The 115,343-nt window shown below is 60.8% G+C and carries 102 protein-coding genes (2 of these 102 only partly in view); 54 read left to right on the top strand and 48 right to left on the bottom strand.

The window, feature by feature from the left end; genetic code table 11:
* Together ACA047_RS12930 and ACA047_RS12925 are read left to right on the top strand one after the other, a co-directional pair.
* Positions 1 to 85, top strand: the final stretch of a protein-coding gene (locus tag ACA047_RS12930; protein ID WP_497359561.1) for a hypothetical protein. 143 nt of this gene lie to the left of the window's left edge; only the last 85 of its 228 coding nucleotides appear in the window; the start codon falls outside the window, past its left edge; it ends in the stop codon at positions 83 to 85.
* A 94-nt stretch (positions 86 to 179) separates the two neighbouring features.
* Positions 180 to 1,073, top strand: coding sequence for a LysR substrate-binding domain-containing protein (locus ACA047_RS12925; protein ID WP_497359560.1), 894 nt, complete (start codon positions 180 to 182; stop codon positions 1,071 to 1,073).
* Here ACA047_RS12925 and ACA047_RS12920 read toward each other — a convergent pair.
* From ACA047_RS12920 to ACA047_RS12905, 4 genes are all read right to left on the bottom strand, one after another.
* Positions 1,039 to 1,653, bottom strand: a complete 615-nt coding sequence (locus ACA047_RS12920; RefSeq protein ID WP_497359559.1) for a GNAT family N-acetyltransferase — start codon at positions 1,651 to 1,653, stop codon at positions 1,039 to 1,041. The genes ACA047_RS12925 and ACA047_RS12920 overlap by 35 nt on opposite strands.
* 194 nt (positions 1,654 to 1,847) lie before the next feature.
* Positions 1,848 to 2,609: a DNA polymerase III subunit epsilon gene (dnaQ, locus tag ACA047_RS12915; RefSeq protein ID WP_497359558.1), complete on the bottom strand. Its 762-nt coding sequence runs from the start codon at positions 2,607 to 2,609 to the stop codon at positions 1,848 to 1,850.
* A gap of 164 nt (positions 2,610 to 2,773) precedes the next feature.
* Positions 2,774 to 3,226, bottom strand: coding sequence for a ribonuclease HI (rnhA, locus tag ACA047_RS12910; RefSeq protein WP_497359557.1), 453 nt, complete (start codon positions 3,224 to 3,226; stop codon positions 2,774 to 2,776).
* Between the two features lie 87 nt (positions 3,227 to 3,313).
* Positions 3,314 to 4,072: a class I SAM-dependent methyltransferase gene (locus ACA047_RS12905; protein WP_497359556.1), complete on the bottom strand. Its 759-nt coding sequence runs from the start codon at positions 4,070 to 4,072 to the stop codon at positions 3,314 to 3,316.
* A gap of 65 nt (positions 4,073 to 4,137) precedes the next feature.
* Here ACA047_RS12905 and gloB point away from each other — a divergent pair, with 65 nt between their 5' ends.
* From gloB to fabI, 8 genes are all read left to right on the top strand, one after another.
* Positions 4,138 to 4,905 (top strand): hydroxyacylglutathione hydrolase, encoded by a 768-nt coding sequence (gene gloB, locus ACA047_RS12900; RefSeq protein ID WP_497359555.1) that lies wholly within the window; start codon positions 4,138 to 4,140, stop codon positions 4,903 to 4,905.
* A gap of 99 nt (positions 4,906 to 5,004) precedes the next feature.
* Positions 5,005 to 6,438 carry a transglycosylase SLT domain-containing protein gene (locus ACA047_RS12895; protein WP_497359554.1) on the top strand — a complete coding sequence of 478 codons (1,434 nt, stop codon included), beginning with the start codon at positions 5,005 to 5,007 and terminating at the stop codon, positions 6,436 to 6,438.
* 214 nt (positions 6,439 to 6,652) lie between these two features.
* Positions 6,653 to 8,485 carry an extracellular solute-binding protein gene (locus tag ACA047_RS12890; protein ID WP_497359553.1) on the top strand — a complete coding sequence of 611 codons (1,833 nt, stop codon included), beginning with the start codon at positions 6,653 to 6,655 and terminating at the stop codon, positions 8,483 to 8,485.
* Positions 8,482 to 10,338 (top strand): extracellular solute-binding protein, encoded by a 1,857-nt coding sequence (locus ACA047_RS12885; RefSeq protein WP_497359552.1) that lies wholly within the window; start codon positions 8,482 to 8,484, stop codon positions 10,336 to 10,338. The genes ACA047_RS12890 and ACA047_RS12885 overlap by 4 nt, the downstream gene beginning before the upstream one ends.
* Positions 10,339 to 10,342: 4 nt before the next feature.
* Complete coding sequence (locus tag ACA047_RS12880; RefSeq protein ID WP_497359551.1) at positions 10,343 to 11,416, top strand: microcin C ABC transporter permease YejB; 1,074 nt, start codon at positions 10,343 to 10,345, stop codon at positions 11,414 to 11,416.
* Between the two features lies 1 nt (position 11,417).
* Complete coding sequence (locus ACA047_RS12875; RefSeq protein ID WP_497359550.1) at positions 11,418 to 12,437, top strand: ABC transporter permease; 1,020 nt, start codon at positions 11,418 to 11,420, stop codon at positions 12,435 to 12,437.
* A gap of 1 nt (position 12,438) precedes the next feature.
* On the top strand, positions 12,439 to 14,049 hold the full coding sequence (locus ACA047_RS12870; protein ID WP_497359549.1) for an ABC transporter ATP-binding protein: 1,611 nt from the start codon (positions 12,439 to 12,441) through the stop codon (positions 14,047 to 14,049).
* Positions 14,050 to 14,068: 19 nt separating this feature from the next.
* On the top strand, positions 14,069 to 14,863 hold the full coding sequence (gene fabI, locus ACA047_RS12865; RefSeq protein ID WP_305389996.1) for an enoyl-ACP reductase FabI: 795 nt from the start codon (positions 14,069 to 14,071) through the stop codon (positions 14,861 to 14,863).
* 144 nt (positions 14,864 to 15,007) lie between these two features.
* On the opposite strand, the gene ACA047_RS12860 is transcribed toward fabI, so the two are convergent.
* A complete protein-coding gene (locus ACA047_RS12860) occupies positions 15,008 to 15,970 on the bottom strand; it encodes a GGDEF domain-containing protein (RefSeq protein ID WP_497359548.1) in 963 nt (320 codons plus the stop codon).
* 148 nt (positions 15,971 to 16,118) lie between these two features.
* On the opposite strand from ACA047_RS12860, the gene ACA047_RS12855 reads away from it, so the two are divergent.
* Positions 16,119 to 16,943 carry a helix-turn-helix transcriptional regulator gene (locus ACA047_RS12855; protein WP_497359547.1) on the top strand — a complete coding sequence of 275 codons (825 nt, stop codon included), beginning with the start codon at positions 16,119 to 16,121 and terminating at the stop codon, positions 16,941 to 16,943.
* Positions 16,944 to 16,976: 33 nt separating this feature from the next.
* On the opposite strand, the gene ACA047_RS12850 is transcribed toward ACA047_RS12855, so the two are convergent.
* Positions 16,977 to 17,564, bottom strand: a complete 588-nt coding sequence (locus ACA047_RS12850; protein WP_497359546.1) for a LysE family translocator — start codon at positions 17,562 to 17,564, stop codon at positions 16,977 to 16,979.
* Between the two features lie 199 nt (positions 17,565 to 17,763).
* On the opposite strand from ACA047_RS12850, the gene ACA047_RS12845 reads away from it, so the two are divergent.
* On the top strand, positions 17,764 to 19,218 hold the full coding sequence (locus tag ACA047_RS12845; protein ID WP_497359545.1) for a TrkH family potassium uptake protein: 1,455 nt from the start codon (positions 17,764 to 17,766) through the stop codon (positions 19,216 to 19,218).
* A 160-nt stretch (positions 19,219 to 19,378) separates the two neighbouring features.
* Here ACA047_RS12845 and ACA047_RS12840 read toward each other — a convergent pair whose 3' ends face one another.
* Positions 19,379 to 19,804, bottom strand: a complete 426-nt coding sequence (locus ACA047_RS12840; protein ID WP_497359544.1) for a hypothetical protein — start codon at positions 19,802 to 19,804, stop codon at positions 19,379 to 19,381.
* A gap of 145 nt (positions 19,805 to 19,949) precedes the next feature.
* On the opposite strand from ACA047_RS12840, the gene ACA047_RS12835 reads away from it, so the two are divergent.
* Positions 19,950 to 21,032 carry a bifunctional transcriptional activator/DNA repair enzyme AdaA gene (locus tag ACA047_RS12835; protein ID WP_497360333.1) on the top strand — a complete coding sequence of 361 codons (1,083 nt, stop codon included), beginning with the start codon at positions 19,950 to 19,952 and terminating at the stop codon, positions 21,030 to 21,032.
* 23 nt (positions 21,033 to 21,055) lie between these two features.
* Positions 21,056 to 21,673: a DNA-3-methyladenine glycosylase family protein gene (locus ACA047_RS12830; protein WP_497359543.1), complete on the top strand. Its 618-nt coding sequence runs from the start codon at positions 21,056 to 21,058 to the stop codon at positions 21,671 to 21,673.
* Between the two features lie 54 nt (positions 21,674 to 21,727).
* Here the strand turns inward: ACA047_RS12830 and ACA047_RS12825 are convergent, their stop codons facing one another.
* Complete coding sequence (locus ACA047_RS12825) at positions 21,728 to 22,333, bottom strand: MiaE family protein (protein ID WP_497359542.1); 606 nt, start codon at positions 22,331 to 22,333, stop codon at positions 21,728 to 21,730.
* 159 nt (positions 22,334 to 22,492) lie between these two features.
* Here ACA047_RS12825 and uspL point away from each other — a divergent pair, with 159 nt between their 5' ends.
* The gene (gene uspL, locus ACA047_RS12820) at positions 22,493 to 23,356 is read left to right on the top strand and encodes a universal stress protein UspL (protein WP_497359541.1); all 864 of its coding nucleotides are present in this window, start codon (positions 22,493 to 22,495) and stop codon (positions 23,354 to 23,356) included.
* Between the two features lie 75 nt (positions 23,357 to 23,431).
* Here the strand turns inward: uspL and ACA047_RS12815 are convergent, their stop codons facing one another.
* Entirely contained in the window at positions 23,432 to 23,902 is a 471-nt protein-coding gene (locus ACA047_RS12815) for a DUF1289 domain-containing protein (RefSeq protein WP_497359540.1), read from the bottom strand.
* Positions 23,903 to 24,309: 407 nt separating this feature from the next.
* Between ACA047_RS12815 and acnB the strand changes: the two genes are divergently transcribed.
* On the top strand, positions 24,310 to 26,910 hold the full coding sequence (gene acnB / locus ACA047_RS12810) for a bifunctional aconitate hydratase 2/2-methylisocitrate dehydratase (protein WP_497360331.1): 2,601 nt from the start codon (positions 24,310 to 24,312) through the stop codon (positions 26,908 to 26,910).
* Positions 26,911 to 27,022: 112 nt separating this feature from the next.
* Here the strand turns inward: acnB and ACA047_RS12805 are convergent, their stop codons facing one another.
* Positions 27,023 to 28,303 carry a serine/threonine transporter gene (locus ACA047_RS12805; protein ID WP_497359539.1) on the bottom strand — a complete coding sequence of 427 codons (1,281 nt, stop codon included), beginning with the start codon at positions 28,301 to 28,303 and terminating at the stop codon, positions 27,023 to 27,025.
* A 313-nt stretch (positions 28,304 to 28,616) separates the two neighbouring features.
* Here ACA047_RS12805 and ACA047_RS12800 point away from each other — a divergent pair, with 313 nt between their 5' ends.
* Complete coding sequence (locus tag ACA047_RS12800; protein ID WP_497359538.1) at positions 28,617 to 29,570, top strand: 2-hydroxyacid dehydrogenase; 954 nt, start codon at positions 28,617 to 28,619, stop codon at positions 29,568 to 29,570.
* Here ACA047_RS12800 and tssA read toward each other — a convergent pair.
* Genes tssA through ACA047_RS12775 form a run of 5 tightly spaced genes read right to left on the bottom strand, consistent with a single transcriptional unit; the run spans position 29,567 to position 37,100 of the window.
* On the bottom strand, positions 29,567 to 30,655 hold the full coding sequence (gene tssA, locus ACA047_RS12795) for a type VI secretion system protein TssA (RefSeq protein ID WP_497359537.1): 1,089 nt from the start codon (positions 30,653 to 30,655) through the stop codon (positions 29,567 to 29,569). The two genes, ACA047_RS12800 and tssA, sit on opposite strands and share 4 nt — an antisense overlap.
* Entirely contained in the window at positions 30,652 to 34,476 is a 3,825-nt protein-coding gene (locus ACA047_RS12790; protein WP_497359536.1) for a type VI secretion system protein, read from the bottom strand. The genes tssA and ACA047_RS12790 overlap by 4 nt, the downstream gene beginning before the upstream one ends.
* Positions 34,473 to 35,234, bottom strand: a complete 762-nt coding sequence (locus ACA047_RS12785) for a DotU family type IV/VI secretion system protein (protein WP_497359535.1) — start codon at positions 35,232 to 35,234, stop codon at positions 34,473 to 34,475. The genes ACA047_RS12790 and ACA047_RS12785 overlap by 4 nt, the downstream gene beginning before the upstream one ends.
* Positions 35,235 to 35,252: 18 nt before the next feature.
* Positions 35,253 to 36,584, bottom strand: coding sequence for a type VI secretion system baseplate subunit TssK (tssK, locus tag ACA047_RS12780; RefSeq protein ID WP_497359534.1), 1,332 nt, complete (start codon positions 36,582 to 36,584; stop codon positions 35,253 to 35,255).
* A gap of 51 nt (positions 36,585 to 36,635) precedes the next feature.
* Positions 36,636 to 37,100 carry a type VI secretion protein gene (locus ACA047_RS12775; protein ID WP_497359533.1) on the bottom strand — a complete coding sequence of 155 codons (465 nt, stop codon included), beginning with the start codon at positions 37,098 to 37,100 and terminating at the stop codon, positions 36,636 to 36,638.
* Between the two features lie 224 nt (positions 37,101 to 37,324).
* Here ACA047_RS12775 and tssB point away from each other — a divergent pair, with 224 nt between their 5' ends.
* From tssB to ACA047_RS12725, 10 genes are all read left to right on the top strand, one after another.
* The gene (gene tssB, locus ACA047_RS12770) at positions 37,325 to 37,885 is read left to right on the top strand and encodes a type VI secretion system contractile sheath small subunit (protein ID WP_497359532.1); all 561 of its coding nucleotides are present in this window, start codon (positions 37,325 to 37,327) and stop codon (positions 37,883 to 37,885) included.
* Positions 37,886 to 37,915: 30 nt separating this feature from the next.
* A complete protein-coding gene (gene tssC, locus ACA047_RS12765; protein WP_497359531.1) occupies positions 37,916 to 39,397 on the top strand; it encodes a type VI secretion system contractile sheath large subunit in 1,482 nt (493 codons plus the stop codon).
* 92 nt (positions 39,398 to 39,489) lie between these two features.
* Positions 39,490 to 39,987: an Hcp family type VI secretion system effector gene (locus ACA047_RS12760; protein ID WP_214912142.1), complete on the top strand. Its 498-nt coding sequence runs from the start codon at positions 39,490 to 39,492 to the stop codon at positions 39,985 to 39,987.
* Positions 39,988 to 39,999: 12 nt separating this feature from the next.
* Positions 40,000 to 40,443, top strand: a complete 444-nt coding sequence (gene tssE / locus ACA047_RS12755; protein ID WP_497359530.1) for a type VI secretion system baseplate subunit TssE — start codon at positions 40,000 to 40,002, stop codon at positions 40,441 to 40,443.
* Positions 40,427 to 42,217: a type VI secretion system baseplate subunit TssF gene (tssF, locus tag ACA047_RS12750; protein ID WP_497359529.1), complete on the top strand. Its 1,791-nt coding sequence runs from the start codon at positions 40,427 to 40,429 to the stop codon at positions 42,215 to 42,217. The genes tssE and tssF overlap by 17 nt, the downstream gene beginning before the upstream one ends.
* Entirely contained in the window at positions 42,181 to 43,206 is a 1,026-nt protein-coding gene (tssG, locus tag ACA047_RS12745; RefSeq protein ID WP_497359528.1) for a type VI secretion system baseplate subunit TssG, read from the top strand. The genes tssF and tssG overlap by 37 nt, the downstream gene beginning before the upstream one ends.
* Before the next feature lies 1 nt (position 43,207).
* Positions 43,208 to 45,751: a type VI secretion system ATPase TssH gene (gene tssH / locus ACA047_RS12740; RefSeq protein ID WP_497359527.1), complete on the top strand. Its 2,544-nt coding sequence runs from the start codon at positions 43,208 to 43,210 to the stop codon at positions 45,749 to 45,751.
* A 54-nt stretch (positions 45,752 to 45,805) separates the two neighbouring features.
* On the top strand, positions 45,806 to 46,513 hold the full coding sequence (locus tag ACA047_RS12735) for a YopT-type cysteine protease domain-containing protein (protein ID WP_497359526.1): 708 nt from the start codon (positions 45,806 to 45,808) through the stop codon (positions 46,511 to 46,513).
* 36 nt (positions 46,514 to 46,549) lie between these two features.
* On the top strand, positions 46,550 to 48,559 hold the full coding sequence (locus tag ACA047_RS12730; protein WP_497359525.1) for a type VI secretion system Vgr family protein: 2,010 nt from the start codon (positions 46,550 to 46,552) through the stop codon (positions 48,557 to 48,559).
* 13 nt (positions 48,560 to 48,572) lie between these two features.
* Complete coding sequence (locus tag ACA047_RS12725) at positions 48,573 to 49,115, top strand: toxin-antitoxin system YwqK family antitoxin (RefSeq protein ID WP_497359524.1); 543 nt, start codon at positions 48,573 to 48,575, stop codon at positions 49,113 to 49,115.
* Between the two features lie 38 nt (positions 49,116 to 49,153).
* On the opposite strand, the gene ACA047_RS12720 is transcribed toward ACA047_RS12725, so the two are convergent.
* Positions 49,154 to 49,549, bottom strand: coding sequence for a DUF4280 domain-containing protein (locus ACA047_RS12720; protein ID WP_497359523.1), 396 nt, complete (start codon positions 49,547 to 49,549; stop codon positions 49,154 to 49,156).
* Between the two features lie 197 nt (positions 49,550 to 49,746).
* Between ACA047_RS12720 and ACA047_RS12715 the strand changes: the two genes are divergently transcribed.
* The 3 genes from ACA047_RS12715 (at position 49,747) to ACA047_RS12705 (ending at position 52,848) form a co-directional block, all read left to right on the top strand.
* Positions 49,747 to 50,814: a phosphotransferase family protein gene (locus tag ACA047_RS12715; RefSeq protein WP_497359522.1), complete on the top strand. Its 1,068-nt coding sequence runs from the start codon at positions 49,747 to 49,749 to the stop codon at positions 50,812 to 50,814.
* Between the two features lie 24 nt (positions 50,815 to 50,838).
* Positions 50,839 to 51,606: an SDR family oxidoreductase gene (locus tag ACA047_RS12710; RefSeq protein WP_181290439.1), complete on the top strand. Its 768-nt coding sequence runs from the start codon at positions 50,839 to 50,841 to the stop codon at positions 51,604 to 51,606.
* 126 nt (positions 51,607 to 51,732) lie between these two features.
* Positions 51,733 to 52,848, top strand: coding sequence for a Gfo/Idh/MocA family protein (locus tag ACA047_RS12705; protein WP_497359521.1), 1,116 nt, complete (start codon positions 51,733 to 51,735; stop codon positions 52,846 to 52,848).
* 165 nt (positions 52,849 to 53,013) lie between these two features.
* On the opposite strand, the gene ACA047_RS12700 is transcribed toward ACA047_RS12705, so the two are convergent.
* Both ACA047_RS12700 and ACA047_RS12695 read right to left on the bottom strand, forming a co-directional pair.
* Positions 53,014 to 54,456: an FAD/NAD(P)-binding protein gene (locus ACA047_RS12700; RefSeq protein ID WP_497359520.1), complete on the bottom strand. Its 1,443-nt coding sequence runs from the start codon at positions 54,454 to 54,456 to the stop codon at positions 53,014 to 53,016.
* A 15-nt stretch (positions 54,457 to 54,471) separates the two neighbouring features.
* The gene (locus ACA047_RS12695; RefSeq protein WP_497359519.1) at positions 54,472 to 55,035 is read right to left on the bottom strand and encodes a helix-turn-helix domain-containing protein; all 564 of its coding nucleotides are present in this window, start codon (positions 55,033 to 55,035) and stop codon (positions 54,472 to 54,474) included.
* A 15-nt stretch (positions 55,036 to 55,050) separates the two neighbouring features.
* On the opposite strand from ACA047_RS12695, the gene ACA047_RS12690 reads away from it, so the two are divergent.
* Positions 55,051 to 56,052, top strand: coding sequence for a DMT family transporter (locus ACA047_RS12690; protein WP_497359518.1), 1,002 nt, complete (start codon positions 55,051 to 55,053; stop codon positions 56,050 to 56,052).
* Positions 56,053 to 56,081: 29 nt separating this feature from the next.
* On the opposite strand, the gene ACA047_RS12685 is transcribed toward ACA047_RS12690, so the two are convergent.
* From ACA047_RS12685 to ACA047_RS12665, 5 genes are all read right to left on the bottom strand, one after another.
* Positions 56,082 to 57,920, bottom strand: coding sequence for a pyocin-S2/colicin E7-DNase domain-containing protein (locus ACA047_RS12685; protein ID WP_497359517.1), 1,839 nt, complete (start codon positions 57,918 to 57,920; stop codon positions 56,082 to 56,084).
* A gap of 85 nt (positions 57,921 to 58,005) precedes the next feature.
* Positions 58,006 to 58,281, bottom strand: coding sequence for a bacteriocin immunity protein (locus ACA047_RS12680; protein ID WP_497359516.1), 276 nt, complete (start codon positions 58,279 to 58,281; stop codon positions 58,006 to 58,008).
* 2 nt (positions 58,282 to 58,283) lie between these two features.
* The gene (locus tag ACA047_RS12675; RefSeq protein ID WP_497359515.1) at positions 58,284 to 58,718 is read right to left on the bottom strand and encodes a pyocin-S2/colicin E7-DNase domain-containing protein; all 435 of its coding nucleotides are present in this window, start codon (positions 58,716 to 58,718) and stop codon (positions 58,284 to 58,286) included.
* Between the two features lie 176 nt (positions 58,719 to 58,894).
* Positions 58,895 to 59,170, bottom strand: a complete 276-nt coding sequence (locus ACA047_RS12670; RefSeq protein ID WP_497360329.1) for a bacteriocin immunity protein — start codon at positions 59,168 to 59,170, stop codon at positions 58,895 to 58,897.
* Positions 59,170 to 61,734: a pyocin-S2/colicin E7-DNase domain-containing protein gene (locus ACA047_RS12665; RefSeq protein ID WP_497359514.1), complete on the bottom strand. Its 2,565-nt coding sequence runs from the start codon at positions 61,732 to 61,734 to the stop codon at positions 59,170 to 59,172. The genes ACA047_RS12670 and ACA047_RS12665 overlap by 1 nt, the downstream gene beginning before the upstream one ends.
* 244 nt (positions 61,735 to 61,978) lie before the next feature.
* Between ACA047_RS12665 and ACA047_RS12660 the strand changes: the two genes are divergently transcribed.
* Genes ACA047_RS12660 through ACA047_RS12635 form a run of 6 tightly spaced genes read left to right on the top strand, consistent with a single transcriptional unit; the run spans position 61,979 to position 68,039 of the window.
* Entirely contained in the window at positions 61,979 to 64,903 is a 2,925-nt protein-coding gene (locus tag ACA047_RS12660; protein ID WP_497359513.1) for a monovalent cation/H+ antiporter subunit A, read from the top strand.
* Positions 64,903 to 65,247 carry a Na+/H+ antiporter subunit C gene (locus tag ACA047_RS12655; RefSeq protein ID WP_497359512.1) on the top strand — a complete coding sequence of 115 codons (345 nt, stop codon included), beginning with the start codon at positions 64,903 to 64,905 and terminating at the stop codon, positions 65,245 to 65,247. Before ACA047_RS12660 ends, ACA047_RS12655 begins: the two co-directional genes overlap by 1 nt.
* Complete coding sequence (locus ACA047_RS12650; RefSeq protein WP_497359511.1) at positions 65,244 to 66,929, top strand: monovalent cation/H+ antiporter subunit D; 1,686 nt, start codon at positions 65,244 to 65,246, stop codon at positions 66,927 to 66,929. The genes ACA047_RS12655 and ACA047_RS12650 overlap by 4 nt, the downstream gene beginning before the upstream one ends.
* Positions 66,926 to 67,414 carry a Na+/H+ antiporter subunit E gene (locus ACA047_RS12645; RefSeq protein ID WP_497359510.1) on the top strand — a complete coding sequence of 163 codons (489 nt, stop codon included), beginning with the start codon at positions 66,926 to 66,928 and terminating at the stop codon, positions 67,412 to 67,414. Before ACA047_RS12650 ends, ACA047_RS12645 begins: the two co-directional genes overlap by 4 nt.
* Positions 67,411 to 67,689, top strand: a complete 279-nt coding sequence (locus tag ACA047_RS12640) for a K+/H+ antiporter subunit F (RefSeq protein WP_497359509.1) — start codon at positions 67,411 to 67,413, stop codon at positions 67,687 to 67,689. Before ACA047_RS12645 ends, ACA047_RS12640 begins: the two co-directional genes overlap by 4 nt.
* A complete protein-coding gene (locus ACA047_RS12635) occupies positions 67,686 to 68,039 on the top strand; it encodes a Na+/H+ antiporter subunit G (protein ID WP_497359508.1) in 354 nt (117 codons plus the stop codon). The genes ACA047_RS12640 and ACA047_RS12635 overlap by 4 nt, the downstream gene beginning before the upstream one ends.
* An 88-nt stretch (positions 68,040 to 68,127) precedes the next feature.
* Here the strand turns inward: ACA047_RS12635 and ACA047_RS12630 are convergent, their stop codons facing one another.
* The 3 genes from ACA047_RS12630 to ACA047_RS12620 all read right to left on the bottom strand — a co-directional run bounded on the left by ACA047_RS12630 (position 68,128) and on the right by ACA047_RS12620 (position 70,336).
* Complete coding sequence (locus ACA047_RS12630; protein WP_497359507.1) at positions 68,128 to 68,565, bottom strand: DUF3995 domain-containing protein; 438 nt, start codon at positions 68,563 to 68,565, stop codon at positions 68,128 to 68,130.
* Between the two features lie 121 nt (positions 68,566 to 68,686).
* A complete protein-coding gene (locus ACA047_RS12625) occupies positions 68,687 to 69,697 on the bottom strand; it encodes an ABC transporter substrate-binding protein (RefSeq protein WP_497359506.1) in 1,011 nt (336 codons plus the stop codon).
* 189 nt (positions 69,698 to 69,886) lie between these two features.
* A complete protein-coding gene (locus tag ACA047_RS12620; protein ID WP_497359505.1) occupies positions 69,887 to 70,336 on the bottom strand; it encodes a hypothetical protein in 450 nt (149 codons plus the stop codon).
* A gap of 427 nt (positions 70,337 to 70,763) precedes the next feature.
* On the opposite strand from ACA047_RS12620, the gene ACA047_RS12615 reads away from it, so the two are divergent.
* The 3 genes from ACA047_RS12615 (at position 70,764) to ACA047_RS12605 (ending at position 71,688) form a co-directional block, all read left to right on the top strand.
* A complete protein-coding gene (locus ACA047_RS12615; protein WP_497359504.1) occupies positions 70,764 to 71,000 on the top strand; it encodes a hypothetical protein in 237 nt (78 codons plus the stop codon).
* A gap of 133 nt (positions 71,001 to 71,133) precedes the next feature.
* Positions 71,134 to 71,364 carry a hypothetical protein gene (locus ACA047_RS12610; RefSeq protein ID WP_497359503.1) on the top strand — a complete coding sequence of 77 codons (231 nt, stop codon included), beginning with the start codon at positions 71,134 to 71,136 and terminating at the stop codon, positions 71,362 to 71,364.
* 87 nt (positions 71,365 to 71,451) lie between these two features.
* Positions 71,452 to 71,688, top strand: coding sequence for a DUF2789 family protein (locus tag ACA047_RS12605; RefSeq protein ID WP_497359502.1), 237 nt, complete (start codon positions 71,452 to 71,454; stop codon positions 71,686 to 71,688).
* A 101-nt stretch (positions 71,689 to 71,789) separates the two neighbouring features.
* Here the strand turns inward: ACA047_RS12605 and ACA047_RS12600 are convergent, their stop codons facing one another.
* The 6 genes from ACA047_RS12600 to ACA047_RS12575 form a co-directional block, all read right to left on the bottom strand.
* Positions 71,790 to 73,013 carry a methyl-accepting chemotaxis protein gene (locus ACA047_RS12600; protein ID WP_497360327.1) on the bottom strand — a complete coding sequence of 408 codons (1,224 nt, stop codon included), beginning with the start codon at positions 73,011 to 73,013 and terminating at the stop codon, positions 71,790 to 71,792.
* A 561-nt stretch (positions 73,014 to 73,574) separates the two neighbouring features.
* Entirely contained in the window at positions 73,575 to 73,979 is a 405-nt protein-coding gene (locus ACA047_RS12595; RefSeq protein ID WP_497359501.1) for a TraR/DksA family transcriptional regulator, read from the bottom strand.
* Positions 73,980 to 74,307: 328 nt separating this feature from the next.
* On the bottom strand, positions 74,308 to 75,330 hold the full coding sequence (locus ACA047_RS12590) for an ABC transporter permease (protein ID WP_497359500.1): 1,023 nt from the start codon (positions 75,328 to 75,330) through the stop codon (positions 74,308 to 74,310).
* A gap of 35 nt (positions 75,331 to 75,365) precedes the next feature.
* Positions 75,366 to 76,919 carry a sugar ABC transporter ATP-binding protein gene (locus ACA047_RS12585; protein WP_497359499.1) on the bottom strand — a complete coding sequence of 518 codons (1,554 nt, stop codon included), beginning with the start codon at positions 76,917 to 76,919 and terminating at the stop codon, positions 75,366 to 75,368.
* Positions 76,920 to 76,999: 80 nt separating this feature from the next.
* Entirely contained in the window at positions 77,000 to 77,926 is a 927-nt protein-coding gene (locus tag ACA047_RS12580) for a sugar ABC transporter substrate-binding protein (RefSeq protein WP_497359498.1), read from the bottom strand.
* Between the two features lie 53 nt (positions 77,927 to 77,979).
* Positions 77,980 to 78,123, bottom strand: a complete 144-nt coding sequence (locus ACA047_RS12575) for a hypothetical protein (protein ID WP_497359497.1) — start codon at positions 78,121 to 78,123, stop codon at positions 77,980 to 77,982.
* Between the two features lie 772 nt (positions 78,124 to 78,895).
* Here ACA047_RS12575 and ACA047_RS12570 point away from each other — a divergent pair.
* Both ACA047_RS12570 and ACA047_RS12565 read left to right on the top strand, forming a co-directional pair.
* Positions 78,896 to 80,218 (top strand): acyl-CoA dehydrogenase family protein, encoded by a 1,323-nt coding sequence (locus ACA047_RS12570; protein ID WP_497359496.1) that lies wholly within the window; start codon positions 78,896 to 78,898, stop codon positions 80,216 to 80,218.
* A gap of 91 nt (positions 80,219 to 80,309) precedes the next feature.
* Positions 80,310 to 81,677 carry an MFS transporter gene (locus ACA047_RS12565; RefSeq protein WP_497359495.1) on the top strand — a complete coding sequence of 456 codons (1,368 nt, stop codon included), beginning with the start codon at positions 80,310 to 80,312 and terminating at the stop codon, positions 81,675 to 81,677.
* Between the two features lie 138 nt (positions 81,678 to 81,815).
* Here the strand turns inward: ACA047_RS12565 and iolG are convergent, their stop codons facing one another.
* The 7 genes from iolG to ACA047_RS12530 all read right to left on the bottom strand — a co-directional run bounded on the left by iolG (position 81,816) and on the right by ACA047_RS12530 (position 90,991).
* The gene (gene iolG, locus ACA047_RS12560) at positions 81,816 to 82,829 is read right to left on the bottom strand and encodes a bifunctional inositol 2-dehydrogenase/D-chiro-inositol 1-dehydrogenase (protein ID WP_497359494.1); all 1,014 of its coding nucleotides are present in this window, start codon (positions 82,827 to 82,829) and stop codon (positions 81,816 to 81,818) included.
* Positions 82,830 to 82,858: 29 nt separating this feature from the next.
* Positions 82,859 to 84,790 carry a 3D-(3,5/4)-trihydroxycyclohexane-1,2-dione acylhydrolase (decyclizing) gene (iolD, locus tag ACA047_RS12555; protein WP_497359493.1) on the bottom strand — a complete coding sequence of 644 codons (1,932 nt, stop codon included), beginning with the start codon at positions 84,788 to 84,790 and terminating at the stop codon, positions 82,859 to 82,861.
* 77 nt (positions 84,791 to 84,867) lie between these two features.
* Entirely contained in the window at positions 84,868 to 85,689 is an 822-nt protein-coding gene (locus tag ACA047_RS12550) for a TIM barrel protein (RefSeq protein ID WP_497359492.1), read from the bottom strand.
* Positions 85,690 to 85,722: 33 nt separating this feature from the next.
* Positions 85,723 to 87,225: a CoA-acylating methylmalonate-semialdehyde dehydrogenase gene (locus ACA047_RS12545; protein WP_497359491.1), complete on the bottom strand. Its 1,503-nt coding sequence runs from the start codon at positions 87,223 to 87,225 to the stop codon at positions 85,723 to 85,725.
* A gap of 30 nt (positions 87,226 to 87,255) precedes the next feature.
* On the bottom strand, positions 87,256 to 88,065 hold the full coding sequence (iolB, locus tag ACA047_RS12540) for a 5-deoxy-glucuronate isomerase (protein ID WP_497359490.1): 810 nt from the start codon (positions 88,063 to 88,065) through the stop codon (positions 87,256 to 87,258).
* Positions 88,062 to 88,955, bottom strand: coding sequence for a myo-inosose-2 dehydratase (gene iolE / locus ACA047_RS12535; protein WP_497359489.1), 894 nt, complete (start codon positions 88,953 to 88,955; stop codon positions 88,062 to 88,064). The genes iolB and iolE overlap by 4 nt, the downstream gene beginning before the upstream one ends.
* A 98-nt stretch (positions 88,956 to 89,053) precedes the next feature.
* Positions 89,054 to 90,991: a bifunctional 5-dehydro-2-deoxygluconokinase/5-dehydro-2-deoxyphosphogluconate aldolase gene (locus ACA047_RS12530; RefSeq protein ID WP_497359488.1), complete on the bottom strand. Its 1,938-nt coding sequence runs from the start codon at positions 90,989 to 90,991 to the stop codon at positions 89,054 to 89,056.
* 314 nt (positions 90,992 to 91,305) lie between these two features.
* Between ACA047_RS12530 and ACA047_RS12525 the strand changes: the two genes are divergently transcribed.
* Positions 91,306 to 92,226 carry a MurR/RpiR family transcriptional regulator gene (locus ACA047_RS12525; RefSeq protein WP_497359487.1) on the top strand — a complete coding sequence of 307 codons (921 nt, stop codon included), beginning with the start codon at positions 91,306 to 91,308 and terminating at the stop codon, positions 92,224 to 92,226.
* Positions 92,227 to 92,301: 75 nt separating this feature from the next.
* Here the strand turns inward: ACA047_RS12525 and hcnC are convergent, their stop codons facing one another.
* Genes hcnC through hcnA form a run of 3 tightly spaced genes read right to left on the bottom strand, consistent with a single transcriptional unit; the run spans position 92,302 to position 95,298 of the window.
* A complete protein-coding gene (gene hcnC / locus ACA047_RS12520) occupies positions 92,302 to 93,576 on the bottom strand; it encodes a cyanide-forming glycine dehydrogenase subunit HcnC (RefSeq protein WP_497359486.1) in 1,275 nt (424 codons plus the stop codon).
* The gene (gene hcnB / locus ACA047_RS12515) at positions 93,569 to 94,978 is read right to left on the bottom strand and encodes a cyanide-forming glycine dehydrogenase subunit HcnB (protein WP_497359485.1); all 1,410 of its coding nucleotides are present in this window, start codon (positions 94,976 to 94,978) and stop codon (positions 93,569 to 93,571) included. The genes hcnC and hcnB overlap by 8 nt, the downstream gene beginning before the upstream one ends.
* On the bottom strand, positions 94,975 to 95,298 hold the full coding sequence (hcnA, locus tag ACA047_RS12510) for a cyanide-forming glycine dehydrogenase subunit HcnA (protein ID WP_497360325.1): 324 nt from the start codon (positions 95,296 to 95,298) through the stop codon (positions 94,975 to 94,977). Before hcnA ends, hcnB begins: the two co-directional genes overlap by 4 nt.
* A gap of 282 nt (positions 95,299 to 95,580) precedes the next feature.
* Between hcnA and ACA047_RS12505 the strand changes: the two genes are divergently transcribed.
* Positions 95,581 to 96,264: a response regulator transcription factor gene (locus ACA047_RS12505; protein WP_497359484.1), complete on the top strand. Its 684-nt coding sequence runs from the start codon at positions 95,581 to 95,583 to the stop codon at positions 96,262 to 96,264.
* The gene (locus tag ACA047_RS12500) at positions 96,242 to 97,627 is read left to right on the top strand and encodes a sensor histidine kinase (protein ID WP_497359483.1); all 1,386 of its coding nucleotides are present in this window, start codon (positions 96,242 to 96,244) and stop codon (positions 97,625 to 97,627) included. Before ACA047_RS12505 ends, ACA047_RS12500 begins: the two co-directional genes overlap by 23 nt.
* A 12-nt stretch (positions 97,628 to 97,639) precedes the next feature.
* On the opposite strand, the gene ACA047_RS12495 is transcribed toward ACA047_RS12500, so the two are convergent.
* From ACA047_RS12495 to ACA047_RS12480, 4 genes are all read right to left on the bottom strand, one after another.
* Positions 97,640 to 97,888, bottom strand: coding sequence for a DUF1652 domain-containing protein (locus tag ACA047_RS12495; protein WP_497359482.1), 249 nt, complete (start codon positions 97,886 to 97,888; stop codon positions 97,640 to 97,642).
* 237 nt (positions 97,889 to 98,125) lie between these two features.
* Entirely contained in the window at positions 98,126 to 99,610 is a 1,485-nt protein-coding gene (locus tag ACA047_RS12490) for a helix-turn-helix transcriptional regulator (RefSeq protein WP_497359481.1), read from the bottom strand.
* Between the two features lie 117 nt (positions 99,611 to 99,727).
* Entirely contained in the window at positions 99,728 to 101,011 is a 1,284-nt protein-coding gene (locus ACA047_RS12485; protein WP_497359480.1) for a Zn-dependent hydrolase, read from the bottom strand.
* 123 nt (positions 101,012 to 101,134) lie between these two features.
* On the bottom strand, positions 101,135 to 102,613 hold the full coding sequence (locus ACA047_RS12480) for an NCS1 family nucleobase:cation symporter-1 (RefSeq protein ID WP_497359479.1): 1,479 nt from the start codon (positions 102,611 to 102,613) through the stop codon (positions 101,135 to 101,137).
* Between the two features lie 623 nt (positions 102,614 to 103,236).
* Between ACA047_RS12480 and hydA the strand changes: the two genes are divergently transcribed.
* The 3 genes from hydA to preA all read left to right on the top strand — a co-directional run bounded on the left by hydA (position 103,237) and on the right by preA (position 107,497).
* Entirely contained in the window at positions 103,237 to 104,676 is a 1,440-nt protein-coding gene (gene hydA / locus ACA047_RS12475) for a dihydropyrimidinase (RefSeq protein WP_497359478.1), read from the top strand.
* 178 nt (positions 104,677 to 104,854) lie between these two features.
* Entirely contained in the window at positions 104,855 to 106,222 is a 1,368-nt protein-coding gene (locus tag ACA047_RS12470) for an NAD(P)-dependent oxidoreductase (RefSeq protein ID WP_497359477.1), read from the top strand.
* Positions 106,223 to 107,497: an NAD-dependent dihydropyrimidine dehydrogenase subunit PreA gene (gene preA, locus ACA047_RS12465; protein ID WP_497359476.1), complete on the top strand. Its 1,275-nt coding sequence runs from the start codon at positions 106,223 to 106,225 to the stop codon at positions 107,495 to 107,497.
* Between the two features lie 141 nt (positions 107,498 to 107,638).
* On the opposite strand, the gene ACA047_RS12460 is transcribed toward preA, so the two are convergent.
* Positions 107,639 to 108,259 (bottom strand): TetR/AcrR family transcriptional regulator, encoded by a 621-nt coding sequence (locus ACA047_RS12460; protein ID WP_497359475.1) that lies wholly within the window; start codon positions 108,257 to 108,259, stop codon positions 107,639 to 107,641.
* 291 nt (positions 108,260 to 108,550) lie between these two features.
* Positions 108,551 to 108,910: a DUF6124 family protein gene (locus tag ACA047_RS12455; protein ID WP_497359474.1), complete on the bottom strand. Its 360-nt coding sequence runs from the start codon at positions 108,908 to 108,910 to the stop codon at positions 108,551 to 108,553.
* A gap of 837 nt (positions 108,911 to 109,747) precedes the next feature.
* On the opposite strand from ACA047_RS12455, the gene ACA047_RS12450 reads away from it, so the two are divergent.
* The 6 genes from ACA047_RS12450 to ACA047_RS12425 form a co-directional block, all read left to right on the top strand.
* A complete protein-coding gene (locus ACA047_RS12450; RefSeq protein WP_497360323.1) occupies positions 109,748 to 110,941 on the top strand; it encodes an OprD family porin in 1,194 nt (397 codons plus the stop codon).
* 189 nt (positions 110,942 to 111,130) lie between these two features.
* On the top strand, positions 111,131 to 111,952 hold the full coding sequence (locus tag ACA047_RS12445; RefSeq protein WP_497359473.1) for an NAD-dependent epimerase/dehydratase family protein: 822 nt from the start codon (positions 111,131 to 111,133) through the stop codon (positions 111,950 to 111,952).
* A 43-nt stretch (positions 111,953 to 111,995) separates the two neighbouring features.
* The gene (locus ACA047_RS12440) at positions 111,996 to 112,901 is read left to right on the top strand and encodes an SMP-30/gluconolactonase/LRE family protein (protein WP_497359472.1); all 906 of its coding nucleotides are present in this window, start codon (positions 111,996 to 111,998) and stop codon (positions 112,899 to 112,901) included.
* 57 nt (positions 112,902 to 112,958) lie between these two features.
* Positions 112,959 to 113,927, top strand: a complete 969-nt coding sequence (locus ACA047_RS12435; RefSeq protein ID WP_497359471.1) for a TRAP transporter substrate-binding protein — start codon at positions 112,959 to 112,961, stop codon at positions 113,925 to 113,927.
* Between the two features lie 76 nt (positions 113,928 to 114,003).
* Complete coding sequence (locus ACA047_RS12430) at positions 114,004 to 114,531, top strand: TRAP transporter small permease (protein WP_497359470.1); 528 nt, start codon at positions 114,004 to 114,006, stop codon at positions 114,529 to 114,531.
* A protein-coding gene (locus ACA047_RS12425; protein WP_497359469.1) for a TRAP transporter large permease crosses the window boundary here: on the top strand, positions 114,531 to 115,343 show its 5' portion. The gene runs 468 nt beyond the window's last position; 813 of the gene's 1,281 nt are visible here — the first part of the coding sequence; the start codon lies at positions 114,531 to 114,533; the stop codon falls past the right edge of the window. Before ACA047_RS12430 ends, ACA047_RS12425 begins: the two co-directional genes overlap by 1 nt.

The raw sequence follows: 115,343 nt of genomic DNA, 5'->3' as shown, positions 1-115,343 counted from the left end.
TCGTGTCAAAAAACGCGAAGAAAAAGACGAGTTTGAGTTGGTGCAGTCCGGAGTCGTTCTAAAGCGCGAACGTAAACACAAATAGCTTCATAACCTGCGGTTATGAGCAGAAGTCGTGCCCGGACTTGGGTTAGGATTCAGCCACTCAATGGCTCACCCGCCGAACATGGACTTCTTGCATGCGTTTACGCCACATCGAAGTGATCCAGGCGCTGCTGCAAACCGGCCACCTCGGCACGGCAGCCGAATGGCTGCAGTTGTCGGTGGCTGAGGTCGAGGCAATCCTGCGTGATGCCGAGGCTCAACTGGGTTTTATGCTGTTCGCCAGTGTTCGCGGGCGATTGCAGGCCACTCGAGAAGCCCTGGAGTTGCGCGACGGCATCACGCGCGTATACGACACCCTCGAACCCGTGCAGCGGCTGGCCAGCAGCCTGAAACACTATCAGGCGCCCCCCCTGCGCATCATCTGCACCCCGCCGCTGGCCCAGCAGTTACTGCCCCAGAGCATCGCCGCCCTGCGTCGACGCCATCCGGATGCACCGTGCACGCTGCTCAGCCAACCGACCCGCGACATCGTCCACAGTCTTCTGCTGCGCGAAAGCGACCTGGGGTTGAGCTTGAACGACCCTGAACACCCCGATATCCATTGCCAGATGATTGCCCAGGGCAAACTGCAATTGCTGGCGCCCCACGGCTGGCTGCAACCGCGGCAAAAGTACATTTCGATTCAGGATCTGGCGGGGCAGTCGTTGGTGGGCCTGGACGGCCACGACCCGCTGAGCCCGGCGTTCGACCATAAACTGGGGGCGCTACGCCCGGCGCCGGTGATCCAGATCCGCGTCCAGACCCATCAAATGATGCGCGCCATGGTCGAGGCCGGCGAAGGCCTTGCCATTGTCGACCCCTTCACCGCTTCAGGCGCCAAGGGTGGCGGGCTGGACGTATGCCCGGTATCACCCGCCATTCCAATCTGCCTCTACGCCCTGAGCCTGAACGGCACGCCCCCCTCGCCCGCCATCCAGTCGCTGCTCGAACTGCTTACGGAACAAGCCGAGGCGTTGCTGAACCACTGATCGACATGCCCAGCGGATCGTCGAACAACCGGTACCAGAACAGCGCCACTTCGGCGGTATCGCGGTCAATACCGCGATAGCGCAAGTGATCGATACCGCCGAGCACGTAACCGCAACGCTCATAGAGCCGGCAAGCTCCCAGATTGTTGTTCTGGGTTTCCAGCATGATCCCCGGCAGTTTTTTCTTGCGGCTCCAGAATTGAGCAACGTCAAGCAGCGCCTTGGCCACCCCGTGGCGACGGGCCGGGGCGTGCACCGCCAGTTCGTCGATGTGGGCAAAACCGTTCCAGTTGGTACTGACCACCAGATGCCCTACCGGCTGGTCATCAAGATAGGCCATGAAGATCTCGCTGTCCGGGGCATCGCGGAAACTGCTGAACTCCTCTGGATCGATGCCATAGCACTTTCGATAGGGAACAATGGGCGTCACCGGCCATTGGCTTACGGGCCGGCCGATCTGTGCGGTACCGTAGTCGCTGACTTCGAAGCTGAAGTCACTGCCCCAGATGTAGGCAGCGAAGCCGTCATCGACGACGCGCACCGACAGACCGGGGTGCTTGGGGTTCATGACCGGTTGCATACTGGGGAAGGTCCTCATTCCTTGAGACAACCAACGGCGCGATGCCATCCATTGCCCTTGCCTCTCAAATCTTCACACATCAAACGGGATCCATAGCCTGCCGTTACCTCAGGTTAGAAGGTACTGGCGATTGTGGCGAGAAATGAACAATGGATGACTTTGTGGGAGCGGCCTCGCTCCCACAAGGGACTTCATCAGTTCGCTGCGGCCTGCGACTCAGCCAATTGCGCCCACAGTGCCGGAGCACCCGCAGACTTGGCGATAGCTTCCAGACGCGCGGCATGTTCGGCCAGGTCGCTTTCGCTGGCGCGGATGATCCGGGACGGCCGACGGTCAGCGGGCAAACGACGAATTTCCGTAGCCTGGTTGCCCGAGCCTTCGCCGGTGCCGTTGCCATCCGAGGCATTGCCGGCCAGGGACAAGCTGGTCTGGCCGCCAGTCATGGTCAGGTAGACGTCGGCGAGAATCTCGGAGTCGAGCAAGGCGCCGTGCAGTTCACGGCCGGAGTTGTCGACGCCGTAGCGTTTGCACAAGGCATCGAGGCTGTTGCGCTGCCCCGGGTGCCGTTCCCGGGCCATCATCAGGGTATCGAGGATGGTGCAGTGCTGAGTGATGTCAGCCCGCTCATGCTGGCCCATCAGGGCGAATTCGTTGTTGATGAAACCAACGTCGAACGCCGCGTTGTGGATGATCAGCTGCGCGCCCTGGATGAATTCGAAGAACTCATCGGCCACTTCGGCGAAGCGCGGCTTGCCTACCAGGAACTCGTTGGTAATACCGTGAACGCCGATGGCGCCCTCATCACTTTCACGGTCCGGTTGCAGGTAAACGTGAAAATGGCGGCCGGTCAGGCGCCGGCCGATCAGCTCGACACAGCCGATTTCGATAATCCGGTGACCATCGGTCACCGGCATGCCGGTGGTTTCGGTATCCAGTACAACAGATCTGTTGGCCATCAGTGTTCAGCTCTCAACGGGCATGCTTGCAAAAGCGCGGATGTTAACACGCTCCTGTGGCGAGAGGATTTACCTGGGAGCCAGGCTTGTGGAGGCAAAGTGGATTGTGCGGGAGCAAACTCTGTGGGAGCACAGCTTGCTCGCCACAAGAGCGCCTCGGCAAATCAAGCCTGCTTGAAGCCCCGCACCTCATCCACGCCACGGTTGGCCAACTGGTCGGCCCGTTCGTTACCGTGGTGGCCGATGTGGCCGCGCACCCATTTCCAGGTAACGTTGTGGCGGTTGACCTGCTCATCCAGCAACTTCCAGAGATCGGCGTTTTTCACGGGTTCCTTCGCAGCCGTCTTCCAGCCGCGTTTCTTCCAGTTGGCCATCCACTCGTTGATGCCTTTCATCACGTACTGCGAGTCAGTCACCAGCAGCACATCGCAGGACCGCTTGAGTTCTTCCAGGCCGCGGATGGCGCCCATCAGCTCCATGCGATTGTTGGTGGTATTGGTTTCGCCGCCCCAGAGTTCCTTCTCCACGCCTTTGCACACCAGCAACGCGCCCCAGCCGCCCGGGCCGGGATTGCCCTTGCAGGCGCCGTCAGTGAAGAGTTCTACGCTATCGCTCATGCCAATCTATCCAAAAAAATGCAAAGGCCTGCCGATCAGGGCCGACAACGCCCGAAGCCGAAACACCGGCCAGGCCATCAGAAAAGGTTACGGTTCGATGTGGCGACGATTGACCTTGGCCATCGGCAAGGGAATCAGCTTGCCCATCGGCTCACGTCGCGCCTGACGCACAGGGCGCAGCCCGACCGCGATCTTGCGCGCTACCAATAAATAGAAGCCGCCGCCCGACAGCTGCCAGTCACCAGCCTTGCGCTCCCAGCCGGCCAGACGGGCCTGCCACTTGGGCGACGCAAGCGGCGGACGATAGCACCCGAAGCGGCGTTTCTCCAGCGCGAAGCCCAGCAGGTTGAGCCAGTCGCCAACCCTCGACGCCGAGATGCAGCGAGCCTGGCGCAAGGCGTCATGGGCGAACACCCGACGCAACCCCCAACTGCTCCAAGGGTTGATGCCGATGATCAACAGATGCCCGCCGGGGCGCACGCTGCTGGCGGCTTCTCGCAGCAAACCGTGGGGGGACAGGCAGAAATCCAGGCCGTGCTGCATCACCACCACGTCGGCGGCATGTTCGCTCAGCGGCCAGGCCTGCTCCTCGCAGACAATCTCCACCCCGGGCAATGGCGCGCCCAGGCGTACGTTGCGCTGGACCTGCGGTGCCGACGGCGGCGTTTGCGCCGACGGCCCGTAGTGCACCAGATAACCACCGAAGAACCGGCCCAGCTCGTCTTCGAGCATGCGCCGCTCCTCCTCCAGCAAAAATTGCCCGACAGGGCCGGACAGCCATTCACGGGCGGCGCTGATTAACGCCAGCCAGTCAGGATCAGCCTGAGCGAACGCTTCATCGGTCATTGCATTCTCCAACGCGTCAGGAAGTTCTAAGATGCGCCTTTGTTTTCCGCTTGGCGAATTCCGCGATGATACAGATCAGTGCCCTGCCCGCGTTCACCGATAACTACATCTGGTTGTTACAGGATCACTCAACCCAGCGCTGCGCCGTGGTCGACCCGGGTGACGCCGCGCCGGTACAGGCCTGGCTCGACGCCCATCCGGGCTGGGTCTTGAGCGACATCCTGATCACTCACCATCACCATGACCATGTCGGCGGCGTCCAGGCGCTGAAAAACGCGACCCACGCCACTGTGTATGGCCCGGCCAGCGAAAACATCCCGGCACGGGATCAAGCGCTTGAGGACAACGACCAGATCAGCGTGCTCGGCTTGGACTTCGATGTCTACGCCGTGCCCGGCCACACATTGGGGCATATCGCCTACTACCACCATGGCCTGCTGTTCTGCGGCGACACCCTGTTTGCCGCCGGTTGCGGCCGGCTCTTCGAAGGCACACCTGAGCAAATGCACCACTCCCTCAGCCGCCTCGCCGCCCTGCCGGAAGATACGCTGGTCTACTGCACCCACGAATACACCCTCAGCAACCTGAAATTCGCCGCTGCGGTGGAACCGGGCAATCCGGACATTGCCGCCCGTCTGGAAAAAGTCAGCCAGCAACGCAATAACAGCGTCATGTCCCTGCCCTCGACCCTGGCCCTGGAAAAGCTCACCAATCCGTTCCTACGCACCGCTGAAACATCCGTTAAACAAAAAGCAGACGAACGGAACGGCCAGTGTAACGAGACGCCGAGTGAGGTTTTTGCGGCCTTGAGGGCTTGGAAAGATAAGTTCTAAGGCGCCTATCGATTAATACAAAAATTCTGAATGGTTGACCTGTTGGGGTGCGCTTCCTAGAATCGGCCGACATTTTTGCCCGGAACTTACTTCCAGCCAATGTCGTCATCTATACGTAGGTCCGTCCAGTCAGACACATTGACCCGCTTGGCTCAAGCCATTGCGGTGGCTGTGTCCGCCACCCTGGCGGGCTGCCAGAGCACGAGCCAGGTGCCGCAAACCGACGCGACACACACGCCGAATATCGCCGCTCGCGCCAAACAGAAGCCTAACTGGCTCGCTGAAAAACCCAGCCCTCAAGTACCCCAGGACGTCTGGGAACGCATGCGCCAAGGCTTCCAGCTGCAGGAAACCGCCGGCGTGAACCCGCGCATCGAGCAACAGCGCCTGTGGTTCGCCAGCAACCCGTCCTTCCTGGAAAACGCCGGTGAGCGCGGCAGCCTGTACATCCATTACATCGTCGAACGCCTTGAAGAACGCAACATGCCGCTGGAGCTGGCGCTGCTGCCGGTGATCGAAAGCGCCTACAACCCCATGGCCTATTCCCGGGCCAACGCAGTGGGGCTGTGGCAATTCATCCCGTCCACGGGGCGTTACTTCAACCTGCGCCAGACCCGCTTCTATGACGGGCGTCGCGACATCACCGCATCCACCACGGCCGCCATGGATTACCTGACGCGCCTGCACGACATGTTCAACGGCGACTGGTTGCTGGCGCTGGCAGCGTACAACGCCGGTGAAGGCACGGTCAGCCGTGCCATCGAGCGCAACGAGAAGCTCGGTCTGCCCACCGACTACTGGAACCTGCCGCTGCCCAGCGAAACCCAGGCCTATGTGCCCAAGTTGCTGGCATTGTCCCAGGTCGTGCTCTCCCCCGATGCCTATGGCGTGAACCTCAGCCCGATCGCCAACGAACCCTATTTCCAGGTCGTCGAAATCAACCAGCGCATGGACCTGTCCAAGGTCGCGGCGGTGGCCAACATCGACGAAGACGAGTTGTTCCAGCTCAACCCGGCCTTCAAGCAACGCACCACCATCGACGGCCCGCAGCACCTGCTGGTCCCCACGTCCAAGGCCCAACTGCTGACCGCCAGCCTGTCGACCATGCGCCCGGATGAACTGATCAGCCAGCGCTCGCTCAAACCGGTTTTTGAAACCGCCGATGACGACGAAGTGCAAGGCGCCAGGCGCACCTACCGCGTCAAGCGCGGTGAAAACCTGGCCCAGATCGCCAAGGCCAACAACGTACAGACCAAAGACCTGCAGCGCTGGAACAAGCTCAGTGGCAACAAACTGAAGGTTGGCCAGACCCTGGTGATGCAGGACACCGGCAAGCGCTTCAACAGCGTGGTAGCGGCCAACAGCAAGAGCAGTAAAACCAAGCAGACTCAATACAAGGTCAAGCAGGGCGACTCGCTGTACGTAGTGGCCAAACGCTTCAACGTGGAAATGCAGCACCTCAAGCGCTGGAATCCACGGATGGGCAATGCACTCAAGCCTGGGCAGATGCTGACGGTCTACTCCCCGCACTGATCACAAGAGGCTCCTGTGGCGAGGGGATTTATCCCCGCTGGGCTGCGAAGCAGCCCCTGGGTCTATTTGATACACCGAGTTGTCAGGTTTTAGGGCCGCTTCGCGCCCCAGCGGGGATAAATCCCCTCGCCACAAGCCCCCGCCTTTTTCCTGCCGATACAAGCTGTTACTGTACAGGCCATAAAGCCCAAGCCGCCTGGATCGGATCTCAGACTTGATACGTCCCCTCCTCCTGCTCCTGATCAGCCTGGCCTTGAGCTTCCCCGCCAGCGCAGCCATCAGCGAAAGCCATGGCTATGCGCAGTTCGGCACGCTCAAGTACCCGGCCAGATTCACCCACTTCGACTGGGTCAACCCGCAAGCGCCCAAGGGCGGTACCTTGCGAGTCATGGCATTCGGCACCTTCGATACGCTAAACCCCTACACATTCAAGGGCAGCAGCCCGGTTTCCACGCCAAACTTCCTGCAATACGGCATCAACGAGCTGAACGAACCGCTGATGGTCGGCACCGGCCAGTACGCACCATCCGGCGATGAGCCGACGTCGAGCTACGGCCTGATCGCCCAGACGGTGGAGTACAGCGAAGACCGCAGCTGGGTGGTGTTCAACCTGCGGCCCGAAGCCCGGTTTCATGACGGTGTGCCCATCACTGCCTATGACGTGGCGTTCTCCTACAGAACCCTGCTCAAGGATGGCCATCCGCAATACCGCACCAGCCTTCAGGAAGTATTGCGGGTCGACATCCTCAACCCGCTGAAAATCCGCTTTGTCTTCAAGCGCGCGGGCAACCCGCTGCTGATCCTGCGCCTGGGTGAATTACCGGTGCTGCCCCAACATTACTGGAAAGATCGCGACTTCAAGGCCACCACATTCGAGCCCCCCCTGGGCAGCGGCCCTTACCGCATTACCAAAGTACAACCAGGTCGCCAACTGGTGTTCGAAAGGGTCAAGGATTACTGGGGCAAGGACCTGCCGGTCAATCGTGGCAAATACAACTACGACCGGATGGAAGTGGAGTTCTACCGCGACAGTGATGTGGCCTTCGAAGCCTTCAAGGCCGGTGAATTCGACATCTACATCGAACACCAGGCCAAGAACTGGGCCAACGGCTATGACTTCCCAGCAGTCAGCCGCGGCGATGTGATCAAGGCGCAGATTCCCCACCAGATCCCGACCCAGACCCAGGGCCTGTTCATGAACACCCGGCGCAGCACACTTGCCGAGGTCAAGGTTCGCGAAGCCTTGGGGCTGATGTTCGATTTTGAGTGGACCAACCGCACGCTGTTCAGCGGCGCCTACAAGCGCACCCTCAGTTACTACCCCAACAGCGAATTCTCCGCCAGCGGCCTGCCAGTGGGCCACGAATGGCTGCTGCTCAAGCCGTACCGCGAACAATTGCCGCCCCGACTGTTCACAGAGCCTTTCGGCCTGTCGCGGACCGACGGTCGCGGCATTCCCCGGGAAACCTTGCGCAAGGCTTTGGGATTATTGAAAGAAGCCGGATGGACCCTCAACGGCCAACGCCTGCTGAACGCCGACAGCCAGCCTCTGAGCTTCGAGATCCTGTTGGTGAACCCGAACCTGGAGCGCATCCTGCAGCCCTACGTTGAAAACCTCGCCAGCATCGGCATCCAGGCCCGGCTGCGCACAGTGGACCGCGCCCAGTACAAACAGCGCATGGACCAGTTCGACTTCGACATGATCCTGCTGACCTTGAACCAGACCCTAAGCCCGGGCCTTGAGCAGTGGCAGTACTTTCACTCCAGCCAGGTCGGGGTCAAGGGCAGTAAAAACTACGCCGGGATCGCCAACCCCGTGGTCGATCACCTGCTCGAAACACTGCTGGGCGCCCAAACCCGGGACGAACAAGTCGCCGCCGGCAAAGCCCTGGACCGCGTGCTGCTGTGGCAGCATTACTGCATTCCCAATTGGTATCTCAATTATCATCGCCTGGCGTACCGTAACCGGTTCGCCTTCGTCACCACGCCGCCTTACACCCTGGGCCTGAGCGCGTGGTGGCTGAAATCTTCGGAGAAAGATCAATGAAGCCTTTGCGCGCCCTGCTCCTGCAGGCCAGCGGCCTGTTATTCGCAGGACTGGCCTGTGCCGCCCCGCAGCACGCCTTGACCTTGTACAACGAGCTGCCCAAATACCCGGCCGACTTCAAGCATTTCGACTACGTGAACCCCGACGCCCCCAAGGGCGGGATTTTCCGCCAGGGCGGATTTGGCGGCTTCGACAGCCTTAACCCGTTCATCAGCAAGGGCGTGCCGGCCGATGACATCGGCCTGATCTACGACACCTTAGCCAAACAAGGCCTGGACGAACCTTTCACCGAATATGGCCTGATCGCCGAAAAAATCGAGAAGGCCCCGGACAATGGCTGGGTGCGCTTCTACCTGCGCCCCGAAGCCCGCTTCAACGACGGTCATCCAGTGCGCGCCGAAGACGTGGTCTTCAGCTTCCAGACCCTGACCAAGGACGGCGCCCCGATGTTCCGCGGCTATTACAACGACGTCGCCGAAGTCATCGCCGAAGACCCGCTCAAGGTGCTGTTCAAGTTCAAGCATACAAATAACCGCGAATTACCGCTGATCCTCGGCCAATTACCGGTATTGCCCAAGCATTGGTGGGCCGATCGCGACTTCAACAAGGGCAACCTGGAAATCCCCCTGGGCAGCGGCCCCTATAAGGTGACCGAAGTGAAGGCCGGGCGTTCGATCCGCTATGAGCGGGTGAAGGACTATTGGGGCAAGGACCTGCCGGTCAATCGCGGCTTTTACAATTTCGACGTACTGACCACCGACTACTACCGCGACAACACCGTAGCGATCGAGGCGCTGAAAGCCGGGCAGTTCGATTTCTGGCTGGAAATGAGCGCCAAGAACTGGGCCAACGCCTACAACGTCCCGGCCGTGACCGAAGGCCGGCTGATCAAGGAACAGATCCCCAACGGCAACCCCACCGGCATGCAGGGCTTTGTCTACAACCTGCGCCGCCCGATCTTCCAGGACGTGCGGGTGCGCAAGGCCTTGAGCCTGCTGCTGGACTTCGAGTGGACCAACAAGCAACTGTTCAACAGCGCCTACGCCCGCACCCGCAGCTACTTCGAAAACTCGGAAATGGCCGCCACCGGCCTGCCCGGCGAAGACGAGCTGAAAATTCTCGAGCCCTTGCGCGGCAAGATCCCCGAACAGGTATTCACCGAAGCGTTCCAGCCTTCGGTGAGCGACGGCAGCGGCATGATCCGCGACCAGCAGCGCAAGGCCTACCAATTGCTGCAAGAAGCCGGCTGGCGCATCGTCGACGACAAAATGGTCGATGCCCAGGGCAAACCGGTGGTGCTGGAATTCTTGCTGGCCCAGACCGAATTCGAGCGGGTGCTGCTGCCGCTCAAGCGCAACCTGAGCGACCTGGGCATCGACCTGATCATCCGCCGGGTCGACGTCGCCCAGTTCGTCAACCGCGTGCGCTCCCGAGATTTCGACCTAATGGTGGGCAGCTTCCCGCAATCCAACTCGCCGGGTAACGAACAGCGTGAGTTCTGGATGTCAGCCGCCGCCGACAAGCCCGGCAGCCGCAACACCATGGGCCTGAAGGACCCGGCCGTCGACCAACTGGTGGAGCAACTGATCAACGCCGATTCGCGCAAGAGCCTGGTGGCCCACGCCCGGGCGCTGGATCGGGTGCTGCAATGGGGCTACTACGTGATCCCCAACTGGCACATCAAGACCTGGCGCGTGGCCTACTGGAACCACATCGGCCATCCTAAAGTAACGCCGACCTATGACATCGGCACCACCACCTGGTGGGTCAAGCCAGACACCAAGCCTGCCGTCGAGGTCGAAAAACAAGCCATGGAACAACACATCAACACCGCCCCTGCGAGCGTGGAGTAACCCGATGCTGGCTTATATCTTTAGGCGGCTGTTGCTGATCATCCCGACCCTGTTCGGCATCCTGTTGATCAACTTCCTCATCATCCAGGCCGCGCCCGGCGGGCCGGTGGAGCAGATGATCGCCAAGCTCGAAGGCTTCGAAGGCGCCACCAGCCGCATTGCCGGCGGCGGCGCCGAGGTGTCGGTGGCCGGTTCCTCCTACCGCGGCGCCCAGGGCCTGGACCCGGGACTGGTCAAGGAAATCGAGCGCATGTACGGCTTCGACAAATCGGCCCCCGAACGCCTGTGGATCATGATCAAGAACTACGCCCACCTGGACTTCGGCGACAGCTTCTTTCGCGACGCCAAAGTCATCGACCTGATCAAAGAAAAAATGCCGGTGTCCATCTCCCTCGGGTTGTGGAGCACGCTGATCATGTACCTGGTGTCGATCCCATTGGGGATCGCCAAGGCCACGCGGCACGGTAGCCATTTCGACGTGTGGACCAGTTCGGCAATCATCGTCGGTTATGCGATCCCGTCGTTTCTTTTCGCCATTCTGCTGATCGTGGTCTTTGCCGGCGGCAGCTATTTCGACTGGTTCCCGTTACGGGGACTGACGTCCAACAACTTCGACCAACTGACCCTGGGCGGCAAGATCCTCGACTATTTCTGGCACCTGGCCTTGCCCGTGACCGCACTGGTGATCGGTAACTTCGCCACCATGACCCTGCTGACCAAGAACAGCTTCCTCGACGAAATCAACAAGCAATACGTGGTCACCGCCAAGGCCAAGGGCCTGACTCGCCGTCGGGTACTCTATGGCCACGTGTTCCGCAACGCCATGCTGCTGGTGATCGCCGGTTTCCCTTCGGCGTTCATCGGGATTTTCTTCACCGGCTCCTTGCTGGTGGAAGTGATTTTCTCCCTCGACGGCCTCGGGTTGATGAGCTTCGAAGCGGCCATCAACCGTGACTACCCGGTGGTCTTCGGCACCCTGTTTATCTTCACCCTGCTGGGGCTGGTGGTGAAACTGATCGGCGACCTGACCTACACCCTTGTCGATCCGCGTATCGACTTCGAAAGCCGGGAGCATTGAGATGAACCTGTCCCCTCTCAATCGCCGCCGCTTCGAACTGTTCAAGGCCAACAAGCGTGGCTGGTGGTCGCTGTGGCTGTTTCTGATCCTGTTCGGGCTGAGCCTCGGCGCCGAGTTGATCGCCAACGACAAGCCGCTGGTGGTGCATTACGACGATGGCTGGTACTTCCCGGCCCTCAAGCGCTACCCGGAAACCACTTTCGGCGGCGAATTCCCGCTGGAAGCTAACTACAAGAGCCCGTACATCCGTGAACTGCTGGCCGCCAAGGACGCGTGGGTGCTGTGGGCACCGATTCCATTCGGTTACCAGAGCATCAACTACGACCTGAAGGTCCCGGCCCCGGCACCACCGTCCTCGATGAACTGGCTGGGCACCGACGATCAGGGCCGTGATGTGTTGGCGCGGGTGATCTACGGCTTCCGGATATCGGTGCTGTTCGCCCTGACGCTGACGGTGCTCAGTTCGATCATCGGTGTGGTCGCCGGCGCCCTGCAGGGCTTTTATGGCGGCTGGGTGGACCTGGCCGGCCAGCGTTTCCTGGAGATCTGGTCCGGGCTGCCAGTGCTTTACCTGCTGATTATTCTGGCCAGCTTCGTCCAGCCGAACTTCTGGTGGCTGCTGGGCATCATGCTGCTGTTCTCCTGGATGAGCCTGGTGGACGTGGTCCGCGCCGAGTTCCTGCGCGGGCGCAACCTGGAATACGTGCGCGCCGCGCGGGCGTTGGGCATGCAGAACGGCGCGATCATGTTCCGCCACATCCTGCCCAACGCCATGGTTTCGACCATGACATTCATGCCGTTCATCCTCACCGGTGCCATCGGCACCCTCACCGCCCTGGATTTCCTGGGTTTTGGCTTGCCTGCGGGCTCGCCGTCCCTGGGCGAACTGGTGGCCCAGGGCAAATCCAACCTCCAGGCACCCTGGTTGGGTATCAGCGCGTTTGCCGTGCTGGCGCTGATGCTGAGCCTGTTGGTGTTCATCGGCGAGTCCGCTCGCGATGCCTTCGATCCGAGGAAGTGAAATGAACCAGGACAATCTGATCGAAGTACGCGACCTGGCGGTGGAGTTCATTGTCGGCGAACGCCGCCAGCGGGTGGTCGAGGGCGTCAGCTTTGATATCAAGCGCGGCGAAACCCTGGCCCTGGTAGGTGAAAGCGGCTCAGGAAAATCGGTAACGGCCCATTCGATCCTGCGTTTGCTGCCCTACCCGCTGGCCCATCATCCAACCGGGACCATCCAGTACGCTGGGCAGGATTTGCTGGGGCTGAAAGAAAAAACCATCCGCCATATCCGTGGCAACCGGATTGCGATGATCTTTCAGGAGCCGATGACGTCCCTCAACCCGCTGCACTCCATTGAGAAGCAGATCAATGAAGTGCTCGGCATTCACAAGGGCCTGAGCGGCAAAGTCGCGACTCGCCGGACCCTTGAACTGCTGGAGCTGGTCGGCATCCCCGAACCGCACAAGCGCCTCAAGGCCCTGCCCCATGAGTTGTCCGGCGGCCAGCGCCAACGGGTGATGATCGCCATGGCCCTGGCCAACGAGCCGGAACTGCTGATCGCCGACGAGCCGACCACGGCACTGGACGTCACCGTCCAGCTGAAAATCCTTGAATTGCTCAAGGAATTACAGTCGCGATTGGGCATGGCATTGCTGCTGATCAGCCACGATTTGAACTTGGTACGAAGAATTGCTCATCGCGTATGTGTCATGCAGCGCGGTTGCATCGTCGAACAGGCATCGTGCGAAGAGTTGTTCCGCGCGCCGCAGCATCCGTACACTCGGGAACTGCTGGCCGCCGAGCCCAGTGGCAACCCGGCGACCAATGTTGTCGGCCCGCCACTGTTGCAGGTCGAGGACCTGAAAGTCTGGTTCCCGATCAAGAAAGGCCTGCTCAAACGCACGGTGGACTACATCAAGGCCGTGGACGGTATCCACTTCAGCCTGCCCCAGGGACAGACCCTGGGCATCGTCGGCGAAAGCGGCTCCGGCAAGTCCACCCTGGGGCTGGCGATCTTGCGGTTGATCGGCAGCCAGGGCGGGATCCGGTTCGAAGGCAAGCAGCTCGACCGCCTGACGCAACAGCAGGTCCGGCCGCTACGCCGGGAGATGCAAGTGGTGTTTCAGGACCCGTTCGGCAGCCTGAGCCCGCGGATGTGTGTGAGCCAAATCGTCGGCGAAGGCTTGCGGATCCACAAGATCGGCACCGAAGCCGAGCAGGAACAAGCGATAATTGCGGCATTGAAGGAGGTAGGCCTGGATCCGGAAACCCGGAACCGCTACCCCCATGAATTTTCCGGAGGGCAACGGCAGCGTATCGCCATTGCCCGGGCCCTGGTGCTCAAGCCGGCGTTGATTCTGCTGGATGAACCGACGTCGGCCCTGGACCGTACCGTGCAACGCCAAGTGGTGGAGCTGTTGCGGTCTTTGCAAACCAAGTACAACCTGACGTACCTGTTTATCAGCCATGATCTGGCTGTCGTCAAAGCGCTGAGCCACCAGTTGATGGTGGTCAAGCATGGCCAAGTGGTCGAACAAGGTGATGCCCGCAGCATATTCGCCGCGCCGCAACACCCCTATACACAGCAGTTGCTGGAGGCCGCTTTCCTGGCCCCAACAACTGCCGAATAACCTGAAAGAGGAGCAACACATGGGTTTTCTCGCCGGTAAGCGCGTTCTGATCGTCGGTGTCGCCAGCAAGCTGTCCATCGCATCCGGCATCGCCGCCGCCATGCATCGCGAGGGCGCTGAGCTTGCCTTCACTTATCAGAACGACAAACTCAAGGGTCGTGTCGAAGAGTTCGCACAAGGCTGGGGTTCGAACCCTGAGCTGTGCTTCCCGTGCGACGTGGCCAGCGATGAAGAAATCGCCAAGGTCTTCGAAGAGCTGAGCAAGAAGTGGGACGGCCTGGACTGCATCGTGCATTCCGTTGGCTTCGCCCCGGGTGACCAACTGGACGGCGACTTCACCGAAGCCACCACCCGTGAAGGTTTCCGCATTGCCCACGACATCAGTGCCTACAGCTTCGTGGCCCTGGCCAAGGCCGGTCGCGAAATGATGAAAGGCCGCAACGGCAGCCTGCTGACCCTGTCGTACCTGGGTGCCGAGCGCACCATGCCGAACTACAACGTCATGGGCATGGCCAAGGCTTCCCTGGAAGCCGGTGTGCGTTACCTGGCCGGTTCCCTGGGCCCGGATGGCACCCGCGTCAACGCTGTATCGGCCGGCCCGATCCGCACCCTCGCCGCTTCCGGCATCAAGAACTTCCGCAAAATGCTGGCCGCCAACGAAGCGCAAACCCCGCTGCGTCGTAACGTCACCATCGACGAAGTCGGCAACGCCGGCGCGTTCTTGTGCTCGGACCTGGCTTCCGGCATCAGCGGTGAAATCATGTACGTGGACGGCGGCTTCAACACCACCGCCATGGGCAACATCGAAGAGTAATCTTTCATCCCCGCGCCCATGGGTAAAAACGCCGCTTGTCCTGGAAAGGGCAAGCGGCGTTTTTTATTGCCGATTGTTCGATTACACCGCAATACCCTGTGGGAGTGAGCTTGCTCGCGATTGCGGTGGGTCAATGTGCCGCCGTTAGCCGCGTGGCGCCTGCTTCTGGGCGTACATGGCTGCATCCGCGTCGGCCAGCAGGCTGTCGATCGACTGATGGTGCTGCGGGTCGTATTCAATCTGGCCCACGCTGAAGCGGATGTCATAGCCACGCCGCAGCATCGCATTACGCTCATCAAGGATTTCCTTGAGTCGCGCCATGATCGCCGTGGTCTCGACATGGGAAGAGCCGGTGAGCAGCGCCACGAACTCATCACCGCCCAACCGGCCGATCACATCACTTTCGCGAAAGGCGATGCGCAGCACATCGGCGAAGGTCTTCAGCGCATTATCGCCCTCGGCATGCCCGAAGCGGTCGTTGATGGATTTGAAATCGTTGAGATCGAAGAACAGCAGTGTCGCCGGACGCAACAGGCGGTCGCAAACGTTTACTGCATGCTGAGCCAGCGCCTTGAAGCCGCGCCGATTGGACAACAGTGTCAGTTCGTCCATGCTCGCCATCTGCACGGCGATCAATTCCTGCTCGGCCATGTGGGCAAGATCGCGCAGCAGCTCGCGTTCCTCGTCATTGAGCTTGCGCGGTCGAGTATCGAGCAGGCACAACGTGCCAAGCTTGCTACCGTCGCCCAGGTCCAGGGGATACCCTGCGTAGAAACGAATGCAGGGTTCATCCGTGACCAACGGATTGTCGCGAAACCTCTCGTCCTGTTCCGCGTCGCAGATCTCCATGATCTGGTCCTGCAAAATGGCGTGCCCGCAGAAGGAAATCTCCCGCGAGGTTTCGCTGGCGTCCAGGCCAGCACTGGATTTGAACCACTGTCGGTTGGCGTCCACCAGGGAGACCAGCGCGATGGGCACATCGAACAGACGCCGGGCAAGACGGGTCAAGCGGTCAAAACGCTCCTCGGGGGCGGTGTCGAGCAGTTTGAGCGCGTGCAGATTTTTAAGGCGCATGGCTTCGTTGTCCGATTTATCTGGCGCTTGCATCGGAAACTCCATTGGCGGGACTTCCTGAAGTCTAGCCTAGGCCCACTCCCCTTCAACCGCTCAGGGAACTAAACGGCCAAATCGAACGGGCATTTGCCGGCAAGGGCTAATACACTGCGACTCAGGTTCAAGAAGAGGACGCTGACCGATGAAGCTCGCTCCCCATGACGACGCCCCACGCTTCTGGCGCGACGCGGCGTTGCCCTTCATCGAAGCCCGGGCCATCGTCGACGGGCGCAAGACCTGCTATTCGCGCCATTCCCACGACCACTTTTCCATCGGGGCGATCACCGCCGGGCGTAGCACCTACCTCCACGAACAGTCGAGTGTCCAGGTAGAAAGCGGCACCGTGGTGCTGATGAACCCCGGCGACGTTCATGCGTGCAACCCGATCGACGATCAGCCATGGTCGTATCTGATGCTGTACGTCGATACTCAGTGGTTAAGAGACTTGCAACGCCGTATCGGCTTTGACGAAACCTTGGATTTCCAGGGTTTTGCCACCACCCACAGCCGCGACGTCGAACTGTTTTGCACGCTGCAAGCGTTGTATAAGCACCTGGTGAATGAGCGGATCGACACTCACTGCAAGCACACCGCCGTCGAAGCGTTTTTCACCGATTTGCAACAGCGGCTCAACCCGGTCGGTCGCCCAGACCGGGGCAGCCATCCGGGGCTGATGCGGGCGGCCCAGTTCATCCATGACCATTGCACCGAAGCGTTGAAACTCGAAGATATCTGCGCCGCCGCGCAACTCTCGCCGTCCTACCTGACCCGAGCGTTCAAGCGCCATTACGGAATGACGCCCCATGCTTTCCTGGTCAACCGTCGGATCCAGTTCGCCCGCCGTCAATTGCGCGAAGGCAAGCTGATCGCCAATGTAGCGCTGGACAGCGGATTTGCCGACCAGGCGCATTTTCAGCGAGCCTTCAAGCAACACCTGGCGGCGACGCCCGGCCAGTATCGCGGCTGATACTGACACTCTGGCCACAACAACGGATTTGATTCAAGGCAATAGCAAATACACGGCGCTTGCCACCAGCAACAGAGCCATCGCCCGGTTGAACAGGCGCATGGTCGCCGGATTGCCCAGCCAGGTGCGCAAGAAACTGCCGGCATAAGCCCAGCAACCCACCGAGACGTAACAGATCACCAAGTAGATGGCTGCAAACTGCCACACCAACCGCGCCTCTCCGTCGGCCACGAACGCCCCCATCCCCGCCACGCAGGCCAGCCAGGCTTTGGGGTTGAGCCATTGCATCAGTGCACCGTAGACCATCGTGGGTGCCCGCCCCTCTTCTTCGCCGCCCAAATGCCCGTCGTCCATCGCCAGTTTCCAGGCCATGAACAACAGAAACGCCACGCCCCCCAGTTGCACCACCCGAGTGAGCCCCGGCCAGCGTTGCAGCACTTCGTGCAACCCCAGCCCCATCAGCACCAGCAGCAATACAAAACCCAGGGTCGCGCCGGCCACATGACGCAAGGTCGCGCGAAATCCGTACCGGGCCCCGGAACTGAGCGCCACAATGTTGACCGGCCCCGGCGTGATGGAGGCGACCAAAGCAAACGCCGCCATGGAAAAAATCAGACTCATCGCATACCTTCTTCGTGCCTGTGAAGTGGCGATCAGGGTAAATGGCTCGCGGCTGGGGGTATTGAACAAAACTGCCCAATGATGTCCGCGAATCACCACCGAGCCGGAGCGGTGCTGCTTAGGAGTTTTTACGTAAATTTTACGTTGCATCCGGCCAACGAAATTAATACTGTGCGGCTCATTTATTCAGGCGTGTTTTATGTCCCTTGCGGTAGTGCGCTTTATCGGATTCATCCTCGGTATTTTCCTGGTCACCCTGGCCGTCAGCATGGCGATCCCACTTTTCACGCTAATGCTGTATGAGCGAAGCGATGACCTGTCGGCGTTTTTATGGTCAAGTCTGATCACCTTCGTCTGTGGCATCGCGTTGGTGGCGCGCGGTCGGCCAGAACACACACAGATGCGCCCGCGAGACATGTATCTGCTGACCACCGCCAGTTGGGTCATCGTTTGCACATTTGCCGCCCTGCCGATGGTGTTTATCCAGCACATCACCTACACCGATGCGTTTTTTGAAACGATGTCCGGCATCACCACCACCGGCTCGACCATTCTGACCGGGCTGGACAGCGCGTCCCCAGGTCTTTTGATCTGGCGCTCGATGCTGCACTGGCTCGGCGGGATCGGCTTTATCGGCATGGCGGTGGCGATCCTGCCGCTGTTGCGGGTCGGCGGCATGCGGCTGTTCCAGACCGAGTCATCCGACTGGTCGGAGAAAGTCACACCGCGCTCCCACGTCGCGGCGAACTACATTCTGTGGATCTACGTAGGGCTGACCGCCCTCGCCACGCTGGCCCTGTGGCTGGCCGGCATGACACCCTTCGAAGCAATCAACCATGCGATGTCCCTGATATCTACTGGCGGCTTTTCCACCTCGGATGCGTCCCTGGGGCACTGGTCTCAACCGGCCATCCACTGGGTATCAGTAATCATCATGATGGCTGGCGCACTGCCCTTCACTTTGTATGTAGCCACATTGCGCGGCAAAAAGCGGGCGTTGTTAAAGGATCAACAAGTCAGGGGTTTCATCGGCTTCCTGGTCATCACCTGGCTTGTGGTGGGCACCTGGTTGAGCCTTAACAGCGATTACACCTGGTGGGACTCGGTGCGTATCGTGGCTGTCAACGTAACCTCGGTGGTCACCACCACTGGCGTGGCGCTGGGTGATTACACACTGTGGGGCAGCTTTGCCCTGCTGCTGTTCTTCTACCTGACGTTTGTCGGCGGCTGCTCGGGGTCGACGGCCGGCGGACTGAAAATCTTCCGTTTCCAAGTGGCGGGTGCCTTGCTGATGGGCAGCTTGAAACAACTGATCCATCCCCGGGCAGTCATCCAGAAAAAATATAACCATCGCCCCATTGACGAAGAGATCGTCCGCTCACTGCTGACGTTTTCGTTTTTCTTCACCGTCACTATCGGCGGTATCGCCCTGGGACTGGCGCTGATCGGCCTGGATTGGACGACGGCCTTGACCGGCGCGGCCACGGCCGTGTGCAACGTGGGGCCAGGACTGGGCACAATTATCGGGCCGGCCGGTAATTTCTCGACCTTGCCGGATTCGGCCAAATGGCTGCTGACCATTGGCATGTTGCTGGGGCGGCTGGAGATTCTGACTGTCCTGGTGCTGTTTACACCGGTGTTCTGGAGGTACTGAGCACTTCGTTTTTGTGCCGAGAGCTCCCCGTAGGCGCCAAGCTTTCCCACGACACAGCCGCCGCAGTGGCGCAAAAAACGTGCTCGCCTCACCGCCGGCCAACCTTGCTTCCACAAAAAAGCCGCGACGCCTGATCAGGCGTCGCGGCTTGTTCAGACCATCAACGGTCGTTCTGGGTCGAAGGGCGGGTCGTGTTGGTCTGCTCCTTGGTCTTGTGGGTACCAGGCTTGGCGGGGGAGACTGCGGACGACTTGGTCACGCCGCGGGTGCCGCGGCTATTGGCAGTGCCCGAACCTTGGCCCTTACTGGCACGATCGGTGCGCGTGGTACCGGTTTGCTTGCCGCTCACACCATGATCGCGCTTGCGCGTGGCAGTGCCGGTGTGATCGCTGCTCGGGCCAGCGCCCTGACCGCTGGAATCGCCGGGCTTGCCGTTGACCTTGCCACCTCCGTTACCACCACCATTGTCACCGTCTGCGGCATAGCTTGCGCCTATGGGCGACAGGTCGGCGGGCAACAGGGCAGAAGCGCCGAGCACCAACGCGCAGACAGCAACGGCGATAAAGGATTTTTTATGCTTGGACATGATGTCTCCAAAAGACAAATCAACGGTGAACCGTTAAGACTCAAGAGTTCAATTTTTGTTCGATCCCGTCTGGCCAACGATTGAAAAAAATTCATTGTCGATTTTTCGGTGGAGCCGTCCCAGGCGCGGTTCTATGCTCAGCCCCATGAACCTACAAGACTCGCTACTCCCGCCCCATGCCGAGATGGTCCGCGCCATGCTCGAACGAGACACCGCCTACGAGGGGGTGTTCTTCACCGCGGTCAAGACCACCGGCATTTTCTGTCGCCCCAGTTGCACGGCGCGCAAACCTAAACCGCAGAACGTGGAATTCTTTGCCCACGCGGACGAAGCCCTGTCGGCCGGCTATCGGGCCTGTCTGCGCTGCAAGCCGCTGGACGCCGCGGCCATCGCACCGGACTGGATCCAGGCCCTGCTCAAAGCCGTGGAAGCCGAACCCGACCTACGCTGGACCGACGCCCTGCTGCTGGAACAAGGCATCGAACCGCTGAAACTGCGGCGCTGGTTCAAGCAGCATTTCGGCATGACCTTTCACGCGTACCTGCGCACCCGACGCCTGGGCATCGCCCTGGGAGGGATCAAAGAAGGCACCTCCATCGACAATGCGGCTTTCGATTCAGGCTACGAGTCCCTGAGCGGGTTTCGTGACGCCTTCGTGAAGTCCTTCCACATCACGCCAGGCCGCGCCGCCCTCAGCGAACCCTTGCTGTTCACCCGCCTGACCACGCCGTTGGGGCCGATGCTGGCTATGGCCGAACGGCGCGGCCTGGTACTCCTGGAGTTCCTCGACCGCCCGGCCCTGACCCGGGAAATCGAGGAGTTACAGCAGCGCTACGGCTACACCGTCGCGCCAGGGCACAACCCTCACTTGCAGCAGATCGAAACCGAACTGGCCGACTACTTCGCCGCAAAACTCAACACGTTCAGCGTCCCGCTACACATGCCCGGCAGTGCCTTTGCCGTTCAGGTGTGGGCCGAGTTGCAAAAAATCCCTTACGGCGAAACCCGCAGCTACGGTGGCATCGCCACTGCACTTGGCAGCCCCGGCGCCAGCCGCGCCGTAGGGCTGGCCAATGGGCAGAATCGCCTGGCTATCGTCATTCCTTGCCATCGGGTGATCGGAGCAGACGGTTCATTGACCGGCTATGGTGGCGGACAGCCGCGCAAGGCGTTTCTATTGCGGCTGGAAAAAGCCGCGGTGCAGGTGTCACTGCCCCTGGCATTTTGATCAGCCCGGAGAACGAACACCCGATGCCTGTGCCCTATCACGAAGCGAGCACCTTTCTGGCAAGCCTCGACGAAGACTGGCGACGTCATGTCGAGGCGATCGGCCCCTGCCTGCTGCAACCCAAGCCAGCCCGCGATCCCTATCAAGCCCTGGTGCGGGCCATTGCCTATCAGCAACTGCACGCCAGAGCGGGTGATGCGATTCTCGGCCGGCTGCTGGCCCTGTTCCCGGCGCAAAGCTTCCCCAGGCCTGAGCAGATTCTGGCGACCGACTTTGCGCAGATGCGCGGTTGCGGATTTTCCGCCAGCAAGATCGCGACCATTCACGGCATCGCTCAAGCGGCTCTGGACGCAGTGGTGCCGGATTACGCCACGGCGCTGGCCATGGAGGATGAAGCGTTGATCGAGCGCTTGATCACCCTGCGCGGCGTCGGGCGCTGGACCGTGGAAATGCTGCTGATCTACAGCCTGGAGCGGCCAGACATTCTGCCGGCCGATGACTTTGGGGTACGCGAAGGGTATCGGCGACTGAAGGGGTTGGAACAACAACCGAGTCGCAAGCAGATGGTTGATATTGGGCTGGCGTGGAGCCCTCATCGAACGGTGGCGGCGTGGTATTTGTGGCGGGTGCCCAGCCGCTAGACCGTGTAATCGTTCATCGCGAGCCTGCTCGCGAAGGCGTCAGTACAAGCCGCCCTATACCGCGGGCACACCACTGTGAAAACGAAACTCCACATCCGGTGATTCGATCAGCTCCCGCTCGGCGTCACGCACCTTGTCGATCACCTGGGCGATGTCCTTGGCGTCGCCGTACTGGTAGGCCAGTTTCAGGTAACCCTGGAAATGCCGCGCCTCGCTTTTGAGCAAGCCGAAATAGAACTTGCCCAGTTCTTCGTCCAGATGCGGCACCAACGCCTCGAAACGCTCGCAGCTGCGGGCTTCGATGAAAGCGCCAACCACCAGGGTGTCCACCAGCTTTACCGGCTCATGGCTGCGTACCACTTTGCGCAGCCCCGAGGCGTAACGCCCGGCGGAGAGCTGGCGTAACCCGATCTTGCGTTTTTTCATCAGGCGCATGACCTGCTCGTGATGCACCAGCTCTTCCCGGGCCAGGCGGGACATCAGGTTGATCAGATCGACGTGGGAATGGTACTTGGCGATCAGGCTCAGGGCAGTGCTGGCGGCCTTGAATTCGCAGTTCTTGTGGTCGATCAGCAACGTTTCCTGATCGGCCAGCGCAGCCTGGACCCAGCCATCAGGGGTGCGGCAGCCAAGGAATTCATGAATTTCGGGAAGGATCATGGGGCTCACGGAAAAAGGTAGTCGAGCGAAGGGCGCCGATTATACCGGCCTGCCCCCAGACCACCAGACACCACTGTTGATATGCATCAAGTCGACGGCTCACCCACAGCAACTATAGTTGAGCAACGCCATGCCTTTTCATTGCTGGAGACACCGCTCATGCAAGCCATTCGCAGCATTCTGGTGGTCATCGAACCCGAACATTCGGAAAGCCTGGCGCTCAAACGCGCCAAACTGATCGCCGGTGTGACCCAGGCCCATCTGCACCTGCTGGTATGCGACAAAAAGCATGACCATGCCGGCATGCTCAGCGTGCTGAAGGCCGCACTGCTGGCGGACGGCTACAGCGTGACCACCGAACAGGCCTGGAACGAAAGCCTCTACGAAACCATCATTGAGGTGCAGCAGGCTGAAGGTTGCGGCCTGGTGATCAAGCAGCATTTCCCCGACAGTCTGCTCAAAAAAGCCCTGCTGACCCCGGCAGACTGGAAACTGCTGCGCCATTGCCCGACCCCGGTGCTGCTGGTGAAAACCGCTGGCTCCTGGAAAGACAAGGTGATTCTGGCCGCCGTCGACGTCGGCAATACTGACGGTTCACACCGCCACCTGCACACCACCATCATCGATCACGGCTATGACATTGCCAGCCTGGCCAAGGCGCACCTGCATGTGATCAGCGCCCACCCCACGCCGATGCTCTCGTCTGCCGACCCGACGTTCCAGCTCAAGGAAACCATCGAGGCCCGTTACCGCGAACAATGCCAGGCGTTTCAAGCAGAATTCGACATCGATGACCAACGCCTGCACATCGAAGAGGGCCCCGCAGATGTGCTGATCCCGTTCATGGCGCGCAAACTGCAGGCGGCGGTGACCGTGATCGGTACCGTGGCGCGTTCCGGGTTATCTGGAGCGTTGATCGGAAATACCGCCGAAGCGGTGCTCGATACGCTGGAAAGCGATGTGCTGGTGCTCAAGCCGCAGGAGGTTGAGGACCATCTGGTGGAGTTGGCGGTCAAGGGTTGAAGATCAAAAGATCGCAGCCTTCTACAACGATCGCGCCATCCCTGTAGGAGCTGCCGAAGGCTGCGATCTTTTTACTCAGCCGCCCATCGCATCCTTCAGGAACCCCGGCGCGATGTAGCGCTGATAATGGGCTTCGGACAGGAGGAAAAATTCCCGATCAATGGCGTCGCGCAGGTCCGGCAACTCCCAGTCGCGAAACTCCGGCAGCAGCACCATGCCGTAGGCTTCCAGATTGTTGATCACCCGCGCGCCCCGGGCGATCAGTTGATAGGCCCAGCAATATTCAGATTGGTGCGCTACGAAGCGGATTTTGCGCGACTCCAGCTGTTGACGCAGCAAACCAGGGTCGAAAACCTCCAGTTTGGCCACCATCACCTGCGCCAGCAGTTGCTCCAGGCGCATCCACACCGCCCGTTTTTCGTCCTCGTTGTAGCCGTTCCAGTGAATCACTTCATGGTGGAACCGCTTGCACCCACGGCACACCAGGTCACCGTAGACAGTGGAGCAAAGGCCGACGCAGGGGGTCTTGATGATCTGGTTGGGCATAGGGAAAAGCACACGCAAAAGCAGAACAGGCCGGCATGTTAGCCCTTTGTCTAAGATTGATCACCCCTCAAACTTGAGAGCCCAACTTACCTTTAATTTTTTTTTGCCGTAGAATCAGCCAGCCTTTTAAGGCGCCAATGTCCGTTAGAAGCTGTTTTCAAAGCGTCACGAGCACAGTCGTTCCTTCAGAGCGGTGTTGGCGAAGGGTCTTTCCAGCGGGGAAAGCCCAACGCCAACCCTCATCAGCTCCCCGTTCTGCAGGCGTAAAACTTTGAAAGCAGCTTCTGTGAGGAACCCCGAAAACTCTGGCGTGGTGGCTCAAAAAGCCCCCAACGCGCATGAGTACCGTGGGTTTCTGGATGAGCGTCCCGGACACCCATTTGGGACCACTGATGAGGGTAATAACTGTGCTTGAAGCCTACCGCAAACATATCGAAGAGCGTGCAGCACTGGGTATCGTTCCCCAGCCGCTTAACGCCGAACAAACCGCAGGCCTGATCGAGCTGCTGAAGAATCCTCCGGCTGGCGAAGAAGCTTTCCTCGTTGACCTGATCACCAATCGCATTCCGCCTGGAGTCGACGAAGCTGCCTACGTCAAGGCCGGCTTCCTCTCCGCCCTGGCCAAGGGCGAAGCCCAATCCCCTCTGCTGGACAAGAAGCGCGCCGTTGAACTGCTCGGCACCATGCAGGGCGGCTACAACATCGTGACCCTGGTGGATCTGCTGGACGACGCCGAATTGGCGCCTGTAGCGGCCAAAGAGCTCAAGCACACCCTCCTGATGTTCGATGCCTTCCACGACGTGGCTGAAAAAGCCAAGAACGGCAACGTTCACGCCAAGGCTGTGCTGCAATCGTGGGCCGATGGCGAGTGGTTCAAGAACCGCCCAGTGCTGGCCGACAAGATCAGCCTGCGGGTGTTCAAGGTCACCGGCGAAACCAACACCGACGACCTGTCCCCTGCCCCTGATGCCTGGTCCCGCCCGGACATCCCGCTGCACGCCCTGGCCATGCTGAAAATGGCTCGCGACGGCATCGTGCCTGATGAACAAGGCAAGACCGGCCCGATGAAGCAGATCGAAGAGATGCGTGGCCAAGGCTTCCCGATCGCCTACGTCGGTGACGTGGTCGGTACCGGTTCGTCGCGTAAATCGGCCACCAACTCGGTGCTGTGGTTCTTCGGCGACGACGTTCCTTACGTCCCGAACAAGCGCGCCGGTGGTTTCTGCTTCGGCAGCAAGATCGCACCGATTTTCTACAACACCATGGAAGACGCCGGCGCCCTGCCGATCGAATTCGATGTGTCCAACATGCACATGGGCGACGTGATCGACCTGTACCCGCATGCTGGCAAAGTCTGCAAGCACGGTACTGATGAAGTCCTGACCACCTTCGAAATGAAGACCCCGGTCCTGTTGGACGAAGTACGTGCCGGCGGCCGTATCCCGCTGATCATCGGCCGTGGCCTGACCGAGAAGGCTCGCGCCGAACTGGGTCTGCCAGCGTTCGACCTGTTCAAAAAACCCGATGCCCCGATTGAAAGCACCAAGGGTTTCACCCTGGCGCAGAAAATGGTCGGCAAGGCATGCGGCGTAGCCGGTGTGCGTCCAGGCACCTACTGCGAACCGAAGATGACCACCGTCGGCTCCCAGGACACCACTGGCCCGATGACCCGTGACGAACTGAAAGACCTGGCGTGCCTGGGCTTCTCGGCCGATCTGGTGATGCAATCGTTCTGCCACACCGCGGCTTATCCAAAGCCGATCGACGTGACCACCCACCACACCCTGCCTGATTTCATCATGACCCGTGGCGGCGTATCCCTGCGTCCAGGCGACGGCATCATCCACAGCTGGCTGAACCGCATGCTGCTGCCGGACACCGTCGGCACCGGTGGTGACTCCCACACCCGTTTCCCGATGGGCATTTCGTTCCCGGCCGGCTCCGGCCTGGTCGCCTTCGCCGCTGCCACCGGCGTTATGCCGCTGGACATGCCGGAATCGATCCTGGTGCGCTTCAAAGGCAAGATGCAACCGGGCGTCACCCTGCGTGACCTGGTTCATGCCATTCCTTACTTCGCGATTCAGGCTGGCCTGCTGACCGTCGAGAAGAAAGGCAAGAAGAACGCCTTCTCCGGCCGAATTCTGGAAATCGAAGGCCTGGACAACCTGAGCATCGAACAGGCTTTCGAGCTGTCCGACGCCTCTGCCGAACGTTCGGCCGCCGGTTGCACCATCAAGCTGTCGAAAGAGTCGATTACCGAATACCTGCAATCGAACATCACCCTGCTGCGCTGGATGATCGGTGAAGGCTACGGCGATGTGCGTACCCTGGAACGTCGCGCTCAAGCGATGGAAGCCTGGATCGCCAACCCTGAGTTGATGGTCGCCGATGCTGACGCCGAATACGCTGAAGTCATCGAAATCGACCTGGCCGACATCAAGGAGCCGGTGCTCTGCGCGCCGAACGACCCGGACGACGCCCGTCTGTTGTCCAGTGTTGCTGGCGAGAAGATCGACGAAGTGTTCATCGGTTCGTGCATGACCAACATCGGTCACTTCCGCGCTGCCGGTAAGCTGCTGGATCAGGTCAAGGGTCAGCTGCCAACCCGTCTGTGGCTGTCGCCGCCGACCAAAATGGACGCTCACCAGCTGACCGAAGAAGGCTACTACGGCATCTACGGCAAGGCCGGCGCACGCATGGAAATGCCTGGCTGCTCGCTGTGCATGGGTAACCAGGCACGTGTAGAACCGAACGCCACCGTGGTGTCGACTTCGACCCGTAACTTCCCGAACCGTCTAGGCGACGGCGCGAACGTCTACCTGGCTTCGGCCGAGCTGGCGTCCGTGGCTTCGATCCTGGGTCGCCTGCCGACCGTCGAGGAATACATGGAATACGCCGGCAAAATCGACAGCATGGCAGCGGACGTGTACCGCTACCTGAGCTTCGACCAGATCGCCGAGTTCCGTGAAGCGGCTGCAAACGCCAACATCCCGGTCGTTCAAGCCTAAGGCTTTAACGCTCGACTAAAAACGCCGCCCCTCTTGCGAGGGGCGGCGTTTTTTTATGCCTGACATTTCGATGCAAACCGAACTACCGCTATCGCGCTCCCACAGGATCCGATCAGGCCATGAGGGAATAGACCAGCGCGGTAATCGCCACCAACCCCACCAATACCACAAACACATTCGACGCCTGGCCGCGGTAGCGGGCCATGGCCGGGACTTTGCGGATGGCGTACATCGGCATCAGGAACAGGATCGCCGCGATGACCGGGCCGCCCAGGGTTTCGATCATGCCCAGGATGCTCGGGTTGAGCGTGGCGACGATCCAGCACACCACCAACATGAACGCCGCAGTCACGCGGTCCAGGGTCTTGGGCGCCGGACGGCGGCCGCTCTTGGCGATCAGGCCCTTGAGGCCTTCGCTCGCGCCGATGTAATGCCCCAGGAAGGACTTGGAGATTGCCACGAACGCAATCAACGGCGCCGCAAAGGCGATGGTCGGGTTGCTGAAGTGGTTGGCCAGGTACGACAGGATCGACAGATTCTGCGCCTTGGCTTCGGCCAGTTGCGCCGGGGACAAGGTCAACACGCAACTGAACACAAAGAACAGCACCATCACCACCATCAACACATGGGCGCGCGACAGGATCTGCGAGCTACGCTCCTCGGCGTTGGTGCCGTAGCGACGCTTCTGATCCACCGCAAACGCCGAGATGATCGGCGAGTGGTTGAACGAGAACACCATCACTGGAATCGCCAGCCACAGGGTATGCAACAGCGCCGAAGGCTCAGGCGGCGTGGACGCCGTGGTCAGGATGCCACCGCTCCAGTGCGGGACCAGAAACACCGCCAGGAACAGCAGCGCAACGATAAACGGATAGACCATCAGGCTCATGGCCTTGACGATTGCCTGCTCGCCGCAACGCACCACCGCCAGCAGGCCCAGGATCAGCACCAGGGACAACACGGCCCGAGGCGGCGGCTGAATATGCAGTTGATGCTCCAGGAAGCTGCCCACCGTATTGGTCAGCGCCACGCTGTAGATCAGCAGGATCGGGAAAATCGCAAAAAAGTACAGCAAGGTGATCAGCGCGCCGGCCTTGATGCCGAAATGCTCCTCCACCACCTCGGTGATGTCCGCGCCGTCGCGACCGGACAACACGAAGCGGGTCAGCCCCCGGTGTGCGTAGAACGTCATGGGGAACGCCAGCAACGCCAGGACCAGCAGCGGCCAGAAACCGCCCAGGCCAGCATTGATCGGTAAAAACAGAGTGCCTGCACCGATGGCGGTGCCAAACAGGCCCAGCATCCAGGTGGTGTCCTGACGACTCCATTGGCTGAGGGTGGCTGGGACTATCGTTTCAAAGCGCTCTTCGACGCTATTGGCCTGATCATTCATCCGGTCGGATCTCCGCATTCCGGTCACGTGCACCCGGCCGGGACGAGTCGGAAAAACCCGACAGGCAGCGCCCTGGCCGAAACAGGGTCGCGATTGTCCGGGATTAATGAGCAGAAGCAAAGGCTTAGATGAGGAGTGGTTATGCGGATCAGATCATTCCCAGAGAAACGATGTCCTGTCGGCGCTGGCCAAGCCTGCGATCTTCCTGCGCCAGCTCCTAAATTCAACTTCAGCCCTTGAAGATTGCCAAAGCGCTCGCAAGCCAGCACTCTTGAGCTGTCCACGCGATTCAAGACGCCCACAGGAGCACAGCATGAGCGTAACCGTTCTGGTACTGGTTGAAACCGTCAACGAATACCTGCCGATTCTTGAGCGTCAGGGCTACCACCTGGAGCTGGCGCCAACGCCTGCCGAGCGCAAGGCGGCGATTTTCGAACAGGGCGAACGGTTCAGTGCGGTCTTGACCCGCGGCCCCCTGGGTTTGACGGCCGAAGAAATCGCCGCCCTGCCCAACCTGCAAATCATCTGCGTGATCGGCGCCGGTTACGAGCAGGTGGACCTGCAGGCCGCATGCAACCGCGGCATCGTGGTGACCAACGGCGCCGGGGTCAATGCCTCGTCGGTGGCCGACCATGCCATGGCGCTGTTGCTGGCACTGGTGCGCGACATTCCTCGGGCCGATGCCAGTGTGCGCCAGGGTCAATGGACAAAAGTCATGCGCCCTTCCCTGGCCGGCAAGCGTTTGGGCGTGTTGGGCCTTGGCGCGGTGGGGATGGCAATTGCCAAACGCGCCGCCCTCGGCTTCGACATGAGCGTCAGCTACCATAATCGCCGGGTGCGCAGCGACGTGCCCTACACCTTCTGTGCCACGCCGACGGAACTGGCCCGAGCCTCGGACTTCCTGATCGTCGCCACGCCCGGTGGCCTGGATACCCGGCAGTTGATCAACAAACAGACCCTCGATGCCCTGGGGCCCGACGGTTTTCTGGTGAACATTGCCCGGGGCAGCGTCGTCGCCACCGCCGACTTGATCAACGCGCTGGAACAACGGCGAATCGCCGGGGCGGCCCTGGATGTGTTCGAGCACGAGCCTGACGTGCCAGACACGTTGAAAACTCTGCCCAACGTAGTCCTGACGCCCCATGTGGCGGGTTTGTCGCCGGAAGCGACCCGCGACACGGTGGAGATGGTGGGCCAGAACCTGACCGCGTTCTTTTCCGGTAAACCGGTGCTGACGCCAGTGCCGTTACCCGAAGCGCAGCCTTAAAGAACCCCCAGCAGGGTCCACAGGCGCCGGGATTCGGCGTCGGCACTGATCAGCTCACCCAGCAGCTCGCTCAACGGCTTGTTGCCCCACTCCACCCCCCGCCGTATCAGATAGGGCACCGGACTGTGGGGCTCGGTACGTGCCAGGTACCCGGCAATGACCAGTAACTGCCGATAGGCTTCTTCGCGACTGACCGGCTCCTGAAAGGCCTGGGCCGGTGCGGCGCCCGCCTGTGCCTGGTCCGCCTGCGGGGCAACGGCGGGTGAAGTGTGCGCCGGCACGGCAGTGGGTTGCTGTGGGTGCATCGCGATGAACTCCTCTACCAGTGCCAGCAAGGCCTGCATCACGTCCTGCAGGGATTTGTAGCCCGGGGCCAGATTGCCAAGGTAAGCGTCGCTCCAGGCTTCGAGCCGTTGCAAGTGCTGCAGGCTCGACATCAGGCTGGCCTGGCGATGCAACCAGAACGACAAGGGTGTGGTGCGAATCAGTTCGGTGAGTTTCTTTTGCTCGTTGCGCGCGGCTTCCGCCGATGCCTTGGCGTTTTTGCTGTCATTGACCAACACTTGCTGACGCTGCAGACGTTGCCAGTCGTCCAGGCAAAAACTGTCAAAGGGCTTGTCGCGACTCTCGAACAACGGCACCCGTGTCAGCAACACTTCGCTGTAGCGGCGAGCCAGCCACTCCAGCGGGATCACCCGCCACGACTGGTCACCCTCATCGGCCTGGGGGTGCAACTGCTCGGGGTAGCGTTCACACAGATCCACCACCAGCGCCAGACTGCGCGGCAACCCTTCCAGCCCCGACAAGTGCAACCAGGCCTCCCCCAGCCAGGCGCTGATCATCAAATCCTTAGTGCGCTCAAGCAACAGCGTGCTAGCGAGTTTTTCCAGCTCCGCCCATTGGGCGCGCTTGATCGAGGACTGCCACACGCCCGTGGGCAGGCTGGTGTCGTCCTCCCGGCGCAACTCGCGCAACTGGTCGTATTCCGGCTCGTAGCGCAGGTCCGGGCCGCAGGGCAATTCGGCGCTGATCGGCTCGAGCAACAGGGAGACCCGTTCGGGCAAAAGGGATATCGGCAAGCTCACAGGCCCTCCTCACGGGTCGCGATGGCGGGGCTCGATGAGGTCGCCATGAAAGGTGAACGTGGCGCCCGGGTCGGCAGCGGCGCAATTGATAGCGGCAGCTTCGAGCCCTGGCTCATCAACGACAGGCGCAAAAACATCAAGGTTTGCTGCGCCGTGCTGGGCTGGGTCTGGGCCGTTACCGGCAGTTGCAGGGTCAGCGGAAAGTCGGTGTAGTCGACGTTCGGCTGGCGCTGGGCCGACCCCAGCGAGCGCATCAGACGCAGCAACGACCAAGGCCCTTGGTATTCCCAACCGGCTTCCAGCTCGCGCACCACCAGGTTGGGCTGCAACGGATCGTTGGCCGGGCGCTGATAACCGTTGCGCGCCCAGCGCAAGGTCAGGCGCACGGGCTGCCCGACCATCCAGCGCAGGTTCTGCTGGGCATCGCCGGGGTAGCTGATTTGCTGGTTGCCGGCATTCAGGCCCCAGGCGATCACCTGGTCGGCGCCGCGCTCTTCATCGCGGTCGGTGCGCCAGCGCACGTCCATTTCCACACCGAGAATGCCGCTCTTGTCCCGCACGAACAGCGGCCCCAGCCAGGTACCGGCCTGTTTCAAACGGTTGAGAAAATCTTCGGCGGCCAACCGATCCGGTGTCTGGCTCAACGTCAGCCCGGCCTGGGCCAGGGGCAAGCGTGTGTCGATCAACTCCAGCAGATGCTGCACCCGCGCCGGGTCGGCATCGCTGGCCCGGACATCCTGGGAAAACGGAAAGCGCCCGGCCAGGTATTGATTGAAATAGTTGGCCAAGTCATTCCAGGCAGTCGCCGCCTGGTTCTGTTGCAGGTACAGGCAACGTTGCAGGGCACTCTGCTGCAGGGTGACAGTCCGCAGGGCCAGGCCACCGCGCCCACCGGACAGGCTGGAGGTTTGCAGGATCTGTGCGCAGGACGTGGTGTCCATCTCGATGAAGTCCCGGCTCACCAATTGCTCCAGTTGAGCGGCCGGACTGGCTGGGTTCTGGTTCTTGTACTTGAGCAACTCATCGTTGAGCGCCATGAATCGCGCCACCTGATCGTGCTCCAGGGCCGACAGGTTGTCCTGTTGGACGATCAGCCATTCCAGTGCCGGCATACGCTGCTCGGCGATCTGCAGCATGGCGCCGAATTGCTGGTTCAGGCTCAGCTTCAGATCTTGTGGGTCGGTTGCGCCAAACAACTGCAAACCGAAGTTCTTCGAGCCATTCCAGCGCTGGACATCGGCCCGTTGGCTGAACAATGGCTGGGCATCGATTTCGTTCAGGCCACTCTTGATTTCCGCCAACGCACGGCGATTGAGCAGGCGCTGGAAACGCGTCGCCAGGTCGGCACGGTGCAGGTCCATGAAGGCTTTTTGCAGCGCAACGGCCTGGGACGTTTGCACGTTGAAGCCCATGCCGGGTAGCTGCTCGTCGCTTTCATTCAGGCTCAGCCACATGGCCCGCGCCGCGGCACCTTCAGCAGCCTGCATCAGCGCGTCACGGTAATCCGGCGGAATGCGCGGCAGTTCTTCATTGGCATAGCTCTTGTAGCTGGCGAAGTAGTTCAGGGCGGTGCTGAAATCGTCGCTACCGTCGCCCTGGCCCATCGAATCGGCGTTGCCGTCCGACGGATCCTTCTGCATGGCCAGCGCCACGAAATCCCGTTTGAACAAGGCTTGCACCGCGCCGTCCAGCGCCGTGACATGGTCTTGCAGCACCAGCAAGCCACTGCCCTGCTGGACCAGCAGATTGTCCCGCGAACCGGTCTGGACGATCCACTGGTCCCGAAAGCTCTGTTGCAGCTTCGCCGCCTGACTTTCCAGATCTTGCTCGATATCCGGCCCAAGCAGCGTGCTGTGGCTGACCTTGTCCATCATTTGGGTATAACCGGGCACCAGGTCTTGCCCCTTGCCTCGCCCCCAGGCCGAATTGGTCAGGCTGACCAGCGTCTGCAAATCGTCGATCAGCGCCATCAGGTCTTCGAGGTCGCTCAAGGAATTGCCGCTGCCCGCCTCCAGCCGTTGCAGGTGCAGCTTGAGATAACCGGCCTGGCGCACGAAGTTGTCCGCCAAAAAATAATGATCGAGCCAACGCTGCATCAGGCCCGTGAAGTTATCGGAAACCACCGGGCGCGCGGCGTTCAGGTCCAGCCCTTTCAAATCGGTATTTTGGGAATCGAACAGCACCCGGTTGTAGAACCCTGCCCGGCTCAAGGTGCCGGTATTGAGGCTCAGCGACAAGGCGGCGTTACTCAGCTGCACCAGCTCATCCAGCGGTGCCTTGGGGTTGTTCACCGCCTGGCTGAACATCTGGTTGTGCTGTTCGAGGCGCACCGCAAGCTCCACCAGTTCCTTGGCCTTCACGTAGCTCTGCCATTGCGCCGGGTCTTCGCTTTGCACATTGCCCCGCCGCTCGGTGTTGCGGATGGCCTTGAGCTGTTCCAGGTCCGACGCCAGCAGGTCACGCAAGGGCAATACCCAGTGGTGCCGGGCGGTCAGGCGTAACCCGCTTTGCAATTGGGTGTCCACGGAAGAGAACCATGACGTGGGAAAAACCACCGAGACGAAGCGCCAGCGCGGGGCTTTCTCCAGCATGTTCCAGTAGTTCTGCACGTTGTGCCGGGTCGGCTCCAACTGCGGCTCGTCGGGGTCGACCACAAGGTGGTTCTTATGGGCGCTGAGGATCAACCGCGACAGCTCCTCGGCCTGCTCCACCGAATCGTGCCAGACCCACAGCATGCTCCCCAGCCAGATCAGGCCAACCACCAACGCCACCCCTCCGGCCATCCGATGCCAGCGCTGGCGCAAGCGCAACAGACGCGGTACCGCCTGGGCCAGGCCTCGCTCGGCCACCAGCCGCCGTGACCACAGTTGCCGGGCAAAAACCGTTTGCCGCAGTGCGTTGTCGGTGGCTGAAAACCCGTCCCCGGAGACCGCCGGCGCCTGGCTGGCAGTGAAATACACGCCGCGAAAATGCGGTGCCTCACCCTGGGCGTTGCCCTGGAAAACCGGTTCCAGGAGGATCTGCAAGGCCCGCCGCAACCCTTCGAAACGCTCGGGCAAACCGTACAGATCGGTGCTCAATTGCCCCGACAACGCACCGATCTCGATGATCGATTGCGACAGTGCGGCGTTGACCTGATCCAGCGCCTGGTCACTCCACTGCGACTGCCACGCCGCATCGGGCAGGTAAGGCGACGACCAGCCCAACGTCGATTCCCGGGCCTCGGCGGGCAATGCGCTGACCAGTTCCTGGAACCCGGGCAGTTCCTCCATCCCGGTGATCACCACGTACACCGGCAGGCTGAGACCGAACCGTTGCAGAAGGTCGATAAAACACCGCCGAACCTTGAGGCTCAACTCGGTGGTGTGTTCAATGTCATCGAGTTTACTGAACGGGACAGTCCAGATCACCGCGTCCAGCGGTCGTCTGCTGCGCAGCCGCAGGATCAGCCCCAACAAGCGCCACCAGTTGCCCCGCTGCAGGTTCATGCCTTCATCGGGCAGAAACAACGCCTGGGGCACCACCAACACCGCGCCTTCGGCGTCCGACCACCAGCGACCAAACCACGCCGCCTTGTCCGTCGGTTGCAAACGCCACTGGGTGCACAACTGGGCGCCGTCGGTTTCGTTGCCGAGCATCAACATCCAGGGCATCTGATAGCGGTCCCGGATGCCTTGCTCCTGTTCCATGTGGTGCACCGCCCCATAGAAACTGCGGATGGCCGCACCGCCTTGGGTGCGCAGCCACCAGATCACGGCCGCGACCAACAACACCAGGACGATGGCGAGCAACACCAGGGCGACGATGCTCAACGTGCTCATGACTCCTGCTCCGCAACCACCGACTCGTTCAGTTGCAGCACCGGTTCGAGCTCCAAACGGATGTCACGCCAGAACACCTGCCCCAACCCGGTCAGCAGCAACACCATCGCCAGGATCGCCAGCCCCAGGCGAAAACCATCCGGCAGCGACTGCTGCACCGGCATACGTACCGGCGTTGCCGCCGAAGACATCGCCAGGCGCTGGCTGACGTCGACATAATCGGGGTCGTGCTGCCAGGCAAAAGTGAACAGCGCCAGGCGCCATTTTTCATGCTGGATCTGACCGGGCTCGCCACGCAATCGGCCCTGGAACCCGAGGATCAGGCATTGTAGGTAGACATTCGCCAAGTCGCGGGTGCCGGGCATCTGCTCATCCAGCAGTTTCTTGATGGCCGAGGGCAGCCGCTCGCCCGCCTGACGGCTGGAATACATACGTGCTTCCAGCGGGTGCTGCTGCCAGGCAAGTTGCCCCGGCCACGCAGTGAACAGCAAGGTTTCGTCCACCAGCGCCACAAAGGCGTAGACCAGCGCCTTGACCTGCTCGGTGGCGGCATCGCCGACGGTGGCGAAGGCCACCCGCCACAAGCGCTGGGCGCTGCGCCCGGAAAACTCCACCACACGGGTGACCAACGCCGCAGGGTCGCTGTCCTTAGGCAAGTCCTGCCACTCCTGGGACCATTTCAGCCAGGCCTGACGAAAAGCGCTGCTCAGCGGCGCCTCATGCAGACCCCGAACCGCCCCGCCACTTCCCTCAGGCATACGACTCCCCTTTTGCGATCAGGCACTTTCACCGGCTTGCGCCACAAACAACACCACTTGCCACGGGCCGCTGGCCTGATGCGATGCGGGCGCCACGATGTGCAACGGCAATTGCCCGTCAAACCATTGGCCGCTGGCGGCCACCACAAACAACAGGGTGTCGTCGCCCACGCTGTAGGCCACCTGCTCATTGCGGCTCATGGCCTGATGGGGCAAACCACTCATGCGTTGTCGGCTCAACAGCGGGATGTGCGGCGCGGACGCGATGATCGCCCCGCGCAGCCACTCGGCCGCGGCCTGCTCACTGGCACCGTTGGGCATGCGCAGGCCGATCACCAGACGCTGGCTCGGCTGGTCGTCGGGTAACTGGATGGAAAAGACCTGGTCATTACGTTCGAAAGCCAGGCTGCGATAGCCGGCACGAACCCGTTCCAGGGTGGTTTCCAGCCAGTCGAGCAGCGGCTCGTAGCCGCGCTGCAACTCCAAAAAATCCAATGGCGCGAAGGCCGGGACGCCAGCCAACGGATCGAGGGCAGACCAGGCCCCGGCCAACCCCAACAGCAAGCCGTACAGCACCTGAGGCGTGGCCACGCGGGTACTCAGCGTGCCCTCGACCTCGGGCAACCGCGCCCACAACGCGGTCAATTGCCGGCGGATCTCCAACGCGTCGTCCTGATTACCGGCCGCCTGGGCCTGACGCAGGCGCCCGGCGAGGAACAAGCACTTTTCCCGAGCCCGGGCACACAGCTCGGCGACCCGCCGACCGAGCACGGATTCGGGCAACAGCACGGGCGTGGGCGGCGTATAGGGCACACGCAGGAAGCCACCGCCTTCCTTGCGGATGCGCATCAGCGGCAGGCAGATCGAATCAGCCTTGCTCAGTTGCGTGCACAGTCGCGGGTTGGGTCGCCAGACCGTGATCGACTCGGGGAATTCGCCGCTGGTGAGGTCCGGCAAGGCTTCGCCGACCACCGACTGCAAGCGTCCCTTGAGCGGCAGCAATTGCCCGGCGCGCCAGAGCGGGCTGATGGCCAGGTACACGGTCACGGTGGCGTCCTCGGTCTTGTTGACCGCCTCGGTGATGTCCAGCTCCAGGGCCGGACCGACACCGGCCTGCAGGTTGACCGGCAACCCGTCCGGCAAGGTGCCCTGCAGTTGCAACAGGCGAACCTGGCCGGCGCTGAGGGCCGAAGGGTCGACGTCCAACTGGCTGACACCCCAGAACCAGGGGTTGCAGGCGCCGGCAAAATGCGCGGCCAGGGCCTCGGCGCGCAGCCCTTGTAATTGGAAATGCTGGGGCAACAACTGCATGCCCTCATGCCAGCAAACCGCGTCAGGTAACAGACTCATACGACTCCCTTCGACATCCCAATGTCGCCGCTACAGGCGGCCCGCGGTCACTCAAGGCTGGCTGTCATTGAGCTGCCCATCATTCACGAGGGTCATCTCACGACTGTCGAACTTCAGCCAGGCCTTGCGCTGATCGTCCAGCCGAAGTCGGTGGGCTCCGGGAGTGTTATAGCTGGCGAAGACCAAAAGTCCAGCGGCGCGCCGGCCCTCCAGCGGGAAGGCTTGGCGGTCGATAAATTGCCCCGGAACCAGCTCCAGCCCCCACACCGACATGAGTTGACGATAGTCGCGTTGGAACTGTTCGCGCTCGGCAAACCACTGGCTGGCGGTGATACCCGACAGCTGCTTGAGCAAGTCCGGGTCGTTTACGGCGATGAAATCCACCGCTATTGGCGTGTTGTCATTGGCCCGGGGCGCGACGTCCAGGGTCAGGCTGCCCAGGTCGACGCTGGGGGCGAAGAGCGAGCAACCGGTGAGCGTCAGGCTCAAGAAAACTCCGAAAAAAAAGACACGCAAAATGAATTTTCCTTTTCTCAGCGGTCAAAAATTGTTTTTGCTTGCATTTTTATAGACCTGTTCTAGCGTCTTGGGTAGTTCGGCCAACACGGTCGAATGCACCAGGTTCGTCAAGGGAATGACAGGTCTTCTGCCCTCCATTTGCAACCTGCGGATCAGCAAGGGAATGCAATGAGCGGGCCCCCCGATGCATTGCTTCCACACATGCATCGGAGTCGGCCGCCATGGCAGAAAGTACCCAGCACAAGCTCGACAGAGTCCGTCCTCCCCGCGTTCAGATCACCTATGACGTGGAAATCGGCAATGCCATCGAAAAGAAAGAGTTGCCACTGGTGGTCGGCATTCTGGCCGACCTCTCGGGCAAACCGCTGGACGCGCTGCCCAAGCTCAACGAGCGGCGCTTCACGGAAATCGATCGCGATAATTTTAATGAAGTCCTCGCGTCCATTGCCCCCCGCGCCACCCTCCAGGTGAACAACACCCTCAGCGGCGATGACAGCAAGCTCAACATCGAACTCAACTTCCGTCACATCGACGACTTCGACCCGGTCAAGGTCGTCGAGCAGGTCACGCCGCTGCGCCGGCTGTTCGAAGCCCGTCAACGCCTGCGGGACCTGCTGACCAAACTCGACGGCAACGATGACCTGGACAAGCTGCTGCGCGACGTGATCGCCAACACCGAAGGCCTGCAAGAAATCAAGTCAGCCCGGCCCCAGGAGACACCGCAAGAGCCACCGGCCGCGGCCGCCAATGACGACCCAGCCCCGGCCGAGCCACAGGCCTGATCGTGCTCATCACTCAAGGGAGATAAAGCCATGCCTGCTTCATCCAGCGCTCAAACCAGCGAGAGCACGACCCAGACCCTGTCCCTGCTGGACAAGATCATCGCCGAAGGCCGCATGGCCCACGACGACAGCCAGCAGGATTACGCCCGCGACATGCTGGCCGAATTTGCCACCCAGGTCCTCGACGAAGGCATGGCCATCGACAAGGACACCGTGGCGATGATCAACGACCGCATCAGCCAGATCGATCAGTTGATCAGCGCCCAGCTCAACGAAGTGCTGCACCATCCCGACCTGCAGAAACTCGAAGCCTCCTGGCGCGGCCTGCACCTGCTGGTGCAGAACACCGAAACCAGCACCCGGCTCAAATTGCGCCTGCTCAACGTGACTCAGAAAGAGCTGCAGAGCGATCTGGAAAAAGCCGTCGAGTTCGACCAGAGCGCGCTCTTCAAGAAAATCTACGAAGAAGAATACGGCACCTTCGGCGGGCATCCGTTCAGCCTGCTGGTGGGCGACTACACGTTTGGCCGGCATCCACAGGACATCGGCCTGCTGGAAAAACTGTCGAATGTGGCCGCCGCAGCTCACGCGCCGTTCATTGCTGCTGCCAGCCCCCGGTTGTTCGACATGACCAGTTTCACCGAACTGGCGGTGCCTCGGGACCTGTCGAAGATTTTCGAGAGCCAGGAGCTGATCAAGTGGCGCTCGTTCCGCGAAAGCGAAGACTCGCGCTACGTGTCCCTGGTGCTGCCGCACTTCCTGTTGCGCCTGCCCTATGGCCCGGACACCTTGCCGGTGGAAGGCATCAACTACGTCGAGGACGTCAACGGCACCGACCACAGCAAATACCTGTGGGGCAACGCCGCCTGGGCGCTGTCGCAACGCATCACCGAGGCCTTCGCCAAATATGGCTGGTGCGCAGCAATTCGCGGTGCCGAGGGCGGGGGTGCAGTCGAAGGCCTGCCGGCGCATACCTTCCGCACCAGTTCCGGGGACCTGTCGCTCAAATGCCCCACCGAAGTGGCAATCACCGACCGTCGCGAGAAAGAACTCAACGACCTGGGCTTCATTTCCCTGTGCCACAAGAAAAACAGCGACGTGGCGGTGTTCTTCGGTGGCCAGACCACCAACAAGGCCAAGCTCTATAACACCAACGAGGCCAACGCCAACGCACGGATCTCGGCGATGTTGCCGTATGTCCTTGCGGCCTCGCGTTTCGCCCATTACCTGAAAGTGATCATGCGCGACAAGGTCGGCAGCTTCATGACCCGCGACAACGTGCAGACCTACCTCAACAACTGGATCGCCGATTACGTGCTGATCAACGACAACGCGCCACAAGAGATCAAGGCCCAGTACCCGTTGCGCGAAGCGCGGGTGGACGTGACGGAAGTGGCCGGCAAACCCGGTGCCTACAAGGCCACGGTGTTCCTGCGGCCGCACTTCCAGCTTGAGGAACTGACCGCTTCGATCCGCCTGGTGGCGACCCTGCCGCCACCGGTAGCCGCCTGACGGCTGAAACCTGTGGCGAGGAGCTCCCTCGCCACACCTAACCGATCGGTACCGGGCATTACCCCACTTGTCTTCTTCAGGAGTTCCATACAATGGATGCGATCATTCTCGACCTCGGCGGCGACATCAAAGGCGACAGCCTGCTCGAGGGCTACACGGACAAGATCGAGGTCATGTCCTACAGCCATAACGTGGCAATGCAAGTGACCAACGACGTCAGCAACTCGGAGCGCACCTCCGGCAGGCCCCACATCGGCGAATTCACCCTGACCAAATTCGTCGACAGCTCCACCCCCACGCTCAACGAATATTGCTGCGCCGGCAAACCGATCCCGCAAGCCGTCATCACCATCGGCCGCAACGCCGCCGAGGGCAGCGGCAAACTCATGCCCTTCATCATCTACACCCTGACCAACGTCGTGCTGTCCAACGTCAGTGTCAGTGGCGGTACGGGCGGCAAACCGGTGGAAACCCTGTCGCTGAACTTCACCAAGATCAAATGGGAACTCACCGCCCAGAAAGACGACGGCACCAAAGAAGGCACCGCGGGCACGACCTGGGACCTGGCGGCCAACAAAATGACCAAGTGACGGAGCGCGCCCATGGCTGGCTTCGGGCTTCGGCCTCCCCTGTTCGACCGCCTGGCCAGCCCGGCGGACGAGGCTGGCCGGGCGTTCGATCGACAGGCGTTGCAAGACTCGGTGCACGCCGAACTGCTGCGCCTGTTCAACACCCGACGCGGCCCACGGGCGCTGACCGAACCGCCGAGCATCCTGGATTACGGCATCGCTGACTGGACCGCGCTACAGCAGCAGCGCAGCGATGACCGTCGCCAGCTGACCCGGGAAATTCGCCAGGCCATCACTCACTTCGAACCTCGGCTGCGCCTGGGCGAGGTGCAAGTCAACCCGGTGCCGGGCCATCCGCAACAACTGAGCATACGGCTTTCAGGAGAGTTGCGTGGCGACCAGCACTCATGGCCCGTGGCATTTGTCATCGAGCACGCCGACGACGGCCTTGAGGTACGACATGAGCGACTCGATTGACCCGCAACTGCTCGATTATTACCAGCGTGAACTGACCTGGCTGCGTCACGCTGGGAGCCTGTTCGCCGAACGTTACCCCAAGGTCGCCAGGCGCCTGGAGTTGTCGCCCGGCGAATGCCCCGACCCGCACGTCGAGCGTCTTCTGGAAGGTTTCGCACTGCTGGCCGCGCGCTTGCAACGCAGACTGGATGACGACTACGCCGAATTCAGCGATGCCCTGCTCGAACAGCTCTATCCCCTGGCCATGCGCCCGTTGCCATCGTGCGCAATCGTGCAGTTCGAACCCGACCCGAGCAAAGGCAACCTCAACGAGGGCTACCCCCTGCCCCGGGACACACCCTTGTTCGTCACCACGGACAAGGGCCAGAGCATCCATTTTCGCACCACATCAGCCGTGCACCTGTGGCCGGTAGCAGTCAGCGAAGCGTTGCTGCTGGGCAGTGACGAAGCCCAGGCGCTGACCGGGGTGGTTCAGGCGCGTTCGGCCTTGCGCCTGAACCTGACTTGCCTGGGCGAAAGCCAATGGTCGACGCTGGGGATCGATCATCTGCGGGTGCACCTGGCGGCGTCACCGATGATCAACGCCTGGCTCTACGATTTACTCGGCGCACATGCCGTCAAGGTCCTGGCCGGCCCGCCGGGCAGCGTACCGGAGCCGCTGACAGGCTTGCCACAGATCGTCGGCTTCGCCAGTGACCAAGCCTTGCTGCCAGACGAAGACGGCGTGCATCCTGGCATGCGCCTGCTGGCCGAGTACTTTGCTTTCCCCGACAAGTTCGGCTTTTTCGACTTGCCATTGGCCGGCGCAACCAGCGACAGCCAATCCTTGTACCTGTACATCGTCTTCGACCGCGCGCCCGCCAGCCGCCTGCCGCTGCAGGCCAGCGACATCGCCCTGGGCTGCGCGCCGGTGATCAACCTGTTCCCCAGGACTTCCGAGCCGCTGCGCCCGGACGGCACGCGCAGCGAATACCGACTGGTGGCCGACAGTCATCGGGAAAACAGCGTCGAGATCCACAGCATCCGCGGCATGCGGGCCAGTTCCAGCCAAGGCGTACGCAAGGTGCCGGCCTATTACGGCAGCCAACACGCCAACGACCAGCCATGCTACTGGCATGCGCGGCGCGTCAGCGGCATGAGCCCGAACCGATTGGGCACTGATTTGATGGTCAGCCTGGTGGACACTCAGCTCGACCCGCTGTCCGACACCCGGGACTACAGCCTCACGGCCGAATTGCTGTGCACCAACCGGCACCTGGCCCAGAGCCTGCCGGCCGGCACCCCGCTGGGCTTCGAGCGTCCGGGGCCGGTGGCCTGGGCCCGCCTGCGCAACCCGCCCAGCCCCCAAAGCTTGCCGCGCCTGGACGGTGAATCGCGCTGGCGGCTGGTGTCGCAGTTGACGCTCAACCATTTGTCACTGGTCGAAGGTCCCCAGGCACTGGACGCGCTGCGCGAAATTCTCGAATTGCACAACCTGCGGGACGAGGCCAGCGCCCGTCGCCAGATCGAAGGGGTATTGGGTCTGGGCTGCGAACGGGTCATCGCCCATGTCGGCGAAGACGCCTGGCGCGGCTGGCGCAACGGGCTGGAAGTGCGCCTGCAACTGGACCCACAACACTTCGTCGGCAGCAGCGCGGTGCTGTTCTGCGGCGTACTGGCGCAGTTCTTTTCGCTGTATGCCACCGCGAATCGCTTCGTGCGCACGGTGCTGGTTCAGTCCGACAAGGAGGTGAAAACATGGCAACCCCAAGCCGGCAAACCCCTGACGCTCTGAACCTGAGCCAACGCTTGCGTCGCGATCCGCAACGTTTCGAATGGCTCCAGGCATTGCTGCTGCTCGAACGCGAACATCCCCAGGCCGAAACCTTGGGCAGCGGCACCGCGCCGCACGCCGAAGCCTTGCGCCTGCGCGGGCCGTTGACGCCGCTGTTCGCCGCCAGTGAAGTCGAAAGCCTGAGCCAGGAGCCCGGCCTGCCGCCGGTCCTGACCACGCCGATCTTTGGCCTCGGCGGTCCCGACGGCCCCCTGCCCTACGCCTATCAGGAATGGCTGCAACAACGGGCGCGAGTGCGGGATCACGCACCGGCGGAATTTCTCGACCTGTTCCAGCATCGCCTGCTCAGCCTGCTCTACAAAGTCATGCGCAAGCACCGCATCGCCCTGGGTTTCACTGCCCCAGGAGCGTCCGCCGTACAGGCGCAACTGCGCGCCTTGACCGGCCTGCTGCCTAAGGCGCTGCAAGAGCGCCAGGCCGCGCCCGACGCTGCGGTGTTGGCGTGCACCGCGTTGTACGCCGACGGCCGACGCTCCCTGGCCGGGTTCGCGGCGATTGTCCGTGAGCAGTTCGGACTCCCGGTGGAACTGACCGCGTACGAAGGCGGCTGGCGTGAAATCCCTCCCGCCAGCCGCAGCCGCTTGCAGCCGGGCGGTCGCAACTTGCGCCTGGGCCGCAGCGCGGTGGCCGGCACCCGGGTCTGGGACGAACATGCCGGTGTGCGCCTGACGTTAGGCCCGCTGACCGCAACCCAGGCCAGCGCATTGCTGCCAAACGGTGAGACCCATCCGTTGCTCGCCAGCCTTTACGCCTTGTATTTCGGCCCCGATCTGGATTGCACCCTAGTGCTGCTGATCCGTGGCGCCGGTCCGCTGCAACTGGGTCGTCAGGCACCGCCACGGTTGAACTGGAACGGTGGCCTGCAACGTCAACCCAGCCTTGCCCTGCAACAAATCGAAACCCGCCTTCGTCAGCCGGAGATCGCCTGAAATGGAACTGGCCAGCCTGATCGGACGCCTCAACCCGGACAACCGCCGCGCCCTGGAACGGGCCGCGCAACGCTGCCTGCAGCGCAGCCATCATTACGTGGAAATCGAACACCTGCTGCTGGAGTTGCTGGACATCGAAGGCGGCGACTTCGCCTGCCTGTTGCCACGCTTCGGCTTGGAACGCGACGCCGTGGCGACGGAAACCAACAAGGCCCTGGACCTGTTCAAATCCGGCAGCACCCGTACGCCAGCGCTGTCGGCGCAAACCATCGGCCTGCTCGAAGACGCCGTGGTCCAGGCCAGCGTGCTGGGCCTGGACAGCATTCGCTCCGGGCTACTGCTGCTGGCCCTGCTGGACCGTGACGAGCGCCGCAGCCTGTTGCTCAACAGCGCCTCGTCCTTGCTGCGCATTCCACGGGATGCCTTGCGCGCTCATCTGCTGGAATGGACCGAAAGCTCCCGGGAGCATGTCGGCGGCGTGCGCCCGGCCAAACCCGGTGAAGCGCCACAGAAACAGGACCCGGTACTCGACCAATACACCCAGGACCTGACCGCCGACGCACGGGATGGACGCATCGACCCCATCGTCGGGCGCGACGGGGAAATTCGTCAGTGCATCGACATCCTGCTCAGGCGTCGGCAGAACAACCCGATCCTGGTGGGGGCACCGGGGGTCGGCAAAACCGCCGTGGTTGAAGGCCTGGCCCTGCGCATCGCTGCCGGGGATGTACCGCCGTCGTTGCAGGAAGTCACGCTGCGAGTGCTCGATCTCGGCCTGTTACAGGCCGGCGCGGGCGTCAAAGGCGAGTTCGAACAGCGTCTCAAAGGGGTGATCGACGCAGTACGCAGCGCCGAAAAACCGATCATTCTGTTCATCGACGAAGCCCACACCCTGATCGGCGCCGGCGGCGCAGAGGGCGGCAGCGATGCCGCCAACCTGCTCAAACCGGCCCTGGCCCGGGGCGAGCTGCGCACCCTGGCCGCCACCACATGGCTTGAATACAAAAAATATTTCGAGAAAGACCCGGCCCTGGCCCGTCGCTTCCAGCTGGTGCAGGTTGAAGAACCGGACGAAACCACCGCCGTGGAAATGCTCCGTGGCGTGGCCACCAAACTGGAACAGCACCACGGCGTGCAAGTGCTCGACGCGGCCATCCACGAAGCGGTGAAGCTGTCTCACCGCTACATTTCCGGGCGGCAATTGCCGGACAAAGCCATCAGCGTGCTCGACACCGCCTGCGCCCGGGTCGCCCTCGGCCAGCACGATGTGCCGCCACCACTGGAAAGCCTGCGCCACCGCCAGAACAGCCTCAAGGACGAAGTCGAACGCCTGCGCCGGGAACAGGCAACCGGGCTGGACCACCGCGAGCGCATCACCCTGCTGGAAACCGAATCGAGCAGCAACGTGCAGGCCATCCGTGAGTTGGAAACCCGTTGGGGCGAAGAGCGCGAAGCCGTGCGCGAACTGCTCGACACCCGGCGCGAATTGCTCGCCCTGAGCGAACGCGCCGACAGTGAAAAGCCCGACACCGAGGTCGATAACCGTATTGACCATCTGGCCGCCGAGCTACTGCGTCTGGAAGCCGGGCTCGATGCCATTCGCCAGGACGATCCCCTGGTCCCCGAACAAGTGGACAGCAAGACCGTCGCCGCTGTGATCGCCGGCTGGACCGGCATCCCGGTCGGCAAGATGCTCGCCGACGAAGCCCATGCCGTACGCACCCTCGGCCAGCGCATGGGCCAGCGGGTCATGGGCCAGGACACCGCGCTGAGTACCATCGCCCAACGCCTGCAAGCCTACCGCGCCGGCCTTACCGACCCGCAGAAACCAGTCGGCGTTTTCCTGTTGGTGGGCCCCACCGGCGTGGGCAAGACCGAAACCGCCTACGCCCTGGCCGATGCCTTGTACGGCGGCGAACGCAACCTGATCAGCATCAACCTCTCGGAGTATCAGGAGGCGCACACCGTCAGCCAACTCAAAGGCGCCCCGCCCGGCTACGTCGGCTACGGCAGCGGCGGCGTGCTCACCGAAGCGGTGCGGCGCAAGCCCTATTCCGTGGTGCTGCTGGATGAAATCGAAAAAGCCCACCCCGATGTGCTCGAAGCTTTCTACAACGTCTTCGACAAGGGCCTGATGGAAGACGGCACTGGCCTGGTGGTGGATTTCAAAAACACCGTGATGCTCGCCACCAGCAACGTTGGCGCCGAGCTGCTGCTAGACACACCGGCCGCGCAACTGGGCACCGACGCCTTCAACGAAGCCTTGCACAAAGTGCTGCTGCAAGCGTTTCGCCCGGCGTTCCTGGCCCGCATGACGGTGGTGGCCTATCGACCGCTGGATGAAGCGACGCTGGAGGCGATTGTGCTGGCGAAACTGGAGAAATTGCGGGGACGCTACAAGGCCGCGACGGGCAAGCCGTTCGAGTTTGATGCGGGGATCGTCAAGGCGGTGTTGGCCAAGTGCAGCGCGGCCGGAGCGAGGGATGTCGAGAACGTATTGATGACCCAGGTGACGGGGAAGTTGGCGCAGTGGGCGTTGGAATGATGAATAACCCAGCCCTGAGCAAGTGGACTCGATTTTTAGAAATGGAGCTTTCGTATGGTCTGGCAACTGTTTCAATATGATCAGGCAAATACCATAGCAAACAGCGCAGCACTTGCTGACTTTGGCGACGGCGTCTGTCTGGCACTTTCAATGAAGTGGTGTGCTCGACGCAAAGCCAAGCATAAAGCCCTGGAGTTCAACCAGTCCGTTCTTAGTGAAGCTCAAAAGCTTGAAATCGCGGACTGGATGAATGTCACGCAGAATCAAGTCGTTGAGGCCCTTGGGAACAATCCCGGAAACCCCAACCCCCTGCTTAATACCGGCTATAAATATAAAGACGCTGACGGTGACGCCATATCAACAGTCGCCAATGTCCCTGGCCAAATTAACAATATGCGTGCCTACGCCAACCGCCTGGAAAAAATGAGTCAATGGGCAAGAGGCAATGGAATGGTACTTCTGGATGACAAGGTAGGTTTCTCCAACAACCGACCTACGCACGAATGGGTTTATCAGTTGACCAACGCAGCGTTCAGGCTCAGTGCACCGCCCATCATCGGGATCATCGCCTTAACGGGCCCGGACGATGGCCACGCCCTTGCCTATGAACTCACCAATCGCGGTCATATCAGTTTTTTCGACCCGAACTTTGGTGAGTTTCGCAGTAATGGACAAGATGATTTTTTACCTTGGCTCTTGAATCACATCATCCAAAACTACCATGTGCTGAATCAGCATTGGTGGGTCGTGCAATTCAGATGACATGCAAGGAACCTTATCTGCAACCTGAGGCCCTCAATGCCCCGTACCACCGACAGCAACACCACCCTCTCCCTCACCGCCGCCTCACTGTCGGCGCTTTACCCTGAAACACTGTCCGGCGAAGAAAGCCTCAATGCATTGGGTTCGCACATCCTCAACGGCATCAATGACGGCGCCTCATTGGATCTCACCACCGCCGTCGCCAGCCATGTCACCACCACCCTGCACAAAGATGCCTTGCTGCGCCCACTGGATTTTCTGGTCGCGGAAATCCGCCAGCTCCCCGCCGATGCCACCGCCGAGCGCTATCAACTCTTGCTACGTCCATGGCTTTGGTGGCTGAACCTGGCGAGCAACAACCGGGTGTTCCAGAACCTCGCCACGTCAGACATCGTCACCACGATTTTCAAGGCCCACGGATTCACCGACTTCCAGCTCAAACTCACTGGCAGCTACACCCCGCGCGAATACTGCGTGCAATACGGCGAAACCGACCTGGCCTTCGTCTCACGCCTGATGGAAGAAGACGGGATCTTCTGGTTTTTCAGCCACGAGGAAGGCAAGCACACACTGGTCCTGGCCGACAGCAATGATGCTTTCTTGCCGATTCCCAACGGGCCGACGGTGAATTATCTCGGGCAGAAAATGGGCGAGCGGGAACTGCACGGCATCCGCGCGGGGCACGTGGGCCTGCAAGCGGTGGCTGGGGTTTACCAGGCGACCGATTACGAATTCACCACGCCCACGACGTCGCTCTACAGCCAGGCCGAAGCCGTGGCCGGACCCAGTTCGATATACGAACATCCGGGGGGTTACAACGCCAAGGGACAGGGCGATGCGTTGACCAAGCAGCGGGTGGATGGCTTGCGCAGTCAGGAGAAGCGTTTTGTCGGCGAAAGCGACTGCCGCTGGCTGGTGCCGGGGTATTGGTTCACCCTCGCCGGCCATGAAGACGCGACGCTGAATATCGATTGGGTCGTGACCTCGGTCAGCCACGAAGCCAGTCACGAAAACTATCGCAACCGCTTCGAAGCGATTCCCAAGGCCACGGCGTATCGACCGGCCCGCACCACGCAAAAACCGCGCATGCACACCCAGACGGCGCTGGTGGTGGGCAAGGCCGGCGAAGAAATCTGGACCGATGAATACGGGCGGATCAAGTTGCAATTCCCCTGGGATCGCACCGGCAAGAACGACGAGACCTCTTCCTGCTGGGTTCGCGTTGTATTGCCTTGGAGCGGTAAGGGTTTTGGCATGCAGTTCGTACCGCGCATCGGCCAGGAAGTCATCGTGACGTTCATCGACGGCGACCCGGACCGTCCACTGGTGACCGGCTGCGTCTACAACGGCGACAACGCCCTGCCCTACGCGCTGCCGGCGAACCAGACCCAGTCGGGGATCAAGACCAACTCGTCCAAGGGCGGTGGCGGTTTCAACGAGTTGCGCTTCGAAGACAAGAAGGACGCCGAGGAGGTGTTTCTCCAGGCCCAGAAAGACTTCAACATCAACGTGCTCAACGACACCACCGCCACTGTCGGCCACGACGAAACCCTCACGGTGCAGAACGCTCGTACCCGCACAGTCAAGGAAGGCGACGAGACCGTCACCCTGGAGAAAGGCAAACGCAGCGTGACCATACAGACCGGCAGCGACAGCCTCGATGTGAAAGACACCCGCACGGTGACCGTGGGTTCGGACCAGAACCACAGCACCGGTGGCAATTACGAGCACAAGGTCACCGGGAACTACAGCCTGACGGTGGACGGCAACCTGACCATCAAGGTCAGCGGCACCCTGACCCTGCAAAGCGGCGGCAGTTTTGCGATCAAGAGCGGCGCGGACCTGGCGGCCCAGGCGAGCACGTCGATCAGCCAGAAGGCCGGCACGGCCCTGAGCAACCAGGCCGGTACGTCATTGGAAAACAAGGCCGGCACCACACTGACCAACGACGCCGGCATCAGCCTGGTAAACAAGGCTGCCGCCGAACAGACTGTGGACGGCGGCGGCATGCTGACCATCAAGGGCGGCCTGGTGAAGGTCAACTGACAGGAGCGTGCCAATGGCCTCTAAGAAACTCGACGTGGAGCGTGATGACAGCCGGCTAAGCGGGCAACTGGTCGATGGCCGGCTCGATGGCCCGTTGCAGATTGAAGAAGCCCAGCGCCCGCAAGCGAAACTCAACTACAGCCAAGGTGAACTGCAAGGCAGCAGCACGCTGTATCACCCCAATGGAAAGGTCTCGGCGGTGTTGCCGTTCGTGAAAGGAAAATTGCAGGGTGTGGCGAGCTTTTACGCGGCCGAAGGGGGGTTGCAGCGCCAGGCCACGTATCACCGCGGGTTGCTGCACGGCGAGGCGAACAACTACTTCCCCAACGGACAACTGGCCGAAGCCGAGTTTTATCGTGACGGTGTTCGCGATGGCCGCTATCGCCGCCTGCACCCCAACGGCAATCCGGCGGTCGAGGCCCGCTACCTCAATGGCCAACTGCTGGAACCGGCCCACGCCTACGCCGAAGACGGGCGACCACTGGATGCCGAGGGCAAGCCGATCTCCAGGGTGCGCTGGTGGTTCAGGCGCTGGAATGATCCTGCGCAGGCCTGATTGTTGTCATACACCTTTTCCTGTGGGATCTGTGCCCATCAGGGAATCAACATCTGCACCTGCCCCGGCACGACGATCTTGATCACCCCAGCCCAGGTGCACATCAGGGTGCTGTTGGCATCGATGGCCGGCATGTTGCCCAGCAGCAAGGTCGGCGGACCGCCGGGAATCCATGGCGCGGCGGTGGCGGGAATGCACGGCATGGGTGTCAGTACGCCGAGCGCCGCGGCGGTGGCAGCGGCAACGGTCGGGTTGGCCAGGCTCTGGCACATGCCGAACGTGGTGATGTTCACCAGCGGGATGTGATCCATGATGTTCGCCGCCGGCATCCCGCCGGTCAGCAGGCGATTGACCGGCAGCACATTGAGCACCGCCGGGGCCACGCCGAAGCTGCATTGCAAGGTTGCGGTGCCACAGACTTGCGGGCATCCCATCGCGGTTGCTCCTTGAAAGCGACAGACCCCAAAACCATAGCTCGCCCACACCCACAGTGCACGCCAACACGCATCAGGCCCGCTGATTATCCGGCAACACGCTAACCTATAAGACCCAGGCGTGCTTGTGGCGCCTCCCTCGCGCCATTAGATTAGCCAATGATCGATGGCCTCCAAAATAAGCAGAAGGGATAAGCATGGCGTTTACTGATCAGTCCACCCGCGTGCGCGACGGTGAAGAACTCGATGCCAGTCTGATCGACCCGTACCTCAAGGCCCACATTCCAGGCCTTAGCGGCACGCCGCAGATCAGCCAGTTTCCCGGGGGGGCGTCGAACCTCACTTACCTGCTGGAATACCCCGAACAGGAATTCGTCCTGCGGCGCCCGCCGTTCGGCCACAAAGCCAAATCCGCCCACGACATGGGTCGTGAGTTCCGCATTCTCAATCAATTGCGTGATGGCTTCCCGTACTGCCCGAAAGCCTATGTGCACTGCACCGACGAGTCGGTGATGGGCGCCGAGTTCTACGTGATGGAACGGGTCAAGGGCATCATTCTGCGTTCCGAACTGCCGGCGGAACTGGGTTTCGATGCCGCCCGTACCCAAGCGCTGTGCAAAAGCTTCATCGACCGGCTCGTCGAACTGCACCGGGTCGACTACAACGCGTGCGGCCTGGCCGACCTGGGCAAGCCCGAAGGCTACGTGGCCCGGCAGATCCGCGGCTGGAGCGAGCGCTACGAAAAAGCCCTGACCCCCGACGCGCCGAAATGGGAGGCGGTCAAGGCCTGGCTCAACGACAAGATGCCCGCCGACCACCCGACCTCAAGCATCGTCCATAACGACTACCGCTTCGACAACGTGATCCTCGACCCGCAGAACCCGATGCAGATCATCGGCGTGCTGGACTGGGAGCTGACCACGCTCGGCGACCCACTGATGGACCTGGGCAACAGCCTAGCCTACTGGATCGAGGCCGGTGACCCGGCCCCCGTGCAACTGATGCGCCGCCAGCCAAGCCACGCGCCAGGCATGCTGACCCGCCGGGAGTTCGTGGATTACTACGCCGAGCGCGCCGGGATCCGCATCGACAACTTCGACTTCTATTACACCTACGGCCTGTTCCGCCTGGCCGGCATCGTCCAGCAGATCTACTACCGCTTCTTCCACGGCCAGACCCAGGACAAACGCTTCGCGCAGTTCGTTCAGATGAACAAACTGCTGGAGCAGATGAGCCTGCAGGTCATCAGCAAATCCACGCTCTGAGCGCACCTATAACAAGGAAACAGCATGTCCAAGACTCAGTTGTTCGACCTCGACGGTAAAATCGCTTTCGTTTCCGGTGCCAGCCGCGGCATCGGCGAGGCCATCGCCAAACTGCTGGCCCAGCAAGGCGCCCATGTGATCGTTTCGAGCCGTAAGCTCGACGGTTGCCAGCATGTGGCCGACGCGATCATCGCCGCCGGCGGCAAAGCCACCGCCATTGCCTGCCACATCGGTGAAATGGAGCAGATCAGCCAGGTGTTCGCTGGCATCCGTGAGCAGTTCGGGCGTCTGGACATCCTGGTGAACAACGCGGCCACCAACCCGCAGTTCTGCAACGTGCTGGACACCGACCTGGGCGCGTTCCAGAAAACCGTCGACGTGAACATTCGTGGCTACTTCTTCATGTCGGTAGAAGCCGGCAAGCTGATGCGCGACAACGGTGGCGGCAGCATCATCAATGTGGCCTCGATCAACGGCATCTCGCCGGGGATCTTCCAGGGCATCTATTCGGTGACCAAGGCCGCCGTGATCAACATGACCAAGGTCTTCGCCAAGGAATGCGCGCAGTTCGGCATCCGCTGCAACGCCCTGCTGCCGGGCCTGACCGACACCAAGTTCGCCTCGGCGCTGGTCAAGAACGACGCCATCCTGAAAACCGCCCTGGCGCAGATCCCGCTCAAGCGCGTGGCCGACCCGAGCGAAATGGCCGGCGCGGTGCTGTACCTGGCCAGTGATGCATCGAGCTACACCACGGGTGTGGCGCTGAATGTGGACGGTGGTTTCCTGTCCTGATGATGAAATTCCCACAAGGGCTATCAGCGACCCATAAAATGAATATTTATTCCAGTATTTGCAATTAGAGAATATTTATTCCATAAAGAGCCCTCCTGAAAATAACAATTCAAAGGGCTCTTTCTCATGCGCGAACTCGGCATCGGTCTGATTGGCACTGGTTTCATGGGCCGCGCCCATGCCTTGGCGTTCCACAATGCCAGAGCAGCATTCGACCTCCCCCTGAACCTGAAACTGGCGGCCCTGGCCGACGCCGATCCACAGCGCGCCCGGCAGTGCGCTCAAAGCTGGGGGTTCGAAACGGCCCACAGTGACTGGCAGCAACTGATCGACGACCCGAAGGTCAACCTGATCGCCATCACCACCCCCAACCATCTGCATTACCCGATGGCCATGGCTGCGCTGGCGGCGGGCAAATCGGTCTATTGTGAAAAGCCCCTGGCGGTTTCCCTGGAACAGGCCGAGCAGATGCAGCAGGCGGCCAAGGCTGCCGCTGTGGTGACGCGTGTCGGCTACAACTACCAGCACAACCCGATCATCCAACTGGCGCGGGACATGATTCAGCGCGGGGAGCTGGGACAGATCATCAGTTTCCAGGGCGAATTCAGCGAAGATTTCATGGACGACCCGACCTCGCCGTGGTCATGGCGCTGCGAAGCCGCCCATGCTGGCGGGGCACTGGCCGACCTGGGCAGCCACTTGCTGGCCATGGCCCGGCATTTGTTGGGCGATGTCGAGGCCGTGTGTGCCGACAGCCAGACCGTGCACAGCCGGCGCCCCGTCAGTGCCGGCACTGGCGAACAACGCACCATCGCGGTAGACGATCAGGTCCATGCCCTGCTGCGCTTCACCAACGGCGCCCGAGGCACGGTCAGCAGCAGTTGGCTCAAGCACGGCTACAAGAACCACCTGAGTATCGAGATCAGCGGCACCCTCGGCACGCTGGCATTCGATCAGGAGCGGCTCAATGAACTGCGCCTGTGCCGCGTCGGCCAACCGGGTTTCCAGCGATTGTTGGCCGGCCCGGATTTACCCGGCTACGCCGCGTTCAGCCCGGCGGCCGGGCACCAGTTGGGGTACAACGAACTGAAGACGCTGGAAGTGCAGGAACTGATCATGGCGCTCGCCGGCCAAGTTGGCAGTGGGACTGATTTCGAAGAGGCCTGGGAAGTGGAACGGCTGGCCGCGGCGATTCGCCTGGCGGCGCGAGAGCAGCGGTGGGTGAAAGTCAGCGAGCTATAACCGCTCATTTGTTCGCACTTTGTGAACCCTCTGTGGTGAGGGCATTTATCCCCACCTGTGGGAGCAAGGCTTGCCCGCGATGAAGATGACGCGGTCTCCCTGGAAACCGAGGCGCCTGCATCGCGAGCAAGCTTTGCTCCCACCCAACGGGGGACTTGTTCAACTTCAATCTTGGGTTTGCAACTCGGCCAGCCGCGCCGCCAATGCCTTGGCCTGGCTCGCCACGTCGGTCACGGCGGTGCTTTCCCACCACATTCCCCGCAGCGGCGGGCCCAAGGCGAACAGGCGACTGGCAGGCTCGCCTTGGGCATTCAACACCGCTCCGTCAGGACGGGCGGCGATGCCCAAGGCCAATGGGCCGGGCTGGATCAAGCCTCGAGCCAGCAACTGTTGCGGCAACGGCCGCGCAACCCGGCGCCAGTCATATTCGATACCGCTGGAGTTGATCAGCGCAGCGCCCTGCACAACCGTCAGGTCAGCCTCGCCGCGTCGGCGGATGTGAATGCCCACCGCCCCCTCGGCGGACGACGCCAGCCCCTTGAACGACGCTGCCTGGATCCGCAACCGCCCCTCCCCGTGCAGGCGCGCCACCAACTCGGCGCTCAACGGTGGCGAACGATGGTGATGACTTTCCCACCATGGCCGCATATGCCGAACGAACTGCCGGCGCTGTACATCGCTGGCCTGGCTCCACAGGCGACCGATGTGCGCGCGCACCGTGTCCAGCGGGGCCTGCCAATCGATGCCCTGGGCCTGGGCCTCACGGCATTGCTCACGCAGAGCCCGCATCAACTGGCGCGGCGAACGAATGCCGTGATCCTCGGCAAGAAAATCCAACCAGGCGGGCGGTTGGCGACGCACATGGGGCAGCAGGCCATGGCGGGAAAACACTTCAATAGGCCCGCGGTGCCCGGCCTGCTCCAGCGATACCACGGCATCGACCATGGTCAGCCCCGAGCCGATGATCAACACCGTGGATTGCGGATCGAGCTGGCGCATCGCGGCCACATCCCAAGGATCCAGGGCGGCGGCATTCAAACCGCTGGATTCGGTTTGCGGGGTGCGCGCGGCCGGGAACATGCCGGTGGCCAGCACCGCGAAACGTCCGCGCAAGGTCTGGCCATCATTGAGCGTCAGCAGCACGGCATCGTCCGCGAGCTGCAAATCCACCGCCTCCCCGCGCACATGCTCCACCACGGAGCCATTCTGCACGCCCAGCGCCTGGGCTTCAGCCAGGCGCTGTTGCGCGTATAAGCCAAATATTCCCCGGGGTGGAAACAGCTCGCTGACCGGCACAGGCTGCTGATCCGACTCCGGCCAGCCGCCGGCCTCGATGAACGCGGTGAGCCACTGGGTCAGGTCATCGGCGTTGTCCGGATCGACGCTCATTCGCGCGGCGTTGCCGTTCAAGGTGTGGCCCAGTTCCACGGCGCTGTAGGCCTCGCCCCGGCCCAGTTCAGTGCGCGGCTCGACAATCAACACATCCCGCTGGCCAGGCAGGCGCAGCAACTGCGCCGCCAGCATGGCACCGCTCAGGCCGCCACCGATGATCAGGATATCGGCTTGGCGGGTGATGCCGCTTGCCTGTGGATCCAGCGCTGTGTCCATACCGCTCTCCAGGAATCAAATCACCACGTTGCGTACGAATCTTGCCGCCACCAAACCATCGTTGCGATAGGCATGGGGCTGGTTGCTGGCAAACATGAAAAACTCACCGGCGCCGATCTGGCGCTCTTCGCTGCCCAACAACAGGGTCAGACAGCCTTCGAATACGTAGAGCTGCTCGCTCCAGCCATCGGCATCGGGCTCAGAAGGGTAATGATCGCCTGGCTCCAGGCGCCACTCCCAGAGTTCGACTTCGCGGCTGGCGGTGGCTTTGGCCAGCAACACGGCTTTGCTGCCGGGGATGGTACCGGCCCAGGCCAGTTCGTTGATGCGGCTCGGGTCGCGGGCGTCGGGGGCTTGAATCAGGTCGCTGAACGCCACGTTCAGGGCCTCGGCGACGCGGTCCAGGGTGGTCAGGCTGACGTTCTTTTCCCCGGCCTCGATCGCCACCAGCATCCGCCGGCTGACCCCGGACAGTTGCGCCAGCGCCGTCTGGCTGAGCTGCGCGGCATGGCGCAGGCGGCGGACGTTCTGGCTGACGTGTTGCAGGACGGATGCCCGCTGGCCGTTTTCTTTGTGCACTATATTGCTCACGTGATGGGGCTGCGCATTATACTGCCCAGCTTCGGGCGCATTGTGCGTCCGCCTCTAGTGGCGCGCAAGGTCATGGCATCGGTGAACTTCCCTCAAGCTTCCTCCCGTTTCTCCCGGTTCAGCAAGGCCGAATGGGTGTTGGTGCTGATCACCATGATTTGGGGCGGGACCTTCTTGCTGGTACAGCACGCCATGACGGTCAGCGGGCCGATGTTTTTCGTTGGTTTGCGTTTTGCCGCCGCAGCGGGATTTGTCGCGCTGTTCTCGTGGCGTCATCTGCGGGACTTGACCTTGTTCGAACTCAAGGCCGGGACCTTTATCGGCGTGGCGATCATGCTCGGCTATGGCTTGCAGACCGTCGGCCTGCAGACCATCCCCAGCAGCCAGTCGGCGTTCATCACCGCGCTTTACGTGCCGTTCGTGCCACTGTTGCAGTGGCTGGTGCTGGGCCGGCGGCCAGGGCTGATGCCCAGCCTCGGCATCATGCTCGCGTTCAGCGGGCTGATGCTGGTGTCGGGCCCGGCCGGAGCGTCGTTGAATTTCAGCCCCGGTGAAGTTGCCACGCTAATCAGCGCCATCGCGATTGCTGCCGAGATCATCCTGATCAGTGCCTACGCCGGCCAAGTCGATGTGCGGCGCATCACCGTGGTGCAACTGGCAAGCACAGCGGTACTGGCCTTTTTGATGGTGGTGCCGACCCAGGAAGTGATTCCGGATTTTTCCTGGTTGCTGCTGGTCAGCGCCGTGGGCCTGGGGGCCTCCAGTGCAGTGATCCAAGTGGCGATGAACTGGGCGCAGAAAAGCATCTCACCCACCCGCGCCACGCTGATTTATGCCGGCGAACCGGTATGGGCCGGTATTGCCGGGCGCCTGGCGGGCGAGCGGTTGCCGGCGATTGCCTTGTTCGGCGCGGCGTTGATCGTCGCGGCAGTGATTGTCAGTGAACTGAAAACCAAAGGTAAAGGTGCTGTCGAGGTGGATGAAGTTTTCGAGGACGAGCACTGAAGCGATCAGAGCTCGTCACCCTCGAAATATCATTCACACACAATCAAATTATCAAGATCGTAGACGCCACCACCTTGTGTCGCATCCACACGATGCAGAATGCGAAACAACCGGCTGTTCCCTGGGTTTTCATTGCGGGGCGCCGACCCGCCGAGCATCAGTGCCTGATTGGTCTCACTGAACTGGGTATCCAGTTGCGCAGTCGCTGCAATGGCTTCCCAGAATGCAGACTTGAATGAATCGAAATGCTTGAAAACTTGCCCGCGCAATCGATCGGCAATACGCGCTGGCACGGCGGCCCCCTCATTGCTCGCTGCTTGCTTGTGCCAGTCACTGTTCACAATCTGGCCTGCTCCGCTTACGACACCTGGGCTATAGCGCCGGTCATTGAGCAGAACATAAACCGGCTCCAATCCTGAGTCCTGCGGGAACACCACGACATAGTCATCGAATCGCACCTCATCAAGGGAATCGAAAGATTCCAGTGTTGGCACCGGCGCGGCGCGGATGAAGCCTGCAGAATCGAGCCGATTCTGAGGCGACTCGATTTGAGCCTCAAAGGAAGGCGGCGCTGCCCACTCAAACATGGATGATTGCGGGCCATCCGTCGTGAAACGGAAAACTTTCCTGTCTTCATGCCACACCGCCGGCCTGACGCGCACTTTCGTGGACAAAACACCGACGGCGGGAGTGATATAGACTTGGAACAGCTCTCGTATCTCTTTTAATCCCATGGAAAGGCTGCCAGGTGTCGTAGCGATCACTCCGGTGCTCATTCGCAGAGGCAGTTCCATCTCACCACGCAGGGCGGCCAGTGCCTGCCAGTCATGTTCAACTTGAGCAATCTGGGCCAGCGCAACACAGAGGCCAAAGCGCACATCCTTGGCGCGACTGACAAGATCGAAACTCAATACCCCGGCGTAGTACCCTGGGTGTTCTCCTGTGAGGTTCGTCATCTGCCAGGTCAATTCGGCAACGGCCGAACGAATGGCTTTCTGCAAGTCCACCCGTTGAAGAGGAACGAGCGGTTTTGCATCGCTCAATAACAGATCCGGGCGCGCCATGGCGTCGGCGATGGACATACGAAATAAAGCCGCACCACTGTTTTGTCCGCGCAAACGTACGAGCTGTTCCCAGGAACGGTCCAGCACCGGCTCGGCTTTTGAATGAAGATTGGCATGGCGCTGGGTGATGGAAGATAAACGTGCAAGGTAGCGGGCATGGTTGGCGGTGGCCTGCTGCAAATTAGCTTGCCAGAGGGCTTGGTCTGATTGGCTGTAGGTGAGATTGCGTTGCGCAGCATCTTTGGCGAACTTGACGCGCATACCCTGGCGTTCAAACGCCCGAACCGCCATGAACACTTCGTGCTGTGCGTGCTCGAGTTCACGGATGTGTTTGGTTACTTCTTCCAGTGTCGCGTTTGGATTTTGTTGGGTTTGCAGCTGCCCGATGGCACGCTCCATTTGGGGGAAGGCATATTCAACGGCCTGCTCCATTGCGTCGATGTTCGTTGACAACTGCCGCGCGTTAGCAAGTTCCCGTTTGGCTCTTGCTGTCGCGTGCTCAGCGAAGCTTAATTTGGGCCCCGGCTTGGTTGGGGCTGGAAGTGCTCCGCCTTTGAAGGGAATGACGTTTTTTTTGAAGTGCCAGTGCTTTATATAGTAGATCACAGCATCCGGAGAGTTCGCATTCGCGGTGTCCTCTGGGTAAAACAGCAAGTCCGCTCCCTTGGGATGGCCGACAATACGGTCAAAATGATTGATCAGCCGATCATGGCCCTCTTTACGCATTTCAATATTCCAGATTTTCTCTACAAATATCTGGAATTCTGGCTCGGTGTAATCCTGGAGTTTTGGTTTAAGTTCCATCTAATGGTTTTCCTTGTTTAAGCGTGCGTCCTTGATGACGCACCTACCCATGTGGGATTGAACAGATGCGTTCGTAGGGCCTGAGTTAATCGGGTTTGAAGCCCGGTTTGTTATTGCGGGCGCGCCATTCCTTGACTTCTTTCAGGATGCCGGCGGGGCTGTCTTCCTGGCCTTCCGTGGGATAGAAAATCACGTCTGAGCGGTCGGGATGTTCAGTGACTTGTTCGAAGTGAACAAGGAGGTCGTCTCGATATTTCTCTAGCGCCTTCCCTTTGAGACCGCTTGTCTGATGGAAGAACTCTCCTAGAAAAACTAAAAACTCTGCCTCTGTGTAGTCTTCTAGACTTTCTTTAAAGTTCATAATCACAAATCTCCCTTGTGAAGTTCAATATGACGCTTCGGCGTTAAAATATAAATATTGTCCAGACCATAAACATCACCGCCTTTCGAGATTGTTATTTCATGGTGAAGCTCGAAGTTTTTCCGACCTCCCACTTGATCTTTCCCAACGGTGTACGGAGCGCTTCCGTCTCGCATCCTGTCCAAGTTACCTTGAGTAAATTGCTGACTTAGTTCCACATCCGCCGCCACAGCCTTCCAAAACGCCTCCCTAAACCGATGAAAGTTTCTGAACTCCCTCCCCCTCAACTGATCCGCAATCAGATCAGGAACGGGCGCGCCCGTCGTTCTCGCCGCCTCCCCCAACCAAATACCTGACACTGGCTGTCCAAACCCAAGCGCCACCCCGGAATCATCCCTCCGGTCATAAAACAGCGCATCCGGCGAAGGCAGCTCCATATCCGCCGGGTACCCCGGAATACTGGCACCGGCTTGCCCTTCATCAACAGCCGGAAACGTCTCGTTTTGCGGTAGGACCGAGTTAAAGAGCTTCCGGGATAGATCTGGATACACCCTTGATGACGCATCTGCTCATGTGTGCATGTGTTTGAGCAGATGCGTTCGTAGGGCCTGAGTTAATCGGGTTTGAAGCCCGGTTTGTTATTCCGAGCGCGCCATTCCTTGACTTCTTTCAGGATGCCGGCGGGGCTGTCTTCCTGGCCTTCCTTTGGGTAGAAGAGAACATCTGAACCGTCCGGGTGTTCAGTAATCAATTCAAAATGGTCCACCAATCTACTTGTGTATTGGCTCAACGCATCTCCCTCCAAAGCGATGGAATAGTCGAAGAACTCTCGAAGAAATATCAGAAACTCAGCCTCCGTATAATCTTCCAGCCGTTTTTTGAACATAATCATGGCTTCACTCCTTTGTGAAATTCAATATGACGTTTTGCAGTCATAACTAGCAGGTTCTCCATATCATAGACCGCGCCGCCTTTTGCAACTTCGTGCCTATGATGGATTTCAAATTTCCTCCTACCACCAACCTGATCCAATCGACTAGAAAACGGAGGTGCTCCCTTAGCCATCTCCCGCAGATTTGAGTCATTAAACTGCTTACGTAAATCGCGATCTCCCGCAATAGCCTTCCAAACCGCCTCCCTAAACCGATGAAAATTAGCGAACTCCCTCCCCCTCAATTGATCCGCAATCCGATCAGGAATCGGCGCGCCCGTCGTTCTCGCCGCCTCCCCCAACCAAATACCTGACACTGGCTGTCCAAACCCAAGCGCCACCCCGGAATCATCCCTCCGGTCATAAAACAGCGCATCCGGCGAAGGCAGCTCCATATCCGCCGGGTACCCCGGAATACTGGCACCGGCTTGCCCTTCATCAACAGCCGGAAACGTCTCGTTTTGCGGTAGGACCGGGATTACAGGGCTGCCGGGATAAACCTGCGAAAGGGGCGGCGTAATCGGTGAGGTGGTGGGCCCGAGTTGTTCGATGCCCGGCGGTACCAGAGGTGTCCGAGTGCCGGTGCCGACCGGATGCGTTGGCCACGGTATGACGGTGGGCAGGATGCCCGGCTGGCCATGAAGGCTCTGGGGTGTGTTGATGCTGATGCGGTCGAGATTGAACGGGTTTGCGCCCAGCTCGGCCCGGTCCAGATAACGCAGTTCGAATTCACGGCGTTCACCGACCCACGTGTTTTTTGGCGCGTAGGGGGCAAAGCCTCGTTCGATGCGTTTCTGATTGACCTCATCGGCGTTGCTGAACAGCGTTGGATGCTCGGCCAGGGTTTGCCATACGGTCTGATCGAAAGCACTGAACGACTTGATTTCCCGCGCCCGAAGCTGATGGCCGACCTGTTCGGGAATGGCCGCGCCCTGGGCCTGGCTTGCCGTGCTCCACCAATCATTCGCAGCCGGTTTGCCGGCGCCGGTGACGACACCCGAGCCCAGGGGTGGCAAATCGAAAGAGAAATAAGTCGGCGGCAGGCCGGGCACGCAGACGATGCAGTCTTGAATGCGCAGATCCACGCCCACCGGCAGGGTCTCGACTTGCGGTGCCACGAGCATCAACACTGGCGGGCTTGTTGGGGCAGCGTGTGGGACGGCATCGGTGGCGAACTGTAGTTGCCGGGTTACAACGCCAGGAATTTCAGCGCTATAGAGACCGGTCAGAGGATCCAGGACGGCATTAATGACCGGAACCTGGGCGCTGATTGCCCCGCCAGTATTGGCGACGTGGATCGTGGTGCCTTCAGATACGGTTTCAGGTTTAAGACGGTGGGCCATTTCCACCGAGCCACCTGCATTGGCTACTGATCTCAGCCTCTGCTCATCCGCCAAACCCAATGCCTGGGCCGGAACGCCAATACCTTGAAACAGTCGCCGACGTTGCTCGACAGTGAGTTCTCCGTTACCCAGAGGGGAGGTGTGTGTCGCCAGCGAGATAAATAAGCCAGGCCCCTTCAAGGCAATGTTCTTTAACTCACCGAGCATTTCTACGGCCAAATGGACAGCCTTTTCCAATACCGCCGTGTCTTGCCGGGGCACAAACACGGTTCCCTGACTCAACAGCATCCCGCCTGCTGTCAACGAAGATACGGGCACGCTCAGGCTATGGGCTTGCCTGAACCTCTCCAGCCGGATGCTTTCATCAACCTGCTGTTTAAAGCGGATGCGCGCCGCCCGTCGTTCGGCGTACTGGCGATTGCGTTCCCAGACAGCTTCTCTTGCACGCCAGGCCACCGTCTGCTCGGCGTGATGCTTGGCCAGCGCATTGGATTTATCTGTAAGCGCCTTGATCTGCGCCGACAGCAGTCGTGCTTCCTGGGCCGCTGTGTAAGCCTGTTCCCAGAGTCCATGCCCCTCGTTGAGCGCGGCGCCGAATTGATCCAGTCGCGTGCGGTATTCGTTCACCGAACGGCTGAGCGGATCCTGCCCATCGAAGACACGGGCGGCGATACTTTGGGCGTCGAGTTCCTTACTCTTACGGGCGATCAGCCCGTCGATTTCGTTTTTCTCCTTGGTGATGGTGTAAAGCTGCCAGCGCTCGGTCGAGTTCGGGACGGGTGGCCGTCTTGCGGCCGAAATCTCCTGTTGAAGCGAGGCGTCGAGTTGTTGTTTTTTACTCGCGAAGCTGCGATCCACCTCGGCCCGGGTGCTGCTGTATCGCTGCACCATTGTCGCCAGGGCTTGTTGGCGTGCCTGGAGGCGCGCTTGCTCCTGGGCCATGGCGGCGGCCGTGGCCTTCTCCACGTCTGCCTTTGCCTGGGCTTCTTGCTGTGCCTTAAGCCGTTCGTACCTGGCTCGCGCCCTGGCTTTACGGCGTCTGCTGCGCCTGCTGCCCGAGCCGCCAAACCCGCCTGAAAAGCCACCGCTTGCGACCTGAAAACCGCCGCCTGAAACCGTTGACCCAGGCTTGATGACTACCGTCCCATCTGATCCATCGTTAAGTGTTTGCTTTGCCATACAGTTCTCCTTTTCTGTATGGCGCACAGTGGCGACGGAACCGTGTTCGGGTGCGGTACATATGTATTGCGCCCGGTTTTTTTGAGTGGCTCCAGTGCTCGTGGCTGAGTCTGTGTCCCCTCACCAAAACAACGCAAAGTCAGAAAATTCCACCTACCTTGTAGGATTCTGCGACAGCCTCGCGGTTGGTGATCCGGAATACGCCACGTATGATCCCTAACAACCTCCCGCAGAATAGAAGCCTATGTCACTGATAGTTCTATTGCTTTTGCCCTTCATCGGCAGCTGTGTCGCGGCCCTGCTGCCGCATAACGCACGTAACACCGAATCATTGCTGGCCGGCCTCGTAGCCTTGGCCGGCACCGTTCAGGTGGCCTTGCTGTACCCACAGATCGCCGACGGCGGTGTGATTCGTGAGCAATATTCCTGGTTGCCCAGCCTGGGCCTGAATTTTGTGCTGCGCCTGGACGGTTTCGCCTGGCTGTTTTCGCTGCTGGTGCTGGGCATCGGCACGCTGGTCTCGCTGTACGCGCGTTACTACATGTCGCCGGACGATCCGGTGCCGCGTTTCTTTGCGTTTTTCCTCGCGTTCATGGGCGCCATGCTCGGGCTGGTGATCTCCGGCAACCTGATCCAGATAGTGTTTTTCTGGGAACTGACCAGCCTGTTCTCATTCCTGCTGATCGGCTACTGGCACCACCGCGCCGACGCCCGACGTGGCGCCTACATGGCCTTGATGGTGACTGGGGCTGGCGGGTTGTGCCTGCTGGCCGGGGTGATGCTGCTCGGCCATGTGGTGGGCAGCTATGACCTGGACAAGGTCCTGGCCGCCGGTGATCTGATCCGTAACCACGCCCTCTACCCCATCCTGCTGCCGCTGATCCTGATCGGCGCCCTGAGCAAAAGCGCGCAATTTCCTTTCCACTTCTGGCTTCCCCATGCCATGGCCGCGCCCACGCCGGTGTCGGCGTATCTGCATTCGGCCACCATGGTCAAGGCCGGGGTGTTCCTGCTGGCGCGGTTGTGGCCGTCGCTGTCGGGCAGTGAAGAATGGTTCTACATCGTCGGCGGTGCGGGGGCCTGCACATTGTTGCTGGGCGCCTACTGCGCCATGTTCCAGAACGACCTCAAGGGGCTGCTGGCCTATTCCACCATCAGTCACCTGGGGCTGATCACCCTGCTGCTGGGCCTGAACAGCCCGCTGGCAGCAGTGGCGGCAGTGTTTCATATCCTCAACCACGCCACCTTCAAGGCCTCGCTGTTCATGGCCGCCGGGATCATCGACCACGAAAGCGGCACCCGGGACATCCGCAAGCTCAGTGGCCTGGTGCGGCTGATTCCGTTCACCGCGACGCTGGCGATGGTTGCCAGTGCCTCGATGGCCGGGGTACCGCTGCTCAATGGTTTCCTGTCCAAGGAAATGTTCTTCGCCGAGACCGTGTTCATTTCCGCCACGGCCTGGGTCGAGCTGGCGCTGCCAATCATCGCCACCATCGCCGGGACCTTCAGCGTCGCCTACTCCCTGCGCTTCACCGTGGACGTGTTCTTCGGCCCCACCGCCACCGACCTGCCCCATACGCCCCACGAGCCCCCGCGCTGGATGCGCGCGCCGGTGGAGTTGCTGGTGTTCACTTGCCTGGTGGTGGGGATTTTCCCGGCCCAGGTGGTCGGCTCGTTGCTCGCCGCGGCCGCGTTGCCGGTGGTCGGCGGCACGCTGCCCGAATACAGCCTGGCGATCTGGCACGGCTTGAATGCGCCGATGATCATGAGTCTGGTGGCGATGTCCGGTGGCATCGTGCTGTACCTGCTGCTGCGTAATCAGTTCAGGCAAGGGCACATCAAGCACCCACCGTTCATTGGCCGACTCAGCGGTAAACGGCTGTTCGAACGTTGCCTGGTGCTGATGATGCGTCAAAGCCGGCGGTTGGAACGACGGATCAGCACCCGCCGCCTGCAGGCCCAGTTGTTCTTGCTGGTACTGGCCGCAGTGCTGGCCGGGCTGATCCCGATGCTGCACAGCACGCTGGTCTGGGGCGACCGGCCGAAGATCCCCGGCTCCATCGTGTTCGTCACCCTGTGGCTGCTGGCAATCGCCTGTGCCCTGGGTGCGGCCTGGCAGGCCAAGTACCACCGGCTCGCGGCCCTGACCATGGTCAGCGTCTGCGGCCTGATGACCTGCGTGACCTTCGTCTGGTTTTCGGCTCCTGACCTCGCCTTGACTCAACTGGTGGTGGAAGTGGTGACCACGGTGCTGATTTTGCTGGGGCTGCGCTGGCTGCCACGGCGGATCGAGGACGCGTCCCCGCTGCCCAACAGCGAACGGCGCGCCCGCATCCGTCGTCTGCGGGACTTGCTGCTGTCCGTCGCGGTGGGCGGTGGCATGGCACTGTTGTCTTACGCGATGCTGACGCGCCAGACGCCCAACGATATTTCTTCGTTCTACCTCAGCCGGGCCCTGCCCGAGGGCGGCGGCAGCAACGTGGTGAACGTGATGCTGGTGGACTTCCGGGGCTTCGACACGCTGGGGGAAATCACCGTGCTGGTGGCAGTGGCCCTGGCAGTGTTCGCCCTGCTGCGGCGTTTCCGGCCACCGAAAGAAAGCATGCAACTGCCGGCGCAACAGCGCCTGCTGGCACCGGACGTGGTCACCGATCTGGTCAACCCGCGCCATGCCAGCGATACCGCGCTGGGGTTCATGATGGTGCCGTCGGTGCTGGTGCGCCTGCTGCTGCCGATTGCCCTGGTGGTGTCGTTTTACCTGTTCATGCGCGGCCACAATCAACCGGGCGGCGGCTTCGTGGCCGGGTTGGTGATGTCGGTGGCGTTCATTCTGCAATACATGGTGGCCGGCACTCAGTGGGTCGAGGCGCAAATGAGCCTGCGGCCACTGCGCTGGATGGGCACCGGGCTGTTGTTCGCCACTGTCACAGGCCTCGGGGCGATGGCGGTGGGTTATCCATTCCTGACCACCCACACCTGGCATTTCGAATTGCCGCTGCTGGGTGATATTCATTTGGCCAGCGCGCTGTTCTTCGACGTCGGCGTGTACGCCGTGGTGGTCGGCTCGACCCTGTTGATTCTCACCGCCCTGGCTCACCAGTCGGTGCGGGCCCACAAACCGGGCCTGCAGTCCAAACCCGCCGTGCCACTCGCAGGAGCCACCGCCTGATGGAAGAAGTCATCGCAATTGCAATCGGCGTACTGGTCGCCTCCGGTGTCTGGCTGGTGCTGCGCCCACGAACCTTCCAAGTGGTCATGGGCCTGTGCCTGCTGTCGTACGGGGTCAACCTGTTCATCTTCAGCATGGGCAGCCTGTTCATCGGCAAGGAGCCCATCATCAAGGACGGCGTGCCCCAGGACCTGCTGCACTACACCGACCCACTGCCCCAGGCCCTGGTGCTGACCGCCATCGTGATCAGTTTCGCCATGACCGCGTTGTTTCTGGTGGTGCTGCTGGCCTCCCGGGGCCTGACCGGCACCGACCATGTGGACGGTCGGGAGCCCAAGGAATGATGTTGACGCCTCACTTGATCGCTGCCCCTATCCTGCTGCCGCTGCTGACCGCCGCGTTGATGCTCATGCTGGGTGAAAAGCACCGCCCGCTCAAAGCGCGGATTAACCTGTTCTCCAGCCTGCTGGGCCTGGGCATCGCCGTGCTGTTGCTGCGCTGGACCCAGGACCAGGCCCTGCCCGCCTCCATCGGCGTGTACCTGCCGGGTAACTGGCAAGCGCCGTTCGGCATTGTGCTGGTGGTCGACCGTCTGTCGGCCCTGATGCTGGTGCTGACGGGCATCATCGGGGTCAGCGCCCTGCTGTTCGCCACAGCCCGCTGGGACCGCGCCGGGGCGAGTTTCCATGCCTTGTTCCAGATCCAGCTGATGGGCCTCTACGGGGCCTTCCTGACGGCAGACCTGTTCAACCTGTTCGTGTTCTTCGAGGTGCTGCTGGCTGCCTCCTACGGCTTGATGCTGCACGGCTCGGGCCGGGCGCGGGTGTCGTCGGGGCTGCATTACATTTCCATCAACCTGCTGGCCTCGTCGCTGTTCCTGATCGGCGCAGCGCTGATCTATGGCGTCACGGGCACCTTGAACATGGCCGACCTGGCCTTGAAGGTGCCCCTGGTGCCGGAAGCCGACCGCGGTCTGTTGCACGCTGGGGCAGGAATCCTGGCGGTGGCGTTCCTGGCCAAGGCCGGCATGTGGCCGCTGAATTTCTGGCTGGTGCCGGCCTATAGCGCCGCCAGTGCACCGGTGGCCGCGCTGTTCGCGATCATGACCAAAGTGGGCATCTACACGATTTTGCGTCTGTGGACGCTGCTGTTTTCCAGCCAGGCCGGCGCCTCGGCGTATTTCGGCGCCGACTGGCTGATCTACGGCGGCATGGCGACCATCGTCTGTGCGGCCATCGCCATTCTGGCGACCCAGCGCCTGGAGCGCATGGCCAGTCTGAGCATCCTGGTGTCGGCCGGGATCCTGCTGTCGGCCATCGGCTTCGCTCAACCCAACCTGGTGGGGGCGGCGCTGTTTTATCTGGTGAGTTCGACCCTGGCTCTCTGCGCGCTGTTCCTGCTGGCCGAGCTGATCGAACGCTCGCGCTCGGCCAATGAGCTGCCCCTGGACGACGACTTCGATGCCATGCCGCGACCGCTGGAATCCCTGCAACCGCCCAAGGGCATCAACCTCGATGACGAACAGAGGGCCGTGGTCGGCCAGGTGATTCCCTGGACCATGGCCTTCCTGGGCCTGAGTTTCATCGCCTGCGCACTGTTGATTGTCGGCATGCCGCCGCTCTCGGGCTTCATCGGCAAATTGGGCTTGCTGAACGCACTGCTCAACCCCCAGGGGCTCGGGGCAAGTTCGGGGGAGCCTGTGTCGAATCAGGCGTGGGGCCTGTTGGCGTTGCTGATCCTGTCCGGGCTGGCCTCGTTGATCGCTTTCTCACGCCTGGGCATCCAGCGCTTCTGGACGCCGCAGGAGCGCCCATCGCCATTGCTGCGGCCTTTCGAATGCCTGCCAATCATCGCGCTACTGGGCCTGGGCATCGTGTTGACCTTCAAGGCCGAGCCGCTGCTGCGCTATACCCAGACCGCCGCCGATGCGCTGAACAACCCTGAGCACTATGTCATGTCGGTGCTCGGCACTCGCGCCATCCCCAACCCCCAAGCCAACGCAGCATTGCAGGAGACACAGCCATGAAACGCCTGTTTCCCGCGCCGTGGCTGTCTCTGGCGCTCTGGGTACTGTGGCTGGTCTTGAACCTGTCCCTCAGCGCCGGCCATCTGCTGCTGGGGGCTGCGCTGGGCTTCCTGGCACCGCTGATGATGCGCCCGTTGCGACCACGGCCCATCCGTATCCGGCGGCCGTGGGTGGTGCTGCGGCTGTTCCTGCTGGTAGGCCGCGACGTACTGATGTCCAACCTGGCGGTGGCCTGGGGTGTGCTGAACGCCGGACGCCGCCCGCCTCGCTCGCGGTTCATCAAAGTGCCGTTGGACCTGCAGGATGCCAACGGCCTGGCGGCTCTGTCGATGATCACCACCGTGGTCCCCGGGACGGTCTGGTCGGAGCTGGCTCTGGATCGCAGCATCCTGTTGCTGCACGTGTTCGATCTGGAAGACGAAGCGTCGTTCATCGCGCACTTCAAGGCCACCTACGAGCGCCCATTGATGGAGATTTTCGAATGAGCCCGTTGCTGTCCAATGCGATTTTGTTGAGCCTGTTTCTCTTCTCGCTGAGCATGGTGCTGACCCTGCTGCGGTTGTTCAAGGGGCCGTCGGCACAAGACCGGGTACTGGCCCTGGACTACTTGTACATCGTCGCGATGCTGATGATGCTGGTGCTGGGCATTCGTTATGCCAGTGACACCTATTTCGAGGCGGCGCTGCTGATCGCCCTGTTCGGCTTTGTCGGCTCGTTTGCCCTGGCCAAGTTCCTGTTGCGTGGCGAGGTGATCGAATGACCGGCGAATTGTCGATGTGGGTCGAAATTGCGGTGGCGATCCTGCTGGTGCTCAGCAGCCTGTTTGCCTTGGCGGGGGCGATTGGGCTGGTGCGCTTGAAGGACTATTTCCAGCGCATGCACCCGCCGGCCCTGGCCTCGACGCTGGGCGCCTGGTGCGTGGCCCTGGCCTCGATCATCTATTTTTCGGCACTCAAGTCCGGGCCGGTGTTGCACGCCTGGCTGATCCCAATCCTGCTGTCCATCACCGTACCGGTGACCACCCTGCTACTGGCCCGGGCCGCGTTGTTTCGCAAACGCATGGCCGGGGATGACGTGCCGGCCGAGGTCAGCAGCCGCAGAAACGACTGACAGATATCTCGAGCCGAACACCATTGTGGCGAGGGAGCAAGCTCCCTCGCCACAAGTTTGGGTTTGATCAGGCGGACTGTATAGCCCTTCAGGCCCAGGCAACCGTCAACAATCCTGCCCCGAGCACCACGCACAACGGCGAATAGACCCAGGTGTCGAGCTTCGCGAATGTCGACCCCTTGACCTCCTTGAAGAAGCCCACCAGGTTCGATTCGCCAATCGCCCGGGCGAACATCAGCAAGGCGACCGCACTGATCAGCCATTGCAACGCCCGATGAGTGACCGGCGGCGCCAGCAGGCCAACCCGCAGGCATACCAGAACCGCAATCATCAACAGCGCCAGGGCCACCAGCAGGGTTAACAATCCCGATGGGTTGAACGCCGGACGCAGCGCGCCCCCCTGCCTCACCGGAACCTGCGGCACTACCGCCAGAGCCGCCCATCGCCCGCCCAGGGCCCAATACAAATGAATAAAGCTGATGGTCGCAAATACTGCGACCAGCGTCCGTGCCAATAAAAATGTCATTCGCCAGCCTCCTGAAAAGGTTGAACAATCATCCTAGCTTGAATTTGGCATTTCGCTGGACGGGCGCAGACTGCCAGCTTCCAGCGAATGACTCATTGCTCAGGATCAAGAGTTCAAGCCACTAGAGGCCGGCGGACACCTTGTCTGCCACCTCCGTGGGCAGCCAGGCCTGCCAGACCTGCGGGTGAGCCTTGAGGAAAGCCTCGGCGGCTTCACGGGGCGGCGTGTGTTTTTCGCTCATCTCGGCCAGGGCTTTGTTCAACGGTTCGATGGGCAGGTCGACCTTGCTGAAGAACTCGACAATGTCCGGGTATTGCTTCTGGAAGGGTGCCGATACGCCAATCGACAACTTGGAGGCCAGTGAGCGGGTCGGTTTCGGATTGGGATTGTCCGCGTCGGTCAGGGTTTTCCAGGCCTCGGCATCAAAGGGTGGCTCTTGCAGCTGCACCAGTTTGAAACGCCCGAGCAGCGGCGTGGGTGACCAGTAATAAAACAGAATCGGCTTGCCTCGGCGGATCGACGAGCTGATTTCCGCATCCAGCGCCGCGCCCGAGCCGCTACGGAAATTCACATAGCTGTCGGCCAGGCCATACGCCTTGAGCTTCTGTTTGTTGACCACTTCGGACGTCCAGCCGATGGGGCTGTTGAGGAAGCGGCCCTTGTCTGGGCTTTCCGGGTCTTTGAACACCTGCTTGTAGCGCGCCAGGTCTTCGACGCTACGCAGGTCAGGCGCCAGGGGCTTGATGCCCTTGGCCGGGTCGCCCTTGATGACATATTCGGGCACCCACCAACCTTCGGTCGCGCCTTTGACCGTATCGCCCAGGGCGATCACCTTGCCTTCGGCCTCGGCCTTGACCCACACCGGACTGCGACCGGCCCACTCTTCAGCGATCACCTGGATGTCGTTATTGGCCAGGGCGGTTTCCAGGGTAATGGTGGTACCCGGCAATGTGTCGGTCGGCAGCCCGTAGCCCTTTTCGACGATGATCCGCAGGATATCGGTGATCAGGCTGCCGCTTTCCCAGTTCAGGTCAGCAAAGTGGATCGGCGCTGAAGCGGCCGACGCCGGGAGTGGCGACACCAACACCGCGAACGTGGCCCAGGCAACCAGCCACTGTCGAACTCGTTTCATGCGTTGCACCTCATGCCAGACACAGCCATGGCTGAACGGCCCTGCGTAATCGAACGCAAGCCTCTGAATAGTTCAGTCAACTGACTGTAGCCGAGGTTCCAGCGATATCAGGGTAAAACTGTTACCGGTTTGGGAAGGCCCGATAGTGTGCCAACCCGGTACTCACTCTGTTCACTGGCACTGCACGCATCACTCGCTGGCCTTGAACGTCACAAGTTCGCCCTTGCGCCACTTGGCGGCTTTGGCAGTGACCGCCTTCAGGGTCTTGGTCAAGCCTTCCTGCAGCTGCTCGTTGGCCGCGAACACGGTCACCACGCTGTGGCCTTCCTTGAACAGGATCGCATGGCCGTCGGTGGTGCTGACGAATGCGTAATCCCCAAGGCCATATACCGTCAGTTTGATTTCGCGGAACTTGATTTCGAACTTGCCGCCCTCACGGCTTGGCAATACCGCTGCACGAAAATGGTCACCGACCTTGAGTTCAAGCCTGGGCTTGTCATCGACCACAAGAGCCGACTCAGTGTCGATTTCGGCAACATAAATACCTTCGGCGGTCTGCTCAGTGATGTAGACGAAACGTGACTGGAATTGTTTGACCAGTTTTGCCCGCAGGTCACCAAGTACAAATAACGCATGCATGTCGAGATTACTTACTGCCAAGGAAACATCCCCATCTTTGAAAGCGGCCCACCCTCTGGAAAGGACGGACCACGAGAACCCGTGCCGACTGTAGTGTCGCAATGGACCTGTCACTGAATTTCGAAGTAAACGGTGCGCCCTGCCCCGGTGCGAGAGAAGACTAAAGGATTGCCGCTCTCGCCGTCTTTCCCGGGGGGCGTCAGAGGCTGAAGGAAAACACCACTCTGAGCATCGGAAAAGGTGGGACTACTAACTTTAGGGAAATTTCTCACTTAAAAAAGCATTTTTCTGACATCGAGCCCAAAAAAAATTGCTTTAGATAGGCACAACCGTCCCCACGGTGCTGCTGATTCTAGAGCAGTCGGAGGCGTGGAGGCTACTCAAAGTACTCGGCAATTCGTCGGTAAACCATAGAAAAGGAATTCACATGGGCACTTTCACAACCCTGACTCACCCTGTCACCCCTTGCATCGTTGATACTCATGACACGTTTGACGGGGCCGATCACCTGCCGATTTCGCTGATTCAACCGCGCTACCGGGTCGTCCTGGCCGGCAAATGTTTTTTTCATATTGAAGAAACATCGACTGGACGTGTAAGAGGTTTCCGAACCGATCATAACGAGGCCTGCTACCTGGCCAGACGCCTCGAACGCGGTGCCTGACCTCATATACGCCCCGTCCATGACTTAACTCAGCCGCCAACAGGCAACTGCTGCCATACTGCCCGCCCAGCGAAGACCGTCCCTATTGGCGGCTCGCGCACTAATAATATGAATTTTGAAGAGAAGGCGCGACGTGACGGAATTTGATATCGGCGAATTTTTTATCCGGGGTGAAGCCAGAGAGGTCGAAGGCGAATTCCAGGCCGTCATCGTGATGCGCACCAAACCTCCTCTGACCACTGTCAGTTGGCACCAAGTAGAAAAGGATCGTTGGTTCAAGACCCCAGAGATCGCCGCCGAGGCCGCCAGGGAGGCGGCCAAGGCCCTGAAGCTGGCAGTGGATGAAGGGGCCTTGAAAGCCTGAATCCGATCGAACTCCTGGCAACCGCTTGCCTCAGATAAAGGGAAGCAACCGAGGCGCCATCACGGCGCCCGCGCAAAGGAGAATCCCATGGAACAGCCTTCCCACGAACTCAAAACCCTGTTCGACCAACTAGGCCTGCCCTCGGACGGCGACGCCATCGACGATTTCGTGATGGAACACCCGCTGGACCCGGAGATTAAACTGGTAGAGGCCGATTTCTGGTCGGATCAGCAGAAGGACCTGCTCCGGGAATCACTGCTCGCCGACGGCGAAGAGGCGGTGCTGGTGGACCAGTTGAACGTACGTTTGCACGACGGTAAATAAGGGGGTTTATCCCCATTGTGGGAGCAAAGCTTGCTCCCACAGATAGATCCCCTCGCCACAAAGGCAACCTTGCCTAGTCTGGAGGTTTGTTCGAAGTGAACCTACCGCGGTTTCTCGGGTTTATAGCCCAGCCGCAAGCCGCCCCAATGACGCCCTTTGAGCATGATCGGCACCGATAGATCGTGCATCAGTTCGCCGGTATCACGGGTATAGGTCTGCAACAGCACGGGCTGCTGATGGCTGCCACAGCGAATCCCGGTGCGATCGGAGAATTTGCGCTTGGTACGGTTGTTCAGCGTGTCCACCTGAGGATCGCCGGTCAGCGGCTGGCTGAAGATGTTGTTGTGGGTCGGCACATAACCCTGCTGGGTGCAGGCGATCGCGAACACCAGGCCCTCATGACGGGCGAGCAACGGTTCCTGAATCGCCGGCAGCACCTGGTCGGTGTACCGGTCGAAGCGGGTCTGGTACTTGGCTGGCTGCGTATTGGGGATGGCCTGATAGTTACGGTCGAACAGGTCCTCCAGGCTGATACGGCCCTGGTCGATATCGGCCTCGAACTGCGTGGCGATCCGGCTCGCCCCTTCCCGCGCCAGGTCGTAGACCCGTTGGTGATAATCGTCGAGGCCAACCTCGGCCAGGCGTTCGCTGATGGTTTCGGCCTGGCCTTCCATCTGCACTGCCGCTTCGGCCAGGCGCTGGGTCTGCTGGTCGCTGATGGCCAGGTCGCTGCGCATCTGTTCGATAGCATGGAACAAGCTGTCGAGTTGTTCGCGATTAGTGTCGGTGCCCTGGGCGATGGCGCTGACCTGGGTTTCGACACCCGCCGCGAGCAGGGCAATGTTTTCCAGGTGCTGGCCCGTGTGCTCGACCTGTTGCACACCGCCGTCCAGGTCACCGGCCAGTTGACGGATCTGCTCCACCACCTGGGCGGTGCGCTGCTGGATGTCCGCCACCATCACCCCAACCTCGCCGGTCGCCGCGGCCGTACGCCCGGCCAGGCCACGAACCTCATCGGCCACCACGGCGAACCCGCGGCCATGTTCACCGGCCCGCGCTGCTTCGATGGCGGCGTTCAGCGCCAGCAGGTTGGTCTGGCTGGCAATCGACTGGATCACTAGGCTTACCCGCTGGATTTCATCGCTGCGCACGCTCAAGGCCTCGATCAACTCGCGGCTGTCGTTGGCGCGCTGACTGAGTTGGTGCATGCGGCTGATGGACTCCACCAGTTCGCTGCGTCCGGCAACGCTGCTGCGATGGGCCTCGCTGGCGGCGCTCAGGGCTTGCTGGCTGAGGTGCGAGGTGGCCTGTTCGGTGGCAATCATCGACTCGGCATTGCTGACGATTTGCGCCGCTGCATCGAGTTGGGATTGGACCTTGCCGGCCAATTGCTTGACCGAATAGGCGACGCCGGCCGCTGACAACGCGTTATGGCTGGTGGTGTAGGACAGATCACGGGTCAGCTCGGCCAGGCTGTGGGCCGCCGCCGGCTCAGGAACAGAAGCCATGCGCGAGCGCAGGCGTGGCAACCAGACAATCAGCATTGCAAGGGGCAGGCCCAGGTACAACGACCAACCACCCAGGGTCATGCCGCACAGCAGTATCGTCAGGGCGAGGCTTTGCAAGGTCGGTGTCAGCCAGCGTGCCAGGCCTTTTGTCACAGGCACCTGGGCCGGCACCGCAGCCGCCAGAGATCCGTCTGTCGCCATCTTCGTCACCCACGCTTCTCGTTGTTATGACCGCATTAAACGCCACTACCGGGCCATTATCCATGGTCCATTAGTCGTGTTCTTGCAGCAGGTCAATGGGAGTAGACAAACAGGTGGAGACGAAAATAAAAGATCGCAGCCTTCAGAGAAGGCTGCGATCTTTTTCTGAAACGGGACTCAGGCCTGACGCTGGTGCTTGTCGATCTGCTCGTGACGTTCCTGAGCTTCGATGCAGTACTTGGTGGTCGGGCTGATCAGCAGGCGCTTGAGGCCGATCGGCTCGCCGCTGTCGTCGCACCAGCCAAAGTTGTCGGCAGAGATGCGGTCCAGGGCCTGCTCCAGTTGAGGCAGCATGCGCTGGTCACGATCGATGGCGTTGACCAGCCAGGTACGCTCTTCTTCTACGGAAGCAGCGTCCGCCGGGTCAGCCGGGGTGTCCAGGCTCTCAATGGCGATTCGGTTCTGTTCGATGCGCTCGTGGGTTTCGACCTTCATGTTCTTCAACAGCTTGGTGAAGAAAGCCAGCTGCTCGGCGTTCATGTAGTCATCCGCCGGCATGGCCAGCAACTTTTCCTTTGTCATTGATTTCTCTATAAAAAAAACGTGCATTAAGGCGAATTATGGAGCGTCCCGCAGCGCAGCTGCCGCGCTCATCGGGAAGGCGCCGTTTATTCCAAGCGCCACCCGGCACTCAATTTACGAGGGGCGGCAGTCTAAGGCCGAGTCGAGGCCTCAGCAACTGAAAACATAGGGAAAATGCCCGACATCCCCTTCAAATGCTCTCTGACAGGCTTTTGGCGGTCATCGGAGTGCGTTTATAACAAGAAATTCGGTGTAATAGCTGTATTAAGAAGACAAATGGCAACGCCACGCGGTTCAGGCGTGGCGCATTGTCACTATAAAAGGACTTTCAGCGCTTGAGTTTGCGCTTGTTACGGTACTGGTCGATGACCACCGCCACCACAATGATCAGCCCCTTGATGATGTCCTGGATGTAGGCATCGACACCGATGAAAGTAAAACCGCTGGCCATCACCCCGAGGATCAGCGCCCCGATCACCGTCCCGCTGATGCGCCCTACTCCACCCGCCAGGCTGGTACCGCCGATGACAGCCGCCGCAATCGCGTCCAGCTCATAGGACATGCCCATACCGGCCTGCCCGGTCGCCGCCCGCGCCGATGCGACCACCCCGGCCAGCCCCGCCAACAGACCGGCGATGCTATAGACGATCACCAAGTGGCGCTTGACGTTGATGCCCGACGTACGCGCCGCCTGCATGTTGCCGCCAATGGCGTAGGTGTATTTTCCGTACTTGGTGTATCGCAGGGCGATGTGAAAGATCACCGCCACCACCAGGAAGATGATCACCGGCATCGCGCCATGGCCGATGGCGGTATAGGAGTCGGACAACATGCTCACCGGCTGGCCTTCGGTGTAGTAGCGCGCCAGACCACGGGCCGAGACCATCATGCCGAGGGTGGCAATAAAAGGCGGGATACCGGTGATAGCGATGATGCTGCCGTTGATTGCACCGGCCAGCAGTCCCACGCCGAGCCCCGCCACCACCGGGATCCAAACCGGCAGGTCCGTCAGGGAGGGGAACACCGCTCGGGCAAAGTCCGAGGTCTGGGCCAGGCTGGCGGCGATCATGGCTGACAGCGCCAGCACGGAGCCGGAGGACAGGTCAATACCGGTGGTGATGATCACTTGGGTCACGCCGATGGCCAGCAGGCCGATGATCGACACCTGCAGGATCATCAGCACCAGGCGCTGGGAATTCATCAGGAAACTCTGGTCGCGCATGATCCAGCCGAACATTTCAAACACCAGGCCGATGCCGATCAGCACCAGGAAGATACTCAGCTCCGTCGGCAGCCGCCGGCGCGTCCTGGCCGGTGCGGCCGCGGGTTTGTTTTCCAGTATCGCGTTCATAGCCACTTACCTTTTTTATTTGAACTGACTGGCATTCAGGACAGGCCCGAGGCCAGTTGCATAACCCGCTCCTGGGTCGCCTCGCTGCGATCGAGGGTGCCCATCAGGTCGCCTTCGTGCATCACCAGGACCCGGTCGCTCATACCCAGCACTTCCGGCAACTCCGAAGAAATCATGATGACCGCCATGCCTTCGCTGGCGAGGTAGGAAATGAGTCGATAGATCTCGGCCTTGGCGCCAACATCGATGCCACGGGTTGGCTCGTCGAGGATCAGGATGCGCGGGTTGGTCATCAGCCAGCGGGCCAGCAGCGCCTTCTGTTGATTACCACCGGACAAAGTGTCGATGCACTGTTCAAGGGACGGCGTCTTGACCCGCAGCTTCTTGCACATGTCTTCGCACAAGACGCGCAGGGCTTTCTGCTGGATGAAGCCGTTGCCCACGTAATGAGGCAGCACGGCCATCTCCATGTTTTCCAGCACCGACAGGCACGGGAACAGGCCACTGAGCTTGCGGTCCTCGGTCAACAGGGCAAAACCCTTTTCGATGGCCATGTGCGGGTCGCTGATGCGCACCGGTTGGCCGTCCAGCCGGATTTCACCGCCGGTACTCGGGGTTACGCCGAAGATCGCCTCGGCCACGTTGGTCCGACCCGAGCCCATCAGCCCGGCGATGCCCAGGATCTCCCCGGCATGCAGGTCGAAGGACACGCCTTTGAAGATCCCGTCCAGGCTCAGGTCGCGGACCGACAGCACCAAATCACCGATGGGTTTGTCCCGCACCGGGAACAACTGGCTCAATTGGCGCCCGACCATCATCGAAATCAGGCTGTCGCCGTCCATGCTGTCGGCCCGTTGCAGACCGATGTAGGCACCGTCGCGAAACACCGCCACTTCATCGGCGATGGCAAACACTTCGTTCATTTTATGGGTGATGTAAATAATGCCCTTACCCTGAGACTTGAGGTCGGCAATGATCGAAAACAGGTGGGCAACTTCCGTCTCGGTGATGGCCGATGTGGGTTCATCCATGATCAGGATGTCCGAGTCATAGGACACAGCCTTGGCGATCTCCACCATCTGCCGCTCGGCAATGCTCAGGTTGCCCACTTGCTCCTCGGGGTCGAGGTTGATGCGCAGCCGCTCCAACAGCCTGGCGGTGCAGCGGTGCATTTCGCCATGGTCGATCATGTGCAGGCCGTTGAGTTGCTCGCGACCGATCCAGATGTTTTCGGCGACGCTCATATGAGGCATCAGGTTCAGTTCCTGATGGATCATCGCAATGCCGGCCTGCAATGCCGCCAAAGGCGTGTCGAACACCACCGGTTTGCCCCGCAGGCGCAGTTCACCAGCGTCCGGCTGGTAGATACCGGCGATGATTTTCATCAGTGTGGATTTACCCGCGCCGTTTTCCCCCATCAGGGCCAGCACCGAGCCGGGGCGTACCCGCAACTGCACGTCGGACAGGGCGATCACACCGGGAAACCCTTTGCTGACATTGACGACTTCCAGCAGGTACGAATCATCAGGTATGACATCTGGCTGGGCAGTCATCGCCGGGGCGCTCGAAGCAGTCGCTGAAGCGAACATGGTCAGGTACTCCCTCGGCAAGGTCGACGTTGCGACCTTGCCTGCTTATTGTTGTGGTGAGACCGATGGGGCGTTGAACGTCACTTGAACTGATCGACGTTTTGCGGTGTGATCAGGCGATACGGCACCCACACGGTTTGCTCGACCGGCTGCTTCTTGACCATTTTCACCGCCGTATCGATAGAGCCATCGGCCTGGCCCTTGGCGTCCTGGAACACCGAGACTGCCATCTCGCCTTTCTTGATGGCGTTCAAGCCGTCCGGCGTGCCATCGACCCCGGCAATCAATACACTGCCTTTCTTAGTGCCTGCTTGTTTGAGTGCCATGGCGGCGCCGATGGCCATTTCGTCATTATTGGCTACCACGGCCTGGAACTCGCGACCCTGGGTCAGCCAGTCGTTGACCAGGGTCATGCCCTTGTCCCTTAACCACGTGCCGGTCTGCTCCTGCTCGATCTTGATGTTGGGGTATTTGGCCAGCACTTCCTTGACGCCCTTGGTGCGGTTAGTCGTGGAGTTGTTCGCCAGGTCACCCAGCAAGATCACGATGTCGCCCTTGCCGCCCATCTTGTCGGCCAGGTATTGCATCTGCATCCGGCCGGCTTCCAGGTCGTCCGAGGCGACGGTCACCACGCCGACGGGCAGTTTCAGGTCATCGGGACGACGATTGACGTAGACCAGCGGGATACCGGCGGCCACGGCGGCCTTGGTGATTCGCTGTGTCGCGGCGGTGTCCACCGGGTTGACGATGATCGCGTCGACCTTCTGGCTGATGAAGCTTTCCACCTGGCTCAGTTGCTTGACCACATCACTGCGTGCGTCTTCAAACTGCAGGGTGACGCCGTCCGGCAGGGACTTGGCTTTCTTGTCCATGGATTCACGCAGGTAGGTCAACCAGGTGTCATCGAACTGAGACATGCTGACGCCGATCTTCAGGTCCGCCAGGGCAGCGCCGCTGGTGAGCATCAACGACAGGGCCAGCGAGGCGATACGGGTCTTGGTCTTCATGAACGGTCTTTCTCCACTTTTTTGTTGGTTTTATGGATAAGGCGTGGCGGATCTCAGGAACGGGGCAAGCGCACGATGGGCGCGCCGGGCATGCAACACACCACGGCGCCCTTGCGTTGGATGCACAGGGATTCGAACAGAGGAAGGACTACGGACAGGCGTAGCAGGTGAAACGCAGAGCGGCTGAAGGTTTTCATCGACGGTACCTAGCTGTGTTTCTTGTTTTTGTTTCGTCTGTCATCCGTGCAAGGCTGGCTTGGCAGGAAGCGGACAGGGTGTCGGTAACCTGGAATCGACTTTATTGGAAAATATTTTCCATATCAACTGATTTTAGAATTTTATTCGTTTTCTATTCCATGACCGACGGGCGTCGACAAGACCCCTGCTTCGTCCAGTGTGCAGAAGAGCACAGCCGATACATTCCAGCCCCTCTATCGAGCCCTCGATAGCGTCGGATTTAACCGAAGAACTTCTATCTGAGCAGTACGGGACACGTTGCCGCTTAGGCATGGTGCCACTGCTGTCGACATCCAAGCCTGACACCAGCGCCGCAAGACCGTAGTCGGGGAGCCTCATTTTTCTGCACAAGATGAAGAAAAAAGCGCCTGGAAAAATAATGTGATAAATGCACCTATTTTCCTTCCGGAGGGTGCTTGAAGATGCCTTCTCAACGGCGCTGCCGTTGCAATCAACCCATTAGAAGCTTGTAAACCGTCGTGGAAGTAATGACCCGGTTATCTGCGAGGACTACATCCAGCACGATCCGAATGCGCCAGGCAACGGCCGTGAACTGTTGAGCATTTGCGCCGCCTCCTGATGAAGGCCCTACGCCAGCCCCCCACCACGCTGGCCAGATGTATGACTGGTACATGACCACCACTTTTCGGGCTCGAGAGGGAACTCATTGGACGCTGAAGTACGTTCAAAAAATTTCGGACCCGTGTCTAGAGAAAAATACCTGAGGTTGCCATGAGTAAAGATTTCCCTACACCACCGAAGGACTTTCCAATGCCACCGAAGCTAAGATTTCCGGAATCGCCCTATCTGAGCGAAGTCGGCAAAAAGATGCGCGATGAGCTGATCCAGAAGTTCGATCTGCTGCGCGCCAATGTTCGCGAAGGAGATGAACTCGGAGTACTTGTACCTACGACAGTACAGGCTTTGCACGAAGCCGGTGCCTTCAAGATCACGCTTCCCATCGAACTTGGCGGCTACGCGCTCGGCGTGCGAGACACCGCCGAGATCGTCCATACCCTAGGCCAAGTGGACGCGTCCGCCGCATGGACGGTGATTGTTAGCAGTGCCGCTCGCGTCACGCTGGCCTTCCCGGAGCGCGCACGCAACGAAGTATTCAGCGACGTGGACAGCTGGGTCGGTCCACTCATGTTTGGCGCAACGATCCTGGCCCCCCACGCGGGCCAAGGCCGCAAGGTCGAAGGCGGCTTCATGGTCAAGGGCAAATGGCCTTTCGGCAGCGGGTGCCGCATCGCAGCCTGGGGCTCGGTCGGCATCAGCTATGCCGATCCCGAAACTGGGGCGCAACGCCGCGCAATGGCAATACTGTCACAAGACCAATACCAGATCCTTGATGACTGGAAGGTCATGGGTCTGCAGGCAACGTCGAGCAACAGCGTTGAAGCTACCGAAGAAGTCTTCGTTCCCGACCATCGTGTCGTTCATATGGACCAACTGGTCGGACTCATTGGCGCGCTTCGCGGTAAATACAAGGGAGTCGGATACATGCACGGCCCCGTCGGCTCGATGGTGTCAGCGTCGGTCTCCTTCGCGGCGCTCGCCTGCGGCATGGCCAAGGGCGCGCTGGAGGCATTCATCGAGCAGGCGAAGAAGCGACCTCCGTTCAACGTCCCGTATACCACCATGTCTGAAATGGCCAGCATCCAGGTCGTCGCAGGCAAGGCGCGAGCGATAGTGAATGCCGCCGAGGCCGTGATCTTCGGGCATGCCGACGAGATCGATCGTCGCGCCCTGGCAGGAGAGGATTTCTCGCCCCAGGACGAGCCGCAGATCGGCATGGACCTTGTGTACCAGATCCATGAATGCGTGAAGGTAGTCGACAGCCTTCAGCTCGCGCTGGGCTCTTCGACAGTGAGCCTGAGCAATCCTATCCAGCGGTTCATGCGCGACATTCATGTCCTGGCCTCCCATGGCACCTTCCGCATCGATCCGATGGCCGAGATCAACGGTCGGAACATGTTCGGACTGCCGCCGTTTCCAATGTTCGCAGCCTTGACCTCGGCACCTGGCACACCGCCAGGCCCTGCGAAGCAATAACGCCCATCGAACCAAAAGTCGTACTGCGTGCGGCCAAATAAAAAGAGGGTAGGGATTACCCCCCTACCCTCAAGATATTGGAGAGATAACATTGGCACACATCATTGATCACTCCTCACTGCCCGAGCCAATCTCGACCAAAGCATCGTGGGGAAGCTATGTCCTGGATTGGCTACAGGCATCTCCTCGCGCTAAAGCTGCGCTTGTTGGCTGTGTCATCTTGATGACGCTCAGCCCGGCAGGCCTCTCGGCAATGATGCCCTTCATCACGGCGTCGTTTTCAGCTCAAACCGGAAGGCCCATGCCAGAGGCCATTTTACTGTTCGTGGCCATGCCACTGCTAATCTCACCCATTTTTCTGCCGATCGCGGGCGCTTGGGTAGATAGGTGGGGCGCAAAAAGAGTCGCCATCCCGTCATCAATCTTGTACGCCGCGGTAACCGCGCTGGTGCCGCTCTGCAGCTCGATTTCCTGGATTCTTGGCCTCATGATCGCGCTTGCGTCCGTATTCGGCTTCATGGCAAGTTTCGCTGTGGTCTTCAAAGTGATCACAGGATGGTTCCCTCGCCATCGCGGTATAGGTTTCGCCCTGATCGGCGCCGCGTCTAGCCTTGCAGGCGCGTTTCTCTCGCCTGTGTTTCTTTGGATGATTGGTTCCCCCCACTCCGCCCCGGGCAGCGGTCTCGGCTGGGATGGCACTTATTACGTCATTGCCGGCTGTATTTTGGCCTTGGGAGTTCCAGCTGCGCTGTTCCTCCTCTCGGAACCTGACTATGTAAAGGCAGGCTCCACATTCCCCAAGCCCCCCACCAAGGCTGATCTGAAGGAGATTCCCGGCCTCACATTGAGGAGTGCAATCAAGAATCGGACCTGGTTTTTAATCGTTCTCTCATTGTCATTGACGGCGACCGGCCCCATGGCGGTGCGGCAAAACGCAGTAGGTTTTTTTGGCGAGCGAGGATTCGATCCTTCGACCATCGCACTGTCGCAATCTGTGCTGTTCATTGCGTCGATCGTCGGTCTGTTCTGTGGCGGCATGATCCTGGACCGCTCGCGCCGACCATGGGTCGTTTTCCCGCTCCTCGCGGCGGTGCCTGCTGGCCTGTTACTGTCTTATGTCAATCACGGCAACGTAACCCTGCTGTTCGTCGCCAACGCGCTTCTGGGCTTTGCGATGGGTTCCGAGTCATCCCTTGGTCCGTTCCTCATTGCTCGCTACTTCGGTTTGAAATGCTTCGCCCAACTGCAAGGGCTGAGCATGGCCATCTCGACTATTTTCCTGGGCCTTTCTCCATTTGTCGTAAGCGCCATGCAAACCGCCTCCGGCAGCTATGCCGTGCCGCTTACCGCTCTGATTGCCCTCGGGGGATTAGCCACGCTACTGGCGCTTTTCCTGCCCAATTATCCGGCCGAATGGGGTCATCGCCCCAGCAGCGCCGATCAGGCAGTGCATCAGTAACGAATTGGGGAGCAATCAGATACTTTGCCGGGCGCTACGGGGGACGGTATGGATACAGGGTTTTCCTGGTCTCACGGCTGAGCTCATCAGCCGTGACCGCCCTTACCGTAGCCTATTAAAGGTCCGTGTAAATCACTGCTAAAGATCGTAGAAACGCGGGCGCTCGGGCAAGTCGACCTTCACAATCTGTCCACTCTGCTGCGCTTCGATACAGGCATCCGCCGCCACTGCCGCAGCGAAGCCGTCCCAGGTCGACGGCCCGCCTATCTGCCCGGCCCGCACGCCATCGATGAAAGCCTGCAATTCAACGTCGTAGGCCGCAATGAACCGGTCCTTCCAGTCCATCAGAATGGCGTTGGACAACTTGGCGCCACTGCGCAATTGCACTTGGGACGGTTCCGGGAGCCGGGCGATTCCGGTCTCCCCCACCACTTCGCACTGGATGTCGTAGCCGTACTGGCAGTTGACGAACACTTCCACATCGATGCGCGTGCCCTTAGCGGTTTCCAGCAGGACGATCTGCGGGTCCCGCAAGTGGGCCAGGGCCTTGCTGGTCTTGCGTGGAAACACCACCTGCACCGAAACGTAGTCATCGGCCAGCAGCCAGCGCAACACATCCAGTTCATGGATCAACGTGTCGGTGATCGCCATGTCGGTCTTATAGTTTTCGCCCACGCTCGGGTTGCGGTGGGCGCAATGCAGCATCAGCGGTTCGCCGATCTGGCCGCTGTCGATTACCGCCTTGAGTGCGCGATAACCCTCATCGTATGGGCGCATGAAACCTACCTGCACCAGCCGCTTGCCGTGGGCCACTTCGGCTTCAACGATCCGGCGGCAGCCTTGGGCCGTGACAGCCAGGGGCTTTTCACAGAACACCGGTTTGCCGGCCGCAATCGCCGCCAGCACAAACTCTTCATGGCTCGGGCCCCAGGAGGTGACCAGGATCGCCTCCACGTCCGGCGCCTTGATCAACGCATGCCCATCGGAATAGACCTCGGCGCTCAGTTTCAGGTCGGCCACCACTTTCGCCGCCTGAGCCAGATTGATGTCGGTCACCGCGACCACCTGGCTGTTGAGCAAGGTCTGGCTGCAACGACGGATATGGTCCTGGCCGATGGCCCCGGTACCGATGACGCCCAGCTTCAAAGACATGTAGAACTCCTTCAGTAGGGTTGGCGCAGTTAATACTGACGGGCCTGGGCCAGTCGTTCGTTGAGGGACTGGACGAGTGCATCGGTGCGGGCACTGGCGGAGACTTGCGCCACGCCGACCCGCCACCATGACAGGTAGCTGTGGATCATGGTCTTGGGCAGGACCTTGATATCGATCAGGGTCGATACCGTTTGCAACCGCGCATCGGCCAGGGCTGCGTGGAGTTCATCGAGGGTCTTCACCTTGTAGGTCTTGCACCCGTAGGCCGCCGCACTCATGGCGAAGTCCACCGGTACAAACGCGCCGTCGAGCTTGCCGGTGTCCGGGTTGCGGAAGCGGAACTCGGTGCCGAAGCTGTCCATGCCGTTTCCCATTTGCAGGTTGTTGATGCAACCGAACGTCATGTTGTCCAGCAGCACCACGTTGATCTTGCGTCGCTCCTGGATCGAGGTCGCCAACTCCGAGTGCAGCATCATGTAGGAGCCGTCGCCCACCAGGGCATACACCTCTTTGTCGGGCTCGGCGAGCTTCACGCCCAGCGCCGCATTCACCTCGTAACCCATGCACGAATAACCGTACTCGACGTGATAGGTGTTCACACCCTTGCTGCGCCAGCTGCGCTGCAAATCGCCGGGCAGGCTGCCGGCGGCGGCAACGATGATCGCCTCGTCCGCCAGGGTCTCGTTGAGGGTGCCCAATACACGGCTCTGGGTCAGGCAGGAACCGGTGAGTTCGATGAACTCGCGAAACACCGCCGGGTCCATGCGATCGTTGATTTCCGGGACGAAATCCTCGGCTCGATAATCGGCCTGGTACACCCGGTCGACCTCGGCGTCCAACTGGCCCTTGGCATCGGCGATCAGCGCACCCCATTCGGCGCGGTAGTCCCCCATCGCGGCGGACAACGCCTCCAAGCCCGAACGGGCGTCGGCCAGCAATTGCACACCGTCGAGTTTCAAGGCGTCACACGGACTGATATTGAGATTGAGAAACTGCACATCGGGGTGCTGGAACAGCCATTTGGACCCCGTGGTGAAGTCGCTGTAGCGGGTGCCGATGCCGATGATCAGGTCAGCTTTCCTGGCCAGCAGGTTCGCCGCCAGACAACCGGTTTCGCCGACGCCTCCGACGTTCAGCCGGTGGCTGGAGACCACGGCGCTCTTGCCGGCCTGGGTCTCGGCGAAGGGGATTTCAAAACGTTCGGCAAAGGCCAGCAGCGCCGCGTTGGCCCCGGAATACTTCACGCCGCCGCCACAGATGATCAACGGTTTGCACTTGCCCTTGAGCAGCGCCAAGGCATCGCCAAGCATCGCTTCGGTGGCCGGGCGGCGATCGATACGGTGGACTCGCTTTTGCAGAAAGTAATCCGGGTAATCGTAGGCTTCGGCCTGTACGTCCTGGGGCAGTGCCAGGGTCACCGCGCCAGTTTCGGCCGGGTCGGTGAGCACCCGCATGGCATGGATCGCGGCAGTCATCAGTTGCTCGGGGCGATTGATGCGATCCCAGTATTTGCTCACGGCCTTGAACGCATCGTTGGTGCTGATGCTCAAGTCATGAAACTGCTCAATCTGTTGCAGCACCGGGTCCGGCTGGCGGCTGGCGTAGACATCGCCGGGCAACAGCAGCAACGGGATACGATTGGCCGTCGCCGTGGCGGCGGCGGTCAGCATATTCGCCGCACCGGGGCCAACCGATGAGCTGCAAGCGTAGATTTTTCGGCGCAGATGCTGCTTGGCAAAACCAATGGCGGCGTGGGCCATGCCCTGCTCGTTGCGGCCCTGATGCACCACCAGGTCGCCACTGTCCTGCTCCAGCGCCTGGCCAAGGCCTAGCACATTGCCGTGGCCGAAAATGGTAAAGACCCCGGCGACGAACTTGCTCTGGACGCCATCGACCTCGACGTACTGGTTATCGAGGAATTTCACCAGGGCCTGGGCCATGGTCAGTCGTGTTGTGGTCATGCTTGCACCTTGTCTGGAATGCAAATTGGGTGGCTGGCCCAATCCCCTGTGGGATCTTCATCAGACCAACCATCGTGTCAGGCTTGGGGGTTCTGAAGGTGGTTCATACTCGCCCCCAGCGCCTGGCGAATGTCGGCCAACTCGTGGATGCTCTCGGCAAACGGCTCGAAGGACAGGTAGCCCTCATAACCACCGGTGCGCAACGCCTCGATCTGCGCGGCATTGCCGAGGATGTCATCCTCGCCCACCAGCACCCGATGGCCGTCGCGGATCGTCGCTAACGGTGCATGGGCATCCTCGACGCCGGAGATGTGCACCAGCCCGGTCAGTTCGGGAAAGAATTCCTGCTCGCCCGCCAGGTGATGGTGAAAGGTGTCATGCACCAGGCGAAACACATCCAGCCCATCGACAGCCTTGATCGCTTCCACCGCCACGCGCTTGCGGCGCAGCGAACAGGCCACAAAACCCAGAGGCTCGATGAAACCATAGATGCCGAAGGCCCGCAGGATCGGTGCCAATTCACTGAGCGCCGTACGCAGCCCCGCGGCGCGCTCGGCTTCGCTGCGCAGGTCGGCGCGGTCGTTGAGCGGGCACATCACCAGCCCCTCGGCGCCGCATTCGCGGGCGTAGTCGGCCAGTCTTACGGCCTGGGCACGGCGCTCGTCGCTCCACACGTCGAAGGGGTACAGGGCGTTGATCGACAGCACCTTGATGCCCCGCTCCTCGCACAACTGGCGCACGCGGGCGGGCGGCATGCCGTTCTCGATCTCGACGCCTTGCAGATCGTTGCGGATCTCGATGGCATCGGTTTTCAATGCCAACGCCAGGTCAATGAATTCGGGCAGTGACAGGCGCGGAGCGACCATTCGGTTCAGGGCAAAACGCAGGGGCTTGTTCATTGTTGTCATCCCTCCGGCTTTCATACGAACAGGTTATTGGGCAGTTGGCATGCTGAACTCGGGGCCCTTGGTGATGCTGTCGGGCCAGCGCTGCATCACGCTTTTGTAGCGGCTGTAGAAACGCAGGCCCTCCTCACCATAGGCATGGTGATCACCGAACAGCGAGCGTTTCCAGCCGCCAAAGGAATGCCAGGCCATGGGCACCGGGATCGGTACATTGATCCCCACCATGCCGACCTTGATGCTGCGGGCAAACGCCCGGGCGATGCCGCCGTCACGGGTAAAGCACGACACACCGTTGCCAAACTCATGGGCGTTGATCAAGGCCACGGCCGTGGCGAAATCCGGCACGCGGACGATCCCCAGCACCGGGCCGAAGATTTCCTGCTGATAGATGCTCATGTCAGCAGTAACCTGGTCGAACAGCGTCGCCCCGACGAAAAAACCCTGCTCGGCCCCCGGCACTGTGAAGCCACGGCCATCGACAATCAGTCGCGCGCCCTCGGCCACGCCGGCGTCGATGAAACCTTCCACCTTGGCCTTGTGCTCGGCGGTGACCAAGGGCCCCATGTCGGTATCGTGTTGCTGGCCGTTGCCGACCTTCAACTGATCGATGCGAGGCAGCAGACGGGCGATCAGCTCATCGCCCACGTCTCCCACCGCCACGGCAATGGAAATCGCCATGCAGCGTTCGCCGGCCGAGCCGTAGGCCGCACCGATCAAGGCATCCGCCGCCTGGTCGAGGTCGGCGTCGGGCATGACGATCATGTGGTTCTTGGCCCCGCCCAGGGCTTGCACGCGTTTGCCGCTCGCCGTGCCCTGCTGATGGATGTATTCGGCGATGGGCGTTGACCCGACAAAGGAAATCGCCTCGATGTCCGGGTGCTGCAACAGCGCGTCCACTGCCACTTTGTCACCCTGGACCACGTTGAACACACCGTCGGGCAAGCCGGCTTCCGTCAGTAGCCGGGCCATGAGCAAACTGGCGGACGGATCGCGCTCCGAAGGCTTGAGGATGAAGCAGTTACCGGCGACCAGCGCCAGGGGGATCATCCACAGCGGCACCATGACCGGGAAATTGAACGGCGTGACGCCGGCGCACACACCCAGGGGCTGGCGCAGGTTCCAGTTGTCGATGCCGCCGCCGATGTTGTCGCTGAAGTCGGTCTTGAGCAGGCTGGGTGCACCGCAGGCATACTCGACGATCTCGATGCCGCGGGTGACCTCGCCGTGGGCGTCGGACAACACTTTGCCGTGTTCGCGGCTGATGATTTGCGCCAGCTCGTCGTGATGCCGATCCAGCAGCTCCTTGAACTTGAACATCACCCGCGAACGGCGCAAGGACGATTGCTCGGACCAGGCCGGGAACGCCACCAGCGCCGAAGTCACCGCCGCATCGACGGTACCCGGCTCGGCCAGGGCCACCCGGGCCTGCACCGCGCCGGTGGCCGGGTTGAAGACCTTGCTGAACCGCGCATTGTCACTGTCCAGCACCCGACCGTTGATGTAATGACCTACTACCGGGGCGTCGCTCATTGTTCTTGTTCTCCGTGCGGATGGTGAAATTCAAAGGTCCAGCAGCCAACTGTGCTGCGGGTCGTTATGGAACTGCCAGACCCGCTTCGGCCCGGCCATGACGTTCAGGTAATACGACTCGTACCCGTAGGGCACACTGACCGGGTGGTAACCCTTGGGCACCACCACCAGGTCGCTGTTTTCCACGGCCATGGCCTGGTCAATGCTGCGGTCGTCGGTGTAGACCCGCTGGAACACGAAGCCCTGGGACGGGTTGATCTGGTGGTAGTAGGTTTCTTCCAGAAAACTCTGGTGCGGCAGGTCGTCGGTGTCGTGCTTGTGGGGTGGGTAGCTCGACGAATGACCCGACGGCGTGCGCACTTCCACCACCAGCAGTGAATGGGCCGGCTCGCTGTCCGGCAGGATGTCGCAGACATACCGAGTGTTGGCGCCCTTGCCGCGCACGCTGCGCTTCATGCTGTCCGGACGGATCAACCGCGGACCGTAATGGCGTTGGGTCGAACCCGGCGCGGCACACACGGCGACCTGCACGTCGCTCAGGGCGGTGACCTGGGCCTGGCTGCCGGGCGGCAGGTAAGCGGCATAGGGCGATTTGTCCTCGAACACCGACTGGCGATCACCGAGGTTGTCCCAGTCGAAGGCACCCTGCCCCGGCGCTTCGCCCTTGAGGCTGATGCGACCGTTGAGCAACACCAGGCAAAGCTCCTTGTCACCGGCGGCCACTGGCAGGGTTTCACCGAGGCTCAAACGGTAGGCAGCGAAGCCGACGTATTCCAATTCGCCAGGGGGCAGTTGGACCATCGTCTGACCGCTGGAATGGCTTTTGATCAACAGGCTCATGACCGGGTCCTCTCTTGCAGCAAGGCGCGCAGGGTCTCGTAGCCTTTCTTGGCGTACACATAACTCGGCGCCACGGCCGGGTCCTGCTCGGCTTCCACCACCAGCCAGCCTTGGTAATCGGCGGCCAGCAGGACGTCCAGCAACGCCGCAAAGTCGATGTCACCATCCCCCGGCACGGTGAAGGTGCCATTGATGATGCAGTCGGGAAAGCTCCAGAGGTTGTTGCGCGCCAGTTGCACCACCGGTTTGCGCACGTCCTTGAAGTGCACATGGCAGACGCGTTCGATGTGTTTGCGCAAGACCTGCAGCGGTTCGCCGCCGCCCATGCAGCAGTGGCCCGAATCGAACAGCAGGCCGACCTCGCTGCCGGTCAAGGCCATCAGTTTGTCGATGTCCGAAGGCGATTCGACGTAGGCGCCCATGTGGTGGTGATAGGCCAGGCGCACGCCTTGAGACAAGGTGAAGCGCGCCAGCTCGGTCAGTTTTTCGGCGTAGGTTTGCCAGGCTTCGTCGGTGTGAAAACGCGGCCGTTCGATCAGTGGAATGCGCTGGCCTTGAATGGAGTCAGCCACTTCGCCATACACCAGCACCTTGGCACCGTTCTGCGCCAGCAGCTCGACGTGGCTGGCGATGGCATCGATTTCCTCGGCCGCCGAACGCCGGGCCAGGCGGCTGGAATACCAGCCGGAGACCAGCGCCAGGTCATACGGGCGTAGCACATCGCCAACCCCCTTGGCGTCCTTGGGGAATTTGCCGTTGAGTTCAAACCCTTCGTAGCCGATTTCCTTGCCCTCGCTCAGCGCCGTATTCAACGGCGTCTCGCCGCCCAACGATGGCAAGTCGTCGTTGCTCCAGGAAATCGGGTTGATGCCAATTCGAATAGCGGGCATGGCTGCACCTTTTATTGTTTTTACATAACCATTGAAGACGGCGACAGACCCTGTGGGAGTGAGCCTGCTCGCTCCCACAGGGTCAGTGTTCACAACTTTTAACTTCGGGCGGCACGCCACGCCTCAATCAATTCCACAAATGTACCCTGCACCTGCTGGATCAGCGTTTGATCATCGATTTCCCCGGCCAACCAGGCCCGGCTCGGCTCCTGAAAGATCGTGCGACCAACGGCAAACCCCCGGCAGGTGGTGCTCTGGCTGGCCTGCCGGAAACCTTCGGCCAGCGCGGCGGCCGGGGCGTTGAGGCCCAGCAGTACCACGCCCCGGCAATACGGATCGCGCTGTTGGATCAGCTCATCGAGTTGCTTCCATTGCTCGAAGGTCTGGGCTTCGATCTTCCACCACGCCGGGAAGATCCCCAGGTTGTAGAGGCGCTTGAGGGCGCGGTACAGCACGTCCGGGTGCGGCGATGGATGATCCTTGGGTGGAATGATTTCCAGCAGTAATTCATGGCCGCTGACCTGGGACGCCTTGTACAGACTCATCAATTGCGCCTCCTGCTCCAGGCGCAACAGCGGTTCGTCGTCAGGGTGAAATTGCACCAGGCATTTGATGATCTGCTCTTGCGGCCAGGCGATCAGATTGCTACCGATGGAACGCCCGTGTTCGAACGCCAGCGGCCGTGAACCCTGTACTTCAACGGGTCGCGCCACCCACCAGCCGCGCCCGGTGGCGGCGTTCAGCGAGTTCTGGCCAAAACGTTGATCGGCCAACAGACCGACATCGGCCTCAACACCCTGGTGCTGCAGATCGGCTTCGACCCGCTCCACCGCCTGGATGAACAGTTGCTTGAGTTCGCTAATGCAACTCAGGTCGCGACCGCCCTTCTGGGCCAGCTCCACCAGTTGCCAGCGATGGTCAAAAGCGAAAATGAACAGTTGTTTCCAGGCCTTGCGGGGCACGCTGACCTGATGCAGCCGTTGCAACACGTCGTCCTGATCCGGCCGGGTGATCGGCACCGGGCTGTTGAACAAGTAGTCGAGTTCAGCCCGGGTCGGCATCGCCGGGGCACAGGCGTGGCGCGACACCACCAGGCCACCGCAGGCATTGGCCAACTGGCAGCAGCGCTCATCACTGGCGTCCTCCAGCCAACCGGCGAGAAAACCCGACATGAACGCATCACCGGCGCCCAATACATTCAGGACCTCGACCCGCACCCCTGGATAAATGGCGCCGTCTTCAAGTCGGGTTGCAATGGCGCCGTGGATCACCGTGCAACCCTGCGGGCCGAGCTTGACCACCAACGTCGCCGCCGTCAGCGAGCGCACGGTGCGCAATGCGATCAGCAAGTCTTCGCCGCCGCCGGCGATCAGGAATTCTTCTTCGGTGCCGACGATCAGGTCAAAACGCGGCAGGATGCTTTGCACGTGCTGGCTGACTTTCTGGTCGGCCACGAAGCGGGTTTCCCCATCGGCCTTGCCCGCCAGCCCCCAGAGCACCGGCCGATAATCGATGTCGAGAATGCGTTTGACCTGATGCTTTTGCGCATAGTCCAGCGCCTGGATACTGGCCTTGTAGACGCTTTCGGTAGAGAAATGAGTGCCGGTGATCAGCAGCGCCTTGCTGGAGGCAATGAAGGCTTCGTCGATGTCTTCGGCGCGCAGCGCCATGTCGGCGCAATTTTCCCGGTAGAACACCAGGGGAAAGGTTTCCCGATCCTTGATACCCAGCAAGACCATGGCCGTCAGCCGTTCAGGGTCGACCTTGATACCACTGACATCGCAGCCTTCTCGCGCCAGGGATTGCACCAGGAAGCGGCCCATGTGGTCGTCCCCTACCCGGCTCAGCATCGCCGATTTGAGCCCCAACCGCGCCGTACCGAAAGCGATGTTGGCAGACGAACCGCCCAGGTATTTGGCGAAGCTCGAGACATCTTCCAGGCGCGCTCCGACTTGCTGCGCGTAAAGGTCGACGCCCAGGCGTCCCAGGCAGATCACATCCAATTGACGCCCACTGGCAAAACGAGTCTGGCCCATGCTGGCTCCTGTTATTTTTATCAGCCTGCGCTTGTCGCCGGAACCGACGCCAACGCTCTTGGTGAATGCAGACTAAAACGAGCAGCGACCAACAATCAATAATTATTCTATAATCTTTTAACGTGGAATATTTTTTCCAATAAACCATAACCGAAACCGGGCCAGACGTGGTGCAACGTTTCAGCATGCACAGCAACTTTTTCCGCCCATGATTTTCCACGCGCCTACGCTGTAGACTGCAATCAGCCAACCTATTGTCGAGGGCCGGCTTTTTTATCGGGCCGTCCTGTAAGAACAAGCCATAAGGATTTTCTATGACCCGTCCCGATCTGACGGCGCCGTCCGAGAGCGCGTCCGAACCCGCGAGCTCAAGCCCACCGATCAATGCCGAGCGTCTGCTGCAACTGATTACCGACGAATACGAAAGCCTGCCGCGCCAGCTCAAACGCATCGCCAGCTACATGAGCCAGCAAAGCGACCGGATCATGGTCGACCGCATCAGCGACATCGCACGGGAGTGTGAAGTGCACCCGTCGGCCATCGTGCGCTTTTCCCAACGCTTCGGCTTCAGTGGGTTCAGCGAAATGCAGGCTTTGTTCCGCGAGGCTTACACCCACAAGACCACACCGGTGCAGAACTACCAGCAGCGCATACGCAGCATGATCGTCAACAAGTCGCAGAAAGCCAGCGGCGGCGACCTGGCACGCGAGTGCGTCAACGCTACCTTGTCGGGCATCGAGCGTCTGGGGCTGGAGCTGGACGACCAGGCTTTCGACAAAGCCGTAGACTTGGTGGTCAATGCCGACAACATCTATGTGGTGGGCGTACGGCGCTCGTTCGCGGTGGCCGATTACCTGGTCTACAACCTGCAACACACCAACAAACGCATTCACCTGGTTTCCGGCCTGGGGGGCAGCTATCGCGAGCAGATGCGCAGCGTGCGGGCCAACGACCTGGTCATCGCCATCAGCTTCACGCCCTACGGCAAGGAAACCCAGCACTGCCTGCGCATCGCCCAGCTTCATCAGGCCAAGACGCTGATCATCACCGACAGCACCCTGTCACCCCTGGCCAAGCGGGCCAATGCCGTGCTGCTAGTGAACGAAGGCAGCTCGTTCGCCTTCCGTTCGTTGAGTGCCACACTTTGCCTGTGCCAGGCGCTGTTCATTGCCGTGGCTTACCGGCTGGAGCTCAAGGTCGACGAAATCCATGAACAGGTTGGGTTCGAGGATTAACGTCAGCCAACATTGATATTGATGTTGGCTGATCCGACGTCATCGCGAGAAGGCTCGCTCCCACACAGGATTTCTTTAGGCCAGCTCCACTGCCTTCGATTCGTTAACTGGCGCGACCTCGAACCGATCCGCCAGGAACGGTGTGATGTCCAGCGGCAAGGGCTCGTTGTTCACCAGTTTGTCCAGCAGCACCCCGGTGATGGCTGAGGTCAGGATGCCGGTGCGAAAATGCCCGCAGGCGTTGAGGTAGCCCTGCACGCCGCGCATCGGCCCCAGGATCGGCAATTCATCGGGAGAGCCCGGGCGCAAACCGGCCCAGGTCCGTTTCAGGTTGATGTCGGCCAGCTTCGGGATACAACGCATCGCGCCCTGCACCAGCCCTTCGATCTCAGGGTAGGTGGTGGTCACGTCGAACCCTTTGTCTTCGGTGGTGCTGCCGATGAGGATTTCGCCGTTGTCCTTCTGCGCCACGTAGCAGTCGCTGGTGGTCAGGCATCCATTGAGGATTTTCGGCATGCGTTCGGTCAGCAGGATTTGCCCTTTTACCGGTTTGACCGGAATCCGCACGCCGGTGGCCTGCTCGCTCAGGTCCGCCGACCAGGCACCGGCAGCATTGATCAGGGTCCGGCAGTTGAAGCTCCCCGCCTCGGCGGTTTTCACACCCGTCACCCGCGCCCCGTCGCGCAGGACTTCAGTCACGTGGGTGTTAAAGAACATATCGACGCCGTTCTGACGGGCACCTTCGGTGTAGGCATCGGCCAGCCGGAACGGGCTGACCTGGTGGTCGCACAGAAACTCCAGCGCGCCCAGGGCTTCATGGCTGACGTTCGGCTCAGCCTCGCGCAGGGCGGCCTGGTCGAGCCAGCGCACCTGATCGGCCAGGTGGGGAATGCAGGCGACGATGTGTTCTGCGTACAAACGGTCTTCGTCGTCGTAGATCACGAACTTGAGCCCGGTCTCCTCGAACTTGAAATCCATGCCATGGTTGTCCATCAATTCGCGGTGCAGCTGGGGGTACATCGCGTTGGACTGCAAGGCGAAATCGAAGAACGACTGGGGCAGGATATGTGGCGTGCTGGCATCCACCGCCACAGCGGCGCCCTGGGTCTCGCGCTTTCGATTGGCCGACATCATGCGAAAGAAAATCACCCCGCAGCCCAGGCCAACGGACTCGCCGATGGCCCACAGGCCGCCAGCCGAAGCACGAGTAGCGTTACCAGGGCGCTTGGCATCGATCAGGGCGATTTTCAGGTGTTTGCGCTTGGACAGTTGATAGGCGCAGGAGGCCCCGATCACGCCGCCACCGGCGATGACAACGTCGTAGTCCTTGAGGTCTGGATGCTTAATCATGCTGGATGGCCTCCGTGCCGGCGGTCTGGAACGCTGAAAAAGGAATCGGATCGATGGGAAAACGTGGCCGCAGCCAGCCCACATCGGACCGACCGGTGGCTTCGCGCAATCGATCAGTGCAATAGCCGACGCACATCCGCCCCTGGCAGTCGCCCATGCTCACGCGGGTGCGCATTTTCAGGCTGGCCATGTCTTGCACGCCCTGATCCAGAGCCCGGTCGATGTCGGCGCGGGTGGCGTGTTCGCAGCGGCAAATCACCGTGTCGGCAGCCGGCAATGCCGTTTGCCCGGCGCCGCGCTCGGTGTAGCGGTCCACCGCGGCGCGAAAGCGAATGATCCGATCAAGTTGCACCTGGTAGCGCTCGCGATACGCGAGGGCGGTGGACGAATCCAGCACATTGCATTGCATCAGGATCGACAGCGCGGCAATGCGCCCGCTCAGCATGGCGGCTTCACCGCCGCGAATGCCGCCCATGTCGCCGGCCAGATGAACGTGCGCTTCGCTGCTTTGTTGCCAGGCATCGGACACGGCCCGCAAGTAGCCGTCATCGCTGAAGCCGTGCTCCAGGCCCATCTGCTGGCTCAATTGGGTACGCGGGATGAAACCGTAGCCGACCGCCAGCGTGTGGGCCGACACCTGTTCGGCGCGTTTCAAGTCAGGCTCCCAGGTACTGGAGTACGGCGCGACGGTGACGCTGCTCAATTCGCCCTCGCCCTGGGCCTGCACCACGCCCCATCCGTAGCGCACGGAGATACGATTCAGCTTGAGATAGGCCAGCATGCTCAAGCCATCGAGGAACAGTTGCGGCTTGTTCAGCAATGCCAGGCTTTGCTTGGCGATCTTGCCGAATGCACAGGCTTCATAAACACCGGCTACGGTCACGCCAGCAGCGTGCAACTGACAGGCCACCAGCGGCAGCAACGGCCCCGTGCCGGCGATCACCACAGGGCTCGGCGGCTTGACCACCCCGCTCTTGATCTGGAGCTGCAGGCCACCGAGCATCATCACTCCCGGCAGGGTCCAGCCGGGAAACGGCACACTGCGCTCGTGGCAACCCGCCGCCAGGACCAGGTGGGAATAAACGACCTCGCCCAAGCGTTCGTCGGCGTCCAGCAGCATCAGCGCCCGGAACCCTTCGGCGCCGATGACGCGGCTGCTCAATCTCACGTCGATCAGCCCGGCGTGGCATTGGAATTCAGCGTGGAGTTTCTCCAGGGCTTCACTGTAGCGCGGCCCCAGGTACTCCAGCCCGACGCCATCGCGCAGCGGCCCGCGGTACACCACGCCCCCCAGGCGCGGCGCCTCTTCGAGCAAGGTGCAGCGCACCCCGTGCGAGGCCAGTTCAATGGCCGCTGCCATACCGGCCGGCCCACCACCGACAATCACCGGATTGAGGTTCATGGCGCCTCCGTTTCGGTGATGCGGTTGGCCCGGGTTTCGATCTGCATGCCAGGGCGCACCTGGGTCTGGCAGGCGCGGCGCTTGTGACGGCCGTCGATCTTGACCAGACAGCACTGACACACGCCCATGCCGCAATACGCGCCGCTGATCTGGCCGTGATCATTGCGGGCCACCTGACGTTGCCCCAGGGACTGGATCACGGTGAGGACGGTTTCACCTTTGGCGGCGCTGACAGTCTGCCCGTCCAGGCGAACCGTCATATCGGCCTGTTTCAGCGGCTGGATATCAAATTTTCGTTGTAGAAGGTCTTGAGGTTGCATCATGCTGCTCTTCCTTGAAGGTTGAGTGAGGTCTCGGCTCCTTGCGGCACACCAATCACTGGTTCGCGTCAGTACCCGGCAGCGACAACGCGCCAAAGCAGGGCAACAGATGCAACATAATAGTGCGCACGAAATTGATGTTAGGGATTAGTTTGTGACCAAGTATTGATCCAGACCAGTGAATCGGCTTGTCGCTCCCATGAACTTTTTTTCAGAAAGCAGACAGGTATTTTTTGGCAGAATGCTGCGCAATGGCTTCAATTTCCCAACTCGGTACCGCCCATGAACCGCATTCTGACCATCGAAGATGACGCCGTGACCGCCCGTGAAATCGTCGCCGAGCTGACCCGCAACGGCCTGAACGTCGACTGGGTCGACAACGGCCGTGAAGGCCTGGAACGGGCGGTGAGCGGCGATTACGACCTGATCACCCTCGACCGCATGCTGCCCGAGCTCGACGGCCTGGTGATCGTCACCACGCTGCGCACCATGGGCGTGGCTACGCCGATACTGATGATCAGCGCCCTCTCCGATGTGGATGAGCGAGTTCGCGGCTTGCGGGCCGGCGGCGACGATTACCTGACCAAGCCGTTCGCCACCGATGAAATGGCCGCCCGGGTCGAAGTGCTGCTGCGGCGTAACAATGGGGCTCGTGAGCCGGAAACCGTGCTGCGGGTCGCCGATCTGGAACTGAACCTGATCAGCCGCGAAGCCAGCCGCAATGAGCAATTGCTCAGCCTGCTGCCCACCGAATACAAGTTGCTGGAATTCTTGATGCGCAACAGTGGGCAGATCCTGTCGCGCATGATGATTTTCGAAGAAGTCTGGGGCTATCACTTCGACCCCGGAACCAACCTGATCGACGTTCACATCGGCCGCCTGCGCAAGAAGATCGACCCTCCGGGCCTCGAACCGCTGATTCGCACGGTACGGGGTTCCGGCTATGTCATTGCTGAACCCCGCTAAGGGCTGGCGCTCCTCCAGCAGCCGCCTGCTGGCGCTGTACAGTTCACTGTTCGTGATCTGGAGCGCGATCCTGATGGGGGTGATGTATTACGAAGTATTCGGCTACCTCGACAGTCTGGCCAAGCACTCCCTGATGCAGCGCCAGCATCTGTTCGCGCGGATCCACGGCGAACAGTTGGAAGACGCCCTAATGGCCAGCCTGACGCTGGACGAACGCGGCGTCGACGCCTACGGCCTGTTCGATCCGCACTTGCAGCACTTGAGCGGACCGATCCAGCAGATTCCGGCCGAACTGCCGCTGGACGGCAAAATCCATATGCTCGACGGCTGTGTCGATTCCAACGATCCCAGCGTACCTCCCGACAGTTGCGATGCGGTGGCGAGCCGGACCCAGGACGGACGGTGGCTGGTGCTGGCGCGGGACAACGGCTCGCTGTTTGCCGTGACACGCATCATCTTGCATGCGCTGTTCTGGGGCGTGTCGTTGACCATCCTGCCAGGCATTGCCGGTTGGCATCTGCTACGCCGCCGACCGCTGCAGCGTATTCGTAAACTGCAAGCCAGTGCCGAGGCCATTGTCGCAGGCGACCTGACCCACCGCCTGCCGCTATCGAGCCGTCGCGATGAACTGGACATGCTGGCGGCGATCGTCAATGCCATGCTCGACCGCATCGAACGCTTGATGAACGAGGTCAAGGGCGTGTGCGACAACATCGCCCATGACCTGCGCACTCCGCTGACGCGCCTGCGCGCCCAGCTGTATCGCATCCAGCAGCAAGCCCAGGACGGTTCGCCCGAGGCTTTGCAGATGGATCAGGTGATTGCCGAGACCGATACCCTGATGGCCAGGTTTCGTGGTTTGTTGAGGATTTCCGAACTGGAAGACCAACAGCGACGCTCGGGGTTCGTGCGCCTCGATCCGTTGCAGTTATTGCAGGAACTGCACGACTTTTACCTGCCCTTGGCCGAGGAAGGCGAACTGACCTTCACCCTCGAAGTGCCCGACACCCTGCCCCTGCTCAACGGCGACCGGGCGTTGCTGTTCGAGGCCGTGTCGAACCTGCTGAGCAACTCCATCAAATTCACCCCGACGGGGGGCGCAGTCATCCTGCGGGGGGTCGATCAGGGCGACAGCACCCGCATCGAAGTGCTCGACTCCGGCCCCGGCATACCCGAAGCCGAGCGCAAGGCGGTGTTCCGGCGTTTCTATCGCGCTGAGGGCAGTAGCCAGCACGGCGGGTTTGGCCTGGGCCTGTCAATTGTCGCGGCGATCGTCAGTTTGCACGGCTTCACGCTGGAAGTGGGTAGCAGCGAGCGCGGTGGCGCACGGTTGGCGCTCGATTGCCGGGCGACGCTGCTATAGAAGCGTGGTGGATCAGCTCACGTTTTCGCGATGCAGGGGCGCGTGCTGCAGCTCATATCGCAGTTCATCGACCAGCTTCGCCAGGCTTTCTTCCGAGCGGACGCTGTCCAGGCTCAGACCGCTCACCACCAGGTCCACTTCTCCACTTTTGCGGTGATAGAGACGTACGGTGAGGGTGCCGTCGCCATTGAGGCTGCATTCGCAGGCCAGTGGCGTGAAGCTTTCTTCCAGGCGGGCGCGCAGAGGTGCCAGGTGGGTCATACGTTGCACCTCGGCATCAAGCCTGCAAAAAACGGGTAGATAGCGCCGAGCTCCTGGCTCCTGCAGACATCCTGTCGATTGCACGTTTGATTCGTTCACTGCGCATTGTGGCGTGTTCCTTGGCTGTTTCGTGGGGGACGCGACATAGACAATGCCGCACCCTCACAGCCTAAGCAGCCAACGGTGCGCTTAAAACCCGAATTTGCACCATCATTACCAGTGCATTTGCACTGGCCATCACGGTGCCTTCATCCGCCATTCATTGGCGAACAAGCCCCGTGCCCGTGCCCAGACAATCGCTTCGCTGCGACTGTGAACGTCCAGTTTCGAATACAGCGTCGCCACGTGATTGCGCACGGTATTGGGGGCCAGCTTCAAGCGCGCCGCGATTTCCTTGTCCGCCAAGCCCTGGCAAATCAGCCCCAGCACATCACGCTCCCGGGCCGTCAGCTCGGTGAATGACACTGCGGGCATCTGCGTGTTGATGCTCTTCACATTGGCCAGTTTTTCGATCAGGGTCCGGCTGAACCAGGAAGCGTCTTTCATGACCTCCTCGATGGCCGTGACCAGCTCCAGCTCCGAGCGCTTGCGCTCGGTGATGTTCATCAATACCAGCAGGTAGCACGGTTTGTCCTGAATAACCACGGTGTCGGCCGCCACCTCGCAGTCGATCTGCTCCCCCCCTTTTTTATGAACCTTGACGTCGACACTGGACACATTCGCGGTCTTCTCCAGCGTGGCAAACAGCGCCGCGCTGGCTTCTTTGCCGAGGAAGCCAATCTCCTCCACGGTTTTACCCAGCACTTCTTCGCTGGCGTAACCGGTGGTGTGGAGAAAGGCTTCGTTGATTTCCACCAACTGCTGTTCGGCGCTGCACACCAGCGTCGGCACAGGGGTGAGGCGAAACGACTTGGCAAAACGCTCCTCGCTCTGGCGCAGCGACGTTTCGGCCTTGCGTCGCGGCTCCATGTCCATGAAGGAAAACAGCATGCAGTCTTCGTCGTGCAGGTCCAGTGGCTGGCCTGCGACGACCACTTGCTTGCTGCCGCCACCCGGCAATTTCAGCTCGGCCTGCATCTGCGGAATGGTCGAGCCCTGCCCCAGGCGTTCGACGGCCAGATCACGCCTCTCGGCGGCCTCGAGCACGTCCAGCTCATACACCGAACGCCCGATCACTTGCTCGCGGCTGTAGCCGGTCATCTCCAGAAAGCCCTGGTTGACCTTGATGTAGCGCAAGTCACTGAGACGACAGATCACCGCCGGCGCCGGGTTGGCACCAAAGGTTTTCTCGAAGCGCTGTTCGGCGCTGGCCCATTCGGTGGCGTCGCTGATAATCAGTACAAGCAGTTCCGGCTCACCGTTGCGGTCGGTCAGCAACATGCTGCGGATCCGGTGCACCCAGGTGCGCTCGGGATCGGCCTCAGCCGTGACCTCCACCAGCACGTCGCTGAACTCATCGCCACGGGCGACCCGGGCGATGGGGTAGTTTTCTTCGGTCAGCGGGTGGTTGTTGCGATAGCGCAAATTGAAACGCTGGGCGTATTCCTCGGCGTTAGCCCCCAGCGCCTTGAGGTCAGTGACCCCGTGCATGGTCAACGCCGCTTCGTTGGCCCAGGCGATGGTCTGATCGACTTCGATCAACATCACCCCGTCAGACAGCCCGGCGATGATTTGCAGCAATTGACGACGATTGGTATCGGTAGTCGGGACGTCCTGGCTCATCGGTTCTCCATGTGGTCAGAGGCGCATGAACGTTACGACCCTTCTGGATGACCGAGCGTTCCCACGTAGGAGCTGCCGAAGGCTGCGATCTTTCCAATACCAAGCGATCTTTTGTCCTTAAGCCGCCATGCGTCCCTCGGCAATGGCCTGTGAAGCGGCCAGCATCGCGCGCAGCAGCACCGCGCAGCCGGCGGCGAGGTCGTCCGGGGCGGCGTTTTCGATTTCGTTGTGGCTGATGCCGCCTTCGCACGGCACGAAGATCATTCCGGCCGGGCCCAGTTCGGCGAGGAAGATCGCGTCATGGCCGGCGCCGCTGACGATGTCCATGTGGGACAAACCCAACCCCTGGGCAGCGCCGCGCACGGCTTCGACGCAGCCCTTGTCGAAGTACAGCGGGGGGAAGTCGGCCGTGGGTTTCAACTCATAGATCAGGCCGTGCTGCCGGCAAGTGTCTTCGATCACCTGCTTGACCTCGGCGATCATCGAATCCAGTCGCGCCGGTTCCAAGTGACGGAAATCCAGGGTCATGCGTACTTCGCCGGGGATGACATTGCGCGACCCCGGGTAGGCTTGCAGGCAACCGACCGTGCCGCAGGCATGGGGTTGATGGCCAAGGGCGGCGCGGTTGACGGCGCCGACGATGATCGAGGCACCCACCAGGGCATCCTTGCGCAGGTGCATCGGAGTCGGGCCGGCGTGGGCTTCGACGCCCCGCAACGTGAGGTCGAACCACTTCTGCCCCAGTGCGCCCATCACGATGCCGATGGTCTTGTGTTCATCTTCCAGGATCGGCCCCTGTTCGATGTGCGCCTCGAAATACGCCCCCACCGGATGACCACTGACCTGGCGCCGGCCGGCGTAGCCGATGGCGCTCAACGCCTGGCCCACGGTGATGCCTTCGGCGTCGGTCTTGGCGAGGGTTTCCTCGAGGGTGAATTTTTCGGCGAACACGCCGGAGCCCATCATGCACGGGGCGAAGCGCGAACCTTCTTCGTTGGTCCACACCACCACTTCCAGCGGTGCCTCGGTTTCGATGTTGAGGTCATTGAGGGTACGCAGCACCTCCAAGCCGGACAGCACGCCAAAGCAGCCATCGAACTTGCCGCCGGTGGGTTGGGTATCGATGTGACTGCCGGTCATGACCGGGGGCAGGTTCGGATTACGCCCAGGGCGGCGGGCGAAGATATTGCCCACGGCATCGATGCTGACGCTGCAACCGGCCGCTTCGGTCCACTGCACAAACAGATCCCGGGCCTGGCGGTCCAGATCGGTCAGGGCCAACCGACACACGCCGCCCTTGACCGTGGCACCGAGTCGGGCCAGGTCCATGAGCGATTGCCACAGGCGGTCGCGGTTGATGTGCTGATGGGTGGATTGCAGAACGTCGACGGCAGCGTTCATGGGGGATCTCCAGTTTTTCAGGCATTTTTCGGTAAGTTTGAGGCCGTTATCGCGAGCAGGTTCGCTCCCACAGGGGAATGCATTTCAAATGTGGGAGCGAGCCTGCTCGCGATGGGCCCTCGCTCACACCGCAGATTTGGCGACTGATGGGCTCGCACGCATACTGCACAACCCGTAATAAATCACCCCGCCCAGCGCCGAGCCGGTGAACCAGCCGTAGCTGTAGAACCAATTGAACGCGTCGCTGCCCAGGGACAACAGCGTCAGCGCCACCGGCACGCCAAAGGCGATGAAGCCGTTCCAGTTCCACGCCGGATAAACGTCGTCGCGGTACAGCCCGGCCAGGTCGAGTTGCTGTTTCTTGATCAGGAAATAATCCACCACCATGATCCCGGCAATCGGCCCCAGCAGGCTCGAATAGCCCAGCAGCCAGTTGGAATAGACCGACTCAAGGCTGACCTCGGAAACAATCCAACCGAGCTTTTTCAGCAGTTCATGGGCCATCAGCGCCAGCCCCACCAGCCCGGTGAGCAGCACCGCCTTGGTCCGGCCGATCAATTTGGGCGCCAGGTTCTGGAAGTCGTTGGTGGGCGAGACGATGTTGGCAGCTGTGTTGGTCGAGAGCGTGGCGACGATGATCAGCACCATCGCCAGCGCTACCCACACCGGGCTCTGAATGTGCCCGATCAAAGTCACAGGGTCGGAGACGGTGACACCCACCAGTTTCTCCGAAGCCGCGGTCATGACCACGCCGAGCGAGGCGAACAGGAACATGGTCAACGGCAGGCCGATGATCTGGCCCACGATCTGGTCTTTCTGGCTCTTGGCATAACGGCTGAAATCGGGAATGTTCAACGACAGGGTGGCCCAAAAACCGACCATGGCCGTGAGCCCGGCGAGGAAGTAACTGGTCACGCCGGCACCCTCGGGCCGTTTGGCCGGCACCGCCATCAGTTCGGTCAGGGACACGTTGGGCAATGCCCACACCAGCAGGCCGGCGCCCACCAGCACCAGCAGCGGCGCGGACAAGGTTTCCAGCCACTTGATCGACTCGGCACCGCGCAGCACCACCCACAGGTTCAAGACCCAGAACACCATGAAACCGATCACTTCGCCGGTACCGCCCAGGCTCTTCCAGCCTTCGGATACCGAGCCGAGAAACAGGTGAATCGCCAGACCGCCGAACATCGTCTGGATCCCGAACCAGCCACACGCCACCAAGGCGCGAATCAGGCAGGGTACGTTGGAGCCGATGACACCGAAGGACGAGCGCAACAGCACCGGAAACGGAATGCCGTACTTGGTCCCGGCAAAGGCGTTCAGGGTCAAGGGAATCAACACAATGATGTTGGCGAACAGAATCGCCAGCAGCGCCTCGCCCACCGTCAAGCCGAAATAGGCGGTGAGCACGCCGCCGAGGGTGTAGGTCGGTACGCAGATCGCCATACCCACCCACAGCGCGGTGATATGCCACTTGTTCCAGGTTCGCTCGTGCACCTTGGTCGGCGCGATGTCGTGGTTGTAACGGGGGCTGTCGAGAACGTCGCTGCCGGCTTCAAGCTCGAACAACCCGTCGCGCTCAGTCACTGTTGATCTGGTCATGTCCGCTCCACTGTTTTCATTATTTTTGCTCATCGACAGGCGACGGCCGGAGTACTTGCATGTTAAGGCACGCGTGCTACTGACGGCCCAGCCTGTCAGCGACGGCACTCAATATCCGTGCCGATTGTTGCGCCGAGTTGACCGGACGGTCGATATAACCTTTACAACCCGTTGATCTTAAACGCCTTAATTCAAACCAATGGCTCTGCTGCGCGCTGAGGGGTCGTCCTTTAGGCTAGATGACCTGCACGTTCTGTCGAGTTCGAGATTCAAAGTGGTGCACCGCGAATTAACGCGACGTGTCTAAACCGTACTTTAACGGCTTTCAAGCCGCTGATTTACCATGATAAATCTCTCTCAAATACCGATCCTGTCAAGTGCGTCAAAATGGTGAGGCAGCTCACCATTTTGGTGATTTATATAATTAACTTTTATTTTTCAATAGGTTATACAAACTTTTAACTGGTTAAAAATAATCTTGCTCAATTCAACAACTCCAGCTAGCGTCTAATCCTGACAACCGTGACAGGAATATCATCCTGCACGCCTTCATCACTTATTCATCGTGATCTATAAAATATAAAGAACCGGCAACAGTCGGTCATGCCTGCGAGGAGCTCGGAATGTCTCTGTTGATCCGTGGTGCCACTGTAATAACCCATGATGAAAGTTATCGCGCCGATGTGTTTTGTGCCGACGGTGTGATCAAGGCCATCGGTGAAAACCTGGATGTTCCGGCCGATGTCGAAGTGCTCGATGGCAGCGGCCAATACCTGATGCCCGGCGGCATCGATCCGCATACCCACATGCAGTTGCCGTTCATGGGCACGGTCGCCAGCGAGGACTTCTTCAGCGGCACGGCGGCAGGCCTGGCCGGGGGCACCACCTCGATCATCGACTTCGTGATTCCCAATCCCCAGCAGTCGCTGATGGAGGCATTTCACCAATGGCGTGGCTGGGCCGAGAAAAGCGCCAGCGACTACGGTTTTCACGTGGCAATCACCTGGTGGAGCGAGCAGGTGCGCGAAGAAATGGCCGAGCTGGTCAACCAGCACGGCGTGAACAGCTTCAAGCATTTCATGGCTTACAAGAACGCAATCATGGCGGCCGACGACACCTTGGTGGCGAGCTTCGAGCGGTGCCTGGAATTGGGCGCGGTGCCCACCGTGCACGCGGAGAACGGCGAGCTGGTGTATCACCTGCAACGCAAGCTGCTGGCCCAGGGCTTCACCGGGCCCGAAGCCCATCCGTTGTCGCGGCCATCGCAAGTGGAAGGCGAAGCCGCGAGCCGGGCCATTCGTATCGCCCAAACCCTTGGTACACCGCTGTACCTGGTGCACGTGTCCACCAAAGAGGCACTGGACGAAATCACCTACGCCCGCAGCCAGGGCCAGCCGGTCTACGGAGAAGTGCTGGCTGGGCATCTGTTGCTGGACGACAGCGTCTATCGCCACCCGGACTGGCAGACCGCCGCCGGTTACGTGATGAGCCCGCCCTTCCGGCCCCGCGGGCATCAGGAGGCACTGTGGCACGGTTTGCAGTCGGGCAACCTGCACACTACCGCCACCGACCACTGCTGTTTCTGTGCTGAGCAGAAGGCCGCCGGCCGCGAGGACTTCAGCAAGATTCCCAACGGCACCGCCGGTATCGAAGACCGCATGGCCGTGCTCTGGGATGAAGGGGTCAACAGCGGCAAATTGTCGATGCACGACTTCGTCGCGCTCACCTCCACCAACACCGCGAAAATCTTCAACCTCTACCCGCGCAAAGGGGCGATCCGCGTCGGTGCCGACGCCGATCTGGTGCTCTGGGATCCCCAGGGCAGCCGCACGATTTCAGCCAAGACCCACCACCAGCAAGTGGACTTCAACATCTTCGAAGGCAAGACCGTGCGCGGCGTGCCCAGCCACACCATCAGCCAGGGGCGGTTGGTCTGGGCCGATGGCGACCTGCGCGCCGAACGCGGGGCCGGTCGCTACATCGAACGGCCGGCGTACCCGGCGGTGTTCGACTTGCTGAGCAAGCGGGCTGAGTTGCACAGGCCGGTTGCCGTGAAACGCTGAAAGCGGCCTTCGGCCTATCGCGAGCAGGCTCGCTCCCACATTGGATTTTGGGTGGATACAAAATCTGTGTGCGCAGCTGATTCCTGTGGGAGCGAGCCTGCTCGCGATGAGGTCAGCCCAGACAACAAAGAACAATGCCCATCAGAGGCAGCACCTCAAACACCGTGAGGCCAATTCCATGATCCAGCCCTTGAGCCACCTCCCCCATTCCCTAGAAGACCCGGCTACCCTCGCCGCCCGCTTCAGCGACCTGGCGCCGCCGCTCAACGCGCGCCAGGCCCACCTGCAAGCGTCCCGTTGCCTGTACTGCTACGACGCGCCGTGCGTGAACGCCTGTCCGAGCGAGATCGATATCCCTTCGTTCATTCGCAACATCCATCAAGACAACGTCCAAGGTGCAGCGCAGAAGATTCTCTCGGCCAATATCCTGGGCGGCAGTTGCGCCCGGGTCTGTCCCACCGAGATCCTTTGCCAGCAAGCTTGCGTTCGCAACAACGCCCGGGAATGCGCGCCAGTGCTGATCGGCCTGTTGCAGCGCTACGCCGTGGACAACGCCCACTTCACCGAGCACCCGTTCAAACGCGACGCCGCCACAGGCAAGCGCATCGCCGTGGTCGGTGCAGGTCCAGCCGGGTTGTCCTGTGCTCACCGCAGCGCGATGCATGGTCATGACGTGGTGATTTTCGAAGCCCGGGACAAGGCCGGCGGACTCAACGAATACGGCATCGCCAAATACAAACTGGTGGACGACTACGCTCAGCGCGAACTGGATTTTTTGCTGGACATCGGCGGCATCGAAATCCGCCATGGCCACACGCTTGGCGAAAACCTGAGCCTGAGCGACCTGCACCAGCAATTCGATGCCGTGTTCCTTGGCATTGGCCTGGCCGCCAGCAAACAATTGGGTCTGAGCGATGAAGAAGCGCCGGGGCTGCTGGCCGCCACTGCGTTCATCCGCGAACTGCGCCAGGCCGAAGACCTCAGCCAGCTACCGCTGGCTGACCGCTGCATCGTCCTCGGCGCCGGCAACACCGCCATCGACATGGCCGTGCAAATGGCTCGCCTCGGCGCCCGGGACGTCAGCCTCGTATACCGTCGAGGCCTTGAGGACATGAGCGCCACCGAGCATGAGCAAGACATCGCCAAGGCCAATCAGGTGCGCCTGCTGACCTGGGCCCAGCCGCAACAAGTGCTGCTCGACGAGGCCGGGAATGTACGGGGCATGCGTTTCTCGCGCACTCATCTGGAGAACGGTCGGCTGGTCATCGGCGCCGAGACGTTCGAGCTGCCCGCCGACGCAATTTTCAAAGCCATCGGCCAGGCCTTCGACGCCGCCGCGCTGGTGGACCCACTGGCCCGGGAACTCAAGCGCCAGGATGGGCGGATCCTGGTGGACGAGCAACTGCGCACCAGCATTCCCGGCGTGTACGCCGGCGGCGACTGCACCAGCCTGGACCAGGACCTTACTGTGCAGGCCGTGCAGCACGGCAAGCTCGCCGCCGAGGCGATCAACGCTCAACTGATGCTCAACGTGGAGGCTGCGTAAATGGCCGATCTGTCGATTGTCTTCGCCGGCATCAAAGCCCCCAATCCGTTCTGGCTGGCCTCCGCGCCGCCCACCGACAAGGCCTACAACGTAGTCCGCGCTTTTGAGGCCGGCTGGGGTGGCGTGGTCTGGAAAACCCTCGGGGAAGACCCGGCGGCCGTGAACGTGTCATCGCGCTATTCGGCCCACTTCGGCGCCAATCGAGAGGTGTTGGGCATCAATAACATCGAGCTGATCACCGACCGTTCGCTGGAGATCAACCTGCGGGAAATCACCCAGGTGAAAAAAGACTGGCCGGACCGGGCGTTGATCGTGTCGCTGATGGTGCCGTGCGTCGAAGAGTCGTGGAAGCGCATCCTGCCGCTGGTGGAGGCCACGGGTGCCGACGGCATCGAGCTGAATTTCGGCTGCCCCCACGGCATGCCGGAACGGGGCATGGGGGCTGCGGTCGGCCAGGTGCCGGAGTACGTCGAACAAGTGACGCGCTGGTGCAAGACCTATTGCTCGCTGCCGGTGATCGTCAAGCTCACCCCCAACATCACCGACATCCGCGTCGCCGCCCGGGCGGCCCATCGGGGTGGCGCGGATGCGGTGTCGTTGATCAACACCATCAACTCTATCACCAGCGTCGACCTGGACCGCATGGTCGCCCTGCCCTCCGTCGGCAGCCAGAGCACCCACGGCGGCTATTGCGGCTCGGCGGTCAAGCCCATCGCGCTGAACATGGTCGCGGAAATCGCCCGCGACCCACAGACCCAGGGCTTGCCAATTTGCGGTATCGGTGGCATCGGCAGTTGGCGCGACGCCGCGGAATTCATTGCCCTGGGCAGCGGCGCGGTGCAGGTGTGCACGGCGGCAATGCTGCATGGTTTTCGCATCGTGGATGAGATGAAGGACGGCCTGTCACGCTGGATGGACGATCACGGACACGCCAATCTGCAGGCATTCTCCGGTCGCGCGGTGGGCAACACCACCGATTGGAAGTACCTGGACATCAACTATCAGGTCATCGCGAAGATCGACCAGGAGGCCTGCATCGGCTGCGGCCGCTGCCACATTGCCTGTGAAGACACTTCGCACCAGGCCATCGCCAGCCTCAAGCAGGTTGATGGAACGCGCAAATATGAAGTGATCGATGAGGAGTGCGTGGGTTGCAACCTGTGCCAGATCACCTGCCCGGTGCAAGACTGCATCGAGATGGTGACGGTGGACACGGGCAAGCCGTTTCTGGACTGGAACCATGATCCGCGTAATCCCTATCATGTAGCGGTTTGAATTTGAGGTGTCTGGGCTGCCGTCATCGCGGGCAGGCTCGCTCCCACAGGGATCGGTTGTGAACACAGGATTTGTGTTCGTCGCAAATCCTGTGTGGGAGCGAGCCTGCTCGCGACGAGGCCATCAGATGCGCCAAAAATCTCAAGGCTCCAACCCAATCCCCCGCAAAATCACACTGGTCACCGTCTGCACCGCCCGTTCGAACTGCATGTCGGAAAGCGGCTGATGGTCGTTGAGAATGTTGATCTGGTGGTCGAAGTCGGCGTAGTGCTGGGTCGAGGCCCAGATCATGTAGAGCAGGCTTGAAGGTTCCACCGCGAGGATGCGTTTGTCCTCTACCCACTGGCGGATTTTCGCTTCTTTCATCTTGGCCCAGTCATAGAGGCTGGCATCCAGCGCCTGCCCCAGTGTCGGGGCGCCGTGGATCACTTCGTTGGCCCAGACCTTGGAGCCGTACGGCCGACTGCGGGAGTGATTCATCTTGGCGCGGATGTAGCTGCTGAGCACCACCCGCGGGTCGTCGAACATCTCGAAGCACAAGGCGTCCTGCTTCCAGACTTCCAGCAGGTCGAACAGCACGGCGCTGTACAGCTCGCTCTTGGTGCTGAAGTAATAATGCAGATTGGAACGGGGCAGTTGCACTTCGGCGGCGATGTCGGCCATGGCGGTACTGCCAAAGCCTTTCTCGGCGAAGACCTTCTCGGCGGCCAGCAGGATTTTCTCGACGTTACTGCGACGAATCTCGATCTTGTGATTGCCCATGAGGGCTCCCTGGAAACAGCGTTGGTCAAGACTAGCATTCACCCACTGTCGAAAACACTGGGGATCCTTGTGGGAGCGAGCAAGCTCGCTCCCACAATGTGACTGTGTTTCTGTTCAGACAGATGTGTACGCAGAGGCTCTTGTGGCGAGGGAGCTTGCTCCCGCTCGGCTGCGCAGCAGTCATAAAACCGGTCGATGCGGTCTGTCTGAAAGAGCGCGCCGGCCCATTGGGGCTGCTTCGCAGCCCAGCGGGAGCAAGCTCCCTCGCCACAGGGTTTTGTGCCGAGTCGGCTAGCGTGGTTCGACGTTGTCCAGCGCGCGGTTCGCCAGCAGTCCGCCCAGTTCGATCAACTGCTGGATGCCCAGGGCAACGTGTCGCCTGGAACCTTCCAGGTCAAAGGCCAGGTCGCTGGCCATGGCATTGGCCGAGGCCAGGGTTTCGCTGAGGTTGGCGAGCAGGCTTTCGGTGTCGATGCCGTTGACGACGGTGAAGAGTTGGCCGGCCGCCGCATCGGCTTCGGGTTTGTCCGGTTTGGGGTTCAGGTAATAGTTGAGGGCGCGGTCGGCGGCTTCGTCGAGTTTTTGGGTCTTGGTTTTTTTACGCGGTGGAGTCGGATCGGTGTCCGGTGGGTTGGGGGTTACTTTGAACATAGATGGAACCTCATGTGGAATTGGAGGAGCCATCACCCTCGCTACCAAACGAAGGGCGGTGGCCATACGAAGGTTGGTAGACCGGTCCACATGAACACCGGCGCGCCCGAGAGCGCCCTACGCATGGCCACCATTAGTACAAATGCTGAGATGCACCTGTAAAAAGTGAAGCTGTGCGTCATGTAGAGAGTCCGGGCTACCAAACCCGATCGCTGATTCCTCAACGACCCGGAAACGATAAAACCCGGACCACAAGCGCACAAGCCGGCGGATTCTGGCGCAGTTGTAGGCAACGGCGCAAGACAACGTAGCCCGATCCAGAACGATCCTACATCTGGATAAACACAGGCCTGTTTGGACTGGGAATAGGGTGAACAACACACCCTCGCCACAAGCCACAAGCCACAAGCCACAAGCCACAAGCCACAAGCCACAAGGGACTTTCTAGACCATTAGATCTCGATCATTCGACTAATGTCTTAGACCAGTCATCGCACAACCAAAAGCACGCACCGCTATTCTCAGATCACCGATTTGCCCGGCGTCAAGGCCTGCGATCTTGACCTCAGTCGGTGACAACCATTGAAATGCCTAATTTTGAAGCACCCGCGAGTTGGATAATTCCGATAATGGCCAGTTGACAACGAGCAACGCCCCACAAATAATCTCCTCCATGTTGTACGACGACGTATGACAAATAAAAACAACAAAAAAGTAGGGAGCGTCATAGTGAGCACACGTGTCCGTTTTTCGCCCGACAACCATCAAACCCGCCGTACCCTCCTCAATTCCAGCCCAGCCCTGACCCTGCTCGGTTGCAGCAGCCTGGCGCTGTTCATGCCGATGACCGCCAGCGCCGAAGGTTTTGTCGATGACGCCAAAGTCACGCTGAACCTGCGCAACGCCTATTTCAATCGCAACTTCACCAACCCAAGCGCCACCCAGGGCAAAGCCGAGGAATGGACCCAGAGCTTCATCCTCGACGCCAAGTCCGGCTTCACCCAGGGCGTGGTCGGTTTCGGTGTGGACGTGCTGGGGCTGTACTCGGTCAAGCTCGATGGCGGCCGAGGTACCGCGGGTACGCAACTGCTGCCGGTGCACGATGACGGTCGTCCGGCCGATGACTTCGGTCGCCTGGGTGTCGCCCTCAAGGCCAAAGTGTCGAAAACCGAACTGAAGGTCGGTGAATGGATGCCGGTGCTGCCAATCCTGCGCTCTGACGATGGCCGCTCCCTGCCGCAAACGTTCCGCGGCGGCCAGGTCACGTCCACCGAGATCAACGGCCTGACCCTTTATGGCGGTCAGTTCCGCGCCAACAGCCCGCGCAACGACGCGAGCATGGAAGACATGTCGATGAACGGCCGCAGTGCCTTCACCTCCGACCGTTTCAACTTCGGCGGCGGCGAATACGCCTTCAACGATAAACGCACCCAGGTCGGCGTCTGGTACTCGGAACTGTCCGACATCTACCAGCAGCAGTATTTCAACCTGACCCACAGCCAGCCCATCGGCGACTGGACCCTGGGCGCCAACCTCGGCTACTTCATCGGCAAGGAAGACGGCAGCGCCCTGGCGGGCGACCTGGACAACAAAACCGCGTTCGCCATGCTCTCGGCCAAATACGGCGGCAGCACCTTCTATGTCGGCCTGCAAAAACTCAGCGGCGACGATGCCTGGATGCGCGTCAACGGCACCAGCGGCGGCACCCTGGCCAACGACAGCTACAACTCCAGCTACGACAACGCCCGGGAAAAATCCTGGCAAGTGCGCCACGACTTCAACTTCGCTGCCGTCGGCGTGCCGGGCCTGACCCTGATGAACCGCTACATCAGCGGCGACAATGTGCACACCTCCACCGTCGACAACGGCAAGGAATGGGGCCGTGAAAGCGAACTCGCCTACACCGTGCAGAGCGGCGCGCTGAAAAGCCTCAATGTGAAATGGCGTAACGCGACGATTCGTCGGGATTTCAGCACCAACGAATTCGACGAGAACCGCATTTTCATCAGTTACCCGATTTCGCTTCTTTAAGCACAGGATCCGCTGCCATGGGCCGTCTTCATGGGGTCATGGCAGCGCAGCAACGAACGGCAAGGAGGCCGGTTTAGAGCGATTCGTCGATCAAACGTTGACAAGGTAGCGGAAGGATAAGGATATTCCCAACGGTCGTACGACAACTTATAACAACTGATACCTCTCACTGTTTGCTCAGGTAATTCCATGACTACGACACATATTCGCCCCCCCTTCAATCGCCTGCTGCTGACCGGCGCCGCCGGCGGCCTGGGCAAAGTCTTGCGCGAGCGCCTCAAGCCTTTCGCCCGCCACATTCGTCTGTCGGACATCGCCAACATGGCCCCGGCCATCGATGAAAGCGAAGAAGTGGTGCCGTGCGACCTGTCCGATAAACAGGCGGTGCATCAACTGGTGGAAGGCGTCGATGCCATTCTGCATTTCGGTGGTGTTTCGGTTGAGCGTCCGTTCGAAGAAATCCTCGGCGCCAACATCAGCGGCGTGTTCCACATCTATGAAGCCGCGCGCAAGCACGGGGTCAAGCGAGTGATTTTCGCCAGCTCCAACCACGTCATCGGCTTCTACAAACAGGACGAAGCCCTCGACGCCCTCTCCCCTCGTCGCCCCGATGGCTACTACGGCCTGTCCAAGTCCTACGGCGAAGACATGGCCAGCTTCTACTTCGATCGCTACGGCATCGAGACGGTGAGCATCCGCATCGGCTCGTCGTTCGCCGAACCGCAGAATCGCCGGATGATGAGCACCTGGTTGAGCTTCGACGACCTCACTCAACTGATCGAATGCTCGCTCTACACCCCGAAGGTCGGCCACACCGTGGTGTACGGCATGTCCGCCAACCGCGACGTCTGGTGGGACAACAGCCACGCCGCGCACCTGGGCTACCAACCCAAGGACAGCTCCGAAGTCTTCCGCGCCAAGGTCGAAGCGCAGCCGATGCCGGCCGCCGATGACCCGGCCAGGATCTACCAGGGCGGCGCCTTTGTAGCCGCCGGTCCGTTCGACGACTGATTCGCCTGTTTCTCATGGGATACGAACGCACAAAGGAATCGCCATGCAAGCCGAATTGATTGTCGATGCACGCAACGCCGTCGGTGAGAGCCCGGTGTGGGTCCCCGAGGAAAATGCCCTGTACTGGGTGGACATCCCCAGCGGTGGCCTACAGCGCTGGAACGCCGGGACCGGACAAATCAAGGGTTGGAAAGCGCCCGAAATGCTCGCCTGCCTTGCCCGCCATCAGGACGGCGGTTGGATCGCCGGCATGGAGAGCGGGTTCTTTCGCCTGCACGCCTTTGATGACGGCAGCCTGGACAGCAAACTGTGCGCGAACGTCAAGCACAGCCGCGCCGACATGCGCCTCAACGATGGCCGTTGCGACCGCCAGGGGCGCTTCTGGGCCGGCAGCATGGTGCTAAACATGGGCGCCAACGCGGACGTAGGGCGGATGTATCGCTACGAGGCAGGCCAACTCAGCCCGGTCGAGGCGCAACTGAGCAGTTTCATCGTGCCCAACGGCCTGGGCTTCAGCCCTGACGGACGGACGATGTACCTCTCTGACTCACACCCGCTGATCCAACAGATCTGGGCCTTCGACTACGACATCGACAGCGGTACGCCCTCCAACCGGCGGCTGTTCGTCGACATGATGCCCCTGGCCGGGCGCCCGGACGGCGCAGCGGTGGACGCCGAGGGTTGCTACTGGATCTGCGCCAACGACGCCGGCTTGATCCATCGCTTCACCCCGGACGGCCGGCTGGATCGTTCGCTGTCTGTGCCGGTGAAGAAACCGACGATGTGTGCCTTTGGCGGCAGCCGTCTGGACACCCTGTTCGTCACGTCGATCCGCCCCGGTGACGACACTGATCCGCAGTCCCTGGCCGGCGGCGTGTTCGCCCTCAACCCTGGCGTCAAGGGCCTGGTTGAACCTGCTTTCGGAGGGCTGAAACACTCCGCGAACTGACCTGCTTTGCCGCGTCGCTGGATGAGCACATAAAAACAACAAGACTGGAGATTGACCATGAATTTCAAACGCACACTTCTGATCGCAGCCCTCCCCCTGGCCTTCCTGGCCCAGGCGGCGCACGCCCTGGAAATCAAGATCGCCGACATCCACCCCAAGGGCTACCCCACCGTGGTCGCCGAGGAAAACATGGGGAAAACCCTGGCCCAGGAGAGCAAAGGTGAACTGACCTTCAAGTTCTTCCCGGGCGGTGTACTGGGTTCAGAAAAGGAAGTCATCGAGCAGATGCAGGCCGGTGCGATACAGATGTCCCGCGTGAGCCTGGGTATCGTTGGCCCGGTGGTGCCGGATGTGAACGTATTCAACATGCCGTTCATCTTTCGCGACCAGGCCCACATGCGCGCCGTGATTGACGGTGAAGTCGGCGATGCGATCCTCGACCGGATCACCAACTCCGAATTCGGCCTGGTGGCCTTGGCCTGGATGGATGGCGGCACGCGCAACCTCTACACCAAGAAACCGGTGCGCAAACTCGAAGACATGAAGGGCATGAAGATTCGCGTGCAGGGCAACCCGATGTTCATCGAGACCATCAACGCCATGGGCGGCAATGGTATCGCCATGGACACCGGCGAGATTTTCAGCGCCTTGCAGACCGGTGTGATCGACGGCGCGGAAAACAACCCGCCGACCATGCTGGAGCACAACCACTATCAGAACGCCAAGTTCTACAGCCTGACCGGCCACCTGATCCTGCCTGAGCCAATCGTGATGTCAAAAATCACTTGGAACAAGCTCACGCCAGAGCAGCAAGACATGGTGAAGAAAGCCGCCAAGGCGGCCCAGGCTGAAGAGCGCGTGCTGTGGGACAAGAAGTCCACCACCAGCGAAGAGAAACTCAAGGCCGCCGGCGTCGAGTTCATCACTGTCGACAAAAAACCCTTCTATGACGCCACCGCTCCGATCCGGGCCAAATACGGCGCGCCGTATGCCGACCTGATCAAGCGTATCGAAGCCGTTCAGTAAGCCCTCTCAATCTGTACTCATGAAAAGGCTGGGCGCGCCTGCGGTTAAAAGGCGCGCCCGGTTAGGGTGGAACCCGATGAAGAATTTACTGCTGCGTATCAACGACAAGATTTACATGACTTGCATCTGGGTGGCCGGCCTTTCTGTCCTGGCAGTTGCACTGATGATTCCCTGGGGTGTGTTTGCCCGCTACGTGCTGGGCTCAGGCTCAAGCTGGCCGGAGCCTACCGCCATCCTGCTGATGATCGTGTTCACCTTCATCGGTGCCGCCGCCAGCTACCGCTCCGGCTCACACATGGCCGTGGACATGATCACCAACCGCTTGCCGCCCCACTTGAAAACCGCAGCTTCGGTTTTCTCCCAGTTGTTGATGGCTGCGGTCTGCATTTTCATGACCGTCTGGGGCACCAAGCTGTGCATGACCACTTGGAATCAATTCATGAGTGCCATACCCACCCTGCGCGTGGGCATCACCTACATGCCGATTCCGGCCGGAGGTTTCCTGACATTGATTTTTGTCCTGGAAAAACTCTTTCTGGGTGATCAAAGCCAGCGTCGGGTCGTGCAGTTCGACCTGATTGAAGAAAGCGAAGGTGCCGTTTAATGGACGCTCTGATTCTACTGGGCAGTTTTTTCCTGTTGATCCTGATCGGCATGCCGGTCGCCTATGCCCTCGGCGCTGCCGCACTGATCGGTGCATGGTGGATCGATATCCCCTTCCAGGCCATGATGATCCAGGTGGTGGGTGGGGTGAACAAATTCTCGCTGCTGGCCATTCCGTTCTTCGTGCTGGCCGGCGCGATCATGGCCGAGGGCGGCATGTCCCGCCGGCTGGTGGCATTCGCCAGCGTGCTGGTGGGGTTCGTGCGTGGGGGCCTGTCACTGGTCAACCTCATGGCCTCGAGTTTCTTTGGCGCAATCTCCGGTTCCTCGGTCGCCGACACCGCCTCGGTCGGCTCGGTGCTGATCCCGGAAATGGAACGCCGCGGCTATCCACGTGAATTCGCCACTGCCGTGACTGTCAGCGGCTCGGTCCAAGCCCTGCTGACGCCGCCAAGCCATAACGCGGTGCTGTACTCGCTCGCGGCCGGCGGTACCGTATCGATCGGTTCGCTGTTCATGGCCGGCATCGTGCCCGGCATCCTGATGAACGCCTGCCTGATGGTGCTGTGCCTGATTTTCGCGAAAAAGCGCAACTACCCTAAAGGCGAGGTGATTGCGCTCAAGCAAGCGCTGAAAATCTGCAAGGAAGCCATGTGGGGCATGATGACCATGTTCATCATCCTTGGCGGCATTCTCTCGGGTATTTTCACCGCCACCGAATCGGCCGCCATTGCCGTGGTGTGGGCGTTCTTCGTGACCATGTGCATCTATCGCGACTACAAGTGGAGCGAACTGCCGAAACTGATGCACCGC

Source organism: Pseudomonas sp. LBUM1664, assembly GCF_059695895.1.
Note: the sequence above shows the minus strand (reverse complement) of the source record. Positions and strands in the feature narration are given on the sequence as shown.

Bases quoted from the DNA above. Each gene is read 5' to 3' on its own strand.
- ACA047_RS12730 (WP_497359525.1), top strand. From the start codon at position 46,550: ATGCCCCGTACCACCGACAGCAACACCACCCTCTCCCTCACCGCCGCC.
- ACA047_RS12665 (WP_497359514.1), bottom strand. From the start codon at position 61,734: ATGGCAAAGCAAACACTTAACGATGGATCAGATGGGACGGTAGTCATC.
- gloB (WP_497359555.1), top strand. From the start codon at position 4,138: ATGATACAGATCAGTGCCCTGCCCGCGTTCACCGATAACTACATCTGG.
- ACA047_RS12600 (WP_497360327.1), bottom strand. From the start codon at position 73,013: ATGATTGCCACCGAACAGGCCACCTCGCACCTCAGCCAGCAAGCCCTG.
- ACA047_RS12805 (WP_497359539.1), bottom strand. From the start codon at position 28,303: ATGAATGATCAGGCCAATAGCGTCGAAGAGCGCTTTGAAACGATAGTC.
- uspL (WP_497359541.1), top strand. From the start codon at position 22,493: ATGCAAGCCATTCGCAGCATTCTGGTGGTCATCGAACCCGAACATTCG.
- ACA047_RS12815 (WP_497359540.1), bottom strand. From the start codon at position 23,902: ATGCCCAACCAGATCATCAAGACCCCCTGCGTCGGCCTTTGCTCCACT.
- ACA047_RS12925 (WP_497359560.1), top strand. From the start codon at position 180: ATGCGTTTACGCCACATCGAAGTGATCCAGGCGCTGCTGCAAACCGGC.
- tssB (WP_497359532.1), top strand. From the start codon at position 37,325: ATGGCAGAAAGTACCCAGCACAAGCTCGACAGAGTCCGTCCTCCCCGC.
- ACA047_RS12635 (WP_497359508.1), top strand. From the start codon at position 67,686: ATGACCGGCGAATTGTCGATGTGGGTCGAAATTGCGGTGGCGATCCTG.
- ACA047_RS12705 (WP_497359521.1), top strand. From the start codon at position 51,733: ATGCGCGAACTCGGCATCGGTCTGATTGGCACTGGTTTCATGGGCCGC.
- ACA047_RS12450 (WP_497360323.1), top strand. From the start codon at position 109,748: ATGCCGATGACCGCCAGCGCCGAAGGTTTTGTCGATGACGCCAAAGTC.
- ACA047_RS12685 (WP_497359517.1), bottom strand. From the start codon at position 57,920: ATGGAACTTAAACCAAAACTCCAGGATTACACCGAGCCAGAATTCCAG.
- ACA047_RS12620 (WP_497359505.1), bottom strand. From the start codon at position 70,336: ATGCATGCGTTATTTGTACTTGGTGACCTGCGGGCAAAACTGGTCAAA.
- ACA047_RS12575 (WP_497359497.1), bottom strand. From the start codon at position 78,123: ATGAAAACCTTCAGCCGCTCTGCGTTTCACCTGCTACGCCTGTCCGTA.
- ACA047_RS12650 (WP_497359511.1), top strand. From the start codon at position 65,244: ATGATGTTGACGCCTCACTTGATCGCTGCCCCTATCCTGCTGCCGCTG.
- ACA047_RS12640 (WP_497359509.1), top strand. From the start codon at position 67,411: ATGAGCCCGTTGCTGTCCAATGCGATTTTGTTGAGCCTGTTTCTCTTC.
- ACA047_RS12825 (WP_497359542.1), bottom strand. From the start codon at position 22,333: ATGATCCTTCCCGAAATTCATGAATTCCTTGGCTGCCGCACCCCTGAT.
- ACA047_RS12895 (WP_497359554.1), top strand. From the start codon at position 5,005: ATGTCGTCATCTATACGTAGGTCCGTCCAGTCAGACACATTGACCCGC.
- ACA047_RS12585 (WP_497359499.1), bottom strand. From the start codon at position 76,919: ATGTTCGCTTCAGCGACTGCTTCGAGCGCCCCGGCGATGACTGCCCAG.
- tssF (WP_497359529.1), top strand. From the start codon at position 40,427: ATGAGCGACTCGATTGACCCGCAACTGCTCGATTATTACCAGCGTGAA.
- ACA047_RS12835 (WP_497360333.1), top strand. From the start codon at position 19,950: ATGAACCTACAAGACTCGCTACTCCCGCCCCATGCCGAGATGGTCCGC.
- ACA047_RS12830 (WP_497359543.1), top strand. From the start codon at position 21,056: ATGCCTGTGCCCTATCACGAAGCGAGCACCTTTCTGGCAAGCCTCGAC.
- ACA047_RS12505 (WP_497359484.1), top strand. From the start codon at position 95,581: ATGAACCGCATTCTGACCATCGAAGATGACGCCGTGACCGCCCGTGAA.
- hcnB (WP_497359485.1), bottom strand. From the start codon at position 94,978: ATGAACCTCAATCCGGTGATTGTCGGTGGTGGGCCGGCCGGTATGGCA.
- ACA047_RS12460 (WP_497359475.1), bottom strand. From the start codon at position 108,259: ATGGGCAATCACAAGATCGAGATTCGTCGCAGTAACGTCGAGAAAATC.
- tssC (WP_497359531.1), top strand. From the start codon at position 37,916: ATGCCTGCTTCATCCAGCGCTCAAACCAGCGAGAGCACGACCCAGACC.
- ACA047_RS12550 (WP_497359492.1), bottom strand. From the start codon at position 85,689: ATGAACAAGCCCCTGCGTTTTGCCCTGAACCGAATGGTCGCTCCGCGC.
- ACA047_RS12720 (WP_497359523.1), bottom strand. From the start codon at position 49,549: ATGGGATGCCCGCAAGTCTGTGGCACCGCAACCTTGCAATGCAGCTTC.
- ACA047_RS12595 (WP_497359501.1), bottom strand. From the start codon at position 73,979: ATGACAAAGGAAAAGTTGCTGGCCATGCCGGCGGATGACTACATGAAC.
- tssG (WP_497359528.1), top strand. From the start codon at position 42,181: ATGGCAACCCCAAGCCGGCAAACCCCTGACGCTCTGAACCTGAGCCAA.
- ACA047_RS12625 (WP_497359506.1), bottom strand. From the start codon at position 69,697: ATGAAACGAGTTCGACAGTGGCTGGTTGCCTGGGCCACGTTCGCGGTG.
- ACA047_RS12545 (WP_497359491.1), bottom strand. From the start codon at position 87,225: ATGAGCGACGCCCCGGTAGTAGGTCATTACATCAACGGTCGGGTGCTG.
- ACA047_RS12870 (WP_497359549.1), top strand. From the start codon at position 12,439: ATGAACCAGGACAATCTGATCGAAGTACGCGACCTGGCGGTGGAGTTC.
- iolG (WP_497359494.1), bottom strand. From the start codon at position 82,829: ATGTCTTTGAAGCTGGGCGTCATCGGTACCGGGGCCATCGGCCAGGAC.
- hydA (WP_497359478.1), top strand. From the start codon at position 103,237: ATGTCTCTGTTGATCCGTGGTGCCACTGTAATAACCCATGATGAAAGT.
- iolD (WP_497359493.1), bottom strand. From the start codon at position 84,790: ATGACCACAACACGACTGACCATGGCCCAGGCCCTGGTGAAATTCCTC.
- ACA047_RS12660 (WP_497359513.1), top strand. From the start codon at position 61,979: ATGTCACTGATAGTTCTATTGCTTTTGCCCTTCATCGGCAGCTGTGTC.
- ACA047_RS12590 (WP_497359500.1), bottom strand. From the start codon at position 75,330: ATGAACGCGATACTGGAAAACAAACCCGCGGCCGCACCGGCCAGGACG.
- ACA047_RS12850 (WP_497359546.1), bottom strand. From the start codon at position 17,564: ATGAGTCTGATTTTTTCCATGGCGGCGTTTGCTTTGGTCGCCTCCATC.
- ACA047_RS12605 (WP_497359502.1), top strand. From the start codon at position 71,452: ATGGAACAGCCTTCCCACGAACTCAAAACCCTGTTCGACCAACTAGGC.
- ACA047_RS12855 (WP_497359547.1), top strand. From the start codon at position 16,119: ATGAAGCTCGCTCCCCATGACGACGCCCCACGCTTCTGGCGCGACGCG.
- ACA047_RS12480 (WP_497359479.1), bottom strand. From the start codon at position 102,613: ATGACCAGATCAACAGTGACTGAGCGCGACGGGTTGTTCGAGCTTGAA.
- ACA047_RS12785 (WP_497359535.1), bottom strand. From the start codon at position 35,234: ATGCCTGAGGGAAGTGGCGGGGCGGTTCGGGGTCTGCATGAGGCGCCG.
- ACA047_RS12680 (WP_497359516.1), bottom strand. From the start codon at position 58,281: ATGAACTTTAAAGAAAGTCTAGAAGACTACACAGAGGCAGAGTTTTTA.
- ACA047_RS12570 (WP_497359496.1), top strand. From the start codon at position 78,896: ATGAGTAAAGATTTCCCTACACCACCGAAGGACTTTCCAATGCCACCG.
- hcnA (WP_497360325.1), bottom strand. From the start codon at position 95,298: ATGCAACCTCAAGACCTTCTACAACGAAAATTTGATATCCAGCCGCTG.
- ACA047_RS12790 (WP_497359536.1), bottom strand. From the start codon at position 34,476: ATGAGCACGTTGAGCATCGTCGCCCTGGTGTTGCTCGCCATCGTCCTG.
- ACA047_RS12760 (WP_214912142.1), top strand. From the start codon at position 39,490: ATGGATGCGATCATTCTCGACCTCGGCGGCGACATCAAAGGCGACAGC.
- ACA047_RS12485 (WP_497359480.1), bottom strand. From the start codon at position 101,011: ATGAACGCTGCCGTCGACGTTCTGCAATCCACCCATCAGCACATCAAC.
- tssE (WP_497359530.1), top strand. From the start codon at position 40,000: ATGGCTGGCTTCGGGCTTCGGCCTCCCCTGTTCGACCGCCTGGCCAGC.
- rnhA (WP_497359557.1), bottom strand. From the start codon at position 3,226: ATGAGCGATAGCGTAGAACTCTTCACTGACGGCGCCTGCAAGGGCAAT.
- ACA047_RS12580 (WP_497359498.1), bottom strand. From the start codon at position 77,926: ATGAAGACCAAGACCCGTATCGCCTCGCTGGCCCTGTCGTTGATGCTC.
- fabI (WP_305389996.1), top strand. From the start codon at position 14,069: ATGGGTTTTCTCGCCGGTAAGCGCGTTCTGATCGTCGGTGTCGCCAGC.
- ACA047_RS12920 (WP_497359559.1), bottom strand. From the start codon at position 1,653: ATGCAACCGGTCATGAACCCCAAGCACCCCGGTCTGTCGGTGCGCGTC.
- ACA047_RS12435 (WP_497359471.1), top strand. From the start codon at position 112,959: ATGAATTTCAAACGCACACTTCTGATCGCAGCCCTCCCCCTGGCCTTC.
- ACA047_RS12725 (WP_497359524.1), top strand. From the start codon at position 48,573: ATGGCCTCTAAGAAACTCGACGTGGAGCGTGATGACAGCCGGCTAAGC.
- ACA047_RS12445 (WP_497359473.1), top strand. From the start codon at position 111,131: ATGACTACGACACATATTCGCCCCCCCTTCAATCGCCTGCTGCTGACC.
- ACA047_RS12710 (WP_181290439.1), top strand. From the start codon at position 50,839: ATGTCCAAGACTCAGTTGTTCGACCTCGACGGTAAAATCGCTTTCGTT.
- ACA047_RS12615 (WP_497359504.1), top strand. From the start codon at position 70,764: ATGGGCACTTTCACAACCCTGACTCACCCTGTCACCCCTTGCATCGTT.
- ACA047_RS12860 (WP_497359548.1), bottom strand. From the start codon at position 15,970: ATGCAAGCGCCAGATAAATCGGACAACGAAGCCATGCGCCTTAAAAAT.
- ACA047_RS12495 (WP_497359482.1), bottom strand. From the start codon at position 97,888: ATGACCCACCTGGCACCTCTGCGCGCCCGCCTGGAAGAAAGCTTCACG.
- ACA047_RS12840 (WP_497359544.1), bottom strand. From the start codon at position 19,804: ATGTCCAAGCATAAAAAATCCTTTATCGCCGTTGCTGTCTGCGCGTTG.
- preA (WP_497359476.1), top strand. From the start codon at position 106,223: ATGGCCGATCTGTCGATTGTCTTCGCCGGCATCAAAGCCCCCAATCCG.
- ACA047_RS12630 (WP_497359507.1), bottom strand. From the start codon at position 68,565: ATGACATTTTTATTGGCACGGACGCTGGTCGCAGTATTTGCGACCATC.
- ACA047_RS12905 (WP_497359556.1), bottom strand. From the start codon at position 4,072: ATGACCGATGAAGCGTTCGCTCAGGCTGATCCTGACTGGCTGGCGTTA.
- tssK (WP_497359534.1), bottom strand. From the start codon at position 36,584: ATGAGTCTGTTACCTGACGCGGTTTGCTGGCATGAGGGCATGCAGTTG.
- ACA047_RS12885 (WP_497359552.1), top strand. From the start codon at position 8,482: ATGAAGCCTTTGCGCGCCCTGCTCCTGCAGGCCAGCGGCCTGTTATTC.
- ACA047_RS12880 (WP_497359551.1), top strand. From the start codon at position 10,343: ATGCTGGCTTATATCTTTAGGCGGCTGTTGCTGATCATCCCGACCCTG.
- ACA047_RS12525 (WP_497359487.1), top strand. From the start codon at position 91,306: ATGACCCGTCCCGATCTGACGGCGCCGTCCGAGAGCGCGTCCGAACCC.
- ACA047_RS12500 (WP_497359483.1), top strand. From the start codon at position 96,242: ATGTCATTGCTGAACCCCGCTAAGGGCTGGCGCTCCTCCAGCAGCCGC.
- ACA047_RS12715 (WP_497359522.1), top strand. From the start codon at position 49,747: ATGGCGTTTACTGATCAGTCCACCCGCGTGCGCGACGGTGAAGAACTC.
- ACA047_RS12645 (WP_497359510.1), top strand. From the start codon at position 66,926: ATGAAACGCCTGTTTCCCGCGCCGTGGCTGTCTCTGGCGCTCTGGGTA.
- ACA047_RS12455 (WP_497359474.1), bottom strand. From the start codon at position 108,910: ATGTTCAAAGTAACCCCCAACCCACCGGACACCGATCCGACTCCACCG.
- iolB (WP_497359490.1), bottom strand. From the start codon at position 88,065: ATGAGCCTGTTGATCAAAAGCCATTCCAGCGGTCAGACGATGGTCCAA.
- ACA047_RS12735 (WP_497359526.1), top strand. From the start codon at position 45,806: ATGGTCTGGCAACTGTTTCAATATGATCAGGCAAATACCATAGCAAAC.
- ACA047_RS12470 (WP_497359477.1), top strand. From the start codon at position 104,855: ATGATCCAGCCCTTGAGCCACCTCCCCCATTCCCTAGAAGACCCGGCT.
- ACA047_RS12700 (WP_497359520.1), bottom strand. From the start codon at position 54,456: ATGGACACAGCGCTGGATCCACAGGCAAGCGGCATCACCCGCCAAGCC.
- ACA047_RS12430 (WP_497359470.1), top strand. From the start codon at position 114,004: ATGAAGAATTTACTGCTGCGTATCAACGACAAGATTTACATGACTTGC.
- ACA047_RS12690 (WP_497359518.1), top strand. From the start codon at position 55,051: ATGGGGCTGCGCATTATACTGCCCAGCTTCGGGCGCATTGTGCGTCCG.
- iolE (WP_497359489.1), bottom strand. From the start codon at position 88,955: ATGCCCGCTATTCGAATTGGCATCAACCCGATTTCCTGGAGCAACGAC.
- ACA047_RS12655 (WP_497359512.1), top strand. From the start codon at position 64,903: ATGGAAGAAGTCATCGCAATTGCAATCGGCGTACTGGTCGCCTCCGGT.
- ACA047_RS12845 (WP_497359545.1), top strand. From the start codon at position 17,764: ATGTCCCTTGCGGTAGTGCGCTTTATCGGATTCATCCTCGGTATTTTC.
- ACA047_RS12875 (WP_497359550.1), top strand. From the start codon at position 11,418: ATGAACCTGTCCCCTCTCAATCGCCGCCGCTTCGAACTGTTCAAGGCC.
- ACA047_RS12530 (WP_497359488.1), bottom strand. From the start codon at position 90,991: ATGGGCCAGACTCGTTTTGCCAGTGGGCGTCAATTGGATGTGATCTGC.
- dnaQ (WP_497359558.1), bottom strand. From the start codon at position 2,609: ATGGCCAACAGATCTGTTGTACTGGATACCGAAACCACCGGCATGCCG.
- hcnC (WP_497359486.1), bottom strand. From the start codon at position 93,576: ATGATTAAGCATCCAGACCTCAAGGACTACGACGTTGTCATCGCCGGT.
- ACA047_RS12490 (WP_497359481.1), bottom strand. From the start codon at position 99,610: ATGAGCCAGGACGTCCCGACTACCGATACCAATCGTCGTCAATTGCTG.
- tssH (WP_497359527.1), top strand. From the start codon at position 43,208: ATGGAACTGGCCAGCCTGATCGGACGCCTCAACCCGGACAACCGCCGC.
- ACA047_RS12440 (WP_497359472.1), top strand. From the start codon at position 111,996: ATGCAAGCCGAATTGATTGTCGATGCACGCAACGCCGTCGGTGAGAGC.
- ACA047_RS12800 (WP_497359538.1), top strand. From the start codon at position 28,617: ATGAGCGTAACCGTTCTGGTACTGGTTGAAACCGTCAACGAATACCTG.
- ACA047_RS12675 (WP_497359515.1), bottom strand. From the start codon at position 58,718: ATGGAGCTGCCTTCGCCGGATGCGCTGTTTTATGACCGGAGGGATGAT.